The 115,343-nt window shown below is 45.8% G+C and carries 118 protein-coding genes, 1 riboswitch and 1 other annotated feature (2 of these 120 running past the window's edge); of the genes, 14 read left to right on the forward strand and 104 right to left on the reverse strand.

Annotated features, from left to right (window positions below):
• The 15 genes from spoIVA to AC5ELV_RS06100 form a co-directional block, all read right to left on the reverse strand.
• Positions 1-1,031 carry the 5' portion of a stage IV sporulation protein A gene (gene spoIVA, locus AC5ELV_RS06030; protein ID WP_023989182.1) on the reverse strand. The gene continues 448 nt to the left of window position 1, outside the view, so 1,031 of the gene's 1,479 nt are visible here — the first part of the coding sequence; the start codon lies at positions 1,029-1,031; the stop codon falls past the left edge of the window.
• 418 nt (positions 1,032-1,449) lie between these two features.
• Positions 1,450-1,800 carry a 2Fe-2S iron-sulfur cluster-binding protein gene (locus tag AC5ELV_RS06035; RefSeq protein WP_493429504.1) on the reverse strand — a complete coding sequence of 117 codons (351 nt, stop codon included), beginning with the start codon at positions 1,798-1,800 and terminating at the stop codon, positions 1,450-1,452.
• A gap of 37 nt (positions 1,801-1,837) precedes the next feature.
• On the reverse strand, positions 1,838-2,488 hold the full coding sequence (locus AC5ELV_RS06040) for a hypothetical protein (RefSeq protein WP_493429505.1): 651 nt from the start codon (positions 2,486-2,488) through the stop codon (positions 1,838-1,840).
• 178 nt (positions 2,489-2,666) lie between these two features.
• Positions 2,667-2,942, reverse strand: coding sequence for a stage VI sporulation protein F (locus tag AC5ELV_RS06045; protein WP_493429506.1), 276 nt, complete (start codon positions 2,940-2,942; stop codon positions 2,667-2,669).
• A 166-nt stretch (positions 2,943-3,108) separates the two neighbouring features.
• Entirely contained in the window at positions 3,109-4,149 is a 1,041-nt protein-coding gene (locus AC5ELV_RS06050; protein WP_039271042.1) for an NAD(P)H-dependent glycerol-3-phosphate dehydrogenase, read from the reverse strand.
• Complete coding sequence (plsY, locus tag AC5ELV_RS06055) at positions 4,142-4,750, reverse strand: glycerol-3-phosphate 1-O-acyltransferase PlsY (protein WP_493429507.1); 609 nt, start codon at positions 4,748-4,750, stop codon at positions 4,142-4,144. Before plsY ends, AC5ELV_RS06050 begins: the two co-directional genes overlap by 8 nt.
• An 11-nt stretch (positions 4,751-4,761) precedes the next feature.
• Complete coding sequence (gene der / locus AC5ELV_RS06060) at positions 4,762-6,084, reverse strand: ribosome biogenesis GTPase Der (protein WP_250239257.1); 1,323 nt, start codon at positions 6,082-6,084, stop codon at positions 4,762-4,764.
• A 147-nt stretch (positions 6,085-6,231) separates the two neighbouring features.
• Complete coding sequence (rpsA, locus tag AC5ELV_RS06065) at positions 6,232-7,458, reverse strand: 30S ribosomal protein S1 (RefSeq protein WP_493429508.1); 1,227 nt, start codon at positions 7,456-7,458, stop codon at positions 6,232-6,234.
• Positions 7,459-7,578: 120 nt separating this feature from the next.
• On the reverse strand, positions 7,579-8,172 hold the full coding sequence (locus AC5ELV_RS06070; RefSeq protein WP_013310746.1) for a lysophospholipid acyltransferase family protein: 594 nt from the start codon (positions 8,170-8,172) through the stop codon (positions 7,579-7,581).
• Complete coding sequence (gene cmk / locus AC5ELV_RS06075; RefSeq protein ID WP_307346200.1) at positions 8,169-8,876, reverse strand: (d)CMP kinase; 708 nt, start codon at positions 8,874-8,876, stop codon at positions 8,169-8,171. The genes AC5ELV_RS06070 and cmk overlap by 4 nt, the downstream gene beginning before the upstream one ends.
• A gap of 129 nt (positions 8,877-9,005) precedes the next feature.
• Positions 9,006-9,665 (reverse strand): flagellar brake protein, encoded by a 660-nt coding sequence (locus AC5ELV_RS06080; RefSeq protein WP_165177242.1) that lies wholly within the window; start codon positions 9,663-9,665, stop codon positions 9,006-9,008.
• 165 nt (positions 9,666-9,830) lie between these two features.
• Positions 9,831-11,216 (reverse strand): germination protein YpeB, encoded by a 1,386-nt coding sequence (gene ypeB / locus AC5ELV_RS06085; RefSeq protein WP_342426406.1) that lies wholly within the window; start codon positions 11,214-11,216, stop codon positions 9,831-9,833.
• Positions 11,217-11,480: 264 nt separating this feature from the next.
• Positions 11,481-12,176: a glutamic-type intramembrane protease PrsW gene (gene prsW / locus AC5ELV_RS06090; protein WP_493429509.1), complete on the reverse strand. Its 696-nt coding sequence runs from the start codon at positions 12,174-12,176 to the stop codon at positions 11,481-11,483.
• A gap of 86 nt (positions 12,177-12,262) precedes the next feature.
• Positions 12,263-12,877 carry a genetic competence negative regulator gene (locus tag AC5ELV_RS06095; protein WP_493429510.1) on the reverse strand — a complete coding sequence of 205 codons (615 nt, stop codon included), beginning with the start codon at positions 12,875-12,877 and terminating at the stop codon, positions 12,263-12,265.
• A 198-nt stretch (positions 12,878-13,075) separates the two neighbouring features.
• Entirely contained in the window at positions 13,076-13,453 is a 378-nt protein-coding gene (locus AC5ELV_RS06100; protein ID WP_493429511.1) for a hypothetical protein, read from the reverse strand.
• 94 nt (positions 13,454-13,547) lie between these two features.
• Between AC5ELV_RS06100 and AC5ELV_RS06105 the strand changes: the two genes are divergently transcribed.
• A complete protein-coding gene (locus AC5ELV_RS06105; protein ID WP_493429512.1) occupies positions 13,548-14,474 on the forward strand; it encodes a polysaccharide deacetylase family protein in 927 nt (308 codons plus the stop codon).
• Positions 14,475-14,580: 106 nt separating this feature from the next.
• Here AC5ELV_RS06105 and AC5ELV_RS06110 read toward each other — a convergent pair whose 3' ends face one another.
• A complete protein-coding gene (locus AC5ELV_RS06110) occupies positions 14,581-14,922 on the reverse strand; it encodes a hypothetical protein (protein WP_025723058.1) in 342 nt (113 codons plus the stop codon).
• Positions 14,919-15,506 (reverse strand): type II CAAX endopeptidase family protein, encoded by a 588-nt coding sequence (locus tag AC5ELV_RS06115; protein ID WP_061829230.1) that lies wholly within the window; start codon positions 15,504-15,506, stop codon positions 14,919-14,921. The genes AC5ELV_RS06110 and AC5ELV_RS06115 overlap by 4 nt, the downstream gene beginning before the upstream one ends.
• 185 nt (positions 15,507-15,691) lie before the next feature.
• Positions 15,692-15,941: a binding site (T-box leader), on the forward strand.
• Between the two features lie 261 nt (positions 15,942-16,202).
• On the opposite strand from AC5ELV_RS06115, the gene serA reads away from it, so the two are divergent.
• Positions 16,203-17,795 (forward strand): phosphoglycerate dehydrogenase, encoded by a 1,593-nt coding sequence (gene serA / locus AC5ELV_RS06120; protein WP_493429513.1) that lies wholly within the window; start codon positions 16,203-16,205, stop codon positions 17,793-17,795.
• Positions 17,796-18,021: 226 nt separating this feature from the next.
• Here serA and AC5ELV_RS06125 read toward each other — a convergent pair whose 3' ends face one another.
• The 6 genes from AC5ELV_RS06125 to AC5ELV_RS06150 form a co-directional block, all read right to left on the reverse strand.
• Positions 18,022-19,464, reverse strand: coding sequence for an ATP-binding protein (locus tag AC5ELV_RS06125; RefSeq protein ID WP_493429514.1), 1,443 nt, complete (start codon positions 19,462-19,464; stop codon positions 18,022-18,024).
• 1 nt (position 19,465) lies between these two features.
• Positions 19,466-20,182, reverse strand: coding sequence for a response regulator transcription factor (locus AC5ELV_RS06130; protein ID WP_029517311.1), 717 nt, complete (start codon positions 20,180-20,182; stop codon positions 19,466-19,468).
• 109 nt (positions 20,183-20,291) lie between these two features.
• Positions 20,292-21,050, reverse strand: coding sequence for a pseudouridine synthase (locus AC5ELV_RS06135; protein ID WP_023989197.1), 759 nt, complete (start codon positions 21,048-21,050; stop codon positions 20,292-20,294).
• Between the two features lie 77 nt (positions 21,051-21,127).
• A complete protein-coding gene (locus AC5ELV_RS06140; protein ID WP_493429515.1) occupies positions 21,128-21,658 on the reverse strand; it encodes a spore maturation protein in 531 nt (176 codons plus the stop codon).
• Positions 21,659-21,665: 7 nt separating this feature from the next.
• Complete coding sequence (locus AC5ELV_RS06145; protein ID WP_493429516.1) at positions 21,666-22,409, reverse strand: nucleoside recognition domain-containing protein; 744 nt, start codon at positions 22,407-22,409, stop codon at positions 21,666-21,668.
• 56 nt (positions 22,410-22,465) lie between these two features.
• Entirely contained in the window at positions 22,466-23,728 is a 1,263-nt protein-coding gene (locus tag AC5ELV_RS06150; RefSeq protein WP_493429517.1) for a D-alanyl-D-alanine carboxypeptidase family protein, read from the reverse strand.
• Between the two features lie 205 nt (positions 23,729-23,933).
• On the opposite strand from AC5ELV_RS06150, the gene AC5ELV_RS06155 reads away from it, so the two are divergent.
• Positions 23,934-24,656: a protein-glutamine gamma-glutamyltransferase gene (locus AC5ELV_RS06155; RefSeq protein ID WP_493429518.1), complete on the forward strand. Its 723-nt coding sequence runs from the start codon at positions 23,934-23,936 to the stop codon at positions 24,654-24,656.
• A gap of 90 nt (positions 24,657-24,746) precedes the next feature.
• Here AC5ELV_RS06155 and ytfJ read toward each other — a convergent pair whose 3' ends face one another.
• The 20 genes from ytfJ to AC5ELV_RS06255 all read right to left on the reverse strand — a co-directional run bounded on the left by ytfJ (position 24,747) and on the right by AC5ELV_RS06255 (position 44,313).
• Positions 24,747-25,238 (reverse strand): GerW family sporulation protein, encoded by a 492-nt coding sequence (gene ytfJ / locus AC5ELV_RS06160; RefSeq protein ID WP_493429519.1) that lies wholly within the window; start codon positions 25,236-25,238, stop codon positions 24,747-24,749.
• 165 nt (positions 25,239-25,403) lie between these two features.
• Entirely contained in the window at positions 25,404-26,117 is a 714-nt protein-coding gene (locus tag AC5ELV_RS06165; protein WP_493429520.1) for a DUF2953 domain-containing protein, read from the reverse strand.
• A 204-nt stretch (positions 26,118-26,321) separates the two neighbouring features.
• Complete coding sequence (gene scpB, locus AC5ELV_RS06170; protein ID WP_493429521.1) at positions 26,322-26,897, reverse strand: SMC-Scp complex subunit ScpB; 576 nt, start codon at positions 26,895-26,897, stop codon at positions 26,322-26,324.
• Positions 26,866-27,660: a segregation and condensation protein A gene (locus AC5ELV_RS06175; RefSeq protein ID WP_029517304.1), complete on the reverse strand. Its 795-nt coding sequence runs from the start codon at positions 27,658-27,660 to the stop codon at positions 26,866-26,868. Before AC5ELV_RS06175 ends, scpB begins: the two co-directional genes overlap by 32 nt.
• Positions 27,661-27,833: 173 nt before the next feature.
• The gene (gene ribH, locus AC5ELV_RS06180; protein ID WP_023989205.1) at positions 27,834-28,298 is read right to left on the reverse strand and encodes a 6,7-dimethyl-8-ribityllumazine synthase; all 465 of its coding nucleotides are present in this window, start codon (positions 28,296-28,298) and stop codon (positions 27,834-27,836) included.
• Between the two features lie 30 nt (positions 28,299-28,328).
• Entirely contained in the window at positions 28,329-29,012 is a 684-nt protein-coding gene (gene ribB, locus AC5ELV_RS06185) for a 3,4-dihydroxy-2-butanone-4-phosphate synthase (RefSeq protein ID WP_029517303.1), read from the reverse strand.
• 61 nt (positions 29,013-29,073) lie between these two features.
• Positions 29,074-29,736, reverse strand: a complete 663-nt coding sequence (gene ribE / locus AC5ELV_RS06190; RefSeq protein ID WP_493429522.1) for a riboflavin synthase — start codon at positions 29,734-29,736, stop codon at positions 29,074-29,076.
• A gap of 329 nt (positions 29,737-30,065) precedes the next feature.
• Positions 30,066-30,239, reverse strand: a riboswitch (FMN riboswitch).
• Between the two features lie 68 nt (positions 30,240-30,307).
• Positions 30,308-30,775 carry an IDEAL domain-containing protein gene (locus tag AC5ELV_RS06195; protein WP_493429523.1) on the reverse strand — a complete coding sequence of 156 codons (468 nt, stop codon included), beginning with the start codon at positions 30,773-30,775 and terminating at the stop codon, positions 30,308-30,310.
• A gap of 219 nt (positions 30,776-30,994) precedes the next feature.
• Complete coding sequence (locus AC5ELV_RS06200) at positions 30,995-33,283, reverse strand: thiamine pyrophosphate-dependent enzyme (RefSeq protein WP_493429524.1); 2,289 nt, start codon at positions 33,281-33,283, stop codon at positions 30,995-30,997.
• Positions 33,283-34,296, reverse strand: coding sequence for a 2-oxoacid:acceptor oxidoreductase family protein (locus tag AC5ELV_RS06205; RefSeq protein WP_493429525.1), 1,014 nt, complete (start codon positions 34,294-34,296; stop codon positions 33,283-33,285). Before AC5ELV_RS06205 ends, AC5ELV_RS06200 begins: the two co-directional genes overlap by 1 nt.
• A 252-nt stretch (positions 34,297-34,548) precedes the next feature.
• Complete coding sequence (locus AC5ELV_RS06210) at positions 34,549-34,983, reverse strand: peptidylprolyl isomerase (RefSeq protein ID WP_013310775.1); 435 nt, start codon at positions 34,981-34,983, stop codon at positions 34,549-34,551.
• A 162-nt stretch (positions 34,984-35,145) separates the two neighbouring features.
• The gene (lysA, locus tag AC5ELV_RS06215; protein ID WP_493429526.1) at positions 35,146-36,513 is read right to left on the reverse strand and encodes a diaminopimelate decarboxylase; all 1,368 of its coding nucleotides are present in this window, start codon (positions 36,511-36,513) and stop codon (positions 35,146-35,148) included.
• A 110-nt stretch (positions 36,514-36,623) separates the two neighbouring features.
• On the reverse strand, positions 36,624-38,318 hold the full coding sequence (locus tag AC5ELV_RS06220) for a spore germination protein (RefSeq protein WP_493429527.1): 1,695 nt from the start codon (positions 38,316-38,318) through the stop codon (positions 36,624-36,626).
• 26 nt (positions 38,319-38,344) lie between these two features.
• Positions 38,345-38,767 carry a stage V sporulation protein AB gene (locus tag AC5ELV_RS06225; protein ID WP_029517296.1) on the reverse strand — a complete coding sequence of 141 codons (423 nt, stop codon included), beginning with the start codon at positions 38,765-38,767 and terminating at the stop codon, positions 38,345-38,347.
• A complete protein-coding gene (locus AC5ELV_RS06230; RefSeq protein WP_493429528.1) occupies positions 38,764-39,417 on the reverse strand; it encodes a stage V sporulation protein AA in 654 nt (217 codons plus the stop codon). Before AC5ELV_RS06230 ends, AC5ELV_RS06225 begins: the two co-directional genes overlap by 4 nt.
• A gap of 176 nt (positions 39,418-39,593) precedes the next feature.
• Positions 39,594-40,349 (reverse strand): RNA polymerase sporulation sigma factor SigF, encoded by a 756-nt coding sequence (sigF, locus tag AC5ELV_RS06235; protein ID WP_023989213.1) that lies wholly within the window; start codon positions 40,347-40,349, stop codon positions 39,594-39,596.
• Positions 40,350-40,360: 11 nt separating this feature from the next.
• Entirely contained in the window at positions 40,361-40,816 is a 456-nt protein-coding gene (gene spoIIAB / locus AC5ELV_RS06240; RefSeq protein WP_013310781.1) for an anti-sigma F factor, read from the reverse strand.
• Positions 40,813-41,166 (reverse strand): anti-sigma F factor antagonist, encoded by a 354-nt coding sequence (gene spoIIAA / locus AC5ELV_RS06245; protein ID WP_493429529.1) that lies wholly within the window; start codon positions 41,164-41,166, stop codon positions 40,813-40,815. The genes spoIIAB and spoIIAA overlap by 4 nt, the downstream gene beginning before the upstream one ends.
• A 96-nt stretch (positions 41,167-41,262) precedes the next feature.
• Positions 41,263-42,456, reverse strand: coding sequence for a D-alanyl-D-alanine carboxypeptidase family protein (locus AC5ELV_RS06250; RefSeq protein WP_493429530.1), 1,194 nt, complete (start codon positions 42,454-42,456; stop codon positions 41,263-41,265).
• Between the two features lie 213 nt (positions 42,457-42,669).
• Entirely contained in the window at positions 42,670-44,313 is a 1,644-nt protein-coding gene (locus tag AC5ELV_RS06255) for a glycosyl hydrolase family 28-related protein (protein WP_493429531.1), read from the reverse strand.
• Between the two features lie 204 nt (positions 44,314-44,517).
• Here AC5ELV_RS06255 and AC5ELV_RS06260 point away from each other — a divergent pair, with 204 nt between their 5' ends.
• A complete protein-coding gene (locus AC5ELV_RS06260; RefSeq protein WP_493429532.1) occupies positions 44,518-45,729 on the forward strand; it encodes an O-antigen ligase family protein in 1,212 nt (403 codons plus the stop codon).
• A 124-nt stretch (positions 45,730-45,853) separates the two neighbouring features.
• Here AC5ELV_RS06260 and AC5ELV_RS06265 read toward each other — a convergent pair whose 3' ends face one another.
• From AC5ELV_RS06265 to AC5ELV_RS06295, 7 genes are all read right to left on the reverse strand, one after another.
• Entirely contained in the window at positions 45,854-46,678 is an 825-nt protein-coding gene (locus tag AC5ELV_RS06265; protein ID WP_013310786.1) for a purine-nucleoside phosphorylase, read from the reverse strand.
• Between the two features lie 71 nt (positions 46,679-46,749).
• Positions 46,750-47,694, reverse strand: coding sequence for a site-specific tyrosine recombinase XerD (xerD, locus tag AC5ELV_RS06270; RefSeq protein WP_493429533.1), 945 nt, complete (start codon positions 47,692-47,694; stop codon positions 46,750-46,752).
• A 105-nt stretch (positions 47,695-47,799) separates the two neighbouring features.
• A complete protein-coding gene (locus AC5ELV_RS06275; protein WP_043882230.1) occupies positions 47,800-48,042 on the reverse strand; it encodes a YqzK family protein in 243 nt (80 codons plus the stop codon).
• Between the two features lie 166 nt (positions 48,043-48,208).
• The gene (gene fur / locus AC5ELV_RS06280; protein ID WP_013310789.1) at positions 48,209-48,706 is read right to left on the reverse strand and encodes a ferric iron uptake transcriptional regulator; all 498 of its coding nucleotides are present in this window, start codon (positions 48,704-48,706) and stop codon (positions 48,209-48,211) included.
• Between the two features lie 99 nt (positions 48,707-48,805).
• A complete protein-coding gene (spoIIM, locus tag AC5ELV_RS06285; RefSeq protein WP_493429534.1) occupies positions 48,806-49,459 on the reverse strand; it encodes a stage II sporulation protein M in 654 nt (217 codons plus the stop codon).
• Positions 49,460-49,647: 188 nt separating this feature from the next.
• Positions 49,648-50,844, reverse strand: coding sequence for an endonuclease Q family protein (locus AC5ELV_RS06290; protein WP_493429535.1), 1,197 nt, complete (start codon positions 50,842-50,844; stop codon positions 49,648-49,650).
• Between the two features lie 4 nt (positions 50,845-50,848).
• The gene (locus tag AC5ELV_RS06295) at positions 50,849-51,460 is read right to left on the reverse strand and encodes an NUDIX domain-containing protein (RefSeq protein ID WP_493429536.1); all 612 of its coding nucleotides are present in this window, start codon (positions 51,458-51,460) and stop codon (positions 50,849-50,851) included.
• A gap of 125 nt (positions 51,461-51,585) precedes the next feature.
• On the opposite strand from AC5ELV_RS06295, the gene mciZ reads away from it, so the two are divergent.
• On the forward strand, positions 51,586-51,729 hold the full coding sequence (gene mciZ / locus AC5ELV_RS06300) for a Z-ring formation inhibitor MciZ (RefSeq protein ID WP_080658620.1): 144 nt from the start codon (positions 51,586-51,588) through the stop codon (positions 51,727-51,729).
• A gap of 71 nt (positions 51,730-51,800) precedes the next feature.
• On the opposite strand, the gene AC5ELV_RS06305 is transcribed toward mciZ, so the two are convergent.
• A complete protein-coding gene (locus AC5ELV_RS06305; RefSeq protein WP_039270980.1) occupies positions 51,801-52,934 on the reverse strand; it encodes a tripeptidase T in 1,134 nt (377 codons plus the stop codon).
• 85 nt (positions 52,935-53,019) lie between these two features.
• On the opposite strand from AC5ELV_RS06305, the gene prli42 reads away from it, so the two are divergent.
• Positions 53,020-53,124 carry a stressosome-associated protein Prli42 gene (gene prli42, locus AC5ELV_RS06310; RefSeq protein WP_023989226.1) on the forward strand — a complete coding sequence of 35 codons (105 nt, stop codon included), beginning with the start codon at positions 53,020-53,022 and terminating at the stop codon, positions 53,122-53,124.
• A 121-nt stretch (positions 53,125-53,245) separates the two neighbouring features.
• Here prli42 and lipB read toward each other — a convergent pair whose 3' ends face one another.
• The 6 genes from lipB to AC5ELV_RS06340 form a co-directional block, all read right to left on the reverse strand.
• Positions 53,246-53,944 carry a lipoyl(octanoyl) transferase LipB gene (lipB, locus tag AC5ELV_RS06315; RefSeq protein WP_493429537.1) on the reverse strand — a complete coding sequence of 233 codons (699 nt, stop codon included), beginning with the start codon at positions 53,942-53,944 and terminating at the stop codon, positions 53,246-53,248.
• A 45-nt stretch (positions 53,945-53,989) separates the two neighbouring features.
• Positions 53,990-55,381, reverse strand: coding sequence for a dihydrolipoamide acetyltransferase family protein (locus tag AC5ELV_RS06320; RefSeq protein ID WP_493429538.1), 1,392 nt, complete (start codon positions 55,379-55,381; stop codon positions 53,990-53,992).
• An 88-nt stretch (positions 55,382-55,469) separates the two neighbouring features.
• Positions 55,470-56,456 (reverse strand): alpha-ketoacid dehydrogenase subunit beta, encoded by a 987-nt coding sequence (locus AC5ELV_RS06325; RefSeq protein ID WP_029517282.1) that lies wholly within the window; start codon positions 56,454-56,456, stop codon positions 55,470-55,472.
• A gap of 2 nt (positions 56,457-56,458) precedes the next feature.
• A complete protein-coding gene (locus tag AC5ELV_RS06330; RefSeq protein ID WP_071641466.1) occupies positions 56,459-57,487 on the reverse strand; it encodes a thiamine pyrophosphate-dependent dehydrogenase E1 component subunit alpha in 1,029 nt (342 codons plus the stop codon).
• A gap of 139 nt (positions 57,488-57,626) precedes the next feature.
• Complete coding sequence (gene lpdA / locus AC5ELV_RS06335; RefSeq protein WP_493429539.1) at positions 57,627-59,048, reverse strand: dihydrolipoyl dehydrogenase; 1,422 nt, start codon at positions 59,046-59,048, stop codon at positions 57,627-57,629.
• A gap of 126 nt (positions 59,049-59,174) precedes the next feature.
• On the reverse strand, positions 59,175-59,408 hold the full coding sequence (locus tag AC5ELV_RS06340) for a hypothetical protein (RefSeq protein ID WP_493429540.1): 234 nt from the start codon (positions 59,406-59,408) through the stop codon (positions 59,175-59,177).
• Between the two features lie 208 nt (positions 59,409-59,616).
• Between AC5ELV_RS06340 and AC5ELV_RS06345 the strand changes: the two genes are divergently transcribed.
• Together AC5ELV_RS06345 and AC5ELV_RS06350 are read left to right on the forward strand one after the other, a co-directional pair.
• Positions 59,617-60,213: a thymidine kinase gene (locus AC5ELV_RS06345; protein ID WP_254347456.1), complete on the forward strand. Its 597-nt coding sequence runs from the start codon at positions 59,617-59,619 to the stop codon at positions 60,211-60,213.
• A 171-nt stretch (positions 60,214-60,384) separates the two neighbouring features.
• Positions 60,385-61,161 carry a sporulation protein gene (locus AC5ELV_RS06350; protein WP_493429541.1) on the forward strand — a complete coding sequence of 259 codons (777 nt, stop codon included), beginning with the start codon at positions 60,385-60,387 and terminating at the stop codon, positions 61,159-61,161.
• Between the two features lie 107 nt (positions 61,162-61,268).
• On the opposite strand, the gene AC5ELV_RS06355 is transcribed toward AC5ELV_RS06350, so the two are convergent.
• The 33 genes from AC5ELV_RS06355 to AC5ELV_RS06515 all read right to left on the reverse strand — a co-directional run bounded on the left by AC5ELV_RS06355 (position 61,269) and on the right by AC5ELV_RS06515 (position 91,416).
• The gene (locus tag AC5ELV_RS06355; RefSeq protein WP_493429542.1) at positions 61,269-61,673 is read right to left on the reverse strand and encodes a hypothetical protein; all 405 of its coding nucleotides are present in this window, start codon (positions 61,671-61,673) and stop codon (positions 61,269-61,271) included.
• Positions 61,674-62,042: 369 nt separating this feature from the next.
• On the reverse strand, positions 62,043-62,546 hold the full coding sequence (locus tag AC5ELV_RS06360) for a hypothetical protein (protein ID WP_493429543.1): 504 nt from the start codon (positions 62,544-62,546) through the stop codon (positions 62,043-62,045).
• 164 nt (positions 62,547-62,710) lie between these two features.
• Complete coding sequence (locus AC5ELV_RS06365; protein ID WP_493429544.1) at positions 62,711-64,411, reverse strand: methyl-accepting chemotaxis protein; 1,701 nt, start codon at positions 64,409-64,411, stop codon at positions 62,711-62,713.
• 298 nt (positions 64,412-64,709) lie between these two features.
• Complete coding sequence (locus tag AC5ELV_RS06370) at positions 64,710-65,459, reverse strand: class I SAM-dependent methyltransferase (protein ID WP_493429545.1); 750 nt, start codon at positions 65,457-65,459, stop codon at positions 64,710-64,712.
• A gap of 531 nt (positions 65,460-65,990) precedes the next feature.
• Positions 65,991-66,794 carry a sporulation transcription factor Spo0A gene (gene spo0A, locus AC5ELV_RS06375; protein WP_023989239.1) on the reverse strand — a complete coding sequence of 268 codons (804 nt, stop codon included), beginning with the start codon at positions 66,792-66,794 and terminating at the stop codon, positions 65,991-65,993.
• Between the two features lie 216 nt (positions 66,795-67,010).
• Positions 67,011-68,171: a SpoIVB peptidase gene (gene spoIVB / locus AC5ELV_RS06380; RefSeq protein WP_493429546.1), complete on the reverse strand. Its 1,161-nt coding sequence runs from the start codon at positions 68,169-68,171 to the stop codon at positions 67,011-67,013.
• 123 nt (positions 68,172-68,294) lie between these two features.
• Positions 68,295-70,013, reverse strand: a complete 1,719-nt coding sequence (gene recN, locus AC5ELV_RS06385; RefSeq protein ID WP_493429547.1) for a DNA repair protein RecN — start codon at positions 70,011-70,013, stop codon at positions 68,295-68,297.
• 58 nt (positions 70,014-70,071) lie between these two features.
• Positions 70,072-70,521, reverse strand: coding sequence for a transcriptional regulator AhrC/ArgR (gene ahrC, locus AC5ELV_RS06390; RefSeq protein WP_013310809.1), 450 nt, complete (start codon positions 70,519-70,521; stop codon positions 70,072-70,074).
• Positions 70,522-70,537: 16 nt separating this feature from the next.
• A complete protein-coding gene (locus tag AC5ELV_RS06395) occupies positions 70,538-71,014 on the reverse strand; it encodes a hypothetical protein (protein ID WP_493429548.1) in 477 nt (158 codons plus the stop codon).
• 155 nt (positions 71,015-71,169) lie between these two features.
• Entirely contained in the window at positions 71,170-72,021 is an 852-nt protein-coding gene (locus AC5ELV_RS06400; RefSeq protein WP_493429549.1) for a TlyA family RNA methyltransferase, read from the reverse strand.
• A gap of 76 nt (positions 72,022-72,097) precedes the next feature.
• Positions 72,098-73,996, reverse strand: coding sequence for a 1-deoxy-D-xylulose-5-phosphate synthase (dxs, locus tag AC5ELV_RS06405; protein ID WP_493429550.1), 1,899 nt, complete (start codon positions 73,994-73,996; stop codon positions 72,098-72,100).
• A 107-nt stretch (positions 73,997-74,103) separates the two neighbouring features.
• On the reverse strand, positions 74,104-75,027 hold the full coding sequence (locus AC5ELV_RS06410) for a polyprenyl synthetase family protein (protein ID WP_493429866.1): 924 nt from the start codon (positions 75,025-75,027) through the stop codon (positions 74,104-74,106).
• Complete coding sequence (gene xseB, locus AC5ELV_RS06415; protein WP_013310814.1) at positions 74,999-75,259, reverse strand: exodeoxyribonuclease VII small subunit; 261 nt, start codon at positions 75,257-75,259, stop codon at positions 74,999-75,001. Before xseB ends, AC5ELV_RS06410 begins: the two co-directional genes overlap by 29 nt.
• On the reverse strand, positions 75,249-76,613 hold the full coding sequence (gene xseA / locus AC5ELV_RS06420; protein WP_493429551.1) for an exodeoxyribonuclease VII large subunit: 1,365 nt from the start codon (positions 76,611-76,613) through the stop codon (positions 75,249-75,251). Before xseA ends, xseB begins: the two co-directional genes overlap by 11 nt.
• Before the next feature lie 12 nt (positions 76,614-76,625).
• The gene (folD, locus tag AC5ELV_RS06425; RefSeq protein ID WP_493429552.1) at positions 76,626-77,483 is read right to left on the reverse strand and encodes a bifunctional methylenetetrahydrofolate dehydrogenase/methenyltetrahydrofolate cyclohydrolase FolD; all 858 of its coding nucleotides are present in this window, start codon (positions 77,481-77,483) and stop codon (positions 76,626-76,628) included.
• A 37-nt stretch (positions 77,484-77,520) separates the two neighbouring features.
• A complete protein-coding gene (gene nusB, locus AC5ELV_RS06430) occupies positions 77,521-77,970 on the reverse strand; it encodes a transcription antitermination factor NusB (RefSeq protein WP_013310817.1) in 450 nt (149 codons plus the stop codon).
• A gap of 135 nt (positions 77,971-78,105) precedes the next feature.
• Positions 78,106-78,339, reverse strand: coding sequence for a DUF2273 domain-containing protein (locus tag AC5ELV_RS06435; protein WP_493429553.1), 234 nt, complete (start codon positions 78,337-78,339; stop codon positions 78,106-78,108).
• Between the two features lie 15 nt (positions 78,340-78,354).
• Positions 78,355-78,894: an alkaline shock response membrane anchor protein AmaP gene (gene amaP, locus AC5ELV_RS06440; RefSeq protein ID WP_493429554.1), complete on the reverse strand. Its 540-nt coding sequence runs from the start codon at positions 78,892-78,894 to the stop codon at positions 78,355-78,357.
• Positions 78,895-78,967: 73 nt separating this feature from the next.
• On the reverse strand, positions 78,968-79,381 hold the full coding sequence (locus tag AC5ELV_RS06445) for an Asp23/Gls24 family envelope stress response protein (protein ID WP_013310820.1): 414 nt from the start codon (positions 79,379-79,381) through the stop codon (positions 78,968-78,970).
• Positions 79,382-79,506: 125 nt separating this feature from the next.
• Positions 79,507-80,850, reverse strand: coding sequence for an acetyl-CoA carboxylase biotin carboxylase subunit (accC, locus tag AC5ELV_RS06450; RefSeq protein ID WP_023989250.1), 1,344 nt, complete (start codon positions 80,848-80,850; stop codon positions 79,507-79,509).
• A 61-nt stretch (positions 80,851-80,911) separates the two neighbouring features.
• On the reverse strand, positions 80,912-81,403 hold the full coding sequence (accB, locus tag AC5ELV_RS06455) for an acetyl-CoA carboxylase biotin carboxyl carrier protein (protein WP_029517257.1): 492 nt from the start codon (positions 81,401-81,403) through the stop codon (positions 80,912-80,914).
• 138 nt (positions 81,404-81,541) lie between these two features.
• Positions 81,542-82,366: a SpoIIIAH-like family protein gene (locus AC5ELV_RS06460; RefSeq protein WP_493429555.1), complete on the reverse strand. Its 825-nt coding sequence runs from the start codon at positions 82,364-82,366 to the stop codon at positions 81,542-81,544.
• A gap of 62 nt (positions 82,367-82,428) precedes the next feature.
• Positions 82,429-83,070: a stage III sporulation protein AG gene (gene spoIIIAG, locus AC5ELV_RS06465; RefSeq protein ID WP_029517255.1), complete on the reverse strand. Its 642-nt coding sequence runs from the start codon at positions 83,068-83,070 to the stop codon at positions 82,429-82,431.
• A 16-nt stretch (positions 83,071-83,086) separates the two neighbouring features.
• Positions 83,087-83,857 carry a stage III sporulation protein AF gene (gene spoIIIAF / locus AC5ELV_RS06470; RefSeq protein ID WP_493429556.1) on the reverse strand — a complete coding sequence of 257 codons (771 nt, stop codon included), beginning with the start codon at positions 83,855-83,857 and terminating at the stop codon, positions 83,087-83,089.
• 39 nt (positions 83,858-83,896) lie between these two features.
• Complete coding sequence (gene spoIIIAE, locus AC5ELV_RS06475; protein ID WP_493429557.1) at positions 83,897-85,087, reverse strand: stage III sporulation protein AE; 1,191 nt, start codon at positions 85,085-85,087, stop codon at positions 83,897-83,899.
• A 12-nt stretch (positions 85,088-85,099) separates the two neighbouring features.
• A complete protein-coding gene (gene spoIIIAD, locus AC5ELV_RS06480) occupies positions 85,100-85,489 on the reverse strand; it encodes a stage III sporulation protein AD (protein WP_025683336.1) in 390 nt (129 codons plus the stop codon).
• A gap of 8 nt (positions 85,490-85,497) precedes the next feature.
• Positions 85,498-85,701 carry a stage III sporulation protein AC gene (gene spoIIIAC / locus AC5ELV_RS06485; RefSeq protein WP_010345636.1) on the reverse strand — a complete coding sequence of 68 codons (204 nt, stop codon included), beginning with the start codon at positions 85,699-85,701 and terminating at the stop codon, positions 85,498-85,500.
• 12 nt (positions 85,702-85,713) lie between these two features.
• Positions 85,714-86,232, reverse strand: coding sequence for a stage III sporulation protein SpoIIIAB (gene spoIIIAB, locus AC5ELV_RS06490; RefSeq protein WP_029517252.1), 519 nt, complete (start codon positions 86,230-86,232; stop codon positions 85,714-85,716).
• Positions 86,225-87,220 carry a stage III sporulation protein AA gene (spoIIIAA, locus tag AC5ELV_RS06495; RefSeq protein ID WP_493429558.1) on the reverse strand — a complete coding sequence of 332 codons (996 nt, stop codon included), beginning with the start codon at positions 87,218-87,220 and terminating at the stop codon, positions 86,225-86,227. The genes spoIIIAB and spoIIIAA overlap by 8 nt, the downstream gene beginning before the upstream one ends.
• A gap of 417 nt (positions 87,221-87,637) precedes the next feature.
• Positions 87,638-88,891 carry an aspartate kinase gene (locus AC5ELV_RS06500; RefSeq protein WP_028540593.1) on the reverse strand — a complete coding sequence of 418 codons (1,254 nt, stop codon included), beginning with the start codon at positions 88,889-88,891 and terminating at the stop codon, positions 87,638-87,640.
• Positions 88,892-89,088: 197 nt separating this feature from the next.
• Entirely contained in the window at positions 89,089-89,646 is a 558-nt protein-coding gene (gene efp / locus AC5ELV_RS06505; RefSeq protein WP_029517249.1) for an elongation factor P, read from the reverse strand.
• 33 nt (positions 89,647-89,679) lie between these two features.
• Positions 89,680-90,753, reverse strand: coding sequence for a M24 family metallopeptidase (locus AC5ELV_RS06510; RefSeq protein WP_039270933.1), 1,074 nt, complete (start codon positions 90,751-90,753; stop codon positions 89,680-89,682).
• Positions 90,754-90,834: 81 nt separating this feature from the next.
• Positions 90,835-91,416: a YqhR family membrane protein gene (locus AC5ELV_RS06515; protein ID WP_493429559.1), complete on the reverse strand. Its 582-nt coding sequence runs from the start codon at positions 91,414-91,416 to the stop codon at positions 90,835-90,837.
• 286 nt (positions 91,417-91,702) lie between these two features.
• On the opposite strand from AC5ELV_RS06515, the gene AC5ELV_RS06520 reads away from it, so the two are divergent.
• The 3 genes from AC5ELV_RS06520 to AC5ELV_RS06530 all read left to right on the forward strand — a co-directional run bounded on the left by AC5ELV_RS06520 (position 91,703) and on the right by AC5ELV_RS06530 (position 94,191).
• Positions 91,703-92,704: an ABC transporter substrate-binding protein gene (locus AC5ELV_RS06520; protein ID WP_493429560.1), complete on the forward strand. Its 1,002-nt coding sequence runs from the start codon at positions 91,703-91,705 to the stop codon at positions 92,702-92,704.
• A gap of 166 nt (positions 92,705-92,870) precedes the next feature.
• The gene (locus AC5ELV_RS06525; RefSeq protein WP_493429561.1) at positions 92,871-93,863 is read left to right on the forward strand and encodes a DUF1385 domain-containing protein; all 993 of its coding nucleotides are present in this window, start codon (positions 92,871-92,873) and stop codon (positions 93,861-93,863) included.
• Between the two features lie 7 nt (positions 93,864-93,870).
• Complete coding sequence (locus AC5ELV_RS06530) at positions 93,871-94,191, forward strand: hypothetical protein (RefSeq protein ID WP_493429562.1); 321 nt, start codon at positions 93,871-93,873, stop codon at positions 94,189-94,191.
• A gap of 117 nt (positions 94,192-94,308) precedes the next feature.
• On the opposite strand, the gene AC5ELV_RS06535 is transcribed toward AC5ELV_RS06530, so the two are convergent.
• From AC5ELV_RS06535 to mntR, 3 genes are all read right to left on the reverse strand, one after another.
• Positions 94,309-95,298 (reverse strand): patatin-like phospholipase family protein, encoded by a 990-nt coding sequence (locus tag AC5ELV_RS06535; protein WP_493429563.1) that lies wholly within the window; start codon positions 95,296-95,298, stop codon positions 94,309-94,311.
• A 95-nt stretch (positions 95,299-95,393) separates the two neighbouring features.
• Positions 95,394-97,136 carry a family 10 glycosylhydrolase gene (locus AC5ELV_RS06540; RefSeq protein ID WP_493429564.1) on the reverse strand — a complete coding sequence of 581 codons (1,743 nt, stop codon included), beginning with the start codon at positions 97,134-97,136 and terminating at the stop codon, positions 95,394-95,396.
• Positions 97,137-97,272: 136 nt separating this feature from the next.
• The gene (gene mntR / locus AC5ELV_RS06545) at positions 97,273-97,698 is read right to left on the reverse strand and encodes a transcriptional regulator MntR (RefSeq protein WP_044647270.1); all 426 of its coding nucleotides are present in this window, start codon (positions 97,696-97,698) and stop codon (positions 97,273-97,275) included.
• A gap of 251 nt (positions 97,699-97,949) precedes the next feature.
• Between mntR and splB the strand changes: the two genes are divergently transcribed.
• Entirely contained in the window at positions 97,950-99,014 is a 1,065-nt protein-coding gene (splB, locus tag AC5ELV_RS06550; protein WP_493429565.1) for a spore photoproduct lyase, read from the forward strand.
• On the opposite strand, the gene AC5ELV_RS06555 is transcribed toward splB, so the two are convergent.
• The 8 genes from AC5ELV_RS06555 to adhE all read right to left on the reverse strand — a co-directional run bounded on the left by AC5ELV_RS06555 (position 99,007) and on the right by adhE (position 111,811).
• Positions 99,007-99,723 carry a cytochrome c biogenesis CcdA family protein gene (locus tag AC5ELV_RS06555; RefSeq protein WP_493429566.1) on the reverse strand — a complete coding sequence of 239 codons (717 nt, stop codon included), beginning with the start codon at positions 99,721-99,723 and terminating at the stop codon, positions 99,007-99,009. The genes splB and AC5ELV_RS06555 overlap by 8 nt on opposite strands.
• 164 nt (positions 99,724-99,887) lie before the next feature.
• Positions 99,888-101,906, reverse strand: a complete 2,019-nt coding sequence (metG, locus tag AC5ELV_RS06560) for a methionine--tRNA ligase (protein WP_493429567.1) — start codon at positions 101,904-101,906, stop codon at positions 99,888-99,890.
• 415 nt (positions 101,907-102,321) lie between these two features.
• On the reverse strand, positions 102,322-102,612 hold the full coding sequence (gene yidD / locus AC5ELV_RS06565; protein ID WP_493429568.1) for a membrane protein insertion efficiency factor YidD: 291 nt from the start codon (positions 102,610-102,612) through the stop codon (positions 102,322-102,324).
• Between the two features lies 1 nt (position 102,613).
• Positions 102,614-103,105: a Fur family transcriptional regulator gene (locus AC5ELV_RS06570; protein ID WP_013310843.1), complete on the reverse strand. Its 492-nt coding sequence runs from the start codon at positions 103,103-103,105 to the stop codon at positions 102,614-102,616.
• 253 nt (positions 103,106-103,358) lie between these two features.
• Positions 103,359-105,581: a copper amine oxidase N-terminal domain-containing protein gene (locus AC5ELV_RS06575; RefSeq protein WP_493429569.1), complete on the reverse strand. Its 2,223-nt coding sequence runs from the start codon at positions 105,579-105,581 to the stop codon at positions 103,359-103,361.
• Positions 105,582-105,800: 219 nt separating this feature from the next.
• Complete coding sequence (pflA, locus tag AC5ELV_RS06580; protein ID WP_493429570.1) at positions 105,801-106,559, reverse strand: pyruvate formate-lyase-activating protein; 759 nt, start codon at positions 106,557-106,559, stop codon at positions 105,801-105,803.
• 51 nt (positions 106,560-106,610) lie between these two features.
• Positions 106,611-108,872 carry a formate C-acetyltransferase gene (pflB, locus tag AC5ELV_RS06585; protein ID WP_493429571.1) on the reverse strand — a complete coding sequence of 754 codons (2,262 nt, stop codon included), beginning with the start codon at positions 108,870-108,872 and terminating at the stop codon, positions 106,611-106,613.
• A 326-nt stretch (positions 108,873-109,198) separates the two neighbouring features.
• On the reverse strand, positions 109,199-111,811 hold the full coding sequence (gene adhE, locus AC5ELV_RS06590) for a bifunctional acetaldehyde-CoA/alcohol dehydrogenase (protein ID WP_013310847.1): 2,613 nt from the start codon (positions 111,809-111,811) through the stop codon (positions 109,199-109,201).
• Positions 111,812-112,069: 258 nt separating this feature from the next.
• Between adhE and AC5ELV_RS06595 the strand changes: the two genes are divergently transcribed.
• Positions 112,070-112,786: a Crp/Fnr family transcriptional regulator gene (locus AC5ELV_RS06595; RefSeq protein ID WP_013310849.1), complete on the forward strand. Its 717-nt coding sequence runs from the start codon at positions 112,070-112,072 to the stop codon at positions 112,784-112,786.
• 139 nt (positions 112,787-112,925) lie between these two features.
• Here AC5ELV_RS06595 and AC5ELV_RS06600 read toward each other — a convergent pair whose 3' ends face one another.
• Positions 112,926-113,693: a DODA-type extradiol aromatic ring-opening family dioxygenase gene (locus AC5ELV_RS06600; protein WP_493429572.1), complete on the reverse strand. Its 768-nt coding sequence runs from the start codon at positions 113,691-113,693 to the stop codon at positions 112,926-112,928.
• A 318-nt stretch (positions 113,694-114,011) separates the two neighbouring features.
• On the opposite strand from AC5ELV_RS06600, the gene AC5ELV_RS06605 reads away from it, so the two are divergent.
• Positions 114,012-114,311 (forward strand): hypothetical protein, encoded by a 300-nt coding sequence (locus AC5ELV_RS06605; RefSeq protein ID WP_493429573.1) that lies wholly within the window; start codon positions 114,012-114,014, stop codon positions 114,309-114,311.
• A 123-nt stretch (positions 114,312-114,434) separates the two neighbouring features.
• Here AC5ELV_RS06605 and AC5ELV_RS06610 read toward each other — a convergent pair whose 3' ends face one another.
• Positions 114,435-114,779, reverse strand: a complete 345-nt coding sequence (locus AC5ELV_RS06610; RefSeq protein ID WP_340955834.1) for a winged helix-turn-helix transcriptional regulator — start codon at positions 114,777-114,779, stop codon at positions 114,435-114,437.
• A 246-nt stretch (positions 114,780-115,025) separates the two neighbouring features.
• Positions 115,026-115,343, reverse strand: the 3' end of a protein-coding gene (locus AC5ELV_RS06615) for a ThuA domain-containing protein (RefSeq protein ID WP_493429574.1). It continues 414 nt past the right edge of the window; 318 of the gene's 732 nt are visible here — the last part of the coding sequence; its start codon lies off the right edge, out of view — the gene reads right to left on this strand; its stop codon occupies positions 115,026-115,028.

Below are 115,343 nucleotides of genomic sequence, written 5' to 3' on the forward strand. Positions count from 1 at the left end.
GCAAAATCCTGCATCATTTGCAGCAAATGATCCTTGCCGCGAATCTCTACCCCGACGACTTCGACCAAAATCTGGTCATACAGCTCATCAGGTGCATACAGATCAATTTCAGCTACGCCCTGCCCCATATTCATCCCGCTCAATCCAGCCCTGTCAATGAATTCATATTCCATAAACTGGCCAACCACTCGATCTACATCACGCAGGCGTCGAATATCTTTTACCGTATCGCGAACGGAATTTTCATAATTGCTACGCAGCCAGTGCTCTTCGTTCAGAACCATGACCCAGCTCGGCAGATTTACATTCACCTCATGCACCGGAAATTCATATAATACTTCACGAAGTACGCCTGTAACATCATCTTCCGTCATAGTCGCCGCGCTGAGTGTCATGACTGGTATATCGTACTTGGCAGCCAACTCACTGCGAAGCTGGAGTGTTTCATCACTGCGCGGATGCGTGGAGTTGATAACCAAGACAAATGGCTTGCCAACTTCCTTCAACTCCTCAATGACGCGTTCCTCCGACTCTACATAAGAGCTGCGCGGGATTTCAGCAATCGTGCCGTCTGTAGTGACTACCACACCGAGCGTCGAATGCTCCTGAATAACCTTGCGTGTACCAATTTCGGCCGCTTCCTGAAAAGGAATGGGTTCTTCGAACCATGGTGTGGAGATCATCCTCGGTCCATTTTCATCCTCGTACCCTTTTGCTCCTTCTACTGCATATCCTACACAGTCAACCAGACGTACATTCACGTCCAGTCCTTCCGTTACTTTGATCTGGACGGCATTATTCGGTACGAATTTAGGCTCCGTCGTCATGATCGTCTTGCCTGCCGCACTTTGCGGCAACTCGTCTACGGCGCGGGCACGGTCCGCCTCACTTGTAATGTTTGGCAGAACAATTGTCTCCATAAAGCGCTTAATAAACGTTGATTTTCCTGTTCGGACTGCGCCGACGACCCCAAGATAAATGTCTCCTCCGGTGCGTTCGGCAATGTCTTTAAAAATGTCCACTTTCTCCAATGAAATCCCCTCCTCAAAAGTCTCCGAAGGAAAAATGCTTAAAGAGCATCCGCTTCGTGTTCAACCAACTGCTTGATCCCAGATGCGGCAGAACAGCCTTTAAAATGCCCGGAAGTCGTCCGCCGCCGAGATTCAGGAGACTGATGGAATCGGCGAAACGGCGTAAACTCGTACATGCATTTGGACTGATACCATCATATGTATCCCCTCCGTAAAATATGTTTAGTTTTTTAAAAAATAGATTACGACACAGCGATCATTGCAGAAACGATATTTTACGTTTGGGTCCACTCACCTAATATATGCGGGGCAAAACTCTCCCATGACTTCGTCACTAGACTAAATAAAAAAAGGATGTTCTCCTGACCGTTTAGAGTCATCGGAAACCATCCTTTTTTATTCTCCTGATATATCGGCATTACCACAGTTCATCATCCATCGCCTGACGCTCCAGTTGCCGTCTGATAGCCGCCTTGAGCCTATCCTCCGGTATGGTTACCTCCATATCGCCTTGGACACGGGCCTGGCAGGATAAGCGTATTCCTTCATCCAGTAAAGGTCCCAGCTTACGCTGCTCTGCATCGCTAGGTTGACCTGCGAATTCAGCCCATTCCGGTGATATTTGTACCTTACACATCAGACAGGCTGCTTTTCCGTCACAACGAGTGGGAATATATACACTCGCTTTACGGGCAGCCAGAAGCAATGACGTACCCTGACCGACCTGTACGCGCCTGCCTGACGGTTTGAACGTAATCTGCACATTCATAAACGGTCCTCCAGTCGTCTTTCCTAACACACACAGTTTATACTTCATTGCCCATCTGGATGACGGAGTGCAACTCTGACCAAGGCAGAAGTTCTGCAAGCTTGTCCAATTGCTCCTCACTCCAAATATTACTGACTAGTAGCTGCTTCAGTACAATTATATGACGTCGCGGGTCGCGCTTCATGACATCTGCGATCGCTTTATATCGGTCAGGTCGATTTCGCAATATATTGAATAAAAGTTCATGACTGAGCGGCATCAGACGCAGTGAAGCACTCCCCAGTTCAATCTGAACACCAGCCGACCAAAGTAGTCGCTCGATCTCTAAGCGGTATAACGCTCCGCCACATAATACCTCAAATCCCCCCACCAACTCGACTGGAAATCCCTCCAGATCATAGTGGCTCAGCAATGAAACGTAGGAACCGCTACGGTCAACCTGTTGTCGATCTATACTCATACCCAGGGGGTGCGCATGAAGCTGCTTTGCGGCATGAATATCCGCATAAATATCAATGTCCCGAGGCAGGCGATCCAGTTCAACTTCTTGCACAAGTAGTGAACAGCTCCCGCCCAGCATCCACGGAACCGACACTGTTGACCAGCTCTCAGCCAAGCTACTCAGAGCAACTGCCAGATTGTGAGGAAGCCTGTCTACTAACACTGATGATATTGCCTCCTTCAACATCGTTTCCTCCTTTGCTGTCTTTCCTTCCGTTTCCTGATGGGCATCATTATAACATGTTCGACAGGGCAGTTCGATATTTTGTGTACTGTAAAAGCGGTTACCTACTCCAAAATATAAAAAAAACCGCGAACCTTCCCGGTTCACGGTGAATAATACTAACCGGCGTGCGGCCAGCGGTCTATTTTTTCATCATCATTTTCATCAACGCTTCCATATTGGAAGGATTCATTCCGCTCTTTTTGACGGCACCAACGATATCCTTTACTGTATCTTCCGACACCGGAATGTTAGCCATTGCAGACACCTGCTTGATAAGCTGACGCAGCTGCGCTTCGCTTTGAAGCGTGTCCGCCTTTACCGTGCCTGCCAGCTTTTTCACTGCATTTTCGGATATGTTTTTGCCGCCTTTTTTGTTAATGGCCTTCAATGCATCTTTCGGAAAGTTTTTATTCACAATCTCCCCTCCTCCGCCATTGCTCAACTCAGTCTATGAGTGGCAGAGACAAAAGGTGATTAAGCGTACATAAGACATGCCTAACGCCTAACTAAAAAAGGCTATCTCATTATAGAAAAAATCTACCATGAGACAGCCTTTATATTATTAAAGCTCATCCGAGCCCTTAAGAATGCCATTGCTCCCAAGTTTGAAGTGGCATGACTTCCATTTCGGTCTTAGGGTCACGACCCATCAGCGCCTCAACGGCCTTACGGACGTCACGTCCTTCAAACAGTACTCCATACAATACCTCTGTAATAGGCATCTGAACACCTAATTTTTGGGAGATGGCGTATGCCGCTTTTGTCGTTCGAATTCCTTCTACGACCATGCCCATAGATTCCAGCACAGCATCAAGCTGCTGACCCTGTCCCAATAGTGACCCTGCACGCCAGTTGCGACTGTGACGACTCGTTGCAGTGACCACTAGATCGCCAATACCAGCCAGGCCGGCAAAGGTTAATGGGTTAGCGCCCATCTCAACTCCGGCACGGGTAATTTCAGCCAATCCACGGGTCAATAAAGCCGCTTTGGCATTATCACCGAAACCAAGTCCGTCTGACATTCCCGCACCCAATGCGATAATGTTTTTTAGCGCCCCGGACAGTTCCACACCGAGCAAATCGCGGTTTGTATAGACACGGAAATAGGAGTTCATGAACAGCCCCTGTGCGGCCTGTGCAGCCTTCTCATTGGAGGAAGCTACAACGACCGTTGTAGGACACTTCCTCACCACTTCTTCCGCATGACTCGGACCAGACAGCACAGCAATATCGCCCTCCGCGACTTCCAGTTCTTCCGAGATCACCGTGGACATACGTTTAAGCGTTTCAGTTTCAAAACCTTTAATTGCATGCACTACCAGCATATCCTTGCTAAAATGAGCTTTCAGACTACGTGCTACCTGACGAGCAGCAGCAGAAGGAGATACGATGATCACTGCTTTAGCACCAGATACCGCAGTCTGCATATCAGTTGTAGCTGAAATGCGATCAGACAAAATGGAGCCCGGTAAATAATGCTCATTCGTATGCTTCTCATTGATTTCAGCTGCTTGCTGCTCGTTTCTCGTCCAGACAGAGACATCGTTGTTATTGGCCGCAAGAACGGAAGCCAGGGCTGTTCCCCAACTCCCCGCGACCAGCACAGCTATTTTCTCAGACAAGACGATCTCCTCCTTTGGAGCCAAGCTTATTCTCATTCCCCCGTACCAGCTTGACTATGTTGGTACGGTGTCTCCACACAGCGAACAGACAAATGATTAGAGCCGTCCAGAATAACGGCCATGCATAACCAAGTACGAGTAATATCCAGGGGGTCAAAATGACAAATATGAGCGACCCCAAGGATACGTAACGCGTCATTACGATTGCAAGTATCGCAATGACTCCGGCATATAGTGCGGGCAGTAAGGCAAGCGATGCTAATACACCAATAGCAGTCGCAATCCCTTTTCCTCCACGGAAGTGAAAATATATCGGCCAGTTATGGCCCGCAATCGCTGCAATGCCGCACAAACCCGAAACCCAGGATGATTCTCCACCTAACCAGTGCCCTATTAGCACTGCAATAACCCCTTTAAGTACGTCCAGCAGCAGTACCAGAATAGCTGGGCCTTTTCCAAGCACACGCAGCGTATTCGTCGCACCGGCATTGCCGCTTCCATGCTGGCGAATGTCGATTCCTTTTAATTTTCCATACAGCAAACTAAAGCTGACAGAGCCAAGCAAGTAACTGAGTACGATGGCAACGATTTGTAAAATCAACCTATTCGCTCCTAACTTTCGTCAGACTTGCGCCGTGTAAAGATACGAATTGGAGTTCCTTCAAAATTGAAGGCGGCGCGAATTTTGTTCTCCAGATAACGCTCATAAGAGAAGTGCATTATTTCTGGATCGTTTACGAATACAACCATCGTAGGCGGTTTAACAGCAACCTGGGTCACATAGTTAATGCGCAGACGACGTCCTTTGTCTGTTGGTGGAGGATTAATGGCAACCGCATCGGAAATCACATCATTCAGCAAATGTGTCTGAATACGCAATACATGCTGCTGCGCCACATGCTGTACAACAGGAAGCAGCTTTTGCAGGCGTTGCTTCGTTTTTGCAGACAAGAACACAATCGGAGCATATGTCATAAACAGAAAGTGGTCGCGAATTTTTGTTTCAAACTGTTGCATTGTTTTATCGTCCTTGTCCACGACATCCCATTTGTTAACAACAAACAGCGATGCTTTACCCGCTTCATAAGCATAGCCAGCAATGTGCTTATCCTGCTCAATAATGCCTTCCTCGCCGTTAATAACGACCAATACAACATCTGCACGCTCAATGGCACGCATAGCACGCATTACACTATATTTTTCGGTCGTTTCATATACCTTGCCACGTTTACGCATACCTGCCGTATCAATCAGTACATACTTTTGACCGTCTTTTTCAAAAGGTGTATCAATTGCATCACGTGTCGTGCCTGCAATGTCACTAACGATAACTCGTTCTTCTCCCAGAATGGCGTTAACTAGTGAAGATTTACCTACATTCGGGCGACCGATCAAGGCAACACGAATAACGTCTTCATCATAGTGATCTTCTTCCAGCTCAGGCAAATTGGATGTAATGGCATCTAGCAGGTCGCCTATCCCTGTGCCATGGCTACCAGAAACAGCGATTGGATCACCAAATCCATAAGAATAAAACTCATAAATCAAATCGGCGCGACTGAGGTTGTCCACCTTGTTGACAGCTACGATGATCGGTTTACCCGAACGATATAGCATTTGAGCTACCTCTTCATCTGACTGTGTAATTCCTGCTTTCGCATCACTCATAAATACAATTACATCTGCTTCTTCTATTGCAAGTTCGGCCTGCATACGGATGGATTTTAAAATGACATCCTCACCATCAATCTCAATGCCGCCGGTGTCAATAATACTGAAGGATTTACCATTCCACTCCGATATACCGTATATACGGTCACGAGTGATTCCGGGTTTATCTTCCACGATGGACAAACGATCCCCGATAATCCGATTAAAAATAGTGGACTTACCCACGTTCGGACGACCAACGATAGCCACAACGGGTCTTGCCATAAATTCACTCCTCCTGTCAATTCTTCCGCTATCATCATAGCAAAAAACATACCTATTGGCGATATGGTCACGTAACAACAATCGGCGAACCCTCTGGGTCCGCCGATGGTGTACGTTATGCTTATTATAAAATGTATTGATTTAAACTCATTTAAATTTGTTCAACTTATCGCCAAAACGCTCGCCGAGCGTAATGCTCAGACCGGAATTATTGAGGGAAACGTTAGGATTATTCAGTTCCTCACGAGGTGCACGAGATGCACGTGGTGCTCTTTCTGCTTTAGGAGCAGCTTCAGGAGCTTCCTCAGTTTCTTTAATGCTCAGGCTAACACGTTTTTCGGAAGGATTCATTTCAAGAATTTTAACTTTCACTTCTTGTCCTTCTTCCAGAACTTCTTGTGGAGTTCCAATGTGTTTGTGGGAAATTTGGGAAATATGCACCAAACCTTCCACGCCAGGAGCGATTTCGACGAATGCGCCGAAGTTAACCAGACGTTTTACAACACCTGTTACGATGTCATTGTTGTTGAATTGTCCAGCAGCCGATTCCCAAGGACCAGGCTGTGCAGCTTTCATGCTCAGGCTGATTTTTCCTTTTTCAGGATCTACTTTCAAGACTTTTACTTTCACTTGGTCTCCTTCAGAAACTGCATCAGAAGGTTTATCGACATGAGTCCAAGCAATTTCAGATACGTGAACCAGACCGTCCACGCCGCCAACATCTACGAAAGCACCAAACTGAGTAAGACGTTGAACCGTACCTACGATTTCTTGGCCTTCTTTCAGCTCAGCCATTACTTTAAGCTTGTTGGCTTCAAATTCTGCTTCCAGAACGTCTTTTTGAGAAAGGATCACTTTGTTATTTTCACGATCCAGTTCTTTTACAACAACACGCAATGTGCGGCCTTTGTAATCACTGAAATCTTCAACGAAGTGACGTTCTACCATGGATGCAGGGATGAATCCGCGCAGACCTACGTCTACCACGATGCCACCTTTAACGACATCATTTACAATGACTTCAAATACTTCTTTGCTTTCGAACAGTTGCTCCAACTTTTCCCAAGCATTTTCACTGTCGATTGCACGTTTGGACAGAACAAGTTTTTCCTTGCCATCGTCGATGCTGATAATTCTAGCTTCAACCTCTTGGCCTACTTGTACTGCTTCTTCTGCGTTATCCAGACCAGAAGACAACTCGCGAATTGGAATAACTCCATCGTATTTATATCCAATGCTTACTACCGCTTGGTTATCTTCCAATTTCACGATTGTACCCTTAACGGTGTCACCTTTTTTCAGGGAGACGATTTGATCGAGCTCGTCTTGATTTGCCGCTTCAGCAGCTTCTTGATTTTTAATTTCTTCCGACATGTCAATACCCTCCTCAATTCAAAAAAAACCATTTATTTAAACCTGCCCATGGCAGAGTTCAAAACATAAATAAACTTTTGTTCTAGTTTTCCGAGCTTAGACACAATTCATGCAAGCCTTTCAATTATTCGTAGGCTTCCCCGTTTCCTTCATCGTGCGAATACGAGACATAATTGCTTCTGTTGCCAGTTCAAGTGGATCTCCTTCGATATCGGCACCCTTTTGGTATGCATCCAAATTGACAGGTTTACCGTATAACACTTTCGTTTTACGGAAAAGCTTGTAATCACCAATAATGGCAACCGGAACGGCAGCCGCTCCACTGCGTAGCGCAAAGCTTGCAGCACCCTTTTTACCGATTCCCCCAGCTCCTCTGGAGCCTTCGGGAAAGATTCCCATAACCTTACCATCACGCAAAATGTTCAATGCCAGCTTAATGGATTCCTTACTTACACCACCACGTTTGACTGGAAAAGCTCCCAGTTTCCCAATTAGTGGACCCAGTACAGGAACATTAAACAGCTCGGCTTTTGCCATAAAGTGAACCTTTCGCTTCAGCAAAATACCAACTGTAGGAGGGTCAAGATTACTAATATGATTAGAACACAACAGCACTCCACCCTCAGCAGGAACATTTTCCCTGCCTACCGCCTCAAGTCTAAACAGAACGCGGTAAATGAGACGCAAAATACTGGCGCATACAGTATATATCATTGGCTGATCTCTCCATCCTTCTCCGTTAAGCAATAAGATACGATCGTATCAACGACATCCTGAATGCCCATTTGGGTCGTATCGAGCACGATGGCGTCCTCACTGCAACGAAGCGGGGATACCTCCCTCTCCTCGTCAAGCTTGTCACGTGCCGCAATGTCACGTTCCAGTTGTTCCAGAGTGATATCATCAGTTTCGCTCAGTTCTTTAAAACGGCGGGAGGCACGTTCCTGAACACTTGCGGTCATGAACACCTTGACTTCCGCATCGGGAAGTACAGTTGTTCCAATATCGCGACCATCCATAACGACACCCTTGCGTGCAGCCATCTCACGCTGGTTTTCAGTCAAACGTGTACGTAAACCAGCAATACTTGAATACTGTGACACGTTGCTAGTCACTTCCATCGAACGGATCACAGTGGTTACATCTTCCCCGTTACAATAAACCTTTTGGCCTGTGGGGTCCGGTACTAATTCAATCACCAGCTCAGGTACATGTTGAAGCACTTTTTGTATATTTTCTGCAGGAATTTCCTTACGCATCATGTACCACGTTGCTGCTCGGTACATGGCTCCGGTATCTACATATACATAAGAAAGTGCTTTCGCCACCAGGCGGGCCACTGTACTTTTCCCTGCACCAGCAGGTCCATCAATGGCTACATTTATTTTGTTAATTGAAGATACATGTTGCCTTGCCAACAGGGAATTCCTCCTAACCTAACCTCAAGAAAAAAGCAGGCATTGCCTGCGACGTGAAAATTATACCACACATTTATAGGCGATGCAAAATAAGCGACAGGTTTACTAAAAAAGAAAAATATCGGATGATTAAGATTTCCCCCGGAATTCCAGCTGTCTTTCAAAGCAATATTTAATCAGTTTTTGGCGCTCCTGATCAGCGATTTCCTCATATTTCAGCATAATGAGTTTGCGACCATTTTCCATCTGCTGAATGCGCACAATTTCAGATTGGAACGGAACATGCTCCTGAGTGCCGTTTTTATATGGAACTAAAATCCAGCAAGACAATGATTCTCCTTCTTCAAGATGATGAGTTCCCTGGGTGTGAAAAGAAACACCCCCGCCTCCTACATCATGTGTCTCTGCTACAAATCTGGACTCGTTCGCACCATGCTTTACTGCAATTTCCAAGTTGGCCTTAACCCGAAGAAAGTTTCGACGCTGAATTTTGCTGATGCTGTCTGGAGCAGGTTTGTGGATACGAACCATCCGGAGGATATCCTCTTTAAAACCCGTAACGTGGGTATTAAAATAATTTTTAATCCCACCCTCGCTCATAAAAAATATAGACAGTTCTTCCCCTAGAAACAATTTTTTCAAATGCCCACTTGTTTGTGACATAGGAATTTCAATTAAAAAGTTCTGTGACTCCTCTTCTGCAATACGAGACTTAAATTCAAAAATCTCGTCCTTATGGTCAGTACCAGCCACTTGTATGTATAACACATCATTAATTTTGGGAAACAAATGATCCACCATCCTTGTCCATTAAAAGCTCTAATTAAGGTATATAATACCACGACTTTATGCCTATATTAAGCATTATATTTGTTTGAACTATGACTAAAGGACAAAAAACCTCCTTCATGAAGGAGGTTTAGAGTGACTATTGATTCATTTTCATGTAATCAATTACGCATTACTTGCAGTAACCTGAGGTTCATCTGAATCTTTAACCTCTTCAATCGTTTCTTCCATCCCCGTATTGGCGTTAATGTATATCCGGTAAACGGAACCATTGATTTTACCACCAAATTCATAACAGAGAACTTCATTCGAAAGTTCATTTTCAATTAAGGCTTTACGGTGGTAAGTTTCACGAAACTCAGGATTCAATTTTGCTCGTGCTGCATTCAAATTCAATTTCGCTTGCGGAATGCGGCGGAGATGACTATGCTCATACACATAATCACTGGATTGAAAACCGATCACTTGTCCGTTATCAAGGCCTGATCTGACTGTGATTTTTTCTGGATAGATAATCACATCCCCTTGTTGGCTCGCAAATGTAATGTTAGCTAAATTCCCGCTTTCATCATACGCAACTGGCTTCATGTCTTTGTAACCTTTTTGCTCAAGATATTCACTAGCATAGCGAATCGCTTCATTACGTGTTGCTTTTTTAGGACCTACTGCCCTCATGTCATGATAAGAAATAAGCTTGCCGCCTTTTTTCGTAAAATCCATACTGGCCACGGGCTGCTTCTTATTTAGCAGGGTAGCTGTATAAGATGCCCATTCCGTTCCTTTACCGTTTTCGTTCACCCGGATCTGACTTTCCGGTTTTCCTGTAAATTCAGCAGCATTTCGTTTAATTTGTTCTGCATTTACTGGCGGGAGACTCAATTTTTTCACAGAGCGTTTATCATAGATGCTGGCTACAGACGGTCCCCAATCCAGCTCCTTATAGTTTTCCACCTTTTTGTCCACGGTTTTAAAGCCATCAATAATGGTGTTGTCCTTCGGTCCAGTTTGAGAACCTGCCGCCATATCGACATCCATCCAGCGCAAATTTTTACTAAGGACTTTTTGCTGCACTTCGTGCATGTTTTTCGAAATTTCCTTGGAATTGTTATACAACGTTTTCAGGTTCGAAATTTCTTTCTCGTTTAAAGGCTCGTGATCCAGATCACGAACAGCGGTCTGATACGAAAATGCAGATAGATGTGACAGCAAATCCTTGGCATGATTAAAAGGCATTACATTGAGGGGCAACTGATTAACCTCATTTTGAGCCTCACTTGTAATCCTCCACACGTTCATCAAACATTTGCGGTGCATCGCGTGTGAAGTATTATGGACAGCAACCGCGTTACCGAGTTGAGAATGCAGCTGATCCATATGAAACGACAAATCGTGAAACGCACGCTGGTATTGATTTTCCGCTTTTATCGACATGCTATTTGCCTGAAGAGACACCTCTTTTCTCATCTGGCTTTGCTGATAACCCCACACAAATGCTCCTATCATCATCAGGGTAACCACCGGGAACAATACGGAACTAAGTCGCTTATACATATTGGAAGTCTCCTTTCTTCAAGTACACTACCGATAGTGTGACAAGAAGAAAGCTCTCTTATGCATGGTTTTCCATGACTTCAACAATAAACTCACAGTTATCGCAAATGCAGCGTTTAAAGCCGGTCTGAATCTGTCCTTCCTCTATGCGTCCTCTCAGCACAAAGCGTTCTCCGCATCTTTTACAATAAATTCTAACTTTTATACGCAAAAAAAGACACCTCTTTCTCTAACAGGTTTGTCAGATCAGTGTGTCCCATTTTGTTACATGTTAACCTTTTCTTCCCGTTTTAACAAACGAAAAGGAGAACGGTTATTAGCTCGACTGATCTTCGCCATTCCTCCATACCATAGAAAGGCCATAAGTGGAATGATAAACCAGATCCAGTCATGCGAAAATTTCGTTAAAATCAAATCGTATACTCCGTGCCAGAACCATGGAAGCACCAATGACAGCAGCAACATGTATTTGCTCCTCAAGCCCTCTGAAAACTTGGCCTTCCCCATGTAGTAGCCCATCATTACGCCAAACATCGCATGACCTGATACCGGTAGCAATGATCTCATCAGCATCATGCTAACCGAAGCATGGCCAGCCCAAGCGTATAACAGATTTTCGACCGTTGCAAATCCGAGTGAGACTGCGGCCGCATACAAAATACCATCATAAGGCTCGTCGAACTCGGTATGATTATAGATGATGTGATACAACAGAAACCACTTAAAAAACTCTTCCACTCCGGCTGAAATGCCGAACACCTGGATTAACGTGTGATCCCCTAGCCAAAGCAGCAGCCCGCGTTGAAAAATCATGACAGGAAGAACCACCAAAAAGCCGAGCAAAAACACTTTAACAACCATGTGCAGCGGCTCCGAATCATACCTGTCCTTCAAGTAAAAATACATCAATAAGGCGAGACCCGGCGCTGTGGCTGCCGCTAAAACCGAAAACAGAAGCACCGATCATCCCTCCATAAAAATGAGTCGGCCCTGCTTTCAGCGCAGAGCCGACAAATTCACTTCGATATCACTTTCGATAAAACGAATCAAGAACGGCTGTCAAAATGAGTGCAGATGACAGCAACTGCCTGTTCAGGAATGACCAGCTTTCCGTATTCTTCCAACATTGCTGGTGTAACGGATGAGCCTTCTCCAAATTCAGCAAGAACCGCAATTAAAGCCGCAAGCTTGGACTCCTCTACTTCTTCTGGTTCCAAGTGCAGAATCCATTTTCCTCTATACTGATACAGCTTACCTGCTTCCGTAGTGTTGCTACGAAGCATATGAGCCGCTTCTATGAGTACCTCGAAATCGCTAAACGCGTAAACGATGGAATCGCTATGCTCCAGCGTGACTTCCATTTCGTAGACTTCCTCTGGAAGCTCCTCATCGGGACCCGAACCATACTGTTGATGGTCGTATTTCCCCCGGGTGACGATAACAACCATTCCTTGAGCAGGAAGCGCAAAGACTTCGACAGCTAACGGTCCCGTGGCGTCGAAGCCCAGCTCGCTGTATGCCTGATCCATCATTTCGGTAAACAGCTCATGAACTCTTGGGATTTCTTGCCACATATCGTCTTTTTGAATACCGCGTTCGCTCAAATCGTCAAAGGTAAGGAAAATCCGTATCTTGTCCTGACTTAATCTTTCTATTTTCATACTGGACCCTCCTCCTGGCAGCCGAGTGTTATTAACAGATTATGATGCAATTATGATGCCTGTGATGAAAATGGTTCTATGTAATCATGTTATCATTTTATAATCGTAAATGCACGCAATAAAAAGATAAAAAAAAGAATCATTTGAACGGCTTTTACAAAAAAGCCGCAAAATGATTCGGAATAAAGGTTTCTGGGTTTACAATCCCGGTACGGCTGTATGAGTTTCTTTCAAAATTTGCTCGACCTCACGTTTAACATCGGGACTTGTGCTGATGAAGTCTTTAATCAACTTCATATTCTCTTCTTTGTTCTTGGCAGTATGGGCGTTATGAGCGGTTTTATCTGTTTGTGAATGATGGTCTTGATCCTTATGGCTGTCTTCTTTATTGAGCGTTATCTCGCCCATTCCGGGGAATGCCGCGTCCATCATTTTAGTACGGGCTTTCTGCACTAAATTGCCGCTTTTTTTTCCACCCATGTCCATGGATAAGCCCAACATGTTGCGGTTACGGGAGATCAAAGAGCTTGCGACAGCGCCCAAAACGATTCCCAGGAAAAATGAAGATGTTTTCACAATTAGAACCTCCCTTTGTGGTAGAATCAAGCATAGTGTTCGTCAGTAGTGACAAACTCATACGGTATAAAATACAGGAAGGTGAGATGAAATAATGGGTACAAAAACAGCAGCCATTTTGTTCACCGCATGTCTGCTGCTTAGTGCTTGCACTGCAACCAAGCCGGAATCTGCGGCAACAAGCAACCAGCAGGATTCGGTAGCGTCTGACTCAAGTAACAGCACCAAAGATCAGAGCAGCGTCTCTTCCCCAAAAAACAGCAGTAAGCAAGCAGGCAGTAATGATCATAACTCAGCGGGTAAAACCAATACACAAAATGATAAAACCAGCGAAAGCAACGAAGCAGGAGCTGCGACATCTGTAACTAACAATAACAAAATGTATCACTTGGACAAAGCCTATAATGTAATCCCTAACCAACAAGGTGCTGAAAAAAAAGTCGTGTTACTGACCTTTGATGATGGTCCTAAGGAAGCAGCCATGATTAACAAAATCATAGATATACTGGACAAACATAAGGCCAAAGCGATTTTCTTCGTAAACGGTTACCGTGTTAAAGAGCATCCTGAGTTGCTCAAGCTTATCCATGACCGTGGACAACCCATCGGCAACCATAGCTGGGATCATATCGTGCTGAAGAATAAATCTGAGGCCGAGGTCAAAAAACAGATTGAAACGGTACAAAAAATTGTTAAGGACATTACAGGACAAGCCCCCGTATTCTTTCGCCCCCCTCATGGTGCAGGCGGAGACGTAGGCCGCAAGGTCGCTAAAGAAAACGGTCTCCTATACATGACATGGTCCGTCGGTTCTCTGGACTGGACAATGAAAAAGAATCAGCCTAATAAAACGGAGACTCTTCTCAATAACGTAACAGAACAACTTCATCCAGGAAGTAATATCTTGATGCATGAACTGCCATGGACAGCTGAGGCACTCGACAGTCTATTGACGCGCCTTGAGCAAAAGGGTTACCAATTTGTCGATCCGCAAGGCATTGAGGTTTCTACCAGCCAATAGACACTTGCGTATACTCAGGCTTAACTGTAGATGATGCAATAAAGGCCTCCATTCTCCGCTATTCATGCGGAGAATGGAGGCCTTTTTACCGTATCATTTTGCGCCTTTACCAAAGCATTTCACTGATGGGTGGTGCACCCTTGATGCCCCACCACAGTAACGCTGCAGTAATCAGCACAAAAAGAGTGCTCAAAAAATTTAAAAACCACTTGCTTACCCGAATACGGCGGGACGGAAACATTTCTGCCCGCGTTCGGTACTCACTGGCTGGAGTGTCATCCTCCATCGTCACAGCAACTTCTGGTGCAGCGGCTACGTGAGCCAATTCTGGCACGGGCCGTGAAGCACGGGAGCGAACTGGTTTAGATTTTGACCTGTCCTCTTCCTTGCCTTTGCGACCATTTCGACGGCTGCCATAGGTCTGCACTCTGCTAAGTTCCTGATTCATTCTTCATACCTCCGAAAACGTAACGCTAAACCAGATATAAGGTCAATCACAAAATGACAAATGATCGGTGCCCACAGACTACCGGTTTGCACATATATGTAGCCCAATCCATAACTGCTAAGAAAAACCCAGCCCGTGGGAATCCAATGCCTTAAATATCGGATATGAATCACCGCAAATAAAATGCTTGTCCAATAAGGACCAAAGCTGTACTGAATCGCTCCTCTGAACAAGAGTTCCTCACAGATAGAGACGATAGCTGCTATACAAATAATATGCCAAACCGGGCGATTTTGAAACAGCATTTGGTTAATACCACCGTCATCCATAGCATCCTCAGGCATAATCCGGGATAGCAACAGATCCACAAGTAACATAGCGGCGGCCAATCCTAATCCCCACCATAAGACGTGCAGAGTGTTCGGCAATGCAAATAGTTCTAACACATTTCTTTTCTGAAAAAATATCCAGATTGCGCCAATCAGCAGGGTCAGTCCCTGAGTTAGATACAAATTGTAAAGCAGCAAGCGGTCATTCAATTCATGAATTTGCGCTCTTTTCCATTTCACTTTAAGCTTTTTCATAGTTAGTTAGTCCTCTGCATAGTCTTCTTTAGCATCATAGCCAAAAAGTCGGGCGGATTCAAGAAGACTTAAATCTTAATTTTCCGCATTCTGTAGCTATATATCTAGCCGGCTATCCACACATGTCGCATGTCCTATTGACATGCCCATGTAAGCCATGATACATTATGAAAAAATTATTAGCGACAACAACAATGATGGAGAAAAGGTATTGATTTCGTCCTCAGAGAACCGGTGCTTGGGTGGAAGCCGGTGACGAAGTAACTACTTTCAGCGCTCCTGAGTTATTGCACCGAAGTCTGGGGAATATTTCCCGGCATTAGATGCAATCGGCAGAAAACCGTTATCCTTTCGGTCATTTTATGACCGCTGAAGGCAGTCCATTGCGAAATGGCTGCGAATTAGGGTGGTACCACGATAACTCTCGTCCCTTACTATGGAGATAGTATGTGATTCGGGAGTTTTTTTGATGCCCGAAAACCGCAAAGCGTCTCCGCATAAGACTTTTGGTCGTTAGTTTGGTGCATAATGCTATTCCATCCCTTTTCCGCGTCAATGCGTTATCACACTAGTATTTCACACCGCTCTCCTGTACTTTTAGAAGCATTTCAAGTTTTTTCATGTTCTTTATGGAATGTATTTCAGTTTGAAGTACATCCTGTCCATAAAAGAAGTTAACTTTGAGGAGGAAACCAAATGTTTAAAGTGTTAGTATCCGATCCAATCAGTGACCTGGGCATCCAGCAACTGATGGATGCAGACGATGTCACGGTGGACAAGAACACAGGTCTCAGCGAGGATGAATTGGTTCAAATTATTGGTGACTATGACGCATTACTCGTTCGAAGCCAAACTCGGGTAACCGAACGCATCATGACGGCAGGTAAGAACCTCAAGGTTGTAGGGCGAGCTGGGGTCGGAGTGGACAACATCGACCTCGAAGCAGCAACACAACGCGGGATTATCGTTATTAACGCTCCTGACGGCAACACGATTACGACATGTGAGCACACTTTTGCGATGATGATGGCTCTAGCACGTCATATTCCACAGGCATATGCCAAAACCATTGGTGGTACATGGGATCGTAAAACATTCCTCGGTGTCGAACTACGTAACAAAACACTTGGAGTCCTCGGCATGGGACGTATCGGCAGTGAGGTGGCTAAACGTGCCAAAGCATTTGGTATGAGCATCCTCGGCTATGATCCATTTCTAACGGAAGAACGCGCTGAGAAGCTGGGCATTAAGCTGGCGAGCGTGGATGAAATTATCCGCAACGCAGATTTTATGACCGTACACACTCCATTAACACCGGAAACGAAACATATGATTGCTCGTCCACAGTTTGAAGTGATGAAAAAAGGAATGCGCATCATCAACTGTGCCCGGGGCGGAGTTATCGATGAAATGGCTCTTGTTGAAGCCATTGATGAAGGTATCGTTGCCGGTGCAGCTTTTGACGTATTCGAGTCAGAGCCGCCAGCACAGGATCATCCATTCCTGAGCCATCCGAAAATTATCGTTACACCACATCTGGGTGCCTCGACTGTCGAAGCTCAGGAGAATGTAGCTATCGACGTGTCTGAGCAAGTGCTGCATATTTTGCGTGATGAGCCTTTTAAAAATGCGGTCAACATGCCTCCAGTACCATCCAACGTCATGACGCAATTACAGCCATATTTCTCGCTTGGAGAGAAGCTGGGCAGCTTTGCCGCTCAGATCACAAATCAGGCTGTACGTGAAATTCAGGTAGATTACGCTGGCGATTTGTCATCTGTGGATACACAGCCGCTGACACGGTATATTTTGAAAGGTGTACTTAGCCGTCATCTGGGCAGCGATGTGAACATTGTAAACTCTGTACATCTGGCCAAAACACGTGACCTCCATCTTGTCGTATCTCAGGCGCCCGCCACCAAGGGTTTTACCAATCTGATTACCGTTACACTCAAAACGCAGAGCGGCGAAGAACAACGTGTATCTGGCACCCTGCTGGCAGGCTATGGCGAACGTATTGTTCGGTTGAACCAGTTCCCTGTAGATGTGGCACCGGAAGCTCATTTCCTGCTCATCTCCCACAATGATAAACCAGGCATTATCGGCCGTGTCGGCACCTTGCTTGGGGAGAACGGCGTCAATATCGCTTCCATGCAAGTAGGGCGTAAAATTGTCGGCGGTGAAGCCATCATGATCCTGACCGTCGATAAAGCCGTGCCAAAAGATGTGCTGATTCAACTCGTTGGTTTGCCAGAACTAAATACTGCCCAAGAAGTAGTCCTAGATTAGTTCCAGACCATATTGCGAAGTCCATGGTTTTATAATAAAGAGAGGCGCCTGGCTACCCAGGCGTCTTTTTCTTATATCGTTATCTATCATGAGAGCAATCATCTTGAAACAGGATGTTCCACGTTGAACAAGATAAATGTTGATTTTTCAACAAAAAGCACCCTCTTCCGAGGATGCCTGCAAACCGGGATATATCAGCTGGGTCTGTAACAGGCTTATAAGCCAGTTACAGACCCAGCTTTGTTTTGCTGGAGATCGGCAGCAAAATAGTAAATTCCGTCCCTTCCCCCAATACGCTGGCAGCAGAGACAGAGCCTCCGTGAGCCTCTACAATATTCTTGACAATAGCAAGCCCCAAACCAGTCCCTTTATCCTCACCACGTACTCTGGCCTTATCTGCCTTGTAGAAGCGGTCGAAAATATAAGGTAGATCCTCGCTGGCAATGCCTACACCTTCATCCTTAATCCGAATACGGATTAACTCATGCCGTTCTCCCAAAATTCGATCCGCCGCAATAGTAACCTTTTTCCCGCCGGGTGTATGTCTGAATGCATTATCCAACAAATTGGTCAATACCTGCTCCAGTCGGTCTTCATCTGCCTCAGGCAGCAGCAAACGTTGGCCTTGCTCATAGTAATCGAGTGTCAGTCCCTGTTCCTTCGAACGTACCGTAAATTTACGGTGAACACGCTCGATCAGCTCATTCACATCCACTTCCTGTCGGTGCATGTCTGTATGACCAGCCTCCATTCGGGCCAGATCAAGCAGATCCTTGACTAACCTTCCCATGCGTAATGACTCATCATGGATGACCTGTACCAGCTCCTCAGATTCTTCAGGTGAACCCGCCATACCATCCAGCAACGCCTCACTGTAGCCCTGCATCATAGATAAAGGTGTACGGATTTCATGAGATACGTTGGCCACAAAATCGCTCCGCATCTTCTCTAGCTTCACTTCTTCCGTAATATCTCGAAGCACAGCTACTGCACCGCGGATTGCATTATCCGTATACAGAGGCGCCATCTGCACCGACCAGGAGCCCTTCTTGACATGGATATAGTCTCCGACATCCTCTCCCCTGTCCATAACGGTATGGAACAGAGACTGCAAAGGCTCAGGTACAGAAGCTCCAAACTCCTCCAGATCACGCTCCTGCCACTCCAGCTTTTTCCATATATCCAGCAAACTTTGTGCCGGCGGATTCGTTAAGATGATTTGTCCGCTTCTGTCGAAGGTAATTACAGCATCAGACATGCTTCGCAGTACGCTGGATAAATGGTTTTTCTCCTCATTCAGACTGCGGATCGTTGCTTCCAGTTCCGTAGACATATGATTAAAAGTTTTCGCCAGTTCTCCAATTTCATCACTGGTCACCAGCGAAAGCCGAGTATCATACCTTCCCTCTCGAATGGCATTCGCCGCCTGAATCAACAGCTGCATAGGCTGTGTGATTTTAGTAAAAAGAAATAGGGCAAAAAAGGTCGTCAATAAAAATCCAACAATACATGTATAGGTGAACAAATGCTTGATTTCCGTCGATTCATACGCCGCAAAATTTCTGTTGATGTACGGCAATAAAAAAAGCCCTAGAAAAATAAGCACAGAGCCTACAAGACAAATGATGGTGATCCACAGCTTACCTACCAGCGATCTCCAGAAGTTCACGTTATTTCGGAACCTCCAGCTTATAACCTACGCCCCACACGGTCGTAATCATAGCCGCTGCCTCTGGCGATACTTTATTCAGCTTTTCACGTAGCCGTTTCACATGCGTATCCACAGTGCGCAGATCACCAAAAAATTCATAATTCCAAACGTCTTTCAGCAGTTCTTCGCGCGAGAAGACTTTATCTGGCGACACCGCCAAATAGTGCAACAGCTCGTACTCTTTAGGCGTGAGACTGATTTCAATCCCCCCCGCAGTTACCCGGTGCGCATCATGCTCAATGATAAGATTCGGAAAAACAATACTATTGCTTGGTACCGCCTCTTTCGTTAAAAAGGCCGTTTCCGACGAACGACGTAAAATCGCCTTTACCCGGTAAATGACTTCTCGCGGACTAAAGGGCTTAACCACATAATCATCGGCTCCGACTTCAAAGCCTTGTACACGGTTCACTTCCTCACCTTTGGCAGTCAGCATAATTACAGGTGTAGCTTTGGTCTGACGTAGCCGTGTACACACCTCAATCCCATCCATCCCCGGAAGCATTACATCGAGCAAGATAATGCTGTAATCGCTTGCAGTCGCTTTTTGGAGGGCAATCTCACCATCCTCAGCTTCGTCAATTGCATATCCTTCTTTTTCCAGATACATCCGCAGAAGGCGGCGAATGCGTTCTTCATCGTCTACAATTAATATGCGGTTGCTTTGTTCTGACATATTCCCAGCCCCTTCGCTAAAAAAAGCATTCTCTCTATTTTACTATTTTCCCGTGCTTGGTCAAACTTTACTCTCATCCAACAGTCTCTTTACACCAAAAAGGCCGGGGTTATGACCCCCGTCCTGTCCGTTTCTTTTTCGTGTTGTCTGATTTGGCAAGTTGAATGAGACGGTTGATTTCGTCCTTAGTTAGGGGTCTGGTCAGACCGCGCTTCAAGTTTTGTAGCAAAAGATCTCCGAAGGCAATCCGCTTGAGTCTGATGACTGGGTGTGAAATGGCCTCAAACATCCTTCTTACCTGGCGATTTCTGCCTTCATAAATGGTAATCTGGATCACAGACTCCTTACCATTCGGATCTACATCTTTATATTCTACCTCGGCTGGTGCAGTAATGCCATCTTCCAGCACGATTCCTTTTTTCAGCTTGTCCAGCTCAGTACCATGCGGGACGCCTTTGACTGTTGCCACATATGTCTTGGGCACATGATGCTTGGGATGGGTGAGCAGATTGGCGAACTCGCCATCATTGGTAAGCAACAGCAGTCCTTCGGTGTCGTAATCAAGACGTCCTACCGGATATACGCGTTCCTTAACGCCTTTCAGATAGTCTGACACGATTTTACGGCCTTCCGGATCGGAAGCGCTCGTAATGACTCCTTTAGGTTTGTTCATCATCAGATAGATTTTTTTCTCGGTTTTGATCGGGCGTCCCTTTACCGTAATCATATCTTGATCAGGGTCTGCCTTCGTTCCCAATTCAGTTACGACAACCCCGTTCACTTCCACGCTGCCCGCCTGAATAAGCTCCTCACATTTACGTCTGGAAGCTACACCAGCTTGGGCCAATATTTTCTGCAATCTTTCCATGTTCGCTAATTCACCTCATGCTAATGATACCCATCCATGAGCAAAATCACAACCCCCGTTCAAAAAAGATGCAGAAATTAAAATACAAGCAGGCAAATGGCAATGGCTGCCACAAAACCAACCATATCTGAAAATAGTCCTACCTTCAAAGCATAACGTCCATTGCGGATACCTACCGCACCAAAATATACAGTTAGCACATATAGCGTCGTGTCTGTGCTGCCCTGAATCGTTGAAGCGATCCGACCGATCATGGAGTCCGGGCCATAGGTACGAATTAGATCCGTCGTGAACGCAAGTGAACCGGTGCCCGTCAGTGGACGGAGCAAGCCTAAAGGCAGTACCTCGCCCGGTACACCCCAGTGTTTAATCCATGGGGTTACCCAGGAGATCAAATAGTCCAGGGCGCCGGATGCTCGAAAAATGCTAATCGCCACCATCATGCCTACGAGATGAGGAATAATGCTGATGGCGGTAGAAAAGCCGTCTTTGGCTCCATCCACAAAAGAATCGTAAACAGGGACCTTTTTAGCATATGCATATAAAGGAATAAAAGCGAGAATAACCGGAATGGCCCAAGTCGATATGAGGTTTATAAAATTAAACATGCCTCCCTCATCCTTTCCAAGTGGTGTCCCTGCCCTTGGCAGCCGTGATTCCCGTTCGCGGAACGGCAGGTGGAGATACGGGCAACGTAGTTGAAGAGGCAGCAGATGCTGGTGCTGGTGGGACGAGTGGCGCCAAGGATGACTGGGACGGCGGAATCGCTGGAGGACGGCGGCGCAATTCTCGACTTCGGTACCAACGATCCGCCGCAATTGCAGCAAAGGTGGCTATTGCGGTCGCTACCAGCGTCGTACCGACGATTTCTGCCGGATGTGCGGAATGAAAATTTAGTCGTATCGCGATCAACGTCGTAGGAATAAGCGTAATACTGGCTGTATTCAGGGCGAGCAGCGTACACATGGCTGGTGTGGCGGTTTGCTTATCTGGATTGAGCGTTTGCAGCTCTTGCATTGCCTTGATCCCCATCGGTGTGGCTGCATTCCCCAGACCTAGCAGATTGGCGCTCATATTGGACAAAATGTAACCCATAGCGGGATGATTACGCGGAACATCAGGAAAGAGAAAGGCAACCAAAGGAGAAAGCAGCTTGGATATTTTCTGTAAGAGTCCGCCATCTTCAGCCAGCCTCATCATGCCCATCCAGAACACCAGCACACTTATCAGTCCAAAGCACACTGTGACCCCCGTAGTTGCCCCGTCAAAAGCCGCTTTCGTCACCACCTCAATATTTCCCTGCGCGGCAGCAAATACAAATCCAATACAAATCAAAGCCACCCATATGAGATGAATCATGGCTGATTCCTCCTTTTCCCAATGATGTGACACATGCAGCACTATTTCCTATTGCTCTATGCTCCAAACAAATTTTTAAGGATTTCGTTCCATCTGCTCGTCCAATCTCGTTGCTGAGTATTGTTCGCAGGATCTTGTGCAGTAGGAGCCTCCTGTTGTGGCTGTACGGTACTTTGAGCAGGCAGCTTACTCCCTTTTTCATACACAGGAACGGAACCGATAAGTTTACCTTCCAACAGGAATTCGATCCGCCCTCGTAAGCCAAAAGATACGTCCGCTCTGTCTGCAGAAACGCGATTTTTATACAACACCAGTCTTTTGTGCAACTGGGTCTTCTCACCATCATGTAAAGGATAGGCAAAGCTTGTACCTGTTAATAGTGGGTAACCGTCGATAGGTTGCTGCTTGTCCGTAATCGGAATGAGCGGATAATATCGGAATCCGTAATCAAGCATACGGGCATGATCGTTCCAATCGTCCCCGTCATTCAAGGTAACAGCAGCGAGCTGGCGACCGTCCCGTGTGGCCGAACTGACCAGACAGCGAAACGCTTTTTTGGTAAAGCCTGTTTTCACCCCATCAGCTCCGTCATACAGCCGCAGCATTTTGTTTTTATTGTGCCATGAGTAATCCCAAGAATCGTTGGGATTCGGTGCTTTTTTCAGTTCTGTTTTTACGATACGGGCAAAAGTTGGATTATGCAGCGCATAAGCAGTAAGCCGGGCCATATCATTGGCTGAGGAATAATGTCCCTCGGCATCCAGCCCGTGCGGATTAGCAAAATGTGTATGGCTTAGCCCAAGCTGAACCGCCTTGTCATTCATCAAATGGACAAATCCCTCTTCTGTCCCACCCACATGCTCAGCAATGGCAGAAGCAGCATCATTACCAGAACGGAGCATTAAGCCGTACAGCATATTTTCCAGCGACATTTGTTCACCCATTTGCAGAAAAAGCGAGGACCCTTCTTTGGCATACGCGGTTGGGCTCACCTTTACCCGGTCCTGCAAGCGTCCATGTTCAATGGCCACGATCGCTGTCATAATTTTGGTCAGGCTGGCAATACGTAGCTCCCGGTCACCCTCGGTAGAATAAATGATTCTTCCTGATGTGACATCAATTAAAGAAGCAGCCTGTGCATGGGTTCCTAATGAGGGCGGCGCTGCTTCTGTTTTTATCGCTCCTCGAACGGGCTGTGGACTCAGCAACGTAAGCGGCAATGACAAAATAAGCAGAAGCACCAGCGGCAAAACAAATGCGCGTGCCTTATTCAAGAAATGGCTGTGGTCCGCGTGGATGTGTTGCTTTTTTTTAAACATTTGGATTCCTCCGGTTTTGAGCAAGTCTTGTACCATTCTATGTCCAAGCTGTTCAAAGTATGTCCACCTTTATAACAGAAAATTCCTTTACAAGACGGCCATTAGCTGCTCTCTTTTTGCTTTCTTTCTGCATAAACCAAGCAACTTGCCCTCCCGAGTACATATATATTAGTTACCAAAGTTAAAATGGATCGGGGGTTACATCATGTTGCGTCTCCAGTTTGAAATGGTTTTAAGATCGCAGATTGTAGAGTCCGCAGAAGCATTGCATCGAAGTGGTGTATCCTTTGCCACTTTTGCCACCGCACGTTGCAATCCGCAATTTTGGGATCTAACGGAAAAAGGTGGCTTTCAGATCAAAGCAGGTGTCACACCGGCACAGGGGATCAGAGATATCTTTTTAAACGGTCATCAATACGCTTTTGAATGTGCAACAGCTATGGTTATTGTACTGTACAAAGGAGTGCTGGATTCCATTCTGGAAAGTGAGTTTAATCGGATTTTTGCAGATATACTGCTGTATGACTGGCACTATGACAGCGACCTCAGACTCATACAGCAGCAAGGAAGTCATAAAGCGGATCCTGGCGATATTCTGTATTTCAACAATCCGGATGTGTCGTCTGAAACATTGGAATGGAAAGGAGAAAATGTCGTTAAGCTGAAGGAAGACTTGTTTTATGGACATGGGATTGGCATCTTGCCAGAGAAAGGTATTATCGATTCCCTGAATCAACATCGTCGGCCGGAAGCCACGGTATCTGCTTATTTGACGAATGAAGTGGTCTATCCGGACTTCATCTACCTATCGCAGTTTGCTGCCGAAGAAAATCGAAAAAATGAATTCTCGCAGCATACTTTGTATCAACAGGAATACAGTCATCATATACATGCTGTCATTGGCGGAAGACAGTATATTCAGGAATAGGACCGAGAGCATACTGAAAAGAAGGTATTCCTAGGCCACACTTGGCTTGGGATACCTTCTTTGAGAGAACACTTTTACTTTCAGTAACTTTTACAAGTAAGCCGGACCAGATTGACTTTGATCAGTATTAGCATTTACAGGTACCTGTGGGGGTGGAGTCTGCATGTTGCCGCCTGAATTCTGGAAGATGGACTGAACTTTATCGATTAGGTATGGTGTGGAGTCGATGATTTTCTCAAACAGATGCGTTTGATTGTCCAATGGAACGATTTGTGCCCCCTGTTTGCCAACAACCAGAAAAGCAATGGGATGAATAGATACACCACCACCGCTACCGCCTCCAAAAGGATGGCCTTCCTTCCCGCTATGATTACCGGAAGCCGAGGACGTATGAAGTGCCTCTTCGTCTACGTTAAAATCACTTCCCCCGGCAGCGAAACCAAATCCTACCTTACTGATTGGCAAAATAACGGAACCATCGGGTGTTTCCACTGCGTCTCCTACAATTGTATTCACGTCTACCATGGCTTTGATGTTTTCCATTGCGGTTTGCATGAGCCCTTGAATCGGGTGATCTGACATGATTTATTCCTCCTCTGCTTATCTCAAGCGTAGACTGCCTTTTCTTTCGCTATTGTGCGCAGGGGTTCAAGGAAATATGTATGTCATTCGATTCGGTTATGCCTTAATCTGAAGGTCACTGAATCTCAAAGTTCAGAAAGGATTGATCTCACCTCACTCCACTGTTTAACTTTCACTGTTAGCTTGAATATCCTCAGGTTTTTTGAAAAAAACCCGTTTCCATGCCTCCGGTCCACCCGGAACGCGCCATATGCGGTAAGATAAGATGAGCATGGAGAACATTAAATAGCCGAGCGATACGTTTGCTTCACAGTTCAAAGTGGTGGTAAAACGCAAGCGATCCACCCAATAAGGCACAACATACAGCTTAGGGGTACAATCCATGCGCACAAAGCTGGAAGCAAAACCGATCAAGGTCGTTTTTAATCCCCACAAAATACCAGTTGAAGTAGCTGTATAAGCCGCGTCAGCAAGACTAATGTTGGTAGACCATTCCATTTTGGACATCGTCACATGTGCCAATGTATGTCGCAACCATCGATTGAAGGATTTCGTTCCCTTGAGCAAAACCCGTACATCATGTATAAATTGCTTGATTTTTTCTGTATCAATATTACCGCTATCCACGGAAGCATCCGTTTTATGTATGTTTTTGTTGCGATCAAGCCGATAGAGAAGCCCTTTTTTTAACCCTGTTATGAGAATGGCCGGAACATCGTAATTCATTTTAATCATCCCGTATAGAAATCTGATCTCTAGATGCGCCCGATCATCATTGTCATGTTTGGCAATATCCAGCTTCAATCGAATACGAGAGAACAGAATAGCCAGCACAAGTAATATAACGACGATGATGGCGATACTGATCCATTTCCACACTGGCGTGTCCTCCCTACCTTTTTGCTATAGAATATCATGGCAAAAATAGTATGACCGTTCGCCGGAAAATCATGCATCTTAAAATACCAACAGCCAGCCCCCAACTATATGGGGACTGGCTGTCTGTTTGAACTTTTACATAAGTGAGCCGCAAGATCTGGAGCAACTTTATTGGGATTCAAGATCCAGATCATTGGCCGCAGGCTAGCTGCTCTCCAGACGCTCGAACAATAATTGAGTCTCTTCCTCCAAATTGTCCGAATCCTCGAACAGCTCCGGTTGCGGTAGATCTGCCAGAGAGCCCAGACCGAAATAATCCAAAAATGATTTCGTTGTTCCGTACAATATCGGCCGTCCGATGGCTTCAGCTCGACCTTTCTCTTCAATGAGCTCCTTGTTGACCAGTGTATGTATGGCCCGCTCGGATTTAACACCCCGAATCTCTTCGATTTCAACTCTTGTAATGGGCTGGCGGTAGGCCACAATGGCCAGCGTCTCCAAAGCAGCTTGAGACAGTGAGGCACGTGCCGGAGAGTATGCGAGCTTTTCAAAGTAAGGTGCATGTTCGGATAAAGTTGCAAGCTGATAATGACCCGCAATACGGACAAGTTGCAGGCCTCTTCCCCCCTGCTCCATGTCCTGCTTCATATCTTCAAGGCACTGTTCAACCAGCTCTTGCTGCTGCTCTACAATGTCGGCGATCTGCTTGGTGGACAACCCTTCCTCTCCTGCGAGAAATAGCAGTCCCTCAATAATTGATTTCAGCTTCAGATAATCCATTAACCCGTAAATCCCCTCTCCACTCCATTACAATGTCATCGAAAAGCTTCTCCTGATAACAGAAAATTTGTTTCATTTTCATTAGTTCAAGGATAGCCAAAAAGGTCACAACCACTTCATGCCGATACATATCCTCATGCATCAGCTTGGAGAACAGCAGCCGCCCTCCATTCCCCACCATCTCTAAAGCTCCGATAACTTGCCGGATACGGTCCTTGACTGAAATCTCGTCCCGATGAACACGGGTTACCGTCGTACGCCGTTCTGCTTTGCGCAATGCACGCTGAAAGGCAGCGACCAAATCGCTTGCATGCAGCCCATGCACCGGATTTACGGGTTCAGTGGGCAGGAATGCACTCAGATCTTCTGGCTCTTTGCCATAAATTAGACTCCGCTCCCACTCACGTTCACTTAGATGGCGAGCAATTCCTTTATATTTTCGATACTCCACCAGCTTGCGGACCAGTTCCTCACGTGGATCATAATCCTCTTCCTCATAAAAATCCAAATCGTCATATTCCATCACAGGTGGCTTGGGAAGCAACAATTTACTCTTAATGGATAAGAGCGTCGCCGCCATCACCAGAAACTCGCTCGTAATGTCCAGTTCCAGCTCCTGCATACTGTGCAAAAAAGCCATATATTGATCAGTAATATCGCTAATCGGGATATCCTGAATGTCGATCTCGGCTTTATCAATCAGATGCAACAGTAGATCCAGTGGACCCTCGAATGTTTCCAGCTTGTAGTTTACGACTGTCAATGTGCTTCCCCCTGCCTTACTCCAATCATCATTCAACAATACCTTTCCCTATAGCACTTATGCTCTACGTTATCAATCCCTCTTTCTGTAGTATATACGTCATCGCCTTGCTTAACAATCCAATCCCTTTTTCACCTTTCAGTTTATACCGTTCTATTCAGCTATTCCTATCATTAAAATTGCTTGCCGAGATTGGCCATTTCAATCGCAGCCAGTGCAGAATCCCAACCTTTATTACCAGCCTTCGTACCTGCTCGTTCAATAGCCTGTTCAATGTTTTCTGTGGTCACTACCCCAAAGATAACGGGTACTCCCGTTTTCAGGCTGCTCGCTGCCACACCCTTGGCCACTTCATTGCAGACGATATCATAATGTGAAGTAGAACCACGGATGACCGTACCCAGCGTAATTACGGCATCATATTTGCCGCTTGCGGCCATTTTTTGTGCAATCAGTGAAATTTCAAATGCACCCGGAACCCAGGCTACATCAATTTCATCTTCCTGTGCGCCATGTCGTTGAAGTGCGTCAATTGCGCCGCTTAACAGCTTGCTCGTAATAAACTCATTAAATCTGCCCACCACAATACCATATTTTAAACCGTTCGATACAAGATTACCTTCTAGAAAACGTGCCATAATTAATCAACCTCTCCTAATTTAAATTATTTACAATGACAAACGACGACGGTAGTCCACCAAATGCTGAATACTGATCAGCTTCAATTGATGTCGCTTGGCGACCACTGCCAGATCAGGCAGACGGGCCATTGAGCCATCTTCCTTTATAATTTCACAAATGACCCCAGCAGGCTTGAAGCCACTGAGTCGAGCCAGATCAACAGCCGCTTCCGTGTGACCAGCACGCTGCAAGACACCCCCATCGCGAGCAATCAGCGGGAACATGTGACCAGGCTTGCGGAAATCACTTCCTGTGACTGCTTCGTCTGCCAAGGCGCGTACAGTCAAAGAGCGTTCGGCCGCTGAAATCCCCGTTGTTGTCTCCATATGATCTACCGATACCGTAAAGGCAGTACCGTGGAAATCTGTATTCTGCTCTACCATAGGATGCAATTCCAAGGCCTCGGCTCTTTGTCGTGTGATTGGCACACAGACCAACCCGCGACCTTCTGTAATCATGAAATTAATGACCTCAGGCGACGCTTTTTCAGCCAAAGCGATAAAATCGCCTTCATTTTCGCGCTGTTCATCATCCACTACAATAACGACTTTACCGTTTTTCAAGTCCTCCAACGCTTCTTCGATGGAATCCAAGCGAATCTCTTCGTCATGTTCCAACTCGCCATGCTCTATGACGTTTGCCATTGCACTTGTTTGGCTACCTCTATCCATAACACTTTCCTCCCTTATGTCTTGTGCCACGAATGCTCCTAAACAGGTTTACCATTCAATATCAGGCAAAGCCGTGTTTCGCCAAATAGTCCAAACTGAGAGGAGCTTTTTCTACTCCCTCCGCCGCTGCACCTCTGTAGTTTAAAAGTTGTTCCACATATTTGCCCAATATGTCACATTCAATATTGACGGTGTCTCCCTCACGTTTGGCTTGTAAGGCCGTTTCGGATAAGGTGTGGGGAATAATGGATACGGCAAAGGTATCTCCCGTACGCTGTGCGACTGTGAGGCTGATACCATCAATCGTGATTGACCCTTTGAGAAGAATATATTTAAATAATGTTTGATTTTTAGGCTCAATTTCGAACACAACTGCATTCTGGTCTGATGTCACTCCGCGAATCGTTCCCGTCCCGTCCACATGTCCTTGCACGATATGTCCTCCGAACCTTCCGCTCGCCGCCATCGCCCGCTCCAGATTGACTCGGCTGCCGGATCTCAACTCTTTCAGATTACTGCTGCGAAAGGTTTCCGGCATCACATCAACCTTAAAGTCTTTCGTACCGATCTGTATCGCCGTCAGGCAAACGCCATTCACTGAGACACTATCTCCTATTTTCAAATCGCCCAACACCACGGAACCCGAAATCCCCAGCACCAGCGCTTCACCGCTTTTGGAAATCGTTTGAATGCGACCCACTTCCTCGACCAATCCGGTAAACATGCCTTCACTCCTTTCCACTACATTTCAGTTTATCCCTAATTCATCAGCTATAAGCGCAAAAAACCCCCAGTTCGGATTCAATCCGTCATGGGGGTGATGAGAGTCACATTTGTAGTATACAAGCGCAGTTCATATGCATCTTAAGACGACATGAAATCATAGGTTTGCCAATAGAAAGCATGACTGAGGTTACAACCAAATACGCTCAGAACACCCATCAAAAAGAAAGCTTAAGCAAGCTATCGCCCGATGCTGTCCTACAACGAAATAAGCCGTACGCACAATTGGGTATGCTAAAAATCGGCACATGTCACGTCATGCATGCGCTTCGTATCCTTCTCCCATCCAGACTATACTGTCGGTCCCGGATTTGCACCAGGTCCACCTTCTGCTGATCATTCAGCATCCGGGTCACGGACTAAGCCATGCTGCTTCTCACCAAAACGATCCACAGACATGTCATCACCGCCGGTGGGGAATTTCGCCCCGCCCCGAAGGATCTTGCTCTTATTTAATTGAATTAACATTAAACTTGTTACGTATATTAGCACCGACTTCTAAAAAAAGCAAGTTATCTAATAGAAACTCCTGCTTTGGTTTTGACATATTGGCTGGAGAGTTCTTCAAACCAGGTTTTATCATTCATATGAAGCGCCAAGTCAATCAGATCGGCCAGTTCTTCGACTCCCAACTCTGTTGCATGGTCAAAGGTAATTATGGCTGAAGCAACCGGTCCCCGCCCTTCCTCAGAACATGCTTCATAATCCAGTCGCACATCAACATGTCCGTCAATAAACTCGCATTTCAGAAAATAAATAATTTCGCACATTAAAATGGGGCGTACCTGTGTTTCTAACACGCAATCCATCACCTTGGCAGAATAATGCTGGTTCGTCAGCGTGAATTTGTGTTCTGTCGCTGCCAGCGATGCCCGTCCAAAATCATCCGTAAACTTGAGTTCCACTGGCTTGATGTTCATAACCTTAGGGATCTGCTTCTTTATAATTTCGATTATTTCAACTGTATTCAGCTTAATCATTACCTGCACCTCATTGCATCTTAAAATTCAGAAGAAAACTTTTTAACGTGCCTCTTATAGGCCTCCACTCCTATATCGGAAATCATTACCTGTTTTTTTATGCTTCAACCCATAAACGACAAAAAAGATTCTTTGCGCAATAAGCACAAAGAATCTTGATCGAACCACCACAGTAACAGCGGCTAACAATGTTAATCGATGATTATGCAAAAAACGGAATTATAGCTCCGAAATTTCATGTTTCTTTTTCAGGATAGTCCAGCGACGCTCAATCTCCTGCTCAAAGGTAGCCAGCGTAGCTTCCTCCTTGAGTAGATGCTTCGTCTTACCCATTAATTTTAACCATTCTGCAGCTGGAATCCGTTTTCCCTTGTCTTCCGGATTGTACGTAATCGTCGTACTGCCTTGCTCTATTTCGTACAAAGGAAAGAAACAGGACTCGACTGCGGCGCCTACAATGCTGGTACCCAGTCTGTCTTCGGATTTCCAATTCAACGGGCAGGCGCACAGGATCTTACCATAGGCCGTACCCACGTTGTTCGCATACCATTGAGCCTTGGCTGCTTTGCGCAGCATATCCTGCGGATGACTTTCTGCTGCTGTAAAAGCATATGGAATGTTACAAGCAGCCATGATTTGCACGGTATCCTTGTGGTGCCCTTGCTTTCCTTTTTGCATTTTCCCTACACCCGACGTACTGGTCATGTGACCGAGCGGAGTGGAGTACGATTGCTGTGAACCTGTATTCATGTACCCCTCGTTATCATATTCCAGCATGATCAGCTTATGATTACGCAGAGCCGCACCAATCGCAGAACCCATACCAATATCCATCCCACCGTCACCACTGATCATGATAAAGGTCGGATCGTCTGACATTTCAATTTCATTACGGCGCTTCATTTCCATGTAAGCTTCCAGTGCTCCTGAAAGTGTAGCGGCTCCGTTTTGAAAAAGATTGTGGATCATCGGTTGTTTGTGTGATGTATACGGATACCCTGTCGTCGTCACATATACGCAGCCTGTCTGGAACAGCACGACAATATCCCCTTCAATACCTTTGAAAAACAGTTCCAGCGCAGACAATGCCCCACATCCTGGGCAAGCCCCGTGACCTGGTGTAAGACGGCGTGGTTTGGTTGTCAACGACCGCAGAGGTGGTACCTTGACTTTAAGCTTCCCGGTCGCCTCGTCCGGCGTAACCTGAATCAGGCCCGAACGGTAATCATTACCACGTGGCGGCTGCATAACTTGCGGCATCACCTTGTCCGGTGAACCCGGATTTATTCCATAGTAATCAAAGGGTTTCTCCGCTCGTCCGGCCTCTGCTGCCTCAATCGCAAGCTGGAAGAACGCCTCTGCATCTTCCGCATAAAAATCCTTGCCGCCCAAGCCAAAGATACGGCTCAACACAAGTGTCCGGTTTCGAGGGTCTTCCTGCAAGGCTGCCTTAATTTCATGCGTTAAATTACCGCCGTCTGCCCCATACGAATCTGCACGTTCACCTACCAGCAGCGCCTTGACATCACGTAATGCTTCCCGCAGTTGTGCGGCTGGGAACGGTCGAATGATATTCGGACGTATCACACCAGCTTTAATCCCGCGCGCACGGAGTTGATCCGCCACATCCTTAGCCGATTCAGCCGCCGAATTCAACAGGAATACCGCGACCTCAGCATCCTCCATTTGATACAAATCTAAAATCGGGTATTCCCGACCTGATAAAGCGGCATATTCTGCTGCTACCTGCTCATATACTCCTTCTGACAGCTTCAGTGCTTCGGACAGCTGAACATGATTATTCGTCAGGTCATCGCCGTTCATATGCGCGCCCACGGTAACAGGATGATCAAAATCCGTAATATTCGGATAATTTAAGTTCGGGTTAGGACCTACAAAACCGCGCACGGTCTCAGCATCGGCAAAATATTGCACTTTACGTTTTTGATGGGACGTATAGAAACCGTCATATGCGACCATTACAGGCAACCGAACATCGCTATGCTCTGCGATTTTTAGTGCCATGATGTTCATATCATACACAGCCTGTGGTGTACTTGCCGTCAAAATGACCCAGCCTGTATTCAAACCATAGTACAGGTCCGAATGATCCCCGCGAATATCCAGGGGACCACTAACAGCTCGTGTCACCAGATTCATAACCATTGGAAAACGGGTACCTGACTGAACAGGTAACTGCTCCAGCATGTACAGGAAACCTTGCGAACTAGTGGCGTTCACAACCCTCGCTCCCGCTGCGGCAGCTCCATAACAAATCCCTGCCGATCCGTGTTCTCCGTCTGCTGCAACCAGCTTAATATTATGCTGACCTCTCGTTCTCATCTGATCCAGATACTGCGCTACCTCGGTAGATGGAGTAATCGGGAAATATCCCATCATATGATAATTAATCTGCGCAGCCGCCGTAGCTGCCATTTCATTACCGGATTCGAACGTTGTCACTTGCGCGGCGCCTGTCTGTTTGAGTTCTTCCTCCAGTTTTGCCATTACGCACGCCCTCCTTCATATGCCGGAAATTGGTGGGCAACTCGATTCTGTTCCGCCCATCCCCATTGCTCGCGACGCGAGCTTAATGCCCCTGACGGGCAAATATCTACACATTTCAGACATCCTTTGCAATACTGGTAATCAATCCCTTGCAAAAATGGCATCATTCTTCCGCGTTTGTCTGCTTGCTCTTCCCATACAAAACAGTAATCCGGGCAAATCGAATCACACTTGGCACAATGGGTACATTTATCAGCTTCATATTCAGGCACATACCCCTGACGTGAACCACTAACATCTCTCGTTATGCTGTTTCCCTGAGTTGCAATAACGCCCCCCAGTAATTGCGTTTCGTATCCCAACAATGGCTGCGGACGTTCAAAAACCCGATCCTGCGCGTCATCAGTAACAGGATATACGTGCAGTTCCATTTCATCATAACCACGGTTAAACGTACGCAAATTAGGTTCCACTAACAGTGGATTTTTCTTTTCAAAGGTACTGCGTATAACCGATCTCATCGCTTCCGGGTCCAGGAAATCACAGACACGGAACAAGGCACCGAGCATGGACGTATTTAGTTTGGTTCGCTCTTCCAGTGCGATGCCCATCGCATCCACCACCGCTAATGTTCCGGATACCAGTCCCAAATCTGCCCGTATTTCTTCTGCTGGTCGCGTGGAATTAACCACTACAATCCCATCCGCTGGCAGTCCGCTGATTACATTTACCGTTTTGTATAATGTTTCATGGAAAATGCCTACCACATGCGGTTGCTCAATCGGACTGTGATCCCGAATATCGACTTCTGGCTCACAGAAACGGACGAAACTTTTAACCGGAGTTCCCTTTTTTTCCGAACCGTAGGACGAAAAATTTGAAGCATTCAGCCCCAGACCAAGCACCCCGGTTTCGGCCAACATTTTGCCAGCCAGATTAGCGCCGAGTCCACCAATGGATTCCAGCCGGATTTCAAAAAATCCGAGTCGATTTGTGCGCGTTAAAATAGACAATGTGATAAGCCCCCTTCTTTTCCAATCCTTACTGAGTTTGAATACTCATATAAAATAAATGGAAAATGCATTCTTATGAAAAGGCTATCACAACGCTTACTTTTCGAATGTGATCTTACGCACTGTAATGCCAACGTGATTGCGAAAATCAATAAACCGTCAAACAAAAGACAACAAAAGCCGCCCTGTCCAAAGACAGAACGGCTTAGGTGCAACGCTATTTAAAAAAAGATCATGTAATTAACGGTAAAATTACACGTCAAATACTTTAACTTCTTTCATTTTGTCGCCTTGTTTTACAGCATCAATGAATTCCATACCTTTGGTTACTTTACCAAATACAGTATGTACTCCATCTAAATGTGGTTGTGGAGCGTAGCAGATAAAGAATTGGCTGCCACCTGTGTTGCGGCCTGCATGAGCCATGGACAGAACGCCTTTGGCATGCTTTGTTGTATTCGTAGCTGTTTCACAGTCAATCGTGTAACCAGGACCGCCTGTACCGTTACCGATTGGACAACCACCTTGAGCAACAAAGCCCGGAATGACACGGTGGAAGCTCAAACCGTTGTAGTAGCCACTGTTTGCCAGCTTTTCAAAGTTAGCAACGGTGTTTGGAGCTTCTTCTGGGAAAAAGTCAATTTCGACGATACCGCCGTTTTCAAGATCTATTCTACCTTTTTTCATTGTTTGTATCTCCTTTTCAACCTGTTTTGAGAACTAAATAACATCAAGTTCCAGTTTACTATGAATTGCCGCACTTAGCAAAGTCTTGTCCAAAAAAAGGGGCCATTGTCCCCGGTGTATTATTACCGACTCAATGGCCTGCTTGATCTTACAATTCTAAAATTAGGACGAAACCGTAATCTTGGCGTTCGGCTGAACCGCCGGACTGGCTTGATCACGAATCAAGCGCTGTGGCACAACATCGTTGCGTACGATGTCCTCGTAGGTTTCCCGACGAACCACCAACTCGGCCTCACCGTTGTTGACAAATACAACTGCTGGTCGGCGTATCCGGTTATAATTGCTCGCCATGGAGTAGTTATAAGCTCCGGTTGAAGCAACAGCGAGCAAATCGCCGCTATTTATACGAGGCAGCTCTACATCCCAAATCAGCATATCGCCGCTTTCACAGCATTTGCCCGCAATGGACACCGTCTCTTCGTTCGCATCCTGCGCTCGATTAGCCAGCATCGCTTCATACTTGGCCTGATACAGTGCAGGGCGTGGATTATCTGTCATCCCGCCATCTACCGAGACATATTTACGTACCTGCGGAATATTCTTGATGCTTCCTACCGTATATAGGGTCGTGCCTGAATCCCCTACAATACTGCGTCCCGGCTCAATCCAAATTTCTGGAAGTTCATCGTAAAGTCCTGAAAAATAAGTTTTCACCGCTTCGCCTATAGCCTGTACATAGGTGGATACTTTCAGCGGTGTGTCCTCCTCTGTGTAGCGAATGCCAAATCCCCCACCCAGATTAATCACTTTGAAAGAAAACTGAAGCTGTTCCTTAATTTCTCTGGAAAAAGCTGCAACCCGTTCAGCAGCCATTTGGAAGCCATTCACTTCGAATATTTGCGAACCGATATGAGAATGTACCCCCAGCAGGTTAAGATGGTCCAGCTTGATAGCCTGTTCCACTGCTTGGCGTGCTGTACCGTTCCCAATGTCAAAGCCAAATTTCGAATCTTCTTGACCTGTGGCCATATATTCATGCGTATGCGCCTCAACCCCTGGTGTAACCCGCAGTAAGATATTCACCTGCTGTTCTTTCTCGGAGGCAAGGGCCTGCAACAAATGCAACTCCATTTCGCTATCGACGACGAAGCAGCCAATTTGCGCATCTAACGCCATTTCAATTTCTTCCGGTGTTTTGTTATTGCCGTGAAAATGGATTCGCTCTGCCGGGAACCCTGCTTGTAGCGCAGTAAACAATTCTCCACTGGAAACTACGTCAAGCGACATCCCTTCTTCAGCAGCTAAAGCGCACATCGCCATAACACAAAACGCTTTGCTTGCATAAGCAACTTGAAACTTCAATCCGGTTTCACGAAAAGCTTCTATGAATTCCCGGCAGCGCCGGCGGACTAACTGTTCGTCAACAATATATAGCGGCGTGCCAAAACGCTCTTTCAAAAGCGTTGTATCACAACCGCCGATCTCCAAATGTCCATTGCTGTTAATTTTACTGCTTCCATGCAAATACATGTTCTGGCGCCTCTCTTTCTGGAACAAGCTAGTCATATTCCATCGAATGTTTACACCAGTATAGCAAAAAAAACATCAAGAACAATGGATTTTTATGCAGATCATTTATATTAATGCTCCTGTCCATTGCCTGAGTTCGAATCTGTGTCGGCATCCGTATTGGGCATACGCGTATTGTCCCTCGTTTTGTTAGATGACGGGCGGTTAGGCGCATCTAGTACAGGCATACGGAACAAGATGGAAGCTAACGCTTTGGCATTAAAAGGAATGAACGGCCACAAATACGAAGAATTATATGACCGATGTAGCGTCAGCATCAAAATGATCAGTGTCGTACCCACGACAAAGCCCGGTACGTGAAAAATAGCAACCGCAACCAGTAGGAATAGTCGAATCAGTCTATTCGCCAGTCCCAGCTCGTAGCTCGGTGTTGCGAACATTCCTATGGCAGCGACAGCCATATACAGCACGACCTCATTCACGAAAAGTCCCGTCTGAACCGCTATGTCACCGACCAGAATGGCTGCGATCAAGCCCATAGCGGAAGCCAGTGGTGTTGGAGTATGCACAGCCGCCATTCGCATAAGATCGACCCCTAGTTCCACGATGATAAACTGAGCAATCAGCGGAAGATGTGCTTCCTTTTGAGGACCGATAAAATCGAGAAACGCCGGTTTTAATTCGGGATTGATGACCATTAGCAGCCACATCGGAAGCAGAAACATCGAGGCGAATATGCCTAAAAAACGTACCCAGCGCAAATAACTTCCCATAAAAGCGGTTTGCCGATTCTCTTCCGCATGCTGGCACAAGTCAAAAAAAGTGGTAGGCAAGATCATCACGCTGGGTGAGGTATCGACGAAAATAACGAGCCTTCCTTCCATAATATGCGAAGCCACGACATCTGGTCGCTCCGAATATCGTACTAATGGATATGGATTCCAACCTTTATTGATAATCGTCTCCTCTAATTGCTTATCTGCCAGCGGAATACCATCCAAATTAACATTTTTAATTTTGTCTCGTACAGTATCAACCATCACCTTATCCACAATATCGTCAATGTAGCCCAAACATACGTCTGTTCGGGTTCGACGTCCGACCTGCATAGCCTCAAATTTAAGCCCTGGGTCCCGCAAGCGTCGGCGCACCAAACCTACATTAGTAAGCATTGTTTCAGTAAACCCGTCGCGGGCACCGCGCACAACCCGCTCCAAAGAAGGTTCCTCCGGACTACGCACCGGATAATTACGGGTATCCAGAATAAGGGAAAAACGCTCGCCTTCCATGAAAAAGGCACTCATCCCTGTCAGTACCTTGTTAATGACGACTGACATCTTATCTGTCTTCTCCACCTGAATATGTGGAATAAAGTTTTCGAAATACGCTTGTAATCCATCCGAAGAGAGATTATCCGGCGTCAGATAGGTGAGCCGCTTTAGCACTTCAAGCATGATTTGATCCTTCGCAAAGGTATTTAGGAACAGATATCCGGTATGACGCCCTCCCAGTGTCATTTCCCTGAATACGACATCAAAGGTCTCCCCCAAACCTAATACTGTTTCAAGTGTATTCTTGTTATCTTTCATCCTCGGCGATATATTATCTTCGGCCTGCCAGTAGCGAACGGACTCCTCTACGTTATCAGATCGCTCACTCTCTTTTTTGTGTTTAAAACGTGCAGATTCCTGCTCCTGCTTTTCCTGCCATGGACTCAACTTTTCTTCGCCAGTATGATATTCCTTTCCGATTACCCCGTCTTCTTGATGCTGCTCCCGATGCCCTTGATCCGCTCTGTGATCCATATTCCTTGCCCCCTTCGCTTTCGTTGTTAACGGTTGTATACAAACCAGTCAAATAAGGAACCCGTCACCTTTCCAAGCACCATTGCCATTAGCAGACCGAGCATATACACGGTCATGTGGAGTCGCTTGGCGAGTATAGGTAGGAGATTTAATACCTCCGTTAAAGCCGCGGCGAGCAAACCAATAAACACTCCGCAAAATAACCCAGGTATCCATGTAAATATGCCCGGTAGTGGCAAGCAAATGTTCCAAAAATCGACCACAGTTCCCAGCACTGAACCTATAATCATTGCCTTTTCGTATGCACGTGATTTTTTATACGTACGGGTGAGTTGTGCTAATCGCGGCATGATATCCAGCACAATAAAAAAAGCAATTACACCGCTACCCACCGCAAGGCCCCCAGCAATACCTAAAATAATCTGAAGTGCAGCCTGTACAAATATCATGGTTTCTTATCCTTTGTCTGCAGACGGGCCATCTTTTCATACTCCTCTGCCACAACATACTGATCCACATTTTCCTGGTATAGATACATTTCCACCTCCAGCGGCGTCGGCTCCTCGTTCCATTTTTTCTTGAACAAGTGATTAAAAAAAACGATCATGCCAAAGCCGATGCCGATCGAGTAAGCAATTTGAAACAGGTACGGATGCTCATCCTTATGCCCCGTAATCATCTCCACAATCCGAACCTGTACCTCCATCATGCTAACGTCGGCATGAAAATTCATAATTGTCAGTGCAGAGCCAAAAAACAGAAGCACCCATACCAAAACAAACAGTATTTTGGACGGCTTACGGGGTTTCTCCACGAGTTCCACAAGTACATGCGGCTTCCCGAGAGACTCAACTACGACCCCCGGAATATGATCTCTAATTTTTGCTATGATCTGCAGCATGTCTATCAGTATCAGATTACCGTCCTGGTGCTGCGGCCGCTTGAGAACAAGCTCAAGCAGATCCTTTTCCCATTCAGGATTAGTCAGCAGATGGGCTACATCACCCAAATGTAAATCCTGCCCTTGTATCATGCGCACACGGCTGCGGAGCCGCAAGTAGACAATAGGAGCTACTGTAGGAGCCGGACTATGAGTCATCCGATCCCCTCCTTATCCTCGTAATTATCGATTAGTATGGAACGAAGAAAGCAAACCTATTCTGTGTATTGTCTTTTATCCCACGCAAAAAAGAGTACCCCTGGCCATTAAAATGGCTTTGGAATACCCTTTAGAATTACGTAAGCATGAGGATTTCACTAAGATCCTGACTGTTATTATTGGGCAATCTGATCGCGGATCAGTTGTAAAATCTTTTTTTCCAGCCGTGATACCTGCACCTGAGAAATACCAAGCCGACTTGCAACCTCTGATTGAGTCTGATCCCGGTAATAGCGCAGGTACACAATCAACCGCTCCCGCTCAGATAGTCCGCCAATGGCCTCATTGAGTGCCAGCTTGTCGAACCATCTTTCCTGTGATTCGTCAGCAATCTGATCCATAAGTGTAATTGGATCACCATCATTTTCGAACACCGTTTCGTGAATTGAAGTAGGCGGCTTATTGGCCTCCTGCGCAAAAACAACATCCTCCGGTGTCACTCCCAGCTCATCAGCAACTTCCTTGACTGTAGGCAGGCGGTTGAGCCGTTTGGATAGCTCGTCCTTCATTTTGCGAACCTTATTGGCCGTTTCCTTCAAGGAACGGCTAACCTTGAGTGTACCGTCATCACGCAGGAACCGTTGAATCTCACCGATAATCATCGGTACTGCATATGTTGAAAATTTGACTTCGTAGCTGAGATCGAATTTATCCACCGATTTTAACAAGCCGATGCAACCAATTTGAAAAAGATCGTCAGGTTCATACCCCCGGTTCATAAAGCGCTGCACGACAGACCAGACGAGCCGGATATTACTATTGACCAGTGTCTCACGAGCCTCATTATCACCGGATTGACTCAGTGCAATAAGCCGCTTGACTTCCGCATCCTCCAAATAGCTGTGCGAAGTTTTTTTTCCTCCTGCTTCCATAGGATCAACTCCTAATTATATAAAGCTTTCTTGGATTCAATCCTTTTCTTCATCCGGACCGACGTGCCTCCGCCCGGCTCACTGACTGCTTCAAACTCATCCATGAAATTTTCCATAATCGTAAAGCCCATGCCGGAGCGTTCCAATTCAGGTTTGGACGTATATAGAGGTTGCTTGGCCAGCTCTAGATCCTCAATTCCTCGGCCTGCGTCCTCAACAACCAACGTGATCACGTCCGCTTCAATCCCGACTTTGATCGTTACGACACCTGACGGGTCGCTGTCATAACCGTGAATAATACTGTTTGTCACCGCTTCAGACACCACGGTTTTCAAATCGCTTAGCTCATCCATTGTGGGATCAAGCCTGGAAATAAAGGCTGCGACAGCCACACGAGCAAATGCTTCATTCTCCGATTTGGCAGCAAACTGCAAGCTCATGAAATTGTTACCCGTGCCTTCTCTCATGACACTACCTCCAGTTCCGTGAGCGCATTTCCCTCGTTGTCATATATGGGCATGATTTTGAACAGCCCTGACATATCCAGCAGTCGGTGTACTGGCGGATTGACATCACAGACTGCCATTTTTCCGCCCTTTTGCTTGATCAGTTTGTACCGTCCCAAGATAACGCCAATGCCGGAGCTATCCATAAACTGAAGATTCTTCAGGCTTAGCACAATATGCTCGCATTGCCGGCGCTGAATCGCCTCGTCCATTTGCATACGGACCATGTCCGACGTATGGTGATCAAGCTCACCAGACAGCCTTACAATCAGTACCCCCCGGTGATGCTCCATTTCAATTTGCAGGTTCATGCTTACTCACTCTCCTCCCGGTCTTGGACAAGGATTTCTACGTAGCCGCAGACGATTCCTGCCCTCCGACAAAACTAGAAGAAAACCCCGTAAAATCTACAAAGAAAATAGGTTCGACATGGTACGTTTAAACAATTTCCACCATCCGGCCTTTTCGATAGCCACAGGCGAAGTGATATTAAACTCCTTAAGCCGTTGTCCATCCTGATAGACGACCAGCTTACCAACTGGATCACCAGCCCGGACAGGAGCTTTAAGGCTTGGGGCCAGTTGCAACTCATGACGCAACGTTTGTTTGTTGCCACCTTTTTTCACCAGCACACTGTAAGAACGGTCAGCCTGAATTTTCAGCTCTGTCAATACGCCTTTTTCAACTTTTACACTGCCCAGCAATTCACCCGGCTTGTATATGGATTTCATTGTATATTGAGAAAATGCGTAGTCGAACATGGAAGATACTTCATTGTTGCGTATCTTCGTATTCGGCTCCCCGAGCACGACAGCTACGACGCGCAAGCCATCACGCTTCGCAGTAGCGGAAAGACAGAACTTTGCTTCTGCTGTATAACCTGTTTTCAGCCCATCTGCTCCAGTATAAAAACGGACCAGCTTATTCGTATTCACCAGCCAAAAGGGTTTTTCGGAGGATTTGCGCAAATAGTCCTGATAGGCTCCCGTATATTTCGTAATTTGCGGGTATTTCAACAACTCTCGGCTCATAACCGCAATATCATGCGCAGAAGAATAGTGATTCTCGACAGGTAAACCGTTGCAATTGGCAAAATGTGTATCCTTGAGTCCGAGCTGCTGCACCTTGGCGTTCATCATGTCGACAAAAGCCTGCTCAGACCCTGCAATTTTCTCAGCCATCGCCACAGAGGCGTCGTTGCCGGAAGCCATCGCAATTCCCTTCAGCATCTCATCGACCGTCATTTCTTCTCCCGGCTCCAAGAAAATTTGCGATCCCCCCATTGAAGACGCATATTCGCTGGCCCGAACTTTATCGGTCAGCTTGAGCTTGCCATCCTGAATGGCCTCCATTGTCAGCAACATCGTCATAATCTTGGTGATGCTCGCTGGAGGAAGCTTTTCACGACTGTTTTTTTCATAGATGACTGTGCCCGTATCTGCATCCATCAGGATCGCCGAGAGAGCCTGCGGAGCTAGCTCAGCCCCTGATCCCTCTTTGGTTTTGCTTTCAGGTATGCTTTCTTCGGCCCAACCGCCGACGGGGACGGCAGTCAAGGCTACCAGGCAAGCCAGGATGAACGCCACCACTTTTTTCTTCACAATCGGTTCCCTCCTCAACATATTGGCGTAAAGCACCGGAGCCCATTTACTTACCCTTCCGGCCTATTCGCGTGCTGCTAACCATTGTCGTCAAAATGAAAGAAAAATATTCCATATGAATAAAAACATCAAATAGCACCAAGCTGAGTCAGCATGGTGCGCATTTTCCAATATATAAAATGACAGAACATCTATCGTCTATGAAATAATTGTTTAAATTCGGCTAACGGTGAGATATGTGATCCCTCCGCCCGGTAGAATATCCATTGTATTTTGAGTGAACACCCGTATGTCAATAAAAGAATTCGCTTCCAGTCTAAGTTCCATTGCTCCACTCAATGCACTATAGTTCAGTCCGCCAATTACCCTATCATCGAGATAAGCATAGGCGGAACTCCCGGCAAGCTGCTCATCATTCAGGTGAAGTGCCAGCCGTGTGCGATTGCCATCCACTTGAGGATCGGTCGAAATGTAGACTTGTATTCTGTATTTCCCAGCTCGCTTGGCTCGCCATCGGCTATTCACCGCATCGAATTCGATCAGCTCATCATGATTGATTTGATTGAACTTCACCTTCTGCCAACTACCTGCCGGAAGATTTTGCCTCGCTCCCAGGTAGGCTTTAACAAAGGTTTCGTCCAAATGCTCAATCCCGTTGTTCGAGTATTTCTCGACCAGCAGCAAAGCCTGCCCTGTCCCATTATTCTCGTCATAACGATTATTACTATAGCTAAAATCCAAATGTGAGCGAAGTGTCACCTGCTGTGTAGAAGAGCTACCAGAGAAAGAAATAAGCTGCTTTAGATTACGGGGATACCCTCCAACCTCGTCCACCAAAACTTTTTTGCCAATGACCACATCTACAAAATAGTTACATACGGATTGGGTGTCATCGAATTTGTCCGCTATCGCTAAAATGGAGTCACGCAAAGCCACATTTTTGGTTTCTTTAGTAGTACCAATTTGAATAAAAGAAGGCACTGTCATCTTATGCTCTCTGCTTAGTCCCTCAAACCAGCAGCCTATAAATTCAGCGTTCATAAAATCATTAATTAGAATGGGAATATCATTGGAACTTCCATCCTTAATGTGTTGGCTAGCCAAAAATCTGGCCCCGTTGGAGCTATTCAGATCCAATGCCGTATCGTTCCCCAATGTAAAAAGCGCTATGCTAGTAAACTGTGAACTTCTGTTCTGCAAGTGAATCCCTGTTTTATTGTAATTAATCTCCGTGCATTTAAATAAATTCACATCACTTTCGTAGCCCCAAAAAGCCGTTTCAAAATGCTCAATTAGGACGTTATCCAGGACAACTCCGCCGCCCTTCCAATCCTGAATACCCAAGGTACCTTTGCCGTAATATCCACGCTTCACTGACTGCGAAAACGGATTATTTAATGTGGCTCTGTCAGCCCCCTCGTACCGGATCGATAAGTCATGAAACTGCACATTTTGAAATCCGCTAAACGATGGTAGACTTTCATCTCCAATTTGAAAACAAGGACCCGTACCATAATATTCAATCGACGTAACACCTTTGCCTTGTCGGTATCTGCCCTTATGAATGCCAAAAATGCGCACACCCTGCTTGCGAATCTGTAGGGTAGAGGTTATTTTGTATCGTCCACTGGGGATGTGAAGAATGGAATAATCGGGGGTCTTATTAATCAATTCCTGCAAAGCTGCCGTGTCATCCTGAATACCATCACCAACAGCTCCAAACCAGCTTACGTTTACACTGCGTTCAATGAATTCTTTTTCAATGGTTTTAAAATTTTCATTTAATTGCTGCTGCGTTAAGTCTTTGCCTGTACCACTCAAATTCAACTTCAAACGGTCTGTAAAATGATCCGCCACCCGAACACCCCCATGTTTAAAAACGTAAAAAGTTCCTTTTTAACCAAGCCGAAGAATTCTTCATTTTCTTAGCATGGACTGAGTATATGCACAATAAGGCTTGCTCTAGGCTTGAGAAAAATGAAAATAAATATTTTATTATTATTGTACAAGAAGATACGTTTTGTATATTATAGATACATAATGTATCTAGGCGGTGAAATCGTGAAACATGTACTTACAGTAGCTGGTTTACTGGCTTTTTCGATTCCTTATGCTTGTCAGGGTTTGTCCCCCAGAGTTATCACGATTTCCCTGCTTATCCTGTTGTTCAGCTATACCATGCTACTACCTTCACTCAAGTCATTGATCGCAACCTTAGCCGACAATCCGTTGCTTACTTTACTCATGCTGTACATCGCTGCCTCCTGTTTATGGGCTGAACAAGAGCAGACCTCTTCCTTGCTGATGGTTCTCAAATTTCTTGCCTTCTCTACCTTTGGACTCTATTTGGTCACCCATTATACAACACAGGGCTGCATTCGCCTCTTAGTCGTTACGTTAAGTATTTTGAGCATACTCAATCTACTCGCCGTTTTGCTCGTTCCCTCCTTTGCTATTCATGGTGGCGTAGAACATACTGGGCTATGGAAGGGCATCTCTGGTCATAAAAATACACTTGGAACTCTCTCTCTGTTAAGTTTTGTTTCACATGTTATTTACTTTTTCAGGGGTAAACATAAAGTTTTGCATATTGGCTTCATCTTACTCAATGCCTTATTGCTCTTCGAGTGCCAATCTACCACCTCATTGGTGCTGACATCTTCGCTCTTCGTATTTATATTGTTTATATTGCTATTCAAGAGAATCCGAAGCATTGCATTGCGCGGTTTCTTCATTAGCTGTTCCTGCTTGCTCGTTCTTTTGGGTTTGGTATTCATCTTTGCTTATGGAGATGCGATTGCATCGGAATTTGGAAAAACAACGACCTTAACTGGAAGAACGGAAATCTGGCAGGGGATTGGTGGTGCTATTCAGAGCCATTACTGGTTCGGACATGGTTATGGCTCCTACTGGGCAGCCCGGCCCAGTATCTATGCGAATGGAATTCGATTTGATCTGACAAGCAGCCATAGCGGTTTCCGAGATCTGTGGATCGATGTGGGCCTTACAGGACTACTGGCAACCATTACACTCGCCATAACCACTTTATTTAAATTCAGAATTGGCAAAGCAGATATGTATACATGGCTGACGGCAGCGGTTTTTTTCCTTTTTATCGTATTGAACAATATAACGGACAGCCGTTTCCTGAACTCGCTATCTATTTACTGGATTATTTTTATGGTTATTGTGATCAAGGTGCAAGAACGACATAAACTGGCTGTAGCAGAAAAAGCGAATTCAACTGCATTGAGCACACAGCCTCTTCATTAGGAGATCATACTCAGCTCAACCGCTGTATGTGAAAAAGAACCCCGTACCCACGCCAACAAAAGGCGTTCGGATACGGGGCTCTTGGGGTATATGTCCACCGCTTCGGTTGAACATGATCCCCAATCTACATTTGTGGAATAATCGCTAGCACAAGTTTTAAAAATTGCTCACGTACCTTCTCTGCCGTCTCCATCACTTCACCATGGGACAAAGGCTGATCCAGAATGCCTGCGGCCATATTCGTGATACAGGAGAAGCCCAGTACCTCAATACCTGCATGACGGGCTACAATAACCTCAGATACGGTCGACATACCCACCGCATCTGCGCCCAGTGTACGTAGCATGACGATTTCAGCAGGCGTTTCATAGTTAGGTCCCAGCAATCCAGCATATACACCTTCTTGCAGGCTGAAGCCCTGCTGGTTAGCCGTTTGCTTGGCAATTTCACGCAAGCGGCGGCTGTACGCCTCCGACATGTCTGGAAAACGAACGCCCAGACCGGCATCGTTCGGTCCGATCAGCGGATTTTGTCCTGTCAGATTAAGATGATCCGAGATGACCATCAGATCGCCTGCTTCGTAGGAAGTATTTACACCACCTGCTGCATTTGTCACCAGCAGACTTTGAATCCCCAATTGCTTCATCACCCGAACTGGGAAAGCCGTCAGTTGCGGGCCATAGCCCTCATACATATGGAAGCGCCCTTTCATCATGACGACAGCGCGACCTTCAATCGTGCCTAACAGTAATTCTCCCTCGTGACCTTCTACCGTCGATACAGGAAAATGGGGAATATCCTGATAAGGAATACTAATTCCATCCTGAATTAAATCGGCCAGAATACCGAGACCCGATCCCAGAATAAGACCAATCTCTGGACGTATTCCGCTTTTGGCACGGATATAATCTGCTGCTTCCTGAATTGTAGCTTGGTTGGCTGTTGACATTAGTATCTCTCCTGACTTGTACATCGTAAAGTTATAGTCATAATCACATTTTCTATGAAAGTAAAGTATCGTTACGTTCGATCTTTGCTTTCATGAGAAGTGCGGTTGCCGCCGTGCGGGTGATGCTTTTCATATACTTCCTTCATATTCCGTCTGGCCGTCTGCGCATATACCTGCGTCGTTGACAGATCAGCATGACCCAGCATTTCCTGTACAGAGCGTAAGTCCGCTCCGCCCTCCAGCATATGTACCGCAAAGGAATGCCGCAACGTGTGGGGCGTGATATCCTCGCTTATGCCTGCTTCCTGGCCGTACTTCTTAATCATTTTCCAGAAGCCCTGTCTACTGAGACGCTGTCCAGATACGTTCAGGAACATGGCTTCCTGCTCTACCTGAGCTTCTTCACCCTGCCCGGATCTCAGCAATAATAGACGCTGCTCGTCCATGTAGGCTTGTGCCCACTGTGATGCCTCACGGCTGATCGGTACAACACGCTCCTTGCCTGCCTCGCCGCCACAATGCACAAAGCGCAGATCAGTGCGCACATCACGCACATTTAGGGCAATTAGCTCCGATACACGAATGCCCGTCGCATATAGCAACTCCAGCATCGCCTTGTCTCGCACCCCTTGCGGGGCAGTCACATCTGGCGCGTCCAGCAAACGCTCTATCTCATCCTGCGTTAGCACCGAGGGCTTCTTTTTAGTCGCTTTAGGCAGCTCCAGCAGAACGGACGGATCATGGATCGTAATTCCCTCCCGAATAAGAAAATGAAAAAAGGAGCGAATGGAGGCGACGCTACGTGATATCGTCGCCGCAGCTTTTCCCTGTTCCTTCAAACGGCCCAAATACAGTACCAGATGTGACCGTTGGACGTTATCCGGCTGCTCAATTCCACAGCTTTCTGCGAACTCAGCAAACTGCTGCACGTCTCGTTGATACGCTTCCAAAGTGCTGCGCGACAAACCCTTTTCCTCTTCCATATATTGAGCGAAAGGTTGAATGTACATTTTCATGAGTTCCAAAAGTCTCCTTGTTCTGCATACAGCGGTTCAGTCTCAGCGTCTGCTTCTTCGTGTGCTGCCTTCATTTCATAAGCTCATCAAGACCGATTACTTAGACTATTCACCATACCAGTAAAAGAAACGTAAACGTTCCAACACTGCTATTCGATGCTCGGACCCTTCATTTACTTTTTGTCCGCCAAATACCTTAACTGCATGTCCTTCCGGTATTCGGTAATGATCTACAGGTGTTATCCAATCTGTAAACAGCCTGAGGCTAAAAAAGAACATACATGCCAGTACCCCGAACAAGATTACCAAACGCAGCCATTTTAGTCCTCTCCGCAACGATAGTACCATGTCGATCAGCCGCCTTTTCCCCAGAATATGGCCCTAATTAGGACTCTCTATGGAAGGGTATGACAAGCTATTCCTTTTTATACCGCTTAATCCCGAACAACAGATTTCGAACCAAAAAAGCTCTCCCGAACGCATCTTCGTCGGTGAGAGCTTGGGTAGTCAGCTTTTAGTCCTGAGATTTGTTTTTTCTGGATTTGCCCAAAGATTTCTGAGCGGTCGTATCGTTCTTCGCCTTACAACGATAACAAATACCGTGGAAGTCCAAACGATGATCCACTACGGTAAAATTATATTCCCGTTCCAGACGCTCCTCCAACGGTCCAAGCCAATCTTCCAGTATTTCATCTACACTGCCACACTGCACACATATCAAATGGTGATGGTGATGTTTGGTTGTATCGCCGCGCAAATCATAACGCGCAACGCCATCACCAAAATTAATTTTCTCCACGACATGCAGTTCACTTAGCAGTTCTAGGGTACGGTATACGGTTGCCAGACCGATTTCGGGAGCTTTCTCTTTGACGAGCATAAATACATCTTCCGCACTCAGATGATCATCTTCGTTCTCAAGTAAAACTCTGACGGTGGCTTCCCGCTGAGGCGTTAGTTTGTAGCCCTGGGATTGCAGCTGCTGCTTAATTTTTTCGATCCGTGCTTCCATGTGTCTCCCTCCCCCTGCAAAGCTACTGCCTACTGCACTTTTTTCACTCCTATTATTATAGGGGGTCTATACAAATAAAGTCAAACATTTTGAAACGGATCAAGATGACACGGAAGCTGTCAGCATAGGAGTGACCCATTGCATCATAACCGGGGTGATCCAAGTTTCAAAGGACGCGCTACCAATAAGAAGCACCATCATCACAGCAGTCAATCCTGCGTAAGACAGCAACGGACGCAGCATTCCGTCTGACGGCCGGGTAGCGAGTATTTTCGTTTTGATCATATGGATGGAAAAAGTCATCGCAGCCACGCTGCAGACGAGCAGTATCGGAATCACGAGCAGGTTATGGGGAGCAACTGAAACCAAAGAAAATAGCAGTCCTTTCCACGAATATTGCCCCACCATATAACCTACTGAAAATCCGATTAGCACACCCTTGAGGAAATTCAATACAAGAATGCCTGGAAGACCAATAACCGAAAGGCCACACACCCAAATTAGGCCGACCCATTTCAGATGTAAAGATACGCTATCCCAAAAGGTCGAGGTCGCCTGCGAATCAGCCAAGCCCTGTTCGTTTTGATTGACCGTTACAAAAAAATCCTTCAGGTAACGGGACAAATCCTGTAATTGCTCCAGGGTGAGTGCGTTTACCATAAGTGCGCCAAATACGACTCCCACCAGAAACAGCACAGCCAAGAAAACATAATACGGCGTCTGATCCTTTAACGTATGACGAAACCATTGCATCGGCGTCCTGCCCCTTTCATCTGCTTGTTTGTCCAAAAAACAACCGTAATCCGACGGCTGATGGCTAGAAATGGGGCAGCTTTCGCTGCAGATCAAACATCACGAATGATGTGCCAAGCCAGCGGCATAGATAATTTATGGTTATGAACAAGCAGACGCTGATATGCCTTTAGAGGGACAAGAGTTTACTAGGACTTCGCTATTTTGCCGTATGTTCCACCACCACCGGATACAAGTGACAGTCGCCCCTCGCGTGAAAGCACAATTTGCTCTGCCAGCACTTTTCCGACGACTGCTGCTAACTCCTCCTGTGTAACCTCATGTAAAATATTCATTTCTGTTCCAAATGCAGCCAATAGCTGGTTCAGCTTGGCTTTGCCCAGACCTGGAATAAACTCCAGTGGAATCTGGTAAATGTACGGCGGACGATAGGAGGGAATCATGGGCTGTTCACGGTCGGCAATGCTCCATATTCGATCCAGCACACCTCGCACCAGCTTGGTATGACCACAGTCAGGACAACGTTCATCCGCCATCTGTTGCTCGTCAATAATCGTACCGCAGCTTTGACAGTAAGAGCGATGGTATTTGCCCAGTTTCGGATTTAATCCGTAGTTGGCACGCACCCGTCGTCCTTCCCGCCGCTCCAAAGCCATTCTAAATTCATCAAAACACGGCTTCGCCAGTGATAATTTATTGTATTCTCGTCCGATTTTCCCAAGTGAATGGGCATCTGAATTCGTGAGAAAGCTGAAGCGATCCAGTTCCGAAATCAAACCGGCCATAGATGAATCTGCGCTCAGCCCCAGCTCCACCCCACTAATGAGCTCCATATCCAGCAGTTCCTCCATACGAGCCGCTGAACTGCCGTATATGCCCTTATGAGGAGTAAACACGTGTGCAGGCACCATAATGCCTCCACGTCCGTAAATTTGTTGCTGCAACTCGCGTGGCGGTGCATAGATTCGTTGTGAGCTGAGATTAACATTTTTCATATGCCGAGTCAGCCATTGGGTAAAATCTTCCATCGTCGCCAGATTTGGAAAATAGGCCAGTACGTGCGCCTCGGGACGACCTTCAGCACGTATTTCCAGCTCCGTGCCAAGAAGAATAACCGTATCCCGGTATGCGATACCGCCGCCGCTGATTTCCTTCATTTCACCCGTATGTAAATAGGTACGAATATCCTCCTGTACATTAGGTGCATGGCAGTCAATGATACCGATCAGCCCAATTCCTTTGCGACCGGAGGCTTCCTTAGCTATGTTGGCAAAGGTCAGGTCGCGGCTGCCACTAATTTTGACCGGATTTCCCTTCTCTGTCCTGCCAATATGAATATGCAAGTCTGCAAAGTAGTCGTTAAGTTCTACTATATTTTCATCCATACGCTTAGAAGCTCCCTGTAAGTTGGCGGAGTTGCCATGCATAGACGGCCAGAATCGTTTTAGCATCACTAATCCGTCCTTCACGAATGAGCGTCTGTGCTTCTTCCAGCGTTACCTCAAACAGCTCCAGAAATTCATCCTCATCCGGTTCCATCTCACCTAACTCCAGCTCTTCGGCCACATACAGATGAATGATTTCATCTGCAAAGCCAGGAGAGGTATAAAAGGAGTGCAGCAGATTCAGCGACTTGGCAGTATAACCTGTCTCTTCTCTCAGCTCACGCCCCGCTGCTTCCATCGGGTCTTCGCCCCGCTCTAGCTTACCTGCAGGAATTTCCACCTCGCAGCGCCCCATAGCCTGTCTGTACTGGTCCACGACCAGCATTTTCCCTTCATGTAGAGCCAAAACAGCCACCGCACCTGGATGCTTTACAATCTCACGCTTTCCAGTAGAGCCGTCGGGAAGCTCTACCGTGTCTACCTGCAATGTAATGACCTTTCCCTCAAAGATAGGCTGTGTGGACACGGTCTTTTCCTCCAGCGCAGGATTGGAATAAGGCTTGCGATGTGCATCGTTTGTTTGATTGTTCAATTGTCCGTTCGTTTGCTCGTTCATCGGTAAGTTTCCTCCTTCATATCTATCTTTCTTTATTAATTATCACCAAAGTTAGTCTAACTTGTCCACTTTGTACATATGCTGGTGGTAGGATAACAAACTTCCTGTCATGAGGAGATACAGAAATGAAAAGCTACCGTACTGAAAGCACCCTCCATATCGTTGGTAAAGCCTGGCAGATTCAAGCACTCTTGCGTCAATGGCAAAAGGAACACGGACCTACTGCCACCATCGCTTCGCTAGTTGTTCCAAAAAAGGTTCAGGTCTAAAGACGAAGGAACACTGTTCCTGTCTTTAACCTGAACCTTTTTTCAGTATGTTGCAAGTGTATAATACAAATTTATTTTGTGGTTTCTTGAATCAGAGCTACGACAACTTCAGCAACCTTCACCAGATCATCGGCCTTAATCTTTTCCTCAGTAGTATGGATGTTCTGGTAGCCCACAGCCAAATTCACCGTTGGAATTCCAAGCCCGTTGAACACATTAGCATCTGAGCCACCACCGGAATGGAAGGTCGGCGTTGCTAGTCCCAGTCTTTGAATCGCACGCTGAGCAACCTGTACAACTTCATCATGCTCCGTAAAACTGAATGCCGGATAGATGACTTCACTGCGGAACTCTCCCTGTGCACCAAATTCACGTGTGGTGGTTTCCAGTGCTTCACGCATATGCTGGATTTGATGATTAACCTTTTCCTGCACAATACTACGTGCCTCTGCACGGATCAATACAAAATCGCATACCACATTTGTTGCGCCGCCGCCCTCGAAACTGCCGATGTTAGCGGTCGTTTCCTTATCAATCCGTCCTAGTTTCATTTTAGAAATTGCTTTAGAAGCGACCTGAATGGCACTAATGCCATCTTCGGGATTTACCCCTGCATGAGCGGACTTCCCGGTTATCTTCATTTCAATACGTGCCTGCGTTGGGGCAGCTATACAAATAGAGCCGACTTCACCATTCGAATCCAAAGCATATCCGAAATCAGAATCCAACACTTCCGGCTTCATGGCCCGTGCACCCATCAAACCAGATTCCTCACCAGCCGTAATCACAAACTGGATTTGACCATGGGGAATATTCTGCTCGCGCACGACACGAATCGCCTCGAACAAAGCAGCAATTCCCGCTTTGTCGTCAGACCCCAGAATCGTTGAACCGTCACTACGAATCCAGCCATCCTCACCCAACTGCGGCTTAATGCCTTTACCCGGAGTAACGGTATCCATGTGGCAGGTAAAAAATAATTTGGGTGCTTGCTCCACACCTTCCGCTTTCCAGGTGACGATCAGATTGCCTGAACCATGTCCGGTTCTTTCACGAGAATCGTCTTCCATTACTTCCAGCCCGAGTGCATTAAACTTCTCTTTTAGAACACGTGAAATTTCCTGCTCATTTTTCGTTTCGCTATCCACCTGTACGAGTTCCATAAATTCCTGTACGATTCGGTCTTTTACTACTTTTACTGTCATTAAACTTTCCTCTCTTTCCCGATTACGCTACAATACGGATAGATGTTCTTATCTATGACTTAAACCTATCCTAAAGGAGTTACACATGTCGAACAAAAAATGGGTTCGTTTTTTCGTCTACATTATGCTCGCAGCTATGATTGGTTCTACGCTATTCATGGTAATTGAGCCGTTTATTATGCCACTATAATAACTATACCGCTCAAGGTATCCGGCTGCTCTAAGGCACTATTGAAGCCTTGAGTGGACGAGCTGTTACGTAAAGCAAACAGGCGGGCTTCCGTGTAGATACACAATAGCCCGCCTTACCTTTATTGGAAAGAACGCGTTTGCCATTGCGCAGCAAATGAAAATTGCTGTTCAAAGTACGGTACAATTTCCTTCGCAATCTGCTCCACCGACATGGTCTTCTGTGTGCAGTCCTCCAATGATGTCACACCGTATTCCTGAATTCCGCACGGGACAATGCCTTCAAAGCCCTCATGCTGTATCCCTGATTTGATGTTAAAGGCAAAGCCATGGCTGGTTACGAAGCCCCGACGGTGCTTACACTTGTTGAATTTGACACCAATGGCCGCAATTTTAAGATTCCCGATCCATACCCCCGTATATTCAGGCTTACGGCTTCCCTCAACCCCATAAGATGCCAACAACTGGATGATCACTTCTTCCAGACTTCGAAGGTATCCGTGCAGATTCAGCGCCTCCCGGTTGCCGAGCATAAGTAGAGGATATCCGACAAGCTGCCCCGGCCCATGATATGTAATGTCTCCCCCACGGTCAATCTGAAAGACGCTGATACCCTGTTCCTTCAGTTGCTCTGGTGTAAGGAGCAAATGTTCAGGATGCCGCTGAGAACCAATCGTATAGGTCGGCGGATGCTGGAGAAGCATAAGTGTTTCTCTTGCCTCTCCCGCATCCAGCTTTCCCACAATCTCCTTCTGGACATCCCATGCATGGGCATATTCCATCCTATTCGTATAGGTTACATCAAGCGGTCGTCTGTTCACGGACTGTCACTTCCTCTCCGTACATTTCCCCCACTGTTCGGATGATTAGTACAGCTTCGTATCCAAAGTGTAGCCTTCTAGATTTTCTTTAACCCGTTGCAAGAATCGTCCGCAAATCACTCCGTCCAAAATGCGATGATCCAGCGACAAGCACAGATTAGCCATCGAGCGAACCGCAATCATATCATCAATAACCACGGGTCTTTTGACAATGGATTCAAAGGTAAGAATTGCAGCCTGCGGATAGTTAATCACCGGATAAGATAAAATCGAACCAAAGGAGCCTGTGTTGTTTACAGTGAACGTTCCACCTTGCATGTCGTCCAGTTTGAGCGTGCCTTCCCGGGTTTTACGTGCCAAATCGTCAATTTCACGAGCTAATCCAGCAATATTTTTCTGGTCCGCTTTTTTAATAACAGGGGTAAGAACAGAGTCCTCCGTACCCACGGCCAGCGAAATATTGATGTCTCTTTTGACGATAATTTTATCCACAGCCCACACCGAATTCATGATCGGATATTCCTTGATCGCATTCACGACTGCTTTCATAAGGAAAGCCAGATACGTGATATTAATTCCTTCTTTTTGCTTAAATTCGTTTTTAATCTTGTTGCGGAGCATCACCAGGTTGGTCACATCCACCTCAATCGTCGTCCATGCATGTGGAATTTCGGAAACGCTTTGTCGCATATTGCGAGCAATTGCACTGCGAATGGGTGTAACATCAATAAAATACTCGGATCTGTTATTGTTGCCACCCTCAACTTCGATCACAGGAGCTTTTGGAGCCTCCGTCAAATGAATCCCACTGTTACGAACCGGAATAGCAGGGTCCATATTTTGAATCTGTGTACTGTACTGAGGGGCAGACTGCTGTCTTCCTGCAAAAGGAGAGCCTTGTCCTGATGTTGTTGCAGTCGGCTGTCCAGATACTCCAGTGGGAGCAGAACCGCCCTGCTGCACATAATTCAGCACGTCTTTGCGGGTAATTCTTCCCCCCATGCCCGTGCCTGGTACTTGGCTTAAGTCGACATTATGCTCAGCAGCCAGGGTTTGCACCGCTGGGGAAAAACGTCCTCTCATGGACTGGTCCGATCCATCATTCTGCTGAGATTGTGTTTGTACGGTACTTTGAGATGCTGGTGCAACAGGTGTCGGTTCTGATGCGGCCGCAGGTGCAGCCGACTTCGTCTGGATACGGCAAATTAACTCGCCTACCGCTACTGTCTGACCTTCCTCTGCCAACAGATCACCCATAATGCCGTCCAATGTGGATGGGATTTCTGCATTCACTTTATCTGTAATAACCTCGCAAATCGGCTCGAATTGCTCTACCGTTTCACCAGGTTGTTTGAGCCATTTGGCAATTGTCGCCGATACGAGCGATTCTGCCAATTGTGGCATGGTCACGTCGTTCCATTGTGTTTGGTCTGACATTTTTTCAACTCCTTAACATCATAGGAGGGCGCGTTTTACCGCTGCCCCCGCTATACTTTTGGAATGCTTTCGTCCAATCTGCCCTATATTAATACATTGCAAGACGGCGCATGGCTTCCTTAACTTTATCCTTGTTTAACATATAAAACTTCTCCATCGGTGGACTGATCGGCATGGCTGGTACATCAGGAGCACATAGACGCTCAATCGGCGCATCCAGCTCGAACAGACACTCCTCATTAATAATAGCCGATACCTCGGCACCGATGCCGCCCGTTTTGTTGTCCTCATGCACGATTAATACCTTACCTGTATGTCGTGCAGCCTCAACAATGGCTTCGCGGTCCAGCGGTTGGAGTGTGCGCAAATCCACAACCTGTGCGGTAATGCCCTCTTCCTTCTCCAATTCCTCAGCAGCCTGCATGACAAAATGTAAAGGCTGGCTATATCCGATGACCGTAATATCGTCACCCTCACGTAATAGATTAGCCTTACCAATCGGAACGATATAATCATCCTCAGGCACTTCACCCTTGATCAGCTTGTAGGATTTTTTATTTTCAAAAAATAGCACTGGATCAGGGTCACGAATGGCTGCTTTCAGCAATCCTTTTGCGTCATAAGGTGTAAATGGAGCAACAATTTTCAAACCCGGCGTACCAAAAAAGATCGATTCTGGACACTGAGAGTGATACAAACCGCCAAAGATCCCTCCACCGATTGGCGCGCGAATCACAACAGGACAGTTCCAATCGTTGTTAGAGCGGTAGCGGATTTTAGCTGCTTCACTAATAATCTGATTCGTCGCTGGAAGCATGAAGTCCGAATATTGCATTTCAGCAATCGGCTTCATTCCGTACATGGCTGCACCAATCGCTACCCCGGCAATAGCCGACTCAGCCAATGGCGTATCCATGACACGTTGCTCACCGAATTGGTCCATAAGCCCCTTTGTCGTTGTAAAGACACCGCCCTTCACCCCGACATCCTCACCTAATACAAAAACTGTTTCATCCTGCTCCATCTCTTCTTTCATCGCAAGACGAATCGCATCAATATATTCCATAATCGCCATCGTTACCGGCCCTCCCCATCGCTATCTGCATACACATGCAGCAGCGTATCTTCGGGCTTTGGAAAAGGCGCATTATCCGCATATTCAATCGCTTCCTTGATTTCGAGCAGCAGCTCAGCCGACAGATCCGCATCCTTGGCCTCATCCCAAATGCCGCATTCAATCAAGTAGCTTTTCATACGGGCTACGCCATCCTTGGCCCAGTTCTCATCCACTTCCTCCTTGGTCCGGTAAGCCAGATCATTATCCGAGGTAGAGTGAGGAGACAGACGGTACATCATAGCTTCGATCAGCGTAGGACCTTCTCCGCGGACAGCACGTTCCCGCGCTTCCTTCACCGCCGCATATACGGCCAACGCATCATTACCATCGACTCGAATCCCTGGAAATCCGTAGCCCAATGCACGGTCGCTTACCTTGCCTGCTAACTGTTTATGAATCGGAACCGATATCGCATATTGATTGTTCTCGCACATAATGATGACTGGCAGCTTCTGTACACCAGCAAAGTTGCAGCCTTCGTGAAAATCTCCCTGATTGCTGGAGCCTTCCCCAAACGTAACAAACGATACAAAATCCTTCTTCTGCATTTTGGCAGCCAAAGCTACACCCACTGCATGCGGAACCTGTGTCGTCACTGGGCTGGAGCCTGTCACAATACGCAGCCGTTTACTACCAAAATGTCCTGGCATCTGGCGACCGCCACTATTGGGATCATCTGCCTTGGCAAATGCCGACAGCATCAGTTCGCGCGGCGTCATTCCTACCGCAAGCACGAATCCATAATCCCGATAATAGGGAAGAAAATAGTCCTTTTCCCGGTCAAGGCCGAAAGCTGCACCTACTTGTGCCGCCTCCTGTCCAATGCCAGAAACGTGGAAATTAATTTTCCCTGCCCGTTGCAGGAGCATGTTACGCTCGTCAAATCTTCTTGCGAGCAACATATATCTGTACATATCAATAACTTGTCCGTGAGTAAGTCCCAGCTGTTCATGTCTGAAGCCAGCGTCTACAGCGCCTTTAGAACTCATTGAGGCACCTCCTTAAGTGTCAAACATCCTACTTCCAGTACCTAGTACCATCTTGTCTTAAAACCTGGTACTAAAGTCTAGCTAACCCCATTATAATCCTTTTCTCCCCAAAAAGAAAAGCACCGATTTATTGAAACGTTTATATGCCAATCGCCTGTCCATCAACGGCCAACATCGCTTCTCCCAAAATCTCCGACAACGTCGGATGCGGATGAATAAGTTGTCCGACTTCCCACGGCGTAGCATCCAGTAGTTGCGCAAGAGCGGCCTCGCTGATCAGATCCGTCACATGCGTACCGATCATATGTACACCGAGAATATCATTGGTCTTCTCGTCGGCTACTACTTTAACGAAGCCGTCTCGACTGCCATATACTAGCGATTTTCCAATAGCTTGAAAAGGGAACTTCCCTGTCTTCACCTGATGTCCACGCTCACGAGCTTCTTGCTCCGTTAAGCCGACGCTCGCGGCTTCAGGACGTGTATAAATACACCGCGGAATCAGATGGTTAGGTACACTGTGAAACTCTTTGCCCGCCAGATGATGAACCGCCTGCAAACCTTCATGGCTCGCCGCATGCGCCAGTTGTAAGCCGCCGATGCAATCTCCAATGGCGTAAATATGTGGTTCATTCGTCTGCAAATGCTCATTAACCGAGATAAAGCCCCGCTCTACGCGGATATCCGTATTTTCCAGCCCGATATTTTCCACATTGGCCTGACGCCCTACAGAAATGAGCAGTTTGGAAGCGCTGAGGGTTTCGGTTTCTTCCCCTTTTTGCACGTCAATCTGTACGCCTTCCTCATCTTTGCCGTATGTTTTAGCCAGCACTTGTGAACCCGTCAGCACCTTGACACCACGCTTGGTTAACAAGCGCTGCATTTCACGCGAAACGTCTTCGTCTTCCGTGGGAATCAGTCGATTCGCGGCTTCAACCACCGTAACCTCTACGCCAAAATCATTTAGCATGGAAGCCCATTCCACGCCAATCACACCACCGCCCACGATAATCAGGGATGCTGGTAGCTCCTCCATCGTTAACGCTTCGTCACTGCTCAGAATAAATTCGCCATCTGGCTCTAGTCCGGACAGCACACGCGGGCGTGATCCCGTTGCAATAATGAGATGCGCAGGAACAATCGTCTCCATCTCACCATCTTCTAGTTCCACAGCAACTGCCCCGCTTTTTGGAGAAAATATAGACGGACCAATCACGCGTCCCTTACCGCTCAGCACCGTAATTTTATTTTTACGCATCAAAAATTGAACGCCCTGATGCAGCTGCTCCACAACGGCTTCCTTACGCTCCTGAACCTTGGGAAATACAAGCTGCGCCCCCGATGTCTCAATGCCGTATTGCGCACTTTCCTTAATTGTCGCATATACTTCCGCACTGCGCAGCAAGGCTTTACTCGGAATGCAACCACGATGCAGACAGGTTCCGCCAAGCTTGTCCTTTTCGATGATAACCACTTCCTTGCCTAGCTGGGCGGCACGAATGGCTGCTACATACCCCCCGGTTCCTCCACCCAAAATAGCGACATCACAATGTATAGTCATGTTTCTCCTCCATTAACAATTGATTATATATAGCTTATTGTACTCTCTTTATTTCACCGTACAAAATATAGCGTTTAGGCATAGGCTACAAAAAAGCTAATCCTTTAATCCAAATATCTTTCCATATCATTCATATAGCGCATCTCGTAATTTGGTAGACATCCTTGGACTTTGTGCTGATTTGGCTCGCAGCGCCTTGCGAAATGATTCATTTTGCTTGTGCAGAAAGTTCAGCTTCGTCTCCAGCTCAGTGATGAGTTCTAGAGCTTGCGGGCTGATCAGCCCTTGCTCCAGTAATGCTCCTTTTTTGGCACTATAATCCGTATTTTTTTCGTCCATGCCTTTCACTCTTCCCTTCATTCCACTACGCTTCACCATATCATGCCAGAGGCGGCAGAGCAATGACGACCACATTTACGTTTTAGGAATAGACATACAACACATGTCGAAAAAACAATATATTTTCTCTAGTCTGTATGCGGCTGGTTATGGTAATCTATAATGGCGTTTTCTTTCGGAGAAGAAGATTTACAGTGTTATGTACATGTTACAGAGAGGGGAATTCGCTTTGCCTACAGGACGAATTACGATTATTACAGGCCCCATGTTCAGTGAAAAATCCGGCGAATTGATTCGCCGCTGTCAAAAACTAATCCAATACGGGCATCGTAAAGTGATCGCTTACAAACCCGCTGAAGATAACCGCTATGCCGAGGACGAAATCGTAAGCCGGATCGGATATCGGCTGCCCGCTATCTCTATCCCCAGAAAACTTACAGATGAGCTCGTTCAGCGTATTTTGCAAGAAACAAAAGATGCCGACGTAGTTGCCTTTGACGAAGTCCAGTTTTTCAGTCGTCATATTATGTCGCTCGTACAAGAGCTAGCTTATTGCGGCAAGCATGTAATTGCCGATGGGCTGAATCTGGATTATCGAGGCAAGGAGTTCGGCTATGTCGGTGGTCTGCTCGCCATGGCGGATGACATCGAGAAGCTGACTTCCTTTTGCGCTGTATGCGGTAGCTCGGAAGCAGTATTTACACAACGTATGGTAAATGGTAAACCTTCCACTGTGGGACCTATTGTGATGATCGGCGACTCTGAGGCTTATGAGCCTCGTTGTCGAAATTGCTTTATACCTCCTCATAAAGTGAACTGCGATTAGTGGACAGATAGATCGACAAGCTGCAATATACCTACGTGAGTACCAGTGACTTTTTTCTTGCATTTTTTTGGAACGATTCGAACCATTGCCCCGTATATCCGGTTAAGCTGTACAAGTTTTTAGTTTTCGTTTGTATATCATGACCATGAGATTATCTGGGGGGACGAAAAAATGAGTTTTTTTAACAAAATCTTAGCAAGCGCAGGAATCGGTTCAGCTAAAGTCGATACGCTGGTGGATCAAGCCGTATATGTGCCTGGGGAAGAACTTAGTGGCATCATGCGCATCAAAGGCGGCAAAATTGATCAGGAAATCGGCAAAATTGACATCGAGCTCAAGACTGAATATATCGTGGAGCACGATGATAAAAAAACTACCAGCACCTGCTGCATTGCACGGATTAAGGTATCTGAGGGCTTTCATCTAGAGCAAGGACAGGAGCTTGAAATTCCTTTTTCCTTCAGATTGCCGTTGGAAACTCCTGTTACTCACGCCAAACAGCCCGTCTGGCTGGAAACAGCATTAGATATTGGCATGGCTTTAGACCCGACCGATCGTGATTCACTCAAAATCGAGCCACATCCCTATATGAATACAGTGTTTGAGGCGGTTCACCTGTTGGGCTTCCGATTCCGCTCCTCCACCTGCGAACGTCACCCTAAGCTGGGACGCGGTGTTCCGTACGTACAGGAATTTGAATTTACGCCCGGATCAGAATATGCACGTGATATCGAGGAGCTGGAGTTGATTATGCAGTTGGAACCCGAGGGTGTGCATGTGCTTGTAGAAGTAGACCGCAGGGGCAAAGGATTATCTGGTTGGCTGGAGACTGCCTTTGATATGGATGAGCGTCATGCCTGGTTGAGCTTAAGCCGGGAAGAGCTATCCTATGGACCGGATCACATAGCAGATGCGCTTGAGGAATTGATTGACAGGCAAATTAGATAACAATGTAAAGCACAAACAAAAAACTCCCAACCAATTTTCTACATCGGTTGGGAGTTTTTCTTAATTATAAGATTTCTATAATGATGGTCCTCAATCGTCTGTATAGACTAAAGTGGCAACATATCCTGTCTTTCCGCCTTATGCTTACACTCTTTGCATACCCCGTAGAGCGATCCATTGTCATCCGCATAGAAGGTTAATTTGTCTTCTTTTTTACAAAAGGAGCATTTTTGCTTGTCTGTGCCCTGGATAGAGTCAGACAGTCCAAATCCAGTTTGGGCCTGAATACCTGCTGCTTTTGCATTCGCGCGTGAACCGGAAGACACTTTAGGCTTAGATTCATTTCCGGTGCGGGATTGTCGAGCGGACTTACGAGGACGAAATTCAACGACATTACTGCCCCGCTGATCATTCACTTGTTTGTTGCTGCTACGACTACGCCTTGCTTTAACAATCCAACCCAACGCCACCAACAACGCACCAAAGAACACCCAAGTCAGACTATTCCACATGCTCTCATCCCCGCCTTTGCTTTAGAATCAATTGGGTTAATACCACTAGCCCGTTCAATGCGATGACTTAGCCTATAGTTTTATTTATTAAAATATACCCGTGTGTACAGCCTCTGTGCTGCTCGTCCAGTCGTCTACCCATATAAAAACCGTACCCCCCAATGCAACATCCGACTCGCCTCTTAGCAAGAAATTGAGCATGTTAGGTAAATCATCTTTTCCTGAGGAGTACATTGACCGTTTTACAAATTGTACATCATCCTTTTGAAAAACGATAATATCTACTCTATGGAAATCGTTCTCCTTATCAAAATGCTTATCTACTGCTCAATGGTGAGAACAAGAACAAAAATGCCCCAGATGGCTACATTACTCCCCTTGATAATAAAAATCAATGAATCTTTCCGTCAACGGATTAAACTTATCAAAGCGTTTGCGATGCGGTAAAAAACCTGAATTATGTACTTGTTCTGCTAGTATTTCTACATGTTCAAATCGCTTGAAAAAAGGCAACGCGAAAGTGTAGATATCTTCAATAATCTCTTGGATCACCCGCTCTCTTTCTGCTTCTGTGGACACAAGGTAATCCCTGTTTTCCGTATATTTCTTGGTCAGAGCAATCAACTCACTGTGAAAACAAGCCCCCGTACTATACTTCTTTTTTATTTTTTTAGATTCCACGATAATATAAATTTTTAATGCACCATATTTAGTCGCACCAAAATAAATTTCAAATATAAATTCCTTGGTTTCTTTTTTCAAAACTTTTCTGCTTTTCAGATATTTAAAATCATTCAAAAATGGTGTAGCTATGATTTTATCTATCGCTAACTGACGTAGATCACTTGCTTTAAGTTCAGTCTTATGGTCCATGATGTCACTCCAACCCAAAGAATTTCCCACCATTATATCATATCGTTCCAATTACAGGCTCTTCTTATCTCCACTCTTTAATCGCAAAGTATTAATAAAAAACAGAAAAAAGCCGCTCACAATAGAGCAGCTATTCCTCTGAAACATAAAAAGCAGTATATGAATTATACTTTGAATTTACCAATTTGCCCTTGCAGATCTTCTGCCATTTTGGACAGGTTTCTTGCAGAGGAAGCAATTTCCTCCATCGATGCCAGTTGTTCTTGAGTCGCAGCAGACACGTGCTGTGTCCCGGCTGCAGCCTCTTCAGCAATTGCTGAAATTTGTTTAACAAAGCCAACTATCTCATCGGTACTTGCAGACATTTGCTCCGATCCAGCAGAGACCTCTTCAATTTCACTGGCCACTTTATTGACGGTTTCCTGAATCAGTTCAAAAGATGCGCCCGCATTTTGTACAACTTCACGACCTGTCATGACATCCTTCCCGTTGGACGCTACCGCCTCAATAGCATGGGTAGTATCCTTTTGAATCAATCCCACAAGCTCCGTAATTTGTTGAGCAGAATGAGCCGACTGTTCGGCCAACTTGCGAACTTCGCCTGCAACTACAGCAAATCCGCGACCATGTTCCCCTGCGCGGGCCGCTTCAATCGCAGCGTTCAAGGCAAGAAGGTTGGTCTGACTAGAAATATTGGTGATAACATCAATGATCTTGCCAATTTCGTCTGAGCGCTCTCCCAAACCAGCCATGAGATTTGCCAATCCATTCATGGAATCATTCACGGCATTCATCTGCGAAACTGCCTGTTGAATCATCTGATTACCTTCAGCCGATTTATGGGCAGCATCTTGCGCAGATGCGAATACATTTTGCGCGCGGATGGCGATTTGCTCAACACCGATAGACATTTCCTCAATAGCTTGGGACGATTTCGTCACCATATCTACCTGGTCTCCTGTTCCAGTAGCTACTTCTTGCACCGTTTCGGTTATTTGTGCAGAAGCTTGGCTGTTTTGTTCTGCGCTGGCTGTCAATTCTTCTGAGGAAGTGGTTACCAACTCAGTCGTCTTACTCACAGATTGAATCAGTTGACGAAGGTTCTCAACCATGACATTGAAGGAATGTGCCAACGTACTGATCTCGTCCTTCCCCTTCACAATGATAGCTTCACTTGTAAGATCACCCGATGCGATACTTTCAGCAGCACGACTGATTCGCAAGATAGGTTTAGAAATAATTTGGGCTATGATGATTGCCATAATCAATGCTAATATAACGGCTGCTATACTCAAAACGATGACCAATTGTCTCCCTGAAATAAAGTTATCAACAGCTTCTTTCGTAGTCTGTTTAGATCCATCTGCATTCAATTTAATGAGCTGACTGATCATATCGTTTGAACTATACCATAACTTATAGGTCTCTTGATGAAGGATGCTTGATTGAGCGTAATCATTAGCTTTACCTGCTTCGATCACTTCAGGCAACTTATTCAGATACTCAGTATAAGTTTTGGAGAATTCTTCATACATTTCACGTTCTTTAGGGGTAGCAATTAATTTTTCGTATGTTTTTCGGCCGTCCTCAACCTTTTTTAAAACCTTATCATATTCGGCCTGAACCTTCTCCATTTCCTCTGGATCACGTTCTACAATAATGTTTAATGAAATCCGCTCTACATCAGATACATCACCATTAAGTGTCCCCAGGATAGTCACACTTGGCATCCAATGGCTATCGATTTCCATCGAAGTATCGCCTAACTTTTTCATTCTTGAGATAGATACCGTACTAATCACAACCAACAGGATTATTACCGCAAGAAAACCTAATAACAATTTTGTTCGAATGTTAAATTTCATATATTCGCTCCTCAGTTCTCTATATAATAGATACTATATCGACAAGAATCGACACTTTGTTTATATCAAAATTAAAGAGAATTTCAGAACTGTTTACAAAAGGGAAATTTCTCTTCGTAATGGTTAGTACAAACTGATTCAGGTTTATTTTATAAACCGCTTGGAGAGTATTATGATTTAGAATCCCCAACAATTGTACCGTCTTATAGCGAGAGAGGTGTTGAAAATCTTTTTTCACTTATCTCATCAAACTTAGGTTTAAAAAAAAGATACCCAAAAACGGGTATCCCTTTATGTTTTACTTCCTAGCAATCACCATAAATCGTTCTGAATTTGTCCTTATTCCTAGTTCGGTTTGATTGTCCATAATAAATTGTTGGAGTATTTGAAAATCAATTTCTTTTTCTCCGAAGTTAGGAATAATTGGAGTGTGTTTCAAGAGGAATATTAAGTCTGCAGGAGTCTGATAATATTCGGTTGCATTGAATTCAAATGACTGTATATCGTTAAAGCCCGCATCACTTAATTCGGTAATATATTTAGTTTTTAACGAGTCTTTCTTAATCCCCCATGCCTGTCCTCTTCCAAACGCTTCTTTAATATTTAATTTGTCATTTTCGCTTACTTGCTGTGTCAGGAAACTACCACCCTTTACTAACACCTTTGCTATTTCTTTTGCATAAAAACATGAATGTCGAGAAGAGATTACATTAAAGAAGTTCCCAGGAAAATTTAGATTTTCAGCATCCATCTGGATAAAACGAACATTGGCTATGTCTGATTCAGCAGAATTCTTGGTTGCTGTTTCAATCATTCCGGTGGAATGGTCAATCCCAACTAGAAGTAATGCAAAATTTGCTATTGATAAAATTGCTTCCCCGCCGCCAGTACCGATGTCAAGCAATATGTCCGACTTCTTGCATGTCTTCGCTACTTCATTGTAGAAGTCCCATTTTACTCCTTTGGAGAAACATTTCACATGGCTGAAATCCCATCCGTTGATTTTTCCAACCTTATCATAAAACTCTTTATACTCTGTTGAATTCATTTTTATTCCACCTTCCAATTAAGGATAAAGACTACGAGTTAGCAGACCGATATCATTCAGAATTTTAGTTTTTGTAGTCAAAAGGATAGACTTCTCCCTTGACGGCTGGTACGCGTTTTTTCCAGCCCGGAAACTAAATACCTCGAATAATACGGAATGACATCCGATTCACCTCATTTGAAAGATTGTTTTAATTATATTTCTAATAGAGCTTGTCGATCAAGCAATAGTTCAATAATAATTCATTACAACTTTCTCGCTTGATAGAACGACCACTGATAGCAATGGAAATAACGATAATTTAAGAAAACTCTAAATTGTCCAGTTGAAATTGAAAATCGTTCATAAAAAATACCGCTCCTTTACTGGTCTTTGGAAAAACCAATAAATAGGCGGTATTAGTTGGTCTACTATTCAGAAGTTTATCGGTATTCGGACGGCTGTTTTAGAGATTAGAAGCCATCCCTGCAATTAGCATCGACAAACATCAAAACACAAGAATCCCTTGCTTCATCAATCATTCTGACCCTTTCAGGACACCTTGTTCTCAATTCTCAGCTTATCTGCCACCATCGCTATGAACTCTGAATTGGTTGGTTTGGACTTACTGATATTAATGGTGTACCCGAACAGGTGTGAAATGCTGTCGATATTTCCACGGGTCCATGCTACCTCGATAGCATGACGAATGGCGCGTTCTACGCGAGATGCCGTCGTTTTGAACTTTTCTGCAATTGCCGGATATAATGTTTTGGTGATGGCTCCCAAAATTTCGATATTATTGTACACCATCGTAATGGCTTCGCGTAAATATTGATAGCCCTTGATGTGAGCTGGTACACCAATTTCATGTATGATGGCCGTAATACTGGCATCCAGGTTTTTCGTTTTACCCATAGGTACAACGTTGGATCGCATGGATGAAATGGTCACCGGACTGCTACTAACTAACTGCGGTCCCACCAATTGGCGAACACGGTTAGCCAGCACTTCCATGTCAAACGGCTTCAAAATATAATAAGATGCCCCGAGCTGTACGGCCCTCTGTGTAATATTTTCTTGACCGAATGCAGTCAGCATAATGATTTTCGGCTGTGGAGTCAGGTTCATTTCTCTCAAACGCTCCAATACACCGAGACCATCCAGATGAGGCATAATAATATCTAAAATAAGTACATCAGGTATGTTGCGGGATTCTGCGATGCGTTGGAGCACTTCTTCGCCGTTATAGGCGATTCCTGTAACTTCCATATCCTCCTGATCGGAAATATATTCAGCAAGCAAATTCGTAAATTCCCGGTTGTCATCAGCCAACAATACCTCAATTTTTTGCAATGTACTTCCTCCTCATTGAGTGATATTCCATTGTGATATCTGTTTACAGTATATAAATATTTCTTGTCGGAGTATATGATTTCGACATCGAATTATGAATTCCTTCTGTCGAAAATTATTTTTATTTATTTTTTTTATAGTTTCTATTATAATTGAATCTTTATCTTGCAATTCTGAGCTATTCCCCTGCTTTTCGACAAAAAAATCTTAAGGCCGCTAGCTCGCCTTAAGATCAGAAGATGATTTCAAGCTTACGTTATTCTGCATGATTCCTGCATCACGCAGCATCCATTCGATAAAACAACCGTAACCTGATTTAGGATCATTCACAAATACATGTGTCACAGCCCCAATAAGCTTACCATTTTGGATAATCGGACTACCGCTCATTCCTTGCACGATTCCCCCGGTCTTATCCAGCAGCTTTGGATCTACAATGCGAATCACAAGTCCTTTGGTTGCTGGTTTGTCTTGCTGAGAAATGTGTACAATTTCCGCCTGAAATCGCTGAATTTGTTGACCTTCCAGTACAGTCAAAATTTCTGCTGGTCCTTCCTTTACTTCATTCGCAAGAGCCACTGGAATAGGAGTCGAATACAATCCATATTGCGGCTCATCTGACATTTTCCCAAAGATTCCGAAATTCGTATTTCGTTCAATATTTCCTAATACCCGATGATCTTTGAGAAAATGAGCGCGTTTTTCTCCTGGTTCCCCACTTTGGCTTTTCGCAATTGACGTCACATTGGACTGCACAATCTCTCCGCTTCCCACGACAATAGGGGTTTGGGTATTCATATCGGTAATTACGTGACCCAAGGCCCCGTATACCCCCTGATCCGGTGCGTAAAACGTTAATGTACCTACACCTGCAGCCGAGTCCCTAATATACAACCCAAGCCGCCACGCTTTATCATCTTGATCATATGCTGGTGTTAACTTGGTGGAAATGGTCTGCTCCCCTCGACAAAGCGTGATGTCGAGCGGTTTTTTGTTCTTACCTGCTTCGTCTACTGCCTCAGCAACCCTTGCCAGGCTATTGAGTGGCTTGCCGTTCATGTGTGTAATTCGATCCCCTAGGCGAATCCCTGCTGTTTCACCAGGTGACACCTTACGATCATTACTTTCCTGAATGATATGGTGACCGACGACAAGCACTCCTGAAGATTTTACTTTGACCCCAATCGTCTGTCCCCCCGGGTATACTTTTAAATCGGGAACTACACTTTCTTGGGTTGTCCTCATGCTTTTAGAGCTGAACAAATCCAAAGAAGCTTGTGGAGGCAGCGCTGCTTGCACATACTGAGCGTTACCGATAGAACACATAAGAAAAACAAGCAAAAGACCGAGCAATTTGATCCTGGAGTAAAAATTCAATGGCTGTCACGCTCCCTTTGCTTCTTTCGCTTGACGAGTAAAGGTGGTCGCCAATTGCGTACCTATAAGGTAACCTTGCCCCCAGGCTTTTATAACTGTTAAACATTACGCCAGCCGCTCTTTTCAGGCTTTCTTTCCTTCCGCCAAATTCAGCATTTCCTGTGCGTGATGCAATGTTTTTTCGGTAATTTCCACGCCGCCCAGCATCCGTGCCAATTCCTTGACACGCCCGTCCTCCGTAAGTCCCTCAATTTGAGTCATGGTCCGTCCATCATGAACATTTTTCTCAATAAGGTACTGATGATCTGCCATACATGCCACCTGCGGCAAATGAGTAATGGAAAACACCTGACAAACGGAAGATAAACGATATAGCTTCTCGGCAATGGATTGAGCTGCACGACCACTCACCCCGGTATCCACCTCGTCAAAAATGAGTACTGGAATTTGATCATGACGCGCAAAAATACTTTTCATCGCCAACATGATACGTGATAGCTCACCGCCTGAAGCGATCTTACCAAGTGGGCGTAGTGGCTCACCTGGATTGGGGGAAATAAGAAATTCCGCATTATCAATGCCTTGCTTGGTAGGTCTTACCTTCAGACCTTTATACTCATATCCGCGTGGATCTTCAATTGGATCAATGCGCACCTTGAGTGACGTTCTTTGCATCTGCAGGTCTTTTAACTCCTGCTCCACTTGCTCTGCAAGCTCTTCAGCACAAATTTCACGTGCTTCTGTAAGCTCTTCCGAAATCTCCAGCAAATCGGAAAGCAACTCATCCCGTTTTGCAATGAGCTGCTCCAGCCGCTCATCTTTATTTTCCAGCAGATCGGTTTCCTGCTCAATACGGCTATAGTATTCCAAAATCTGCTCTATACTATCACCATATTTTCGCTGTAATCCGGTAATTTGATTCAAACGTTGCTCCACTTCATGCAGCTTACCTGGATTAAACTCAATATCCTCACGATAAGAACGTAATTGGAATGCTGCGTCCTCCAACTGGTAAAAAGCAGACTGAATCTGCTCCGCAATGGGCTGAAGGCTTTTGCTGTCATAGCTTTGGACATCGTTTAATCTGGACAACACGTTATTGATCGTATCCAGTCCACCTCTGCCGCTTAGCAGTTCGTAGGCTCCGGATATCCCATCCATCATTTTCTCACTATGGGATAGCTTGACCCGTTCCTCTGTCAATAATTCATCTTCTCCCAATTTCAACTCCGCCGCAGCGATCTCTTCTAATTGAAATCGGTACATATCCAAAAGCTGATAAGCCTTTTGACTGGAGCTTTGCAGTTCTCTTACCTCTTTTTCCGCTTTGACAAAAGCATTGTAACGCTCCCGGTAAAGCATTTTGACCGGACCGATGACCGAATCACCGAATGTATCCAGCAGCGTCAGATGGCGATCTGCTCGTAGCAAGCTTTGATGCTCATGTTGCCCGTGGATATTGACGAGTTGCTCACCTACCTCACGCAGCATCGTTAAATTAACCATCTGGCCGTTAATTCGAGAAGAGCTTTTCCCCTGAACCGTAAGTTCGCGACGAATCAGCAGATGTTCCTCCGCATTAGCCTTAATCCCTTGTTCCTCCAGTGTATTCCAAACTGGATGTTTTACCGGTAGCTCAAACAAGGCTTCCATCTCTGCTTTATCACAACCGTAACGCACTAAATCAGCAGAGCCCCTACCGCCTGCAATCAGCCCAAGCGCATCGATAATAATGGATTTACCAGCACCTGTTTCCCCGCTCAAGACATGAAACCCTTTATAAAAATGAACATCGACGGCCTCTACGACCGCCAAATTCCGTATAGACAAAGTGACCAGCATCGTTCTTTCACCTCTATGATGTACAAATTAAAACGCCTAATATGCGTAGCCATTATAATTAGGAAATGTAGCCCATAAGACGATTCACGATAGCTTCGCTGTTTTCTTCCGATCGGCAAATAATCAAAATGGTGTCATCTCCGCTAATCGTACCCATAATCTCGGACCATTCAATATTGTCCAATAAAGCAGCAATCGAGTTGGCTGTTCCCGGCAGACACTTCATCACAATCAGATTGGTTGTGTAGTCAATATGCAAAAAGTTATCGACCAACGTACGTTTCAGTTTCTGAGCCGGATTGTAGCGCTGATCTGAAGGCATCGAATATTTATATCTGCCATCGTCCATTGGAACCTTGATGAGCAGCAACTCCTTGATATCGCGCGATACGGTCGCCTGCGTGACCTGAAAACCAGCCTTACGCAATGCTTCAACCAGATCATCCTGCGTCTCAATCTCATGTTGTGAAATAATTTCCCTAATTTTAATATGTCGTTGACCCTTCATATAATCCTCCTATGGATTAACCTTCATATTCCTCTTCTTCGAGGTCTTCCACTAATGTAATAAGGCGAATACTTCGCTCGTCCGTATCAACGTACAATACACCCGCGCAACCCGGATAGAGCAACAAATACGGCATGAGCCTGTCCCGTAAATCAGGACCACTCCACTCCATTGGTTTCTTGCGGCGTGACGTTTTGACCATATATGTCGAACCGTTTCGTACAGCAACGTAGTCTATAAACAAACGGCTATACACGGTATGTCCATTCACTTTAAAAGCAAGCGGTATTTTCATTTTCCCACCCACTACTTCATATCCTGCTTCTTCGAGTAGGTCTATAGCAGGCCCTTCATCCAAATCCTCGTTAATCGGTATCGTCTTTAGCACAAGCGGCCCTGGCTCCTTCAACCAGGCACGCAGGCTATATAAAGCCCATATCCCTAATATCACCCCGATTACAGCGATGATAACCGTATCATATCTTGTGTCCATGGACCGATCACCTCATGGACATATTCTAGGACAGGAAGTAAAATTCCTTTTCCTTTGTACATCTCATTATAGGCGAACGTGAGTTCTATAATCAATCCCTCACACCAAAAAGAGGTTCCCTTAAGTTCACAGAACTCATGGAGAACCCCTGAATGTTACTTACGCGATGGACCATTATTAAAAGTCTGACCTGCTTCCTGAACGGTACGTTCAATTAGTGGTCTGAAATCCATCTTCTCCAGCTGCGATTCTGCAGCAGGAAGCCCATCCAAACGCCAATGCGCTAAAAACTCAATATTGCCCTCTCCACCTGTAATAGGCGAATAAGCCAAACCTTGCAGCGTAAGTCCAAGCTCATGCGCAAACATCAGAATGGTCTGCAACACTTCTTTATGTGTATCAGGATCACGGACCACACCCGATTTTCCGACCTTTTCACGTCCAGCTTCGAATTGCGGCTTGATTAGAGCTACAATATCAGCAGGTTGATGCAACAAGGCAAGCAACGGGGGCAAAATAATACGTAATGAAATAAACGAAACGTCGATACTTGCGAAATTTGGCACAGAACCATTCAAATCCGCAGGTGTCATATATCTGAAATTCGTTTTCTCCATTACGCATACTCGTTCATCATTACGAAGGGACCAATCCAGCTGATTATAACCCACATCAATGGCGTATACGTATTCAGCTCCATGCTGAAGTGCACAATCCGTAAAACCTCCAGTGGACGAGCCGATATCCAGCATTGTCCTGCCTTTCATATTCAGCTCAAATTGACGGATGGCCTTCTCCAGCTTCAATCCTCCACGGCTTACATATGGATGCACCGAACCCTTAACTTTAAGCTCGCTGGATCGTGGTACCTTCATACCCGCCTTCTCGATCCGTTCGCTGTCCGCCAGCACTAGACCAGCCATAATCGCGGCTTTAGCTTTTTCACGGCTTTCAAAAAAGCCTTGTTCTACAAGTAATACATCAATGCGTTCCTTCGGAACAGACATGTTAATCTCCCTTTAGGCAGCCAGGCTGCTCTTGTCATACTTTTTATAAACGTCATGGTCTTCGCTTCAAGTTACCCTATACGGATTGTCCCATGCCATATGCTGGCTCAGCAGCCCATTTACGCAGCTTTAAGCATACATCTTCAATGGTAAGACCTACTTCAGCACGCTGCTCTTTGATGGAGCCATGCTCCACGAACAGATCGGGAATCCCCATTAAGCGCACCTGCGCCTCTTGGATTTCGGCTTTGGCGTAAAATTCCAGTACAGCGCTACCCAAGCTTCCTGCCTCAGAAGCTTCTTCCAATACAATCAGCTTCGTATGCTGACGAGCCAGCTCACGCAACATATCCTCATCCAAAGGCTTCAGGAAACGGGCATTCACGACGCCCACTTGCAAACCTTCCCGTTTCATCGCCTCCGCGGCCTCTGTCGCCACCTGGAGCATCGGTCCTGATGCGATTACAGCAAAGCCCTCGCCTTTACGCAGGAGCTCCCAACTGCCGATGGGAATAGCCTGTAATTCTTTATCCATCGGCACGCCAACCACATTAACACGCGGGTAACGATAAGCAATTGGACCGTCTTCATAGTCGAGCGCTGTTTTCATCATATGGCGTAGCTCGTTCTCATCCTTTGGCATCATAAGCACAAGATTGGGGATATGACGCAAGAATGCCACATCAAACACGCCATGATGAGTTTCCCCGTCAGCCCCAACAAAACCTGCACGGTCAATCGCGAACATTACGTTCGCATTATGACGACAGATATCATGCACAATCTGGTCATAAGCACGCTGCATAAAAGTCGAATACACCGCAAACACCGGCTTCAGCCCTTCCATTGCCAACGCAGCACACATGGTAGCTGCATGCTGTTCAGCAATGCCGACGTCAATCATACGGCTAGGAAACTCTTTACTAAACGGTACCAGTCCTGATCCACCAGGCATAGCAGGCGTGACCGCAACGATGCGCTCATCCTGCTCAGCCAGCTCAATCAGCGTTCGGCCGAAAATTTCCGTATACATCGGATTACCCACAGCTTTGAATACCTGACCCGATTCAATCTTGTAAGGGCTGATTCCGTGCCATTTGTGTGAATCTGCCTCTGCAGGTTTATAGCCCTTGCCCTTGGTGGTTACGACATGCACCAATACAGGGCCAGAGACATTATCAGCCTGCTGGAAGGTTTCGATTAGCTTCGGCAAATCATGTCCGTCCACTGGACCGAGATACGTAAGGCCCAGCTCCTCAAACAGTACACCAGGCACCATCATATATTTAAGACTGTCCTTGACACGGCCAGCCGATTTGGCAAGTTTACCGCCGATCGCGGGTATTTTTTTCAGCAAAACTTCCAGCTCATCTTTTGCACGTAAATAATGACGGTCCGAGCGGATTTTACTCAAATAATTATGCATGGCCCCTACATTAGGTGCTATGGACATTTCGTTGTCATTCAGAATGACCATTAAATTTTTGCGCTCATGTCCGATATGATTCAACGCTTCAAAGGCCATTCCGCCAGTCAACGCGCCGTCTCCGATCATTGCAATGACTTTATTGTCCTCGCCCTTCAAATCTCGAGCCAAAGCCATTCCCATTGCCGCCGACAGAGAAGTACTGCTATGACCGGCTTCCCAAACATCATGCTCACTCTCGCTTCTTTTTACAAAACCACAAAGTCCATCACGCTGACGAAGTGTATCAAAACGGTCCATTCGCCCTGTCAATATTTTGTGTACGTAGGCTTGGTGCCCAACGTCATAAATCATCTTGTCCATCGGACTGTTATAGCAATAATGCAGGGCGATCGTGAGCTCAACCACTCCCAGATTCGATGCCAGATGCCCCCCAGTCACGGACAGCTTCTCAATCAAAAAGCTCCTGATTTCCTCGGCTAGAGAAGCCAGCTCCTCAACCGACAGTGATTTCAGATCGCCTGGTTGCTTTATGTGTGGAAGCAGCACGCATATCTCCCCGCTTTCCTTCAAGTTTGTGTGTAAAGTTAACAAGTATTATATCACACTTTTTGACTGTGCTTAAACGCAGACAAGTCAAAACAGCTCTAACGCAACTAATGATCACGCTTCATCAGGTAATCGGCTATCTCCAACAAACGAGAAGAATCGGGAATACCGCCCTCTGTTATCACTTTTTTAGCAGATGCGGTGAGTTCCTCCACCTGCTGCAAAGATGCGTCCATACCAATGAAATACGGATAGGTAACCTTCTCCTGTTCAACATCACTTTGCGTTTTCTTACCCATCTTGCTCTCATCGCCTATGAGGTCCAGTATATCGTCCTGGATCTGAAAAGCCAGCCCCAAGTCTCGTCCAAAGCGGCGAAGCGCCTCTAATTGACTCTTGTCCGCACCACCAATCCGTCCACCTGCCAAGAGCGAGAAAATAATCAAATCAGCAGTTTTATGAAGATGGATATATTCCAGTTCCTCGATCCCCGTCATTCCTTGCTCGCCTGACATATCTGCGACCTGTCCACCTACCATGCCCCGCGCGCCACTCATTTCGGACAAATCTTCAACAATGGACAATAGCGAATCAGATGAAACACCGTGACGCCGTCCCGCTTGCACAATGCTGTAAAAGGCATGGGTCAACAAAGCATCACCCGCAAGGACAGCAACCGCCTCGCCGTATACCTTATGATTCGTCAGCTTACCTCGCCGATAATCATCATCATCCATGGCTGGCAAGTCGTCATGAATGAGGGAATACGTATGTACCATTTCTACCGCACATGCCACTGGCAGCGCAGCTTCCCTGCTTCCACCGAATGCTTCAGCAGCAGCGATCACAAGCAGAGGCCGCAGCCGTTTTCCGCCTGCGGTGAGTGAGTAATTCATGGATTCTCGAAGAACAGCGGGAATGTTCCAATCGGCTGGGAACTGCTCGATCAGTGCGGATGAAACTACATCCGTTGTCCCGGTCAAATATTCCTTGAACGACGGTCTATTCAAGCCCTTCACCGCCGTTTTCATCCAATCCACCGCCAAAAGGCTTCTTGCGCAAATCTCCATCCTCTTCCACGATCATTTCAATTTTACGTTCAACCTGCTCCAGCTTCTGACTGCAAAGCTGAGACAGCTTCATCCCCCGCTGGAACAAATCAATGGCTTGCTCCAGAGGAACGTCTCCATGCTCCAGTTGTCCGACAATTTCTTCAAGAGCGGCCATAGCCGCTTCAAAATTCAATTCCGTTTCATTCGCCACCGTGCTTCGCGTCCTCCTTCATTCCCCATACTTGGCAGTCCAACTGCCCATCACTCACTTTAATCTTGATGGAATCTCCCGGCTGTACGTCTTTGAGCGACTTAATCAGCCGTTTCTCCTGCTCATCGTATACCAAGCTATAGCCTCGGGCCATGACTTTGAGTGGACTCAGTGCATCCAGCTGACGAATTCCCGTGTGCAACTGCTGCCGTCCCGTTTTTGTAATAGCACGCATCGCAGACTCCAACTGACGTTGCGCCATATCCGTTTGCTTGCGTGCCGAACGAATTTGTTCACGCGGATTAAACCGCTCTAGTACCTGACGCATACGTGCGTTCTTTTCTGCGTTCAAACGCGAACGGTTACCCGCTGCGCGGATTAGCCGCTGATGCAGCATGTCCATTCGCTCTGCATGCTGTAGCATATAACGTCGTGGGTGCAGCAGGACTGGCGAACGCTGAAGCCTCGCCAAGCGTTCACGGCTGGTTTCCAGCCGCTGCCGGAGGGCGTTGCGCAACCGTTGCTCCCGCTGGAGCAGCTGATCCCGTAGTTCTACCTGATTAGGCACAGCCAACTCAGCTGCTGCGGTTGGCGTTGCCGCACGTAAGTCAGCCACAAAATCGGCAATGGTAAAATCCGTTTCGTGTCCAACTGCCGAAATAACCGGAATAACCGATGCGTAAATGGCACGCGCAACCGATTCCTCATTAAACGCCCACAGTTCTTCCAACGAGCCACCTCCCCGTCCGACGATCATCACCTGAACCTCTTGCATACGATTCATAGCTTCAATTGCCTTGACGATCGAGGGTGCAGCACCTTTTCCTTGTACAAGCACAGGATACAACACAATTCCAGCCTGCGGGTATCGCCGTTGAAGTGTCGTAATAATATCACGCACAGCCGCTCCGGTCGGTGACGTAATCACGCCAATGGTTCCCGGATGGACAGGAAGATTACGCTTACGAGCAGTATCAAACAGTCCCTCTGCATCCAGCTTTTGCTTGAGCTGCTCGTAAGCTAAATAAAGGCTTCCTATACCATCAGGCTGCATTTGAGTCGCATAAAACTGATATTGTCCATCTCGTTCGTACACGGATACGTTTCCCCGGGCAATAACACGCGTACCTTCTTTCGGTACGAAGGGAAGCCGCTGATTGTGGGTTGCAAACATAATCGAACGTATGCGGCTCCCCTCATCCTTGAGCGTAAAGTACATGTGACCACTCGAATGATGCGTAAAATTGGAAATTTCCCCGCGTATCCATACATCAGACAGCACCTGATCCGATTCCAGTTTCATCCGGATATAACGATTCAGGTCCTTTATAGAGTAAATACGTTGTTCAGCCACAGGCAGCTGCCCTTATGCCAAACCGTGCGACCGCTTGGCCGCTACGAGCGTATTTTGCATCAGCATCGTAATTGTCATCGGGCCTACTCCGCCGGGAACAGGCGTAATCGGACCAGACACTTGCTTCACGCTCTCAAAATCAACGTCCCCCGCCAACTTTCCGTTCTCCAGACGGTTCATCCCTACATCAATCACTACCGCTCCGGGCTTCACAAACGAAGCATCAATAAAGTTGGCTTTGCCGATCGCAACGACTAAGATATCCGCTTGTCGACTTAGGTCCGCGATATTCGCTGTACGGGAGTGGCACATCGTAACCGTAGCATTTTCACGCTGCAACAATAAAGACACTGGCTTGCCCACGATATTACTGCGACCAATAACTACCGCATGTTTACCGGCTATCTCCACTCCAGCACGCTTGATTAACTCAATGACTCCAGCAGGAGTACAAGGCAATAGACTATCGTCACCGATGACCAAATTTCCTACGTTCACCGGATGGAATCCATCCACATCCTTCTCCACTGCAATCGCATCAATGACAGCTTTTTCATGAATATGCTTTGGCAACGGCAGTTGTACCAAAATTCCATGGATTGTACTTTGATGGTTCAGCTTGTCCACCAGTTCCAGTAATGCTACCTGCGAAGTATCTGCTGCCAACCGGTGAACCTCGGAGTAATAACCGAGATCATGGCATGCCTTTTCCTTGTTTTTAACATACACCTGCGAAGCGGGATCTTCGCCTACCAATACAACAGCCAGTCCCGGTTGAAAACGGTGCTCTTTCAGACGAATGACCTCTTGCTGAATGCTTGCGCGAATATCCTGAGAGATTTGTTTACCATCAATGATCGGTGCTGACATGTTTAACCACTCTCCAACCTGATTCAGTAGTCTCTACTTAAAAACGTGCTTTCAATTGCTCCAGTTCTTGTATTACTCGTCCCAGTACACCATTAACAAATTTACCGGATTCCTCGGTACCAAAGTGCTTCGACAACTCAATCGCTTCATTAACAGCTACCTTGGCTGGAACATCCTCACGGAAAATCATCTCATATGCCGCAAGTCTCAAAATTTGACGATCTACACGTGAAAGTCTGCTGATCTGCCAGCCTTTAAGATAATCCACCAACAGCCCATCAATGGCTTCCTTGTGCTCCCACGTACCACGCACATGCTCCAAAACATACGCTCTTAACACTGCTGCATTTTTAACGACAACTTCCGCTTCGTTTTCCTCAGCGGCTTCCTGAAGCAACATGTCCACGGCTGCTGCCGCATCCACTTCATTCATTTCCATATGGTACATACTCTGTACCGCTAATTCCCTCGCCAGACGTCTTTTCATGCCCTGCCTCCTACGCTTGCCTATATCTATTTTTCATTCTAACCAATTTCCACAAAAAAACCTGTGAACGCATCCTCCAAAACGTTGGGCGCAAAGAAGCTACAGCTCTATTTTGGAGAACACGTATCACAGGGTTCATTTAAAAGGACGCCAACGCCGCGACAACCAATCGCCCCATTCCTTCCAAGGGAGGAATGAACCGAGCGCTGAATCGCTACGTCTTCCTAGCGTATATCCGATGAACACCATCAATGCAAAGAACAACATATTCCAAAAGCCTGCCCACAAATATATAAAACCGAAAAAAATACCAGCCGTGATCCCCATGATCCGGCCCTTGTAACTTCCCCATATTTCTTTCCAGGGCATCAGGGAAAATCACCTCTATTCCACACGACTCTTAAAGCTGGGTGACTGAGAAACATTAGCGATGTACACCGACACATTGGACACAGGAATTCCTGTAATTTCTTCCACATGATCGTGTACCCCCTTTTGTACCTCGGAGGTTAACACCGGAATGGAGCTTTCCCCGTCTACAACCGCCCGAATCGTAATATCAAGTCCCGAATCCAACACGCGAACGCGTGCTTTCAAATCCTGCATCCCGCGAAATCGGGAAGCTGCTTTGAGGCACAGATTTTCAATGGTATCCACTGAAATCTGAATGTCACCGTATTCCGTTCGTTGATCAATAGAATGCTGTACGGTTTGGTTCCGTCGAATAGAGATATAAAAAAAACGAAGACTCAATAACAACAGAACCCCTGCAATAATCAGGCTGGTAAACCACACTACTCGCTCATCCTCAATACTTAAAGCATACGGAACGGCTCCGCTCAGGAGGAGGATGGCGAGAATGGAAATAATTCCGATACTTAAGCTGTACAAGAACAGCAGAAGTCTGTCCATAACTTTAGCCACGAAACGCACAGCCTCCTTAAATTAGAGTAAACCCTCGACCCATAAGGGTCGGGGGTTTGTACAAAGTATCGCTCTATTTAACCCGTCCGGCGCCCAGCACTTCCGGCTCTTCTACTTTTTCGGCATTTTTGAATTGAACATCATGAATTTGCACGTTCACTTCAACAACGTTAAGGCCTGTCATGTTCTCAATCGAACGCTTAACATTATGCTGAATAGCAGCAGCCACCTCAGGCAGACGGTTACCGTACTCAATAATGACGGATACGTCTACAGCAGCTTCACGCTGTCCGACTTCCACTTTTACACCTTTAGATAAATTTTTGCGTCCTAGCAGTTCGGCAAACCCACCAGCAAATCCGCCACTCATTCCCGCTACACCCGGTACCTCAACGGTAGCCAGTCCGGCAATGACTTCAATAACTTCTGGAGCAATTTGAATTTCCCCAATTTCTGTACGTTCGAATTCGGTTGGCACTGTGCTCATACCTTCAACACCTTTCGGTCAAAATAAGTTTCATTCCAGCTTTGGATCTCAAAGCAGACATGCTCACTTATTATCCATACTATATCATTTGGCGTTCATTATGACAAACTGAGGAAATATACCGATTAAACTTCGTTTTCCTCCAAAAATTTAATATCAAAATCGCCTTTAATAAAGGTCGGATGCTCTAGCAAGCGCTGATGAAAAGAAATCGTTGTGGGGATGCCCTCAATAGCAAACTCAGACAAAGCCCGCTTCATTTTGGCAATTGCATCCTGCCGTGTAGGTGCCCACACAATCAGCTTGGCGATCATAGAGTCATAATAAGGAGGAATGCTATAACCTGGATATGCTGCGCTGTCTACCCGTACTCCAGGACCGCCTGGAGGCAGATAAAATCCGATTTTACCCGGTGCAGGCATAAAATTACGATCCGGGTCCTCAGCGTTAATACGGCACTCTATCGCCCAACCATTGATGGTGACTTCTTCCTGCGTAAAGGAAAGCGGATGTCCTTCAGCGACAGAGATCATTTCCTTAATCAGGTCTACGCCGGTAATCATTTCTGTTACGGGATGTTCTACCTGAATACGTGTATTCATTTCCATGAAATAGAAATTATTGTCCGGGCCGAGCAAAAATTCGAGAGTACCTGCACCAGAGTATTGAACGGCCAAAGCTGCACGAACAGCTGCCTGGCCCATTTCTTCACGGACATCCTGCGAAAGTACAGGACATGGTGCTTCCTCCAACAACTTCTGACGACGACGCTGCACAGAGCAGTCCCGTTCGCCCAAATGGGCAACATTACCATGCTTGTCCGCTATGATTTGTATTTCCACATGTTTCATACCGGTCAAATATTTTTCTAGGTACACACCCGCATTGCCAAATGCTTTTTGCGCCTCCTGCTGAGCGGTAGTGATTTGCTGAATTAGGTTATCCTCATCTTCGGCGATACGAATACCTTTACCTCCGCCACCTGCTGTGGCCTTGATAATTACCGGATATCCGATATCACGTGCGATGCTGATCGCATCCTGCAAATCCTCAACCAACCCATCTGAACCCGGAATAACCGGAACTCCGGCATCCTTCATGGTCTGCTTGGCTACGGCCTTATCTCCCATTTTGTTAATGGCTTCAGGAGAAGGACCAATAAATGTAATATTACACGATTCGCAAATTTCAGCGAAGTCTGCGTTTTCCGCCAAAAATCCGTAACCTGGATGAATGGCGTCACATTCAGTTAATGTAGCAACGCTCATCAGATTCGTAAAATTAAGGTAGCTGTCCTTAGATAGCGTCGGTCCGATACAGTAAGCCTCATCTGCGAGACGCACATGTAACGAATCCTTATCAGCTTCCGAATATACAGCAACTGTCGAAATATTCATTTCGCGGCAAGCGCGAATGATACGAACCGCAATTTCTCCACGATTCGCAATCAATACTTTTTGAAATGTCATGACTTTATCCTCCCTGGGAGCAGTCTTGCCGAACCCTCAAAAGAGGGTACAAACAAGCTTTTTACTCCGGTTTCACAAGGAACAATGGCTGGCCATACTCGACCAACTGTCCGTTTTCGGCCAAAATTTCCACAATTTCGCCCTTCACTTCAGCTTCCAGCTCATTCATCAGCTTCATCGCTTCAATGATACATACCGTTGTTTTTTCGCCCACTTTGCTACCGATACTCACATACGGAGCCGTATCCGGAGATGAAGAACTATAGAAAGTGCCTACCATCGGAGATACGATTTTATGTAGATTACTTGCATATTCCCTCGGTTCCCCAGCAGTTGTAGATCCAACATCGGACTGTACTTGTGGATTTGGAATAACAGCTTGTGGTGCCACTGCATAAGCAGGTGTTGCCACAGGAGCCTGTACTGTAACGATCTCGCTTTTGCCCGGTTTACGGATCAACAGGCGAGTTCCTTCATTTTCAATTTCAAGCTCATGCACAGACGTTTCATCCACCAGCTTGATCAATTCCTTAATCTCGCTTAATTTAAACATCTCTATTAATCACTCCTTCAGCATTTTGCCGGTTGCTGATTACATTGTTGAAACAGCTTTATGTATTATATCACAATCATTAAAAATAGAAAGAGCCCGGAATAATGCAGAACTCCGGGCTTTTTCGCGTTTTTTGTCTTATTGTGTAACATACTGGACACTGATCTTATCCTGCGTTACGTTCAGTTCCTTCATGACTTTATCGACAATTGTTACCGCTTGCTTAGCATCCAATTTTTCACTCAGAACCACTACTTTGTATTTATCAGCATCTTCCTCACGGACGACCGCATTGGCGAACTGCTGCTGAAGCTCTTCTTCTATTCCAGTAATTTTTGCCTGCTTATCTTCAAGTACATGTAATTCCTTTTGAGCCTCAGCAGCTTTCTTTGGTGTGCTGTCGTTCATTGCGGTAGTCAGTTCATCATTTTTCTTCTGATTTTCCACGTCCCGTTCCAGCAAATAGTTGTCAATCACAGCTGCTGCTGTAGGTTGGGCAGCTTGATCGGTTGCCACTTGATCCAGTACCTGCTGGTCGGTTTTGGCTGTAGAGGCTGCTTTGTCGTCACTTTGTGCTGTCGCGTCCGTCTTAGTCGCAGTTGTGTTTTGATCGGATGTCGCCGGTTCAGTCGTAGGGGTAGCTGTCGTATCTTTATCGCCTTTTGAGTTTTCTGTTGCTGGGTCCGTTGTGGAAGCCGTATCCGACTTTGTGGAAGTTGCTGATGCTCCATCAGTTACTTCTCCATTCGTCACCACTTCATTTACCTTCAGTTCGTTCAATTGTTCCTCTGCCTTCGTCGTTGCTTCCTGTGCGGCATCCTGCTTAACCTTGCTCACTTGCTCACTATCGGCTACTGGCGGATTTGCCGGGCTTGAGTCCTCCGTAAACAAATAATATGCAGACAGTACCACCATTAAACTCAGCATGGACACCAGCCAAACGGTTTGTCTTTTATTATTCATGTTCCGTCCTCCATTTTCATTAATGGTTTAAAATATAAACTTCTTTGTTCCCCAATTCCAAATTATCCCTGCTTACGCGGAACGACTGAAATTTTGTAGGAAGGTACATTGAGTCCCTTCTGTACAGCATCGACAATTAGCTGCTTCACTGTAGGGTTTTCTGCCCCCATAGCCACAACAAGCACTCCCCTCACCTGCGGTTTTACTTTTTTGGTCACAATCGGGGTGTGCTGACCACCTGACGACTCATAGGTGACAATCTCGCCATCACGTGTATATTGAGTAGTGTGCCGTTGTCCACCATTGGCGTCTGTCTCGTTGTTCTCTTCCTGCATGTCTTTTACATTGCGTTGAACGATAACTTCTTCGGTGGAGTCTACCGTAACCATGACATCAACGGTTCCTACGCCAACAATCTGCTCAAGCATCTGTTTCATATTGTCCTCAAAAACCTTCTCGATCCCGGCAAAGGAACTTTCTTCACCTGTTGTTGTCTCTAACGTAGGCTCATTTTTCATCACACCAGGCGGCTCACGCCCTACGTTTTCTGGATCGACCTTTTTCACATTAACGAATGAATTGAAAAGCATGATCGCTACACCGATAAGGCCAAGAATAAGCAGCCAACGAAATGAGTTGAACCTTTTCGCCCCATCCGCCCCTCCACCCAGCCATTGCTCCAGCTTTTTCAACCATTTGCTCATTTCTGCTCACCTCCTGTTACCATTCATGTGTTCCAGCCTGCGAAGAAACCACCTGAATATTTTTGCTGTCTATTCCCCATTTTTCACGTAGAAGTCCTGTAATTAAGCCAAAAGCTTTCGTATCCGTTGGCTTTCCGTCCTCAGCAGTTTTATCAGGTTTACGATCATCTTCTCGCGTTCCTTCATTTAAGTCTGAAGTTTTTGCATGTGTCGGCTCCACACGAATATTCACTGTCTTTTCAGCTACAGGCTCCACCATAATTGGTTTGGCATCTGCACTAGGCGAGACGTCTGTGTTTTTCTTTTCTTTTTCTGGCTGCTGCTCCGCCAATTTGACCACTACCGACTGGACACCCGTTCCTGCCTCCAGCCCCGATTCCTTTTGTTGAATCTTTGCAAGAGTAACCTGGACCGACTGAATTGCTAACCCAGTATACTGTTCCAATTGTCCTTTCATTTCCTTAGCTACCTCTTTGCCAGCCCATTGCATGGAGCTTTGTTCTTGCTGTTGCTTTAACTTGCTGCCTTTTGCCAAAATCTCCTCCAATGTCGGTTCCCTCTTGCCTGTCTCAGCCTGACGTTGGAGATCCAATGCTCGCCCTAGAACCTCAGAGGGGCTGCTGCTCAGTAAGCGCACGACCGGTGATAGCAACGTCAGCAGAATAAGCAGGCTAAGAACGAGTTTGACATACCTTTCCATAGATCGGCTCGGTAAGATCATATCGACAAAAGAAGCCAGCAACACGATAAGCACCAGTTCCTTAAGCCAGCCTCCCAGCCAGGTCACGTCACTCCCCTCCCCCCTTGTTGGTTTACGTGCATTGGTTCACCTCATCATGACCGTCATATTTCCTGCTGCGAGCATGATTGTAATCGCAAGGAAGGACATTAATCCCACTGCCGCCAGTGCAGCGAAAACATAAATCATGCTCTTACCGATCGCATCCAGACATTCCACGATAGGCGTATCACCCAAAGGCTGCATGATTGCTGCTGTCACTTTATAAATGAGAGCCAGTGTCAGAATCTTGAGAGCAGGAAATGCGCACAGGAACAAAATAATAATGACTCCTACCAGACCAATGGCATTTTTAACGAGCAGCGAAGCCGAAATGACTGTATCTGTCGCATCTGCCAACGCCTTGCCGACCACCGGAACAAAGCTACCTGTAATATATTTGGCTGTGCGGATCGTTAATCCGTCAGTAACTGACGATGTCAAGCCTTGGACCGAAATGACTCCTAGAAAAATGGTCAGCAGCACTCCCAGCACTGCTACTCCAGCGTTCCGCAACAGATCGGCTAGCTGGGTCAGCTTGTATTTGCCTGTCAGCGAGTTGACCAAGTACAGCACAGCCGAGAAGAACAGCAGCGGGAAAACCAGCGTATGAATGACTGTTCCGACCGTGTTGATCATAAATACAATCAGCGGGTGGGTCACCGAAACTGTTACGACGTTACCCATCGAGGCTAACATGGTGAACAGCAAGGGCAACATTGCCATCATGAAGTGAATCATGCTATCAATCGCTTCTTTGGCATAACCAATCGCTACACTAAAGCTATTAATCGCCAAAATGATAATAACCATGTATACGATAGCGTAGGCCACTTTGCTGACCTGTTTGCTTTCAAAAGCGCTTTGCAGCGTTTCCAGCACCATACTCATAATGCTGAGCATGACAATGGTGACGAGCAACTTGGCATTTACTCGGATTTCATGGATGAAAAAATCAGCTATAGCGCTTAATACACCCTTTATGCTGAACCCTTCACCGCCTGGAAGCAGCATGTCCATGAAGGAAGGCGTTTTCTGATCAGGGAAAAATCCGCCGTATTGCTGCATGAGCCCGTCCCAATAATGTTCTACTTCATCTTTGGGCATTTGCTCCGCCTGCTGTCTGATCCATTCGTTTGTCGGTGTATCTGCAAAGATGAACGCAGCCGAGGCACACCAGAGACATAGCAGCAACATCGCAATTACCTTGAGATTCGGCATGCCCCCCAGCCTTTTCATGGCATCACCCCCTCAGGCGGGCATCAGCTTCAGAATGGTATCTATAATAATGCTGATAATCGGGATTGCGAGCACCATAATGAGTACCTTTCCGGTAAGCTCAATTTTGGAAGCAATCCCGTCTTGTCCTGCATCCCGAACGACTTGCGCTCCAAATTCAGCAATATAAGCGATACCGATTATTTTCAAGACGGTTTTAAAATAGATCATATCCATGCCTGAAGACCGGGCCAATCGCTCCAGTACAGCAACCACAGATCCGATCTTGCCAATCAGCAGCAAAAAAATGACGATGCCTGCAGCTGTTGCAATCAAAAAGGCAAACATCGGTTTCTGTTCCTTAATGACTAAAATGAGGACTGTGGCAATGAGGGCAAAGCCCACTACCTGAATGATTTCCATGTGTCCACCTACTGAAAAAGAAAGATAGATTTGATCTCTTGCAGAAGGTTATCCAGCATTCGCACCACCATGAACAGGACCACGACGAAACCGATGACCGTTACCCAGTGGGCCATGTCTTCTTTGCCCATTTGCTTTAATACGGTATGAATCATAGCGATAATAATGCCAATTCCGGCAATCTGGAAAATTGCGTTCACTTCTAAATTCATTCGAGCACCCCGCTAATAGATCAAAATGACGATCAATGCTCCGATCAGCAGTCCCAGGCTCCTGCTCATACGCTCGTACCTCACCTGATCTGCCTGCGCCTGCGCTTCCTCATGGGATAACTGCTGGATGGTCAACGCAATGTGCTTGATCTGGTCTTCACGGTCGCTGGTTCCAAGACTGTAGGCAAGCTGCCGCATCGCTTCCTTCTCGGCTTGCTTCATAGAGGAACGGCTCCACGAGTCTTCAATAGCTTTATGCAAGCTTTCTCTGGCAGTCAGGCCAAAAGAGGGGTGCATCCAGCGTGAGGCTTGCTGAAACAGAGTGCGTAGCGGCTCTCGCAAGGGCTCTCCTGTCTTGGCGAAAGCATCTGGTAGCGGAGACACCCCGTAGGAAACCTCGGTGGTCAGTCTTTGCAGCGCAAGAATCAACTCCCTGATTTGCCGCGGCCTCATCGCAAACTGCCTTGCCCGCTGCCAACCTGCCAGCGTAGCGGCCAGTATAACCAAGGCTGCACCCAGCAGCTTAAGCATAGGAGATGCCCCCATTCTGCCCTTCTCCAGACAGTGTAAGCCTGCGTTGCTTGGCATCTGCCAGTCGGAATGAGACGCCCCGGCTCGTCCGCTCCAGCATGACGTAGAGTTGAAACAGCTCTTGTCCTGTAGTTAATCCAGCAAAAGCAGACCGGGTCGCCATTTCAGCCACATCGCGACCATGTGCGGAAGCAATGACTGCAATGCCTGCATGAAGCGCTTCGCGCACCGCCTCCGCATCTTCCGGTCGTCCGATTTCATCAACAATGAGGACATCCGGTGACATCGAGCGGATCATCATCATCATGCCTTCTGCTTTCGGACATCCGTCCAATACATCGGTGCGAGGCCCGACATCAAAACCGGGGATACCTTTGTGACTACCAGCGATCTCAGAGCGTTCGTCTATAATGCCTACCTTGAGTCCATTCCGTCGCACCCCATTGCTTTCCATCCCTCCGTAACTGAGTTGCCGAGCCAAGTCCCTAAGCAGTGTTGTTTTGCCATGCTGAGGAGGGGACAAAATCAGGGTATGCCGGATTTTCCCGGACATTCGATCTGCTACATAAGGCAATATCCGATCAGCTATGCCGGGAATTGCACGCGCAATTCTTACATTAAAGCTGCTTATATCCCTCAAATGCTCCACTCGCCCTCGGTTAAGCACGGTTCTCCCTGCCAAGCCAATACGATGACCGCCAGGGATCGTAATAAACCCTTTACGAAGCTCCTCTTCCATCGTATAGAGGGAATGATTGCTGATAAAATCCAGCAGTCGGTGGGCATCCTCACGGTCAGGCTTATAGGCTTCCACATGGTTCAAAGTCAGCTGACCAGCAGACGTTACAAAATGATGTTCACCATTTGCATTAATTTCCAACGGCCTTCCTTCCCTGACCCGGATTTCTTCCAGTTGCTCAAATACCGTTTCTGGAAGCCTTCCGAGTATACCGTGCAACGGTTCGGGAAATAACTCCAGCCATTCCATACCGATGCAGCCCCCTCACAGTTGTCCTTTTTCTTTAAGACAAGTCTATGGTTGACTCTCGCTTTTTATGCCGAAAATATATTGAAAACCTAGACAAACTTTTGCTAACTCCTATCAACGCTCAACAGACCTTTCCCCCGCTTGTTTAAGCACCATTCTCTAATTCGTACAAATAAAAAAGGGCCTCTCAAAGCCTTGTCGGCTAAGGGAAACCCTTGGGTAGAAAAGATAGATTCAGCAAAAAAAAAGAGGCTGCCCCTCAGTCTAACTCTCACTGATGGAACAACCTCTTAACCTACTGCTGTATTCTATGATTTATCAAACTATAAATAGAGGGCATATAATGTATCAACCTTTACCTGTCATTAAGCATCGTTCACATTAGACATATTCAGTGTCTAGATCACGTTGCAGTTATTAACGACGGTCTTGCGGTCCACCCACAAACGCTTGCTCCTCGGTGTCCAGGTTATAAGCTGTATGCAACGCCTGAATAACCTCATGAAGTTTACCCGCTTCAATTACACACGATACTTTGATTTCAGATGTGCTTACCATTTTAATGCTAACGCCTTGCTCTGCCAGTACAGCAAACATTTGCGCAGCAACACCCGGATGGCTAACCATTCCTGCACCTACAATGGATACCTTCACCAGGTTTTCCTCAGACGTTACTTCACGGTATGGAAGCTCCCCACGAATACCTTCCAGCGTCTTCAGTGCTGCTTCACGATCCGTCAGAGCTACTGTAAAGGAGAAATCCGCTTTACCAGCTTCAACCCCGCTCTGTACAATAATGTCTACATCAATTTTAGCTGCCGCCAGTGTTCCAAATACTTTTGCCAGTACGCCGGGGATATCGGCGACGCCCAGAATGCTGATTCTTGCTACATTTTTATCATATGCAATTCCACTGACTACAACGCCTTGTTCCATTACTGCATCCTCCTTTACGACCGTTCCTTCATTATGGTTAAAACTGGACCGCACAATCAGCGGTACCCGATTATGTTTGGCATATTCTACCGCACGAGGATGCAATACAGCTGCACCCAGATTAGCTAATTCCAACATTTCATCATAAGAAATTTCTTTTAGCTTACGAGCAACCTTCACAATCCGTGGATCTGTTGAATATATGCCATCCACATCCGTGTAAATTTCACAGGCATCCGCTTGAATCGCCGCCGCCAGCGCAACTGCCGTCGTATCAGATCCACCACGTCCTAGCGTCGTAATGTCTCCCTCGGCAGACATCCCTTGGAAACCAGCTACAACAACGATCTTATTGCTGCTCAGTGCATCCAGCACACGCTGAGGTTGAATATCCGTAATCCGTGCTCGACCAAAGTCAGATTCAGTACGGAAACCAGCCTGCCATCCTGTAAACGATACCGCTTCATGACCCAACTGCTGAATTGCCATCGACAACAAAGCGATTGAAATTTGCTCACCTGTCGTCATCAACATATCCAACTCACGTGCAGGCAACTGCTCATTCAACAATTTGGCCTGGTCAATCAGTTCGTCTGTCGTGTCTCCCATTGCGGAAACGACCACTACACATTGATGCCCTTCACTCTGTTTCTCCACAACGCGTTTTGCCACGCGTTTCATGCGCTCCGTGTCACCGACGGAACTGCCTCCGAATTTCATGACATACAAAGACAACGATATTCACTCCCTCAGACTCAACAGTATGTAACCTAGAGATGGCACCAAACGACTTGAACGTGACATCCTGCGGCATAACTTTAGTACAGTATAATACGAAAGTGCTGTGCGGAGCCATTGTTTTTTAATATTAGTGCTTATAAAAATATCCCCTGCCCTTAACGAGGACAGAGGAAATCTAAAAGCTGCAAATTTTATGCGCGAGACATGTATTTGCCGTCACGTGTATCAATTAACAATACGTCATCTTGGTTAATGAACAAAGGAACTTGAACATTCAAACCCGTTTCCAATTTGGCATTTTTGGTAGCACCTGTAGCCGTATTACCTTTAATACCCGGTTCTGTTTCGATTACTTTGAGTTCCACACTGGTTGGCAGGTTAATACCCAGAATTTCTCCGTTGTAGCTTACGATATTTACATTCATGTTTTCTTTCAGGAAGTTAAGCTCCCATTTCAGTTGATCGCTGGACAATGTGAATTGATCATATGTTTCGTTATCCATGAATGTATGATCGTCTGCACTAGCGTACAGATAAGACACACCACGATTTTCGATTTGCGCCCGACCGATCGTTTCACCGGCACGGAATGTACGTTCAACGGTGTTACCGTTACGCAAGTTTTTCAACTTGGAGCGTACAAATGCTGCACCTTTACCCGGTTTTACGTGTTGGAAATCCAGCACCGTAAAAATATCTCCGTCTACCTCGACGGTCAAACCTGTTTTAAAATCATTAACGTTAATCACTAAAATACCCCTCCTACAGGACTGTTATCGTTATTAAACGACTGTAAATTCTTTGCTCGAATGTGTTAATACTTTGATGCCGCTATCTGTAATAACGATATCATCCTCGATCCGTACACCGCCCAGTCCAGGCACATAGATACCTGGCTCGACCGTTACCACCATACCCGGCTCCAGAATATCATCACTCGCCTTCGACAGACGTGTAGATTCATGTACTTCGAGCCCCAGACCATGACCTGTACTGTGCCCGAAATTGTCTCCATAGCCATGGCTCGCAATAATATCCCGGGTCAGTGCATCCGCTTCACGGCCTGTCATGCCCGGCTTAATATGTTCGAGTGCGTGAAGCTGCGCTTTAAGTACAATATCGTAGATCTCACGCAGCTGGGGCGCTAAATCCCCTTGTGTAGCCACTGTACGTGTCAAATCGGAGCAGTAGCCATCCAGCAACGCACCAAAATCAAACGTAATTAGCTCGCCTGCTTGTACTAACTTAGCACTGGCTACGCCATGAGGCAATGCCGAACGGACCCCGGAAGCCACAATCGTGTCGAATGAAGAGGATGTAGCTCCCTGCTTGCGCATGAAGAATTCCATTTCCAGATCCAGCTCACGCTCGCTGACACCTGGCTTGATGTAAGGTAAAATGTGGGTAAAAGTAGCATCTGCCAAATCCGCTGCCCGCTGCATCACTTCCAGCTCTTCTGCATCCTTGTACACCCGTAACTTCTCTACAATGCCCGATACCGGAACCAGTGAAATAGGTGACAAATCTTCGCTATAAGCTTTATGCGTCGCAACAGTTACAGCGTCTTGCTCGAAGCCTGTTTCGCTGATCTGATGGGAAGACAGCAATTCTTTCACCGTTTCCATGACCTGTGCAGCGTGCTGCACCACCGTGAAGCCTTCGGCTTGTTCGGTCGCTTGCGTCATATAGCGAAAGTCAGTCAGCAAATAGCTATGGGATTCCGTAATCAGCACATAACCCGCCGAACCTGTGAAGCCTGTCAAATATCGACGATTGACAGGGCTAGTAATTAGCATAGCCCGCAGATTATGCTCGCCCAGCGCCTGCCGCAGCTTTAACACCCGGTCATTCTTCATCTTTCATTCCGCTCCCCTCTGTCAAATAACCAAATGCTATTTTAACACAGGGAATAGGCGCTTGAGAAGTTTTTGTTACGTTCAGCCCTCAGCTTTCTCAGGCTCGCGCTTTCTTTCATCCGTATACTCGACAGCAACAGTATATCCGATAAATAGTCCCCACAGCATAAACACACAAATTTCCGTATATAAGGAATTCCATGTTAACCGATTAGGAGGATTCATCATCCCTAGCTTAGGACCTGTTAATACAAATAAAACAACCCACCAAATCAGGCCATATACAATTCCGGGTAAAGGACCCCTAAATCTGCGCAGCAACAAAGTGTACACCAGTGAAGCTACGACGGATAATGCAATAAAAAACAGTAGCCCTACCAGGTGCCCCGCCATGGTGTTCATAAACGAATGCTTGAAAAAAGGCTCTGCGAGAAAGCCAGGCGCTACTACGGTAAAGTGCAACTTATAAAACAGCCAACGCAGCAATCCCCAGAGCAAACCCGCAAAAAAACCCAACTCAAGTGCAAAAGGAATGAGAGGCGTATGTATTTTTCCAGACTGCTGCCTGCCTCCACCACTGTCGTTATGATTACGTTGATCCTGAGATTCGCGAGACTGCTCCTGTTCATGGCCTATCTTGGGTATAGAGTAGGTTTCACTCATGTTGTTTAATCCCCTTTCAAGATGCAAACTTTTTCACATCGTAAAGACTATTGCAATCGGAAATGCATGTACTTCCATCGGATTCTGTATTCCCATTTTGCTAGGTAGTATGCTCAAAAGGAGGATAGTTTAACAATGAACCGGAATGCTGAATAATAGCAGCTTACCAGTTAAGCGTTCGGACCCGTTTTTACATTGACAAAATTTCAATCCTCTATCATAATATAATGATGAAAATGATAATCATTATCATTTTCTAAAAACATATATACGGGAGAACGCTTCTATGAAAAAGGGATTAATCGGGATTTTATTGTTAATGATTTTTACGCTCACTCTGGCAGGTTGCGGAGCAGCCGACAAAGCATCGGATAAAGATCAGGCAGCCACGTCGGGTAGCAAACCGACTGACACAGCGACCGGTCCTGTGACGGTAAAGCATAATCGTGGTGAGATCACGCTCAACAAGCCCGCACAGCGTGTCGTAGTACTGGAATGGACATTTACAGAGGATTTGATTGCATTGGGCGTTCAGCCGGTTGGTAATGCAGACAATGCCAACTACAAGGTGTACGTGACACCCGAGGCGGCTCTGGATAATAGCGTGGTCGATGTAGGCACGCGTAACGAGCCGAATCTGGAAGCGATTGCTGCATTGAAGCCGGATTTGATCATTTCTAATGTTGATGGGAATGAAGCTATCTATGAGCAACTCAAGGCCATCGCTCCGACGATTGAATATAATCTGAACGATGGTAACGGCTACGACTATGATAAGATGGTAAAGATTTTTAATAGTATCGCAGTCGCTCTTGGAAAAGAGGATAAAGCTAAGCAGGTGCTTGCCGATCTGGATCAGCATTATGCCGAAGCCAAACAAAAGCTCGCCGCTGCAGACAAGTCGGATTTTCATTTTATACTGACACAGGCTTTCACTTCGCAAAATGCAGCCAGCCTGCGTATGTTTTCAGATAATTCAGTCGTCGTGGGAACACTGGCGAAGATCGGTTTGGTTAACGATTGGAAACCGAGCAAGGTTGAATCGTATGGCTTTTCAACTGTAGGCATTGAAGCTCTGTCAGCCGTTCAGGACAGTAACTTTATCTATATTGTGCAGCCGGACGATAATGTTTTCGGCTCATCTATGGAAAATAATTCTGTATGGAACGGTTTGAAATTCGTCAAAGAAAAACGTACTTATCCGTTGGCCAGTACAACGTGGACATTTGGCGGCCCTCTCTCATCAAAAGGACTAGTTGACCAGGTTGTTGGGGCAATTACACAATAGGTTGTCATTCGGTTTTATAATGATTTAGCATTTATGTGAGCAGACTGACGCTCCATAAATGCTTTTTTTTATAAGCCAGTGGTTACACCAGTTTCATCTAACTAGATATTCCCTTCCAAATTCGATACAATATACAAAAAAGCATGTATTAAGAGAGGTGAGACGGTTGTCACAAGCATCCAAGCCTGTGAGCTACGGCGGTCAGGCAGTCATTGAAGGTGTCATGTTCGGCGGCAAGCGTGTCAATGTCACGGCAGTTCGCCGCAAAACTGGCGAAATCACATATTTGGAAGTACCACGCAAGGAGCAATCCTGGGTATCCAAATTCCGCAGAATTCCTTTATTGCGGGGGATTGTAAGCATCATCGACTCCAGCGCCAAAGGTACCAAGCACTTAAACTATTCAGCCGATGCGTATGCTGATGATGAAGTAGATCCGGAAGAACGCGCTGAGCAAAAGAAAAAAGAAGAATCTCGCTGGAGTCTGAGTATGATGATCGGTGTGGCGGCGGTCGGTATTTTGTCATTCCTGTTTGGCAAAATTGTATTGACTCTCGTTCCGGTTATTGTAGAGAATTTCCTGTTCGGTAGCTTGTTTCACAGCCAAATTTTGCATAACCTCGCAGAAGGAGCTATTAAGCTGATTCTGCTGCTGGCTTATTTGTGGGGTATTTCCCAAACTCCGTTAATTAAACGATTGTTTCAATATCACGGTGCAGAGCATAAAGTAATTACGGCATTCGAAGCTGGGGAAGAACTAACTCCGGCCAATGTGCAAAAATACAGTCGTCTACATTACCGCTGTGGTAGTAGCTTTATTATGCTGACTGTGATCATCGGGGTGCTTGTCTATTCCTTATTTACCTACGATAATCTGTGGGAACGTATGGGGCAACGGCTTCTACTGCTTCCGATCGTACTGGGGCTTTCTTTTGAATTTCTCAAGCTGACCAATGCTCTTCGTGAAATTCCGGTACTTCGTTATTTAGGTTACCCCGGTCTATGGCTGCAACTACTTACCACCAAAGAACCGACTGATGATCAAGTGGAGGTATCTATTGCCTCATTTAAGCGTATGCTTGAATTGGATGCTGAGTTGGAAAATGTACCTGTAGAGGAGACCTTCAACAGTCCGGTCCTTGATCCTGTGAAAGGATGAGTGAATAATGAACAGACATGCCGTTATTTTCTGGCTTACCCTTGCTTTGGGTGCATATGGGATTGTGGATATGCTATGGAGAGGAAGCTGGGGCTTTCTCATGAGTTTACTAATTCCCGTCCTTGTTTTTGCAGTTATATTTCTGCTATACAAATACCTGCCAGGACAACGCAATCGTACTCCCAAAATCAAACCCTCTATGCGTACCATGGCCAAAACAACCAACGCACGTAAGCAGCAGACTACAGGCAAGCGCAAAGCGTATCCTTTTCATGTGATTGAAGGTTCTAAGGGGAAGAATGAAGAAGAACAACCTAAATATCATTAATGATAATCATCCTTAAAAATGTAGCACAAAGGAGCCATCACCCGCGTATTCAAATATGACCGGGGAGGGGCTCCTTTTTTACACCCTTTTAAATTAACTTTAACTGCGAGTTAGTGTTTATTTCATAGCGTACATGGTATCCTTCATCAATTGGTACTTGCTATACTGCTGCTGGTAAGAAGTGATGCTCCATTTGTGGAAAAAAGCATCCCCTGCCTGCACACCGGAAGCATACAACAAATCACTTTGCTCTGTAGAAATGTTAAATTGTGCAGTGCGGATACCCAATGTTGGAATTTTAATCGTCCGATACCGATTCTCCTGCTCAATATATCGTTCATCATGTGCTGATAGCATGGTATCGAAAATAGCCTGCAGCATGGTCAATGGACCCCGTATATAAGAAACTTTGGTCTCCGTCCCCGTTTTGCCCACCATTTGAAACCCTACCGTTGGAATCGTTTTGGCCTCACGTTCATTTACAGGCTCATCAAAAAGCCACAAAGGCAAATTGCTTAGTAAAGCCCCATCAACTACAAATACAAATTGCTGGGAAAAGGTTTTTCCCTTGGCAAGTGCAGAATCAAGCCTTAACATAACGGGATCAAAAAAATAAGGGATACTCGTGCTCATCCGAATGGCCTTGGCTACCTCCAGTGAAGAGGGATTGATACCAAAACGTTTGATATCCTCAGGAAGCACCAGAATGCGTCCATTCGTGATATCTGATGCAATAATGCGCAGTTTGCCAGGAGGTAAATCCGCAAACGTACGCACTCCCTTAGCTCGTAGCAGCTCACGTACCCAGTGCTCCAGTGCCTCCCCTGAGTAGAGACCTTTTTTAAGAAAGATACGAGCTGCTGGTCCAACCCATTTAATATTGAACACTGGAGAACGTCGTAACAACTTGACCAAGGGGGTTTTCTCAATTACGACTTTCATTTCATCCGCAGAGTATCCCGCAGCCAATAAAGCAGCTACAATAGCACCTGATGATGTACCTGCCAAACGATTGAATACAATTCCATGCTCCTCTGCAGCCTTAACTGCACCCGCCAGCGAAATTCCCTTAACCCCTCCACCCTGGAACACAGCATTGATCAGCATAGATCAAAAAACCTCCGTTCTCTTGGGAGTAAGCAGTTCTACTGCTTATCTATGAGAACGGAGGCCCAAATAGAACCTATATGATCCAATTTATATCACATTTGATAATAATTTTGAAGAAGCTGAATGAGTCCGTATGGATTTTTACGCAAATGCTGTGCACTAAAGTATATATCCCCTTTGACCTGTTTATAATCTTCGTTCAGTTCAAGCTGCTTAATTAGCTCTTGAGCCGTTTGCCAGCCCTTTTCAGGGGTGCCGATTTTATACGGAGAATGACCGATATACAGCTTAACATCTGAATTTTTGACCTCATTGGACCACCATGCGACGAGCTTGTCATAACCCGCCGCCGGGAAACCGATACTCCAGTAAATTTGTGGAGCTACATAATCAATCCATTCCTTGTTAATCCAGGTTCTTACATCCGCAAACGTCGTATCATACGCTGTAACGCCTGCCTTCGTGTCTGAACCGGTTAAGTCCTGAGATTTGTTGCGCCACACTCCAAATGGACTAATCCCGAATTGAACTTTCGACTTGCTGGCATGAATGCTTTTGCCTAAATCACGAACAAAACTGTTCACATTATCTCTGCGCCAGTCGCCCTTGTTAGAGATTTTGTTGGCATTATATGCTTTGAAGGTCGCATCATCATCAAAAGTCCCGCTGTAAGGATAAAAATAATCGTCCAAATGGACGCCGTCAATATCATATCCGTTCACGACCTCCATAATCGCCGCAATGACATGCTGACGTGCAGCCGGAATTCCTGGATTGATGTACAATTGGCTACCATTCTTAACAATCCAGTCCGGGTGTTGATTAGCCACATGGCTTGCAGCCAAACCGCTGGTTGTTCCTGTTGAATTCGCACGGAACGGATTAAACCAGGCATGGAATTCCATCCCTCGCTTATGCGATTCGCTAATCATAAATTTCAAGGGATCATAGCCGGGATTTTTACCTTGGGTGTTGGTCAAATACTTGCTCCATGGTACGAGACTCGAAGGATAGAGCGCATCACCGCTGGCACGAACCTGGACAAATACCGCATTGATGCCCATCCCCTGCAAATCATCGAGCATTTTAGTAAATTCCTGCTTTTGCTTCTCGGAGCTGCTCCGGGCAGAGGAAGAAGGCCAATCTCCATTAATGGTAGAAATCCATGCCCCACGCATGGAAGTTGAAGCCTTTACCTGAACAACATTTGCCTGTGAAGAACTTGTACCGTCCTCACTAGTAGACGTTGATGGTGAAGTAACAACCGCCTGCTCATCATCGATGGCTCCCTGATCTGTACTTACACTGCCCTGATTGCCAGATGCAGACGTATCTGATATGGAGCCACTGCTTCCCGCAGAAGTGTTCCCGCCATTAGAGACACCTTCCTTACCACTGCTTAGCGTGATGACTCGCTCTGAAGCTTGCCAATCCACTTTTAATCCCAGCTCTTCCCCAACAAAACGCAGAGGCACCATGACTCTTCCGCTTGTCATACGGGCAGATGCATCCAGTCGAACTGACTTGCCATTCACCGTAGCGCTTTGTGCACCGTTCTCCATAGATATATTTTTGTTCTGTGCTGTAATCGTTACCGTACCGGACGATTCCGACCAGTTGACCTGAGCGCCCAATCCCTCACTAATCACTCGCAAAGGAACCATTGTAACATTGGCTCCCTGTACAATATACGGTGACGCGTCACTTTGCAGGGACTGTCCGTCCAATATAATATCAATATCACCAGTTGGAGCTGCTTGAACTCCAGGAACGATGGCAGTCTGCACTGCTAAGAGTAGACCTGCAGCCAACGCCACTATTTTCTTTCGATTCATATTATTACAATCCTCCGCTAACCTTGTTAATTTTAACCCCTATCTTGTCCTGCTATATAATGGATAGACGCTAAAAACCGGATGTTTGTTGCGGTCGGGACAAATAAAAAAGCATCGTCCGTAAGGACAGATGCTTTTAGGAATCTCCACTCAATTCCTTGTGTATGTCATAAAGCTGGCGCAAGCGATCTTCATCCCGACGAAAATATTCAACCAATGTTTCGATACGGGTGATGGAATCCCAGCTCAAATGATGCTCAATACCTTCCACATCTTTATATATCAGGTCCTTGTCAACCCCAATCATATCCAGAAATTGCTCTAATAACTGATGGCGATCAACCAACCGTTTGCCGACCTTTTTCCCTTTCGGTGTCAAAATCAGTCCCCGATACTTCTCATATACAAGATAATCGTCCTTATCCAACTTCTGAATCATTTTGGTGACGGACGAAGGATGCACCTCTAAACCCTCTGCGATATCCGAGACACGAGCATATCCCTTCTCATCAATCAGTTGGTAAATGCGTTCCAAATAATCTTCCATGCTTGGCGTTGGCACTTGTTTCCCTCTTTTCTGTTATTGAACGGGCGCTTACCGCCTTCATTTCCTGCGTTAAACCTACTATGTAATGATACATGTTATCATTGCCCATTGGCAAGTCTCATCCCTTGACTCACAGCTATTGCCACGATTTGTTCAATTTAAGCCGGGCACACTAATATCGTCGTCCTGTATCGTTTATTTCTGCGGCAATATTTTAAAGTTGGACACCAGAGCACTGTGGATTTATTTCGAAAGGAGCGTTAGCCATGTCTACGCTTGAGCGTACTCCTGTCCAAACCAGAGGAACCAAGCCTTTCTTGCCTGACCTGGTGTTTTTTGAGCCAGACGCACTGAATTATCCCAAGGGCCAGCGTATTATGGAATGGGTTAAAGCCAAGGATATTCCATATCGGATGACTACCTCTCACAACCGAATTACCAATTTACCAGGTGAAACCGAAGTTGAAAAGTACCGAATGGCAAAAAAAACTTTGGTAGTTGGTATCCGTAAAACGTTAACTTTTGACCAATCCAAGCCCTCTGCCGAATACGCTATCCCCATTTCGACTGGTTGTATGGGGCACTGTCACTACTGTTATTTACAAACAACCTTGGGAGCAAAGCCGTATATTCGTGTATATGTCAACACTGACGATATCTTATCAGCAGCTAAAGCTTATATCGAGGAGCGTACGCCTGAAATTACCCGTTTTGAAGCGGCTTGTACCTCCGATCCGGTTGGTTTGGAGCATATCACCGGAACGCTTGGAGACTTGATTCGTTTCATGGCAGATGAGGAATTTGGTCGTCTGCGTTTTGTTACTAAATATCATCATGTTGATCCATTGCTGGATATTAAACATAATGGTCATACTCGCATCCGCTTTAGCATTAATTCCGATTATGTTATTAAACAGTTTGAACCTGCAACCTCACGCTTTAATGAACGTATTGAAGCTGCAGGCAAAATCGCACGAGCCGGTTATCCACTGGGATTTATCATTGCACCCATCATCTGGTATGACGGCTGGGAAGAAGGTTACGGCGAGTTGCTGCGCAAATTGGGAGAAACATTGCCCCAGCATGCTACAAAAGACTTGACGTTCGAATTAATTCAGCATCGCTTCACCAAAACATCCAAAGCTGTCATCGAGAAACGTTATCCGAAAACCAAGCTGGAGATGGACATAGAGAAACGCAAGAAAAAATGGGGTCGCTGGGGACAAAACAAATATGTTTATCCCGATGAACAGCAAAATGCACTGCGAGAGTTTATCACAGAGCGCATTTTTGAACATTTTCCTTTAAGTCGTATTGAGTATTTCACATAACTAGCATCCAATCCGGGGTAATCCGTTGTAAAAACAACGTTACATCGGTCATATGATCCGTTACCAGTAAAATGCCAGTGATAACAAGTAGTGTGCCACCTGTTTTGATGAGGATGGAGGTATAGCGAGAGGATAGCCGAACAGAGCCTACCAGCAAAGCTAATACAAAAAATGGAATCGCAAACCCAAGCGCATAGCCTGTAATCAGTTTGAACCAAATGTGATGCTCTACTGCCGCCAAAGCGATAATAGCTGTTAACATGGGACCGATACAGGGCGACCAGCCTGCCGCAAACCCAATTCCGATTACAAAGGAACCGGCGTACCCGGCAGGCTTCCATGTCCAGCGAAGCTTATGCTCCCTCATTAGAATCAAAGGACTTACCACACCAAGAGATACCAGTCCCATTAGTAAAATAAGTAACCCTGCTACCACTCTTAGCGTATCCCCATAATTGGCAAACCATTCTCCAAGCAACCCGACACTTGCACCCAGTGAATAGAAAACAACCGAAAAGCCCAGCACAAAAGCAAGTGTATGCCCCATCGTACGATAACGAACCTCGGCCTTATGCCGTCCTTCAGCCAGTTCACGCGCAGACATCCCTGTCATATACGATAAATAAGATGGATACAGCGGTAAACAACACGGTGAAAAAAAAGAAACCAGTCCGGCTACGATCGCCAATCCGGCGTTAATATCTGTCATCCTCATTTCCTCCCACCTGTCTTAAGTGAACACGAGCAAACAAGCCCTGCCTACTAAAACATACGTGTAGCGGGAGCAAAATATGATGCACGCCAAAAAGCGCATGCCCAAGAAGAATGATTCTCGGGCATACGCTCATTACTTTCTTTTATTTTACTAGCGTACTACTTTACAACTGCACCATTCGGCATACCTTCCGGTACGGTGGCGAGCGTAAGCTGATCTCCATGTGAAGCTGCCAAAATCATACCTTGCGACAGCTCTCCCCGAAGTTTCACTGGCTTAAGATTGGTCACACAGATCACCTTGCGCCCAATGATATCTTCAGGTGTATAAAACTTCGCAATCCCTGATACTACCTGCCGCTGCTCATAACCAAGATCAAGTTGGAGCTTCAACAGTTTATCGGCCTTCTTTACAGGCTCGCAGGCGACGACCTGAGCAACGCGCAGTTCCACCTTGGCAAAATCCTCAATGCCAATCTCTTCCTTTGCTTCCGGCGCTTCCTGGCTCGCCTCAGATGCATTCTGTGGTTGAACTTGTGTCGTAGCTTCCTCTGGTTTCTTACCTCCTGTCATTGCTTCCACGATAAAAGCAACCTCTTGCTCTGAATCCAGACGCGGGAAGATCGGATTACCTTTGACCAACTGCGTTCCTTCCGGAATACGACCAAACTGCTTGCCGCTATCCCATGTAGTCAGCTCACCTTGGCTAATACCGAGCTGTTCCCAAATTTTATGAGGAGCACGGGTTAAGAATGGCTGGAGTAAGATGGAAGCGATACGCAAGCTTTCTACCAAATGCAACATAACCGATGCCAATTCACGACGTTTTGCCTCATCCTTAGCCAAATTCCATGGTTGCGTCTCGTCAATATATTTGTTGCTGCGGCTAATAAATTGGCTAATCGCCGTTAATGCCACGGAAAACTCCATGTTTTCCATGGCTTCTTCTACTTTGCTATAAGTCGATGTTGCCATGTCTTCCAAAGCTCCGTCGAATGCCGTTACATTCGCTTCATAAGCCGGAACCTTGCCGTCAAAATATTTATCTACCATCGCCACGGTACGATTCAACAAGTTGCCCAGATCATTTGCCAAATCCGAATTAACTCGATCTACAAAACTTTCTGGTGTAAATGTTCCATCTGCCCCAAAAGGCACCTCGCGCAGCAAGTAGTATCGAAGTTGGTCCAGACCATAACGGTCAATCAACGTTACCGGGTCTACCACATTGCCTTTAGATTTCGACATTTTACCATCTTTCATGAGCAGCCAACCATGTGCAAATACTTTTTTAGGTAACGGAAGATCCAATGCCATCAGCATGATTGGCCAATATATCGTGTGGAACCGTACAATCTCTTTACCTACGATATGCACATTTGCTGGCCAGAATTTATCATACAGTTCGGTATTGGAAGAGCCATATCCCAAGGCTGTGATGTAGTTGGAAAGTGCGTCAATCCACACATACACGACATGCTTCGGATCGCCCTTCACCTTAATGCCCCAATCGAAGGTAGTACGAGATACGGCCAAATCCTCCAGACCCGGCTTGATGAAGTTATTGATCATCTCTTTTTTACGTGATTCCGGCTGGATAAACTGTGGGTTCTCTTCATAAAATTGCAGCAACCGATCAGCATACTTGCTCATACGGAAAAAGTAACACTCTTCCTTGACCAGTTCTACAGGGTGTCCACTATCCGGGCTTTTTCCTCCAGCCACATTGCCTTCGGCGTCCTTCACCACGTCAACCAGCTGTGTTTCTGTGTAGTACGTCTCGTCAGGAATGCTGTACCAGCCTTCGTATTCTCCCTTGTAAATATCGCCTTGTTTCAGTAAACGATCAAAAATTTCCTGTACGACAGCCTTATGACGTTCTTCCGTAGTACGGATAAAATCATCATTGGAAATGTCGAGCTTCCGCCACAGTTCTTGAATACCTGCCACAATATCATCTACGAAACGTTGCGGCGTTTTGCCTGCTGCACTCGCTTTCTGTTCAATCTTCTGACCATGCTCATCTGTACCTGTCAAATAACGCACTTCATAACCGCGTAGCCGCTTGTAACGGGCCATTGCATCTCCCGCAACTGTCGTGTAAGCATGACCTATATGTAGCTTGTCACTCGGATAATAGATCGGTGTTGTAATGTAAAATGTGTTCTCATTGGACATTGTGTATTGCCTCCTGTTTTGTTCACGGCAGCTCGATAAGACCTGCTGACATGATGGTACTCCAATTCATGGATTTGGCACAAATTGGGCACAAAAAAGACCCCCGCCCCTATGGGACGAGAGTCACCTCACGCGTTACCACCCAAATTCCCTGTATCCTCGCAGATTACAGGCTTCACCGGTCACATCTGACCGCCCATTAACGCTGGAACACGCCTCTCCCTTACGCTTGCCTCACAAGCACTAATATCTGTGGCAAATACGCTCGAAAAAGGTTCCTCCAGGACCATATTCAGGCTTCGTTCCAGACCGGTTTGCAGCTAACCCCGGCTCTCTGTACTGGACGGTGTACCCTACTCATCCCTTCACAGGAAAACAATATTAACCAAAATATAACCAGATCCGCATAGTGCTGTCAAGTCAGACCCTTCTCGGAATGGGTAGCCAAACGATCTTCGCTAGACCTATCTGTCCCCTTTTTTCCAGGAGGAACCAAATCTACGCCACCCGGATGAAAGGGATGGCACTTAGCTATACGCTTAGCAGCAAGCCATGAACCTTTGAGCGCACCATGCACCTCTACCGCCTCCAACGCGTACGCCGAACACGTTGGATAGAATCGGCAGGTAGCCGGCTTTAACGGTGAAATATAGGAACGATAAAACTTAATCGGAGCCTGTACCACTCTGCGTGTGGTGATTTTCATTTCAGTAGCCCCCGTGGCTGTGAGTGTGACTGCTCGTCTGTCTGAATCCCCCATCCGAATTACTGTCAGTATGCCCATTCTTCTGTTGACAATCTTTGCAATAACCAAAAATTTCAAACTTGTGCTCGACGATTTGGAACTGATCCGTTGTATCCGTCATTTGCATTGGACAAAAAGAAATCGGTAATGTTTTCTGACAGCTCAAGCAAATCATATGGTGATGGTGATGATGCTCATTACAGCTCACCTTGAACTTCATTCCATCCTCAAAAGATACCTGTTCCAGCACACCTAATTCCTGCATTACACGCAGATTACGATAAACCGTATCAAAGCTAAGTCCACTGTACTTCTTACCCATATATTCATAAACGTCTTTGGGGGACAGATACCCTTCATTCTCGGAAAATAACGTGGCCAACGTCTTGCGCTGATCTGTAATACGCAGCCCCTGAGCGGACATTGTTGCAATAATCTCATCCTTTGTCAGCATGCGTTTCACCCTCCCCTGTCTGTAGTTTCAGGTTTTCTGATGCAGGCTTAGGCTTGCATCTATTTATTATACCACGATTAAAGTCAATATTATAAGAGATATTCGCATCTATACATAAGAAAAAGACGCTCTCCGGCGCTACGACCAAATTCGTAGCAGGAGAACGCCTATATTCTGCAAGTGACATCGACTTTTAAACGGTGAATGACGAGACCCAAGGTCTAAGCCGGTAAACAGCGCCGGTTATTTCATATTAATTTTTAATAGCTGGCAAAGGCATAACTACTACGGAAACTGGCAAGTTACTTCCTGCAGCAGCAGTGAAATACATCTCTACACTTTCCTCGATATGCCCTGTGCGATACAGCACACTCATCTCATTTGGAGCCCATACCGCGCCGTTCGTCGGGATACCCACAACCTGATTGTTTACCATCGCATAGCCGGAATATTCGCCTCCACGCGGGTTGAACGCAATCAGTGAATACGGCGCTACATGATCCAATTTAACTTTATATACAACCCCAAAATTACCGGCATTGGAAGCAGAAGAGCCGTCCAGACCGTCCGTACCAATCAGGTTCGGGTCTACCTTATTATCGCCAAGAACGATACGTTGAGCTGTTTTACCAACCTCTTCGGTATAATTCAGCGAGATATCCGAATTAGCGTACGTTCCACGGTTATGAATACCGTCTTTAGGCAGTTTTGCCAGAGTAGGCAACACGGTCAACGGATCTGCATTTGCATCTAACACAATAACCGTGTATTGAATAGGTTGATCCGTATACAAATCGGATAACAGAGAAATGACCTGTTTTTGCTTGATTTTTTGTGCATTCAAATCCTCTAAAATAATGCGACTTTCGCCAGGATTCAGAACTGTGCTAGAACGCTTGCTTCCATCCTGCATGGATTGAAAATATCGTTGAATCGAAACTTTACCCGCAGCCGTGGCGAATTCAGATGGTCCGGCAAAACCGGAATTTTCGACATTCATGTTGGCAGCAGTGATATTGTTGTTTGTTGCAATCACGTACATTTTCACATCTCTACCCGTTTCATTGACATGATGGACGAGTATGCGCGTGCTTCCTGATCCGGTTTCCTGATACACAATTCCATCCTGAAATACACGTTCCGGGCTGTTAGCACGGATCAGAAGCCGTGGTGAAGATGTACTAGTCAATGGAATGGTAGCCATGGTAGGCACCTGACTGCCGTCTACTGTATATTTATCACCATAGGGTGTGAAGATTTTATTGAAATCATCTTCGTTGTACAGCAGTTCATTCGTAATTTTAATCGTTTCACTTTTGGTACCTGTTGCGCCGTGCTTATCGGTCACGGTGAGCGTGATTGTTACATCACCCGGTTGGAAGAAGGCCAGTTTCTTATTCTCCCAATCACGCTTAGTGATAGCATTCTCATCATCTGTACTCAGGTCGGTAATGGTGATTTTCTCACCCATCTTGTACTCTTTTTTATCAGTTGTAAACAGAGCCACTGGCGGCTGATTTGGTGGTCTTACTGTAATTGTAACTGAGTAAGGATCACTCCAGTTCCCAGCAGAGTCAAGAACAGAATAGGTAACTACATATGTACCCGGCTCCTGAAATACGTCCTGCTTCCCTTCCCAACGTTGGTTCACAATTGGAAGACCTGTAGGAGAGGATTCCTTCGTCAAATACGTAACTTGGGTTTCGCCTGCGTAGATATCTTTTTGCTGAACCGTAAAGGAGGCTTTTGGCTTCTGATTCAAATCCATGATAACTTGTTTAGTCGTATTATTCACAGTATAAGGAATATTTAAGGCCTGTGTAATCGAGGTCAATGGCACCATAAATACGTTCTTTTGCTGAAAAGCCGGTCCCTTCATTTGTCTGGCTTCACCGTTAACCGTATAAACCTTGCTGTCTGTTTTGAAGCGCATGACATTTGTTCCTTGTGTGATTACGGTTTCTTTGGTGGCAGTGTCATAACTAAACTGCAATCCGACACGGCTGACAAGAGAACGGATAGCTACATAGGAAACTCCGTCCTTAACAGTCATCGGCTGAGTTGCTGTGTATACCTGTCCGTTTTGTTCCATTTTCGCGCTGTTTAAGTACAAAATCAGTTGATTAGCACCCATGGTTGTTGGAGCTCCACCAGGATTGGTGATCGTTCCGTCTCCACCGTATACATCATTGGATACGTTCGATCCGTTGGTTGTATCCGTAGGGAGGCCAGTCAACGGATCATTGGTTACGCCTGTGTTATCAGGTGTTACCGTGTTGTTTTGTGTGCCTGTTCCCTCTTGATCTCCGATGCTATTCTGAACGCCTGAATCAGCAACATTGGCCTGAGCCTGCTGTGCGCTAACCGAATCGGTGGATTGAACGGTTGTTGATGCTGCTTCTGCTCCTACAGGCGCTACTGCGGCTACCTGAGCCACCGCAAGGGCGGTGAGCATGGTCCATTTCTTGAAATTCATTGTCTGTCTCCTTCTATCACCAAATTATTATCATTCCCGTAAAAAGTCATACTATTAGACGCGTCAGTTGTTAAAAAGTTTCTGGAAATTTTGCTTATCATGAAAAAAAGGGAACTTTCTCCTGTGACTGCAAAAAATTCAACAACAAAAAACCGCCGCCCATCTGACCTGATGTGGCGGCGGCTTCATTACTAGGAAATAGCTTTTGAACCATTTACATTATGATAGACGACAGACAGCATTCTTTCCTGCAGTCTCCAGACGACCCTCTTCAATGAGTCGGTAAGCACGTTGGACTTCTTCATCTGTAGGAGATGGAACCCCCTCCAACGGATACTCCTTACCGAGCATTTCCCACTTGTAAACACCCATTTGATGGTAAGGTAAAATTTCGAATTTCTCGACTCCGTTCAACGTTCCGATAAACCGTCCCAAATTCAACAAATCCTGCTCGTCATCATGAATACCCGGTACAAATACGTGTCTAATCCACATTTTACGCCCTTGCTCAGACAACCAGCGAGCTGTACTTAGCATACGGTCGTTGGACTTGCCTGTGAGCTTAATATGCTTGTCGTTGTCAATATGCTTAATATCAAGTAACACCAAGTCTGTTACGTCCAGCAGATCATGGATACGGCCCGCATCATTAAAGCCATTACTGTCCAGTGTCGTGTGCAAATTCCAGCGACGTTTCACTTCTTTGAACAGCTCTGCTACAAAATGAGCTTGCAATGTCGGTTCTCCACCGGATACGGTCAATCCGCCTCCCGAAGAACGGTAATAGGCTAAATACGGCTCAATTTCAGCCAATACTTCCTCTAGGGTCATCGGATTACCTTCATTCAAGGCCCAAGTGTCCGGATTATGGCAATACTGACATTTCAACAAGCATCCTTGCATAAAGAGCACGAAGCGGATGCCGGGACCATCGACGGTCCCGAAGGTTTCCAATGAGTGTATGTGACCTTTCAACATGTTGCATCATCCTTCCCGCATCCGCTATGCGTGCGTCATTGTAATACTTATTTACATTGTACCGTGGAAAGTACGGTTAATAACATCTAATTGTTGTTCACGAGTCAGCTTGATAAAGTTAACAGCATAACCGGAAACGCGAATCGTAAGCTGTGGATAGTTTTCTGGGTGTTCCATTGCATCCAACAGTTGTTCGCGAGCAAACACATTGACATTCAGATGATGTGCGTGGCTTCCAAAGTAGCCATCCATCATCGAAACAAGGTTTGTTTTGCGTGTTTCTTCTTCTTTACCCAGTGCTTTAGGCACGATAGAGAAGGTGTTCGAGATACCATCCAGACTGTGTTCATAAGGCAATTTGGCTACGGAACTCAGAGATGCCAAAGCACCTTTTTTATCACGGCCGTGCATTGGGTTTGCCCCTGGTGCAAACGGTTCGCCTGCTTTACGTCCATCCGGTGTTGTACCTGTTTTCTTACCATAAACTACGTTGGAAGTAATAGTCAGTACAGATTGAGTAGGAACCGCATTACGATAAGCTTTATGCTTGCGAATCATGCTCATGAAGCTCTCTACCAGTTCCACAGCGATGTTATCTACACGGTCATCGTTGTTACCGTAGCAAGGATATTCGCCTTCGATTTCAAAGTCAACAGCAATCCCTTTCTCGTTACGGATTGGTTTAACTTTTGCAAATTTAATGGCACTCAAGGAGTCGGTAGCAACTGACAGACCCGCAATACCACAAGCCATGGTACGGAGAATATCACGATCATGCAACGCCATTTCAATGCGTTCGTAGCTATATTTATCATGCATGTAGTGAATAACATTCAAAGTGTTCATGTACAGTTTTGCCAACCATTCCATCATAGGTTTGAAGCGGCTCAACACTTCTTCATAATCCAGAACCTCACCCGTAATGGCTGGGAATTCAGGCCCTACTTGGACGCCAGATTTTTCATCTTTACCACCGTTAATTGCATACAGCAGAGCTTTAGCCAAGTTGGCACGAGCACCAAAGAATTGCATTTGTTTACCGATTTTCATTGCCGATACACAACAAGCAATACCATAATCGTCTCCATAAATCGGACGCATCAGATCGTCATTCTCGTACTGGATGGAGCTAGTTTCAATAGAAACTTTTGCACAATATTTTTTGAAGCCTTCAGGCAATTTTTCCGACCACAGTACAGTCAGGTTCGGCTCCGGTGCAGGTCCCAGATTGTAGAGAGTGTGCAGGAAACGGAAGCTGTTTTTAGTTACCCGAGTTTCTCCAGTTACGGACATACCACCAATGGACTCAGTAACCCAAGTTGGATCTCCACTGAACAGTTCATTATAGTCAGGTGTGCGCAAGAACTTAACAATACGCAATTTCATAACAAAATGATCGACCAGTTCTTGAGCTTGTTCTTCTGTCATTGTACCCTCTTCCATATCACGTTGAGAGTAAATATCAAGGAAGGAAGATACACGTCCTAAGGACATTGCTGCACCATTTTGTTCTTTGATTGCTGCAAGATATCCAAAATATACCCATTGGAAAGCTTCTTTCGCATTGTTAGCAGGTTTTGAAATATCAAAACCGTGCTCAGCAGCCATTTGTTTCAGTTCATTCAAAGCACGAATTTGTTCGGAAATTTCCTCACGCAGACGAATTACGTCTTCTTCCATGGAATCAACTTCAAGGCTTTTCAGTTGCAGCTTTTTATCTTGGATCAAGAAGTCTGCACCATACAAAGCTACACGACGATAGTCACCGATAATACGACCACGACCGTATGCATCTGGCAGACCAGTAATGATACCAGCTTTACGAGCTGCTCTCATTTCATCCGTATAAGCGTCAAATACACCTTGGTTGTGAGTTTTACGAATATGAGTGAAGATATCAATGATACTTTCTGGTACTTCAAAACCATAGGCTTTGCAAGCGTCGATCATCATCCGAATTCCGCCAAACGGCTGTAAAGAACGTTTGAATGGAGCATCTGTTTGTACACCGACAATTTGCTCTTTATCCCGGTCTAGATAACCCGGTTTATGTGAAATAATAGTGGATGGCGTATTCACGTCTACATCAAGCACGCCGCCGTTTGCCAACTCTTTTTTGGTAAGATCGGATACAATATCCCACAATGCAGTAGTGTTGGCAGTAGGACCAACCAAAAATTCTTCATTGCCAACATAAGGTAAGATATTGGTTTCAATAAAATCGTTGACGTTGACTTCTCTAGTCCATTTGCCTTTTTTAAAACCTCTCCAGCCAGATTGTTGCTCTTGTAATTCTCTCTCAATCACCGACATGTAAATCCCTCCAAATTGTTTGGTCTTCCGGACTTGTGATTTTTTTCACGATAAAGCTATTTCTTGAGCCCGGCCTGTTCACCGATGCCTTACGCTCAGTGTCGGGACCTTTCTTACACCCTTATTGTAGAATAATGATAGAGTGTAGTATGTGATAAAAATCACAACATGAGTGATTTTTATCACTTTATTTTCCCTAGCTGCGCGCCTATCCTTAGCCTTGCCGTTCACCCCCCTTCCCAAACCAACAGGCTCTCTATATAGAGAGCCTGCATCGGTATTGAACGAGAAAATGCTTTTTCACAAGCCTCTTCTTACCTATTATATTATTGGTCAAAACGTCCGTAGAAGGCATTGCGATAGACATCAGCCAACTCAGTAACCAGTGGCAACTTAGGATTCGCAGTTGTACATTGATCTTCAAATGCGCGGTCAGCCAGATAGTCTACACGTGATTCGAAATCCTTCGCATCGAAACCGATTTGTTGGAACGATTCCTCGATACCAAGTGTTTTGTTCATCTTACGGATCGCTTCGATCAAGCTGTTAACCCCTTCTTCGGTGGTGCGTGCAGGCAGTCCTAGTATGCGTGCAATTTCTGCATAACGCTCATCCGCAACAAAGTGCGAATATTTAGGGAACGAAGCAAATTTTGTCGGTTTTTTCGCATTATAGCGAATGACATGCGGCAATAAAATGGCATTCGTACGGCCATGCGCTGTATGGTATTGTCCACCCCATTTATGTGCAAGACTGTGGTTAATACCCAAGAATGCATTAGCAAATGCCATACCAGCAAGTGTAGAAGCATTATGCATTTTTTCACGAGCCAGCTTATCACCAGTCAGAGCCGATTGTTCCAGGTATTGGAATACCAATTGAATGGCTTTAATCGCCAGACCATCCGTGTAGTCATTAGCCATTACGGACACGTAAGCCTCGATAGCATGTGTCAGAACGTCCATACCTGTGTCCGCTACAGCTGTTTTAGGCAGCGAGTATACAAACACTGGGTCAATAATTGCCACATCAGGAGTCAACTCATAGTCAGCCAACGGGTACTTCGTGTTGCCCAAGTTTTTGTCCGTAATTACTGCGAACGATGTAACTTCCGAACCTGTACCCGAGGTTGTAGGGATCGCTACAAATTGTGCTTTTTGGCCTAGACGTGGGTACTTGTAAATCCGTTTACGGATATCCATGAATTTTTGTTTTAAGTTATTGAAATCAGTATCTGGATATTCATAGAACATCCACATGCCTTTAGCGGCATCCATTGGCGAACCGCCGCCCAGTGCGATGATGCAATCCGGTTGGAAACGTCTCATCATTTCAGTACCACGTTCTACCGTAACTGTCGATGGATCTGGCTCTACTTCAGAGAACACTTCGATAGCTACTGGTGTTTGGCGTTGATGCAGATAATGAATAACACGATCTACATATCCCAGTTGTACCATCATAGGGTCTGTGATAATGGCTACACGTGTGATATCAGGCATTTTAGCAAGATACTGTGTCGAATTTTTTTCAAAATAGATTTTGGAAGGTACTTTGAACCATTGCATATTCACCGTCCGTTTCGCCACCCTTTTCACATTAATCAGATTGACTGCCGATACGTTCGACGAAGTTGAGTTACGACCGTACGAACCGCAACCGAGTGTCAACGAAGGAAGATTGGTATTGTAAATGTCGCCAATCGCACCATGTGTGGAAGGTGCATTTACAATGATACGTCCTGTTTGCAAACGGTTTGCAAACCGAGCGATAACATCCTCATCGTTCGAATGAATAGCGGACGAGTGACCCATGCCCCCGAATTCCACGACTTCAGCAGCGCGTTGAATACCTTGTTCCGCATTTTTTACTTTATAGCAAGCCAATACAGGACTCAATTTTTCCGCAGACAATGGGAATTTTGTTCCTACCCCTTCAATCTCAGCGACCAAAATTTTAGTTCCTGCTGGTACTGTAATACCACTCATTTCAGCAATTTTTACAGCAGACTGCCCGACAATAGCTGGGTTCACTGCACATTTCTCGACATTCATAGCTCCTTGAGTGAGCTTAGCTGCTTCTTCTTTATTTACAAAATAGCAACCGTTAGCGATCATCAATTTTTTCACTTGTTCGAAGATTGGCTCTTCGATAATAACCGCTTGCTCCGAAGCACAAATCATACCGTTATCAAAAGATTTCGAGAGGATAAGATCATTCACGGCCTGTTTGATATCCGCTGTTTTTTCAATAAAGCAAGGCACGTTACCAGGACCTACACCAAGTGCTGGTTTACCGCAGCTGTAAGCTGCCTTAACCATGCCTGATCCACCAGTTGCCAAAATTAGCGCCACATCAGGGTGGTTCATCAGTACATTGGTCTTATCCATCGAAGGTGCTTCAATCCATTGAATACAATCGGCCGGAGCACCATGTTTAACAGCTGCTTCGAGCAAGACGCGGGCTGCTTCCGCACTACACGATTGAGCAGATGGATGGAAACCGAAAATGATTGGGTTACGTGTTTTAATGGCAATCAACGCTTTGAACATCGTAGTCGAAGTCGGGTTTGTCACTGGAGTGATCCCCATGATAATGCCGACTGGCTCTGCTATCTTTTGAAAACTGTCAAAATCATTGTCTTCAATGACACCGACGGTTTTTTCATTTTTGATGCTATGATAGATATATTCTGTTGCAAACATGTTTTTGGTGATTTTGTCCTCGTACACACCGCGTCCTGTTTCTTCAACAGCCAACTTCGCCAGGTACATGTGTTTATCCATCCCTGCGAGTGCCATAGCTTGTACGATTTCGTCAATCTGTTCCTGATTCATACTCATGAAAGCTTGCTGTGCCCGGTTCCCCCGGTCAATCAGCGTTTGAATATACTGCTCTGCGCTTTGCTCTTTTTGAATAACCTCGTTTTTAACAGCCATTTCCCTCATCCTCCTGTTATCTCGTGTACTATCTCTTGTTCACGCACTGATCGTAACACAGCTTTTCAAGATATATTGTGATTTTTTTCACAATCTATTTAAAATTTTATTTTATGAAGTGAATTAAATCACAAAGTTTGGAATTCTGCCACTTTTACCCCCTCTTCTTGCCCCAAAAACTCATTGCACAGGTATATAATGAATTTGAATTGATCAAGTTGCAGATAAAAAACATAGGATACAAAGGGGAAATGGACGATGAGAAACCCTACAAATGTAATGGAAGCCCGCGGCAACACCTGTTGCTTCTCGGAGGCCAGCTTCAACCGATTGCAAGTGATGATGAAAGATCGAGTTATGCCAGAAAGCTCGCATCTGTTCTGGGAAGGAGATACAGCGGATAAGCTGTTTTATATTAAGCGCGGACGCGTGAAAGTAACCAAAACAACGGATGAGGGCAAGGAACTTATTCTATATATGTATCAAAGCGGCGATCTTGTTGGTCAAGCCGATCCATTTTTCGGTACTAAGCATTCCTTTTCTGCTGAGGTTCTGGAAGACAGTGATATTGGCGTAATCGATCATACAGATCTGGAGTTGCTTATTTGCCAGCATTGTGATTTTGCGATTGACTTTATGAAATGGATGGGTTCGCATCACCGCATTACTCAGACTAAGTTCCGCGACTTGATGATGTACGGCAAGCCAGGCGCTTTATGTTCAACACTCATTCGTCTATGCAATACCTATGGTGAGCCTCACGGCGAACATATCCTGATTCATAAAAAAATTACTCATACTGACTTATCAAATATGATCGGTGCGACCCGGGAAAGCGTAAACCGGATGCTTAGTGATCTACGTAAGAAAAATGCAGTAGAATACGATAATGGTATGATTGTTGTCAAGGATTTGGAAATGCTGCAAGGTGTATGTCATTGTGAATTGTGCCCTCGTGAGATTTGTCGGATATAATAAATCGTTTCTATGTAAAAGGGAGTGTTATAAGCCATTATAGCTTATAACACTCCCTAATTTATTTCCACTCCTCTACTTATACAGAAACAGTAGCGGTCGTATAAACAATAGTCCTTCTTCTGGCAACACATTTTTTTTAAAACTGTAAGCATAGATAACTTAAATTCCCCATCTCATAGCTTCTATGGATGACCTTGGCTTTGTTTGCAGGATTGCCACTCCCCATTGCAATAAACAACGGTACAAAGTGTTCTGCTCTTGGTACGGCCTGGCGAGCATACGGTGCTTCGTTTTCATAGTGATCCAAAGCCTCTATATCTCTACTTTGCACTTTATTAATAATCCAATCATCAAATTCTATAGCCCAAGGTTCTGTTTTCGTTTCCCCCCATTTGACGATACGCAGATTATGAACAGTCACGCCACTGCCAATGACTAGAATATCCTGTTCTCCAAGTCCACGCAGCACTTCACCAATGGCATATTGTACTTTGGGCGAGAGATATGGATTTACAGAGATCTGAACTACCGGAATGTCTGCCTCAGGATACATACGATGCAACAATGTCCATGATCCGTGATCCAGCCCCCTCACCCGATCAGTTTGTACGTCAATGCCCTTTTGTTCATATAATTTTTTCAGCTTATTGACCAGTTCCACAGAACCATGTGCTGGATATTTCACCGCGTACAGTTCCGGTGGGAAACCGCCAAAATCATAAATGGTATCGTACACGTCATCCATCGAGCTGATTGTCAACGTTTGCGCTTCCCAATGAGCTGTAAAGATAACAACCGCTTTAGGGCGAATGCTTTTCCCCAATTGCTCTAAAAATGAAGTGTAGTCCGTCTGTTCAATAGCAAGCATCGGTGAGCCGTGGGCCAAAAATAAAGATGGCATCATATAAAGATCCCCTTATCGTTATTAGTTTATTTTATTCATTAAGTAACTTTATGTAAGCAATAATACATAAGTAATAGAGTCATGTCAACACAGATTTCAACATACACTTAAAGATAAAAGATTTCATAAATAGAGATTGATATAGGTATAAGGTCATAGTAATATGTAACTAATAAATTTTAAAATTTTACTATACTTCGATACAAAGGACTGGTTTCTATGGAGATACATACTTCTAATTGCCCAAAATGCGGTTCCGTTTTTCGTCAAAACCTTAGAAACCTGTGTAGTACTTGTATTCAGGAAGAAAATATATTCTTGGACCGCTGTTCTAACTATCTATGGAAGCATCCTTCTACTCATACCCGCCAGCTCAGTGATGTAACTGGCACACCTATGGAATTGCTCACAGACTGGGTAAGAGCAGGCAAGTTTCCCTCCACATACAGTCAGCTTGATTATCCTTGCGAGTCCTGCCGTTCCCCCATTTATGCAGGAAGACTTTGCCATTCCTGCTTGGGTACATTCCGTTCGGCCGCGCTGGATATTCAAACCCGTGTACCCCGCCGTGCAACAGCAGCATTGTTCTCAGTTGCAGGGCGCGCCAAAGGCTATTAAGCCGTGCTGCCTATGCACATCATTTTTGTGAAATGGATAACTAGTCATATACAAAATAAAAAAACAGCCTTTTTCCTAGGAAAAGGCTGTTTTGCTATGAAAAACGCTTATTTAGTTTGGTGCTCATCTAATCCATTCCTCAGCCCAAAATTGAATCTGTTCCATAACCGGCTGAAGTGCACGGCCTTTGGTTGTTAGCTCGTATTCAATGCGGACAGGAGTTTCCGGATATACATGACGTGTAAGAATTCCCTCATTTTCCAAATCTTTCATCCGTTCTGATAACATTTTGTCACTCATTGTGGGAATCAGATTGGAAATATCCTTAAACCGCTTAGGACCGCTCATCATGGATTGAATAATTAATCCATTCCAACGCTTGCCCAAACATGAAAAGGCGGTTTCAAAACGCGGACACATTTTTGTATATTGCGGTTGACTCTCCAAATTTTTCACCTTCTTTTGCATTTCGGTTTGATAAAGCTTTCCTTTTGTTAGTATATATCATTTTAGCATACTTTATCCCGAAAGAAAACACTTTCTTCTTAAATTAAAAACCTGCGCCGATAAAGTTGCCATGACCAAAACCGATTATACAACAAACCAACACAGCAGGTATATGTCTAAATCGTTAAATACAAAAAGGCGGAATCCCAAGAGGTTCCGCCTATCAATCTATTCATTATACAGCTCATCAAAATGTGATGATTGTCATTATACCAACACTCCACCGAGAGGTCTTACAGGTTCACTTCTACCATATATTGGTTTGTTAATCCTTGTCGGAGAAGTCCAACGAATGCTGTTGGCGATAACATTCAAAATATCAGGCTGGTAATAAGTTGGATAGGTCTCATGACCTGGGCGGAAATAGAATATCTTACCGCTACCTCGGCGGAAAGTACATCCGGTTCTAAATACTTCGCCGCCTTCAAAGTTACTAACAAATACCAATTCATCCGGCGCTGGAATATCAAAGAACTCGCCATACATTTCTTCCTGCTTCAACAAAATTTTGGCATCTATGCCTTC

This window comes from Paenibacillus sp. NMA1017 (assembly GCF_058895805.1).

Coding starts and splice junctions, on each gene's coding strand:
- AC5ELV_RS06035 (WP_493429504.1), bottom strand. CDS start 1,800: ATGAATGTGCAGATTACGTTCAAACCGTCAGGCAGGCGCGTACAGGTC.
- AC5ELV_RS06040 (WP_493429505.1), bottom strand. CDS start 2,488: ATGTTGAAGGAGGCAATATCATCAGTGTTAGTAGACAGGCTTCCTCAC.
- der (WP_250239257.1), bottom strand. CDS start 6,084: ATGGCAAGACCCGTTGTGGCTATCGTTGGTCGTCCGAACGTGGGTAAG.
- rpsA (WP_493429508.1), bottom strand. CDS start 7,458: ATGTCGGAAGAAATTAAAAATCAAGAAGCTGCTGAAGCGGCAAATCAA.
- AC5ELV_RS06070 (WP_013310746.1), bottom strand. CDS start 8,172: ATGATATATACTGTATGCGCCAGTATTTTGCGTCTCATTTACCGCGTT.
- ypeB (WP_342426406.1), bottom strand. CDS start 11,216: ATGTATAAGCGACTTAGTTCCGTATTGTTCCCGGTGGTTACCCTGATG.
- AC5ELV_RS06095 (WP_493429510.1), bottom strand. CDS start 12,877: ATGAAAATAGAAAGATTAAGTCAGGACAAGATACGGATTTTCCTTACC.
- AC5ELV_RS06105 (WP_493429512.1), top strand. CDS start 13,548: ATGGGTACAAAAACAGCAGCCATTTTGTTCACCGCATGTCTGCTGCTT.
- AC5ELV_RS06110 (WP_025723058.1), bottom strand. CDS start 14,922: ATGAATCAGGAACTTAGCAGAGTGCAGACCTATGGCAGCCGTCGAAAT.
- AC5ELV_RS06115 (WP_061829230.1), bottom strand. CDS start 15,506: ATGAAAAAGCTTAAAGTGAAATGGAAAAGAGCGCAAATTCATGAATTG.
- serA (WP_493429513.1), top strand. CDS start 16,203: ATGTTTAAAGTGTTAGTATCCGATCCAATCAGTGACCTGGGCATCCAG.
- AC5ELV_RS06130 (WP_029517311.1), bottom strand. CDS start 20,182: ATGTCAGAACAAAGCAACCGCATATTAATTGTAGACGATGAAGAACGC.
- AC5ELV_RS06135 (WP_023989197.1), bottom strand. CDS start 21,050: ATGGAAAGATTGCAGAAAATATTGGCCCAAGCTGGTGTAGCTTCCAGA.
- AC5ELV_RS06140 (WP_493429515.1), bottom strand. CDS start 21,658: ATGTTTAATTTTATAAACCTCATATCGACTTGGGCCATTCCGGTTATT.
- AC5ELV_RS06145 (WP_493429516.1), bottom strand. CDS start 22,409: ATGATTCATCTCATATGGGTGGCTTTGATTTGTATTGGATTTGTATTT.
- AC5ELV_RS06150 (WP_493429517.1), bottom strand. CDS start 23,728: ATGTTTAAAAAAAAGCAACACATCCACGCGGACCACAGCCATTTCTTG.
- AC5ELV_RS06155 (WP_493429518.1), top strand. CDS start 23,934: ATGTTGCGTCTCCAGTTTGAAATGGTTTTAAGATCGCAGATTGTAGAG.
- ytfJ (WP_493429519.1), bottom strand. CDS start 25,238: ATGTCAGATCACCCGATTCAAGGGCTCATGCAAACCGCAATGGAAAAC.
- scpB (WP_493429521.1), bottom strand. CDS start 26,897: ATGGATTATCTGAAGCTGAAATCAATTATTGAGGGACTGCTATTTCTC.
- ribH (WP_023989205.1), bottom strand. CDS start 28,298: ATGGCACGTTTTCTAGAAGGTAATCTTGTATCGAACGGTTTAAAATAT.
- ribB (WP_029517303.1), bottom strand. CDS start 29,012: ATGGATAGAGGTAGCCAAACAAGTGCAATGGCAAACGTCATAGAGCAT.
- ribE (WP_493429522.1), bottom strand. CDS start 29,736: ATGTTTACCGGATTGGTCGAGGAAGTGGGTCGCATTCAAACGATTTCC.
- AC5ELV_RS06195 (WP_493429523.1), bottom strand. CDS start 30,775: ATGATTAAGCTGAATACAGTTGAAATAATCGAAATTATAAAGAAGCAG.
- AC5ELV_RS06200 (WP_493429524.1), bottom strand. CDS start 33,283: ATGGCAAAACTGGAGGAAGAACTCAAACAGACAGGCGCCGCGCAAGTG.
- AC5ELV_RS06210 (WP_013310775.1), bottom strand. CDS start 34,983: ATGAAAAAAGGTAGAATAGATCTTGAAAACGGCGGTATCGTCGAAATT.
- lysA (WP_493429526.1), bottom strand. CDS start 36,513: ATGTATTTGCATGGAAGCAGTAAAATTAACAGCAATGGACATTTGGAG.
- AC5ELV_RS06220 (WP_493429527.1), bottom strand. CDS start 38,318: ATGGATCACAGAGCGGATCAAGGGCATCGGGAGCAGCATCAAGAAGAC.
- AC5ELV_RS06225 (WP_029517296.1), bottom strand. CDS start 38,767: ATGATATTTGTACAGGCTGCACTTCAGATTATTTTAGGTATTGCTGGG.
- AC5ELV_RS06230 (WP_493429528.1), bottom strand. CDS start 39,417: ATGACTCATAGTCCGGCTCCTACAGTAGCTCCTATTGTCTACTTGCGG.
- sigF (WP_023989213.1), bottom strand. CDS start 40,349: ATGGAAGCAGGAGGAAAAAAAACTTCGCACAGCTATTTGGAGGATGCG.
- spoIIAB (WP_013310781.1), bottom strand. CDS start 40,816: ATGAGAGAAGGCACGGGTAACAATTTCATGAGCTTGCAGTTTGCTGCC.
- spoIIAA (WP_493429529.1), bottom strand. CDS start 41,166: ATGAACCTGCAAATTGAAATGGAGCATCACCGGGGGGTACTGATTGTA.
- AC5ELV_RS06265 (WP_013310786.1), bottom strand. CDS start 46,678: ATGTCAACAGCCAACCAAGCTACAATTCAGGAAGCAGCAGATTATATC.
- xerD (WP_493429533.1), bottom strand. CDS start 47,694: ATGAAAATGTACATTCAACCTTTCGCTCAATATATGGAAGAGGAAAAG.
- AC5ELV_RS06275 (WP_043882230.1), bottom strand. CDS start 48,042: ATGGTACTATCGTTGCGGAGAGGACTAAAATGGCTGCGTTTGGTAATC.
- fur (WP_013310789.1), bottom strand. CDS start 48,706: ATGGAAGCACGGATCGAAAAAATTAAGCAGCAGCTGCAATCCCAGGGC.
- spoIIM (WP_493429534.1), bottom strand. CDS start 49,459: ATGCAATGGTTTCGTCATACGTTAAAGGATCAGACGCCGTATTATGTT.
- AC5ELV_RS06290 (WP_493429535.1), bottom strand. CDS start 50,844: ATGGATGAAAATATAGTAGAACTTAACGACTACTTTGCAGACTTGCAT.
- AC5ELV_RS06295 (WP_493429536.1), bottom strand. CDS start 51,460: ATGAACGAGCAAACGAACGGACAATTGAACAATCAAACAAACGATGCA.
- mciZ (WP_080658620.1), top strand. CDS start 51,586: ATGAAAAGCTACCGTACTGAAAGCACCCTCCATATCGTTGGTAAAGCC.
- AC5ELV_RS06305 (WP_039270980.1), bottom strand. CDS start 52,934: ATGACAGTAAAAGTAGTAAAAGACCGAATCGTACAGGAATTTATGGAA.
- prli42 (WP_023989226.1), top strand. CDS start 53,020: ATGTCGAACAAAAAATGGGTTCGTTTTTTCGTCTACATTATGCTCGCA.
- AC5ELV_RS06320 (WP_493429538.1), bottom strand. CDS start 55,381: ATGTCAGACCAAACACAATGGAACGACGTGACCATGCCACAATTGGCA.
- AC5ELV_RS06325 (WP_029517282.1), bottom strand. CDS start 56,456: ATGGCGATTATGGAATATATTGATGCGATTCGTCTTGCGATGAAAGAA.
- AC5ELV_RS06330 (WP_071641466.1), bottom strand. CDS start 57,487: ATGAGTTCTAAAGGCGCTGTAGACGCTGGCTTCAGACATGAACAGCTG.
- lpdA (WP_493429539.1), bottom strand. CDS start 59,048: ATGACTATACATTGTGATGTCGCTATTTTGGGTGGAGGAACCGGGGGG.
- AC5ELV_RS06340 (WP_493429540.1), bottom strand. CDS start 59,408: ATGAAGGGAAGAGTGAAAGGCATGGACGAAAAAAATACGGATTATAGT.
- AC5ELV_RS06350 (WP_493429541.1), top strand. CDS start 60,385: ATGAGTTTTTTTAACAAAATCTTAGCAAGCGCAGGAATCGGTTCAGCT.
- AC5ELV_RS06355 (WP_493429542.1), bottom strand. CDS start 61,673: ATGTGGAATAGTCTGACTTGGGTGTTCTTTGGTGCGTTGTTGGTGGCG.
- AC5ELV_RS06360 (WP_493429543.1), bottom strand. CDS start 62,546: ATGGACCATAAGACTGAACTTAAAGCAAGTGATCTACGTCAGTTAGCG.
- AC5ELV_RS06365 (WP_493429544.1), bottom strand. CDS start 64,411: ATGAAATTTAACATTCGAACAAAATTGTTATTAGGTTTTCTTGCGGTA.
- AC5ELV_RS06370 (WP_493429545.1), bottom strand. CDS start 65,459: ATGAATTCAACAGAGTATAAAGAGTTTTATGATAAGGTTGGAAAAATC.
- recN (WP_493429547.1), bottom strand. CDS start 70,013: ATGCTGGTCACTTTGTCTATACGGAATTTGGCGGTCGTAGAGGCCGTC.
- ahrC (WP_013310809.1), bottom strand. CDS start 70,521: ATGAAGGGTCAACGACATATTAAAATTAGGGAAATTATTTCACAACAT.
- AC5ELV_RS06395 (WP_493429548.1), bottom strand. CDS start 71,014: ATGGACACAAGATATGATACGGTTATCATCGCTGTAATCGGGGTGATA.
- AC5ELV_RS06400 (WP_493429549.1), bottom strand. CDS start 72,021: ATGTCTGTTCCGAAGGAACGCATTGATGTATTACTTGTAGAACAAGGC.
- AC5ELV_RS06410 (WP_493429866.1), bottom strand. CDS start 75,027: ATGAAAACGGCGGTGAAGGGCTTGAATAGACCGTCGTTCAAGGAATAT.
- folD (WP_493429552.1), bottom strand. CDS start 77,483: ATGTCAGCACCGATCATTGATGGTAAACAAATCTCTCAGGATATTCGC.
- nusB (WP_013310817.1), bottom strand. CDS start 77,970: ATGAAAAGACGTCTGGCGAGGGAATTAGCGGTACAGAGTATGTACCAT.
- AC5ELV_RS06435 (WP_493429553.1), bottom strand. CDS start 78,339: ATGCCCTGGAAAGAAATATGGGGAAGTTACAAGGGCCGGATCATGGGG.
- AC5ELV_RS06445 (WP_013310820.1), bottom strand. CDS start 79,381: ATGAGCACAGTGCCAACCGAATTCGAACGTACAGAAATTGGGGAAATT.
- accC (WP_023989250.1), bottom strand. CDS start 80,850: ATGACATTTCAAAAAGTATTGATTGCGAATCGTGGAGAAATTGCGGTT.
- accB (WP_029517257.1), bottom strand. CDS start 81,403: ATGTTTAAATTAAGCGAGATTAAGGAATTGATCAAGCTGGTGGATGAA.
- AC5ELV_RS06460 (WP_493429555.1), bottom strand. CDS start 82,366: ATGAATAATAAAAGACAAACCGTTTGGCTGGTGTCCATGCTGAGTTTA.
- spoIIIAG (WP_029517255.1), bottom strand. CDS start 83,070: ATGAGCAAATGGTTGAAAAAGCTGGAGCAATGGCTGGGTGGAGGGGCG.
- spoIIIAE (WP_493429557.1), bottom strand. CDS start 85,087: ATGAAAAGGCTGGGGGGCATGCCGAATCTCAAGGTAATTGCGATGTTG.
- spoIIIAD (WP_025683336.1), bottom strand. CDS start 85,489: ATGGAAATCATTCAGGTAGTGGGCTTTGCCCTCATTGCCACAGTCCTC.
- spoIIIAC (WP_010345636.1), bottom strand. CDS start 85,701: ATGAATTTAGAAGTGAACGCAATTTTCCAGATTGCCGGAATTGGCATT.
- spoIIIAB (WP_029517252.1), bottom strand. CDS start 86,232: ATGCTTAAGCTGCTGGGTGCAGCCTTGGTTATACTGGCCGCTACGCTG.
- spoIIIAA (WP_493429558.1), bottom strand. CDS start 87,220: ATGGAATGGCTGGAGTTATTTCCCGAACCGTTGCACGGTATACTCGGA.
- AC5ELV_RS06510 (WP_039270933.1), bottom strand. CDS start 90,753: ATGAAGAATGACCGGGTGTTAAAGCTGCGGCAGGCGCTGGGCGAGCAT.
- AC5ELV_RS06515 (WP_493429559.1), bottom strand. CDS start 91,416: ATGAGTGAAACCTACTCTATACCCAAGATAGGCCATGAACAGGAGCAG.
- AC5ELV_RS06520 (WP_493429560.1), top strand. CDS start 91,703: ATGAAAAAGGGATTAATCGGGATTTTATTGTTAATGATTTTTACGCTC.
- AC5ELV_RS06530 (WP_493429562.1), top strand. CDS start 93,871: ATGAACAGACATGCCGTTATTTTCTGGCTTACCCTTGCTTTGGGTGCA.
- AC5ELV_RS06535 (WP_493429563.1), bottom strand. CDS start 95,298: ATGCTGATCAATGCTGTGTTCCAGGGTGGAGGGGTTAAGGGAATTTCG.
- AC5ELV_RS06540 (WP_493429564.1), bottom strand. CDS start 97,136: ATGAATCGAAAGAAAATAGTGGCGTTGGCTGCAGGTCTACTCTTAGCA.
- splB (WP_493429565.1), top strand. CDS start 97,950: ATGTCTACGCTTGAGCGTACTCCTGTCCAAACCAGAGGAACCAAGCCT.
- AC5ELV_RS06555 (WP_493429566.1), bottom strand. CDS start 99,723: ATGACAGATATTAACGCCGGATTGGCGATCGTAGCCGGACTGGTTTCT.
- metG (WP_493429567.1), bottom strand. CDS start 101,906: ATGTCCAATGAGAACACATTTTACATTACAACACCGATCTATTATCCG.
- yidD (WP_493429568.1), bottom strand. CDS start 102,612: ATGAAAATCACCACACGCAGAGTGGTACAGGCTCCGATTAAGTTTTAT.
- AC5ELV_RS06570 (WP_013310843.1), bottom strand. CDS start 103,105: ATGCTGACAAAGGATGAGATTATTGCAACAATGTCCGCTCAGGGGCTG.
- AC5ELV_RS06575 (WP_493429569.1), bottom strand. CDS start 105,581: ATGAATTTCAAGAAATGGACCATGCTCACCGCCCTTGCGGTGGCTCAG.
- pflA (WP_493429570.1), bottom strand. CDS start 106,559: ATGTTGAAAGGTCACATACACTCATTGGAAACCTTCGGGACCGTCGAT.
- pflB (WP_493429571.1), bottom strand. CDS start 108,872: ATGTCGGTGATTGAGAGAGAATTACAAGAGCAACAATCTGGCTGGAGA.
- adhE (WP_013310847.1), bottom strand. CDS start 111,811: ATGGCTGTTAAAAACGAGGTTATTCAAAAAGAGCAAAGCGCAGAGCAG.
- AC5ELV_RS06595 (WP_013310849.1), top strand. CDS start 112,070: ATGAGAAACCCTACAAATGTAATGGAAGCCCGCGGCAACACCTGTTGC.
- AC5ELV_RS06600 (WP_493429572.1), bottom strand. CDS start 113,693: ATGATGCCATCTTTATTTTTGGCCCACGGCTCACCGATGCTTGCTATT.
- AC5ELV_RS06610 (WP_340955834.1), bottom strand. CDS start 114,779: ATGCAAAAGAAGGTGAAAAATTTGGAGAGTCAACCGCAATATACAAAA.